Annotated in this window: 99 protein-coding genes and 2 tRNA genes (1 of these 101 running past the window's edge); 59 read left to right on the forward strand and 42 right to left on the reverse strand. The window is 39.9% G+C overall.

Annotated elements, in window-relative coordinates:
* Nucleotides 1–229 precede the first annotated feature (229 nt).
* The 3 genes from K2X50_05660 to K2X50_05670 form a co-directional block, all read right to left on the reverse strand.
* On the reverse strand, nt 230–1,612 hold the full coding sequence (locus K2X50_05660; protein MBX9586726.1) for a Do family serine endopeptidase: 1,383 nt from the start codon (nt 1,610–1,612) through the stop codon (nt 230–232).
* Nucleotides 1,613–1,628: 16 nt separating this feature from the next.
* Nucleotides 1,629–2,390 carry a peptidoglycan editing factor PgeF gene (gene pgeF / locus K2X50_05665; protein MBX9586727.1) on the reverse strand — a complete coding sequence of 254 codons (762 nt, stop codon included), beginning with the start codon at nt 2,388–2,390 and terminating at the stop codon, nt 1,629–1,631.
* Between the two features lie 87 nt (nt 2,391–2,477).
* Nucleotides 2,478–3,749 (reverse strand): divalent metal cation transporter, encoded by a 1,272-nt coding sequence (locus K2X50_05670; GenBank protein ID MBX9586728.1) that lies wholly within the window; start codon nt 3,747–3,749, stop codon nt 2,478–2,480.
* Between the two features lie 67 nt (nt 3,750–3,816).
* On the opposite strand from K2X50_05670, the gene coaA reads away from it, so the two are divergent.
* From coaA to cysS, 5 genes are all read left to right on the forward strand, one after another.
* Entirely contained in the window at nt 3,817–4,755 is a 939-nt protein-coding gene (gene coaA / locus K2X50_05675) for a type I pantothenate kinase (protein ID MBX9586729.1), read from the forward strand.
* An 18-nt stretch (nt 4,756–4,773) separates the two neighbouring features.
* Nucleotides 4,774–5,622, forward strand: coding sequence for a S1/P1 nuclease (locus K2X50_05680; protein ID MBX9586730.1), 849 nt, complete (start codon nt 4,774–4,776; stop codon nt 5,620–5,622).
* Between the two features lie 31 nt (nt 5,623–5,653).
* Nucleotides 5,654–6,736, forward strand: coding sequence for a saccharopine dehydrogenase NADP-binding domain-containing protein (locus K2X50_05685; GenBank protein ID MBX9586731.1), 1,083 nt, complete (start codon nt 5,654–5,656; stop codon nt 6,734–6,736).
* A 204-nt stretch (nt 6,737–6,940) separates the two neighbouring features.
* Nucleotides 6,941–7,684 carry a hypothetical protein gene (locus K2X50_05690; protein ID MBX9586732.1) on the forward strand — a complete coding sequence of 248 codons (744 nt, stop codon included), beginning with the start codon at nt 6,941–6,943 and terminating at the stop codon, nt 7,682–7,684.
* 339 nt (nt 7,685–8,023) lie between these two features.
* Nucleotides 8,024–9,418 carry a cysteine--tRNA ligase gene (cysS, locus tag K2X50_05695; protein MBX9586733.1) on the forward strand — a complete coding sequence of 465 codons (1,395 nt, stop codon included), beginning with the start codon at nt 8,024–8,026 and terminating at the stop codon, nt 9,416–9,418.
* Nucleotides 9,419–9,608: 190 nt separating this feature from the next.
* Here cysS and K2X50_05700 read toward each other — a convergent pair whose 3' ends face one another.
* The 3 genes from K2X50_05700 to K2X50_05710 form a co-directional block, all read right to left on the reverse strand.
* On the reverse strand, nt 9,609–9,902 hold the full coding sequence (locus tag K2X50_05700) for a hypothetical protein (GenBank protein MBX9586734.1): 294 nt from the start codon (nt 9,900–9,902) through the stop codon (nt 9,609–9,611).
* Nucleotides 9,903–10,032: 130 nt separating this feature from the next.
* Nucleotides 10,033–10,785 (reverse strand): hypothetical protein, encoded by a 753-nt coding sequence (locus tag K2X50_05705; GenBank protein MBX9586735.1) that lies wholly within the window; start codon nt 10,783–10,785, stop codon nt 10,033–10,035.
* A gap of 2 nt (nt 10,786–10,787) precedes the next feature.
* Nucleotides 10,788–12,809, reverse strand: a complete 2,022-nt coding sequence (locus K2X50_05710; GenBank protein MBX9586736.1) for a hypothetical protein — start codon at nt 12,807–12,809, stop codon at nt 10,788–10,790.
* 312 nt (nt 12,810–13,121) lie between these two features.
* On the opposite strand from K2X50_05710, the gene K2X50_05715 reads away from it, so the two are divergent.
* From K2X50_05715 to dnaQ, 3 genes are all read left to right on the forward strand, one after another.
* Nucleotides 13,122–13,898, forward strand: coding sequence for a class I SAM-dependent methyltransferase (locus K2X50_05715; GenBank protein MBX9586737.1), 777 nt, complete (start codon nt 13,122–13,124; stop codon nt 13,896–13,898).
* Between the two features lie 115 nt (nt 13,899–14,013).
* On the forward strand, nt 14,014–14,457 hold the full coding sequence (rnhA, locus tag K2X50_05720; GenBank protein ID MBX9586738.1) for a ribonuclease HI: 444 nt from the start codon (nt 14,014–14,016) through the stop codon (nt 14,455–14,457).
* Nucleotides 14,454–15,128 (forward strand): DNA polymerase III subunit epsilon, encoded by a 675-nt coding sequence (gene dnaQ / locus K2X50_05725; protein ID MBX9586739.1) that lies wholly within the window; start codon nt 14,454–14,456, stop codon nt 15,126–15,128. Before rnhA ends, dnaQ begins: the two co-directional genes overlap by 4 nt.
* Nucleotides 15,129–15,131: 3 nt before the next feature.
* Here the strand turns inward: dnaQ and K2X50_05730 are convergent, their stop codons facing one another.
* From K2X50_05730 to K2X50_05740, 3 genes are all read right to left on the reverse strand, one after another.
* The gene (locus K2X50_05730) at nt 15,132–16,370 is read right to left on the reverse strand and encodes a sodium:proton antiporter (protein ID MBX9586740.1); all 1,239 of its coding nucleotides are present in this window, start codon (nt 16,368–16,370) and stop codon (nt 15,132–15,134) included.
* A gap of 12 nt (nt 16,371–16,382) precedes the next feature.
* A complete protein-coding gene (locus K2X50_05735) occupies nt 16,383–17,699 on the reverse strand; it encodes an MFS transporter (protein MBX9586741.1) in 1,317 nt (438 codons plus the stop codon).
* A 111-nt stretch (nt 17,700–17,810) separates the two neighbouring features.
* The gene (locus K2X50_05740; protein MBX9586742.1) at nt 17,811–18,074 is read right to left on the reverse strand and encodes a hypothetical protein; all 264 of its coding nucleotides are present in this window, start codon (nt 18,072–18,074) and stop codon (nt 17,811–17,813) included.
* A gap of 170 nt (nt 18,075–18,244) precedes the next feature.
* Here K2X50_05740 and pepN point away from each other — a divergent pair, with 170 nt between their 5' ends.
* The 3 genes from pepN (at nt 18,245) to K2X50_05755 (ending at nt 22,844) form a co-directional block, all read left to right on the forward strand.
* Nucleotides 18,245–20,899, forward strand: a complete 2,655-nt coding sequence (gene pepN / locus K2X50_05745) for an aminopeptidase N (GenBank protein MBX9586743.1) — start codon at nt 18,245–18,247, stop codon at nt 20,897–20,899.
* A 215-nt stretch (nt 20,900–21,114) separates the two neighbouring features.
* Nucleotides 21,115–21,831 (forward strand): glucosaminidase domain-containing protein, encoded by a 717-nt coding sequence (locus tag K2X50_05750; GenBank protein MBX9586744.1) that lies wholly within the window; start codon nt 21,115–21,117, stop codon nt 21,829–21,831.
* A gap of 56 nt (nt 21,832–21,887) precedes the next feature.
* The gene (locus K2X50_05755) at nt 21,888–22,844 is read left to right on the forward strand and encodes a hypothetical protein (GenBank protein MBX9586745.1); all 957 of its coding nucleotides are present in this window, start codon (nt 21,888–21,890) and stop codon (nt 22,842–22,844) included.
* A 3-nt stretch (nt 22,845–22,847) separates the two neighbouring features.
* Here K2X50_05755 and K2X50_05760 read toward each other — a convergent pair whose 3' ends face one another.
* The 9 genes from K2X50_05760 to potA form a co-directional block, all read right to left on the reverse strand.
* Entirely contained in the window at nt 22,848–23,516 is a 669-nt protein-coding gene (locus K2X50_05760) for an HAD-IA family hydrolase (GenBank protein ID MBX9586746.1), read from the reverse strand.
* 40 nt (nt 23,517–23,556) lie between these two features.
* Nucleotides 23,557–24,267 (reverse strand): bifunctional 2-polyprenyl-6-hydroxyphenol methylase/3-demethylubiquinol 3-O-methyltransferase UbiG, encoded by a 711-nt coding sequence (ubiG, locus tag K2X50_05765; GenBank protein ID MBX9586747.1) that lies wholly within the window; start codon nt 24,265–24,267, stop codon nt 23,557–23,559.
* A 7-nt stretch (nt 24,268–24,274) separates the two neighbouring features.
* Complete coding sequence (locus tag K2X50_05770; GenBank protein MBX9586748.1) at nt 24,275–24,667, reverse strand: Hpt domain-containing protein; 393 nt, start codon at nt 24,665–24,667, stop codon at nt 24,275–24,277.
* 247 nt (nt 24,668–24,914) lie between these two features.
* Nucleotides 24,915–25,814, reverse strand: a complete 900-nt coding sequence (locus K2X50_05775) for a cation diffusion facilitator family transporter (protein MBX9586749.1) — start codon at nt 25,812–25,814, stop codon at nt 24,915–24,917.
* A gap of 18 nt (nt 25,815–25,832) precedes the next feature.
* A complete protein-coding gene (gene sohB / locus K2X50_05780; GenBank protein MBX9586750.1) occupies nt 25,833–26,849 on the reverse strand; it encodes a protease SohB in 1,017 nt (338 codons plus the stop codon).
* 15 nt (nt 26,850–26,864) lie between these two features.
* A complete protein-coding gene (locus tag K2X50_05785) occupies nt 26,865–27,896 on the reverse strand; it encodes an extracellular solute-binding protein (protein ID MBX9586751.1) in 1,032 nt (343 codons plus the stop codon).
* A 10-nt stretch (nt 27,897–27,906) separates the two neighbouring features.
* Nucleotides 27,907–28,677 carry a spermidine/putrescine ABC transporter permease PotC gene (gene potC, locus K2X50_05790; GenBank protein ID MBX9586752.1) on the reverse strand — a complete coding sequence of 257 codons (771 nt, stop codon included), beginning with the start codon at nt 28,675–28,677 and terminating at the stop codon, nt 27,907–27,909.
* On the reverse strand, nt 28,674–29,525 hold the full coding sequence (locus tag K2X50_05795) for an ABC transporter permease subunit (protein ID MBX9586753.1): 852 nt from the start codon (nt 29,523–29,525) through the stop codon (nt 28,674–28,676). The genes potC and K2X50_05795 overlap by 4 nt, the downstream gene beginning before the upstream one ends.
* Nucleotides 29,518–30,609, reverse strand: coding sequence for a spermidine/putrescine ABC transporter ATP-binding protein PotA (gene potA / locus K2X50_05800; GenBank protein MBX9586754.1), 1,092 nt, complete (start codon nt 30,607–30,609; stop codon nt 29,518–29,520). Before potA ends, K2X50_05795 begins: the two co-directional genes overlap by 8 nt.
* A gap of 215 nt (nt 30,610–30,824) precedes the next feature.
* On the opposite strand from potA, the gene K2X50_05805 reads away from it, so the two are divergent.
* A complete protein-coding gene (locus tag K2X50_05805; protein MBX9586755.1) occupies nt 30,825–31,856 on the forward strand; it encodes a VIT1/CCC1 transporter family protein in 1,032 nt (343 codons plus the stop codon).
* A 22-nt stretch (nt 31,857–31,878) separates the two neighbouring features.
* On the opposite strand, the gene K2X50_05810 is transcribed toward K2X50_05805, so the two are convergent.
* From K2X50_05810 to K2X50_05825, 4 genes are all read right to left on the reverse strand, one after another.
* Nucleotides 31,879–34,659: a hypothetical protein gene (locus tag K2X50_05810; protein ID MBX9586756.1), complete on the reverse strand. Its 2,781-nt coding sequence runs from the start codon at nt 34,657–34,659 to the stop codon at nt 31,879–31,881.
* Between the two features lie 150 nt (nt 34,660–34,809).
* Entirely contained in the window at nt 34,810–36,654 is a 1,845-nt protein-coding gene (locus K2X50_05815; GenBank protein MBX9586757.1) for an ATP-binding cassette domain-containing protein, read from the reverse strand.
* A 74-nt stretch (nt 36,655–36,728) separates the two neighbouring features.
* Nucleotides 36,729–38,570, reverse strand: a complete 1,842-nt coding sequence (locus tag K2X50_05820; protein ID MBX9586758.1) for a hypothetical protein — start codon at nt 38,568–38,570, stop codon at nt 36,729–36,731.
* 110 nt (nt 38,571–38,680) lie between these two features.
* Nucleotides 38,681–39,586: a branched-chain amino acid transaminase gene (locus tag K2X50_05825; protein MBX9586759.1), complete on the reverse strand. Its 906-nt coding sequence runs from the start codon at nt 39,584–39,586 to the stop codon at nt 38,681–38,683.
* 458 nt (nt 39,587–40,044) lie between these two features.
* Between K2X50_05825 and K2X50_05830 the strand changes: the two genes are divergently transcribed.
* The 6 genes from K2X50_05830 to K2X50_05855 all read left to right on the forward strand — a co-directional run bounded on the left by K2X50_05830 (nt 40,045) and on the right by K2X50_05855 (nt 47,406).
* A complete protein-coding gene (locus K2X50_05830) occupies nt 40,045–40,134 on the forward strand; it encodes a potassium-transporting ATPase subunit F (GenBank protein ID MBX9586760.1) in 90 nt (29 codons plus the stop codon).
* A 27-nt stretch (nt 40,135–40,161) separates the two neighbouring features.
* A complete protein-coding gene (kdpA, locus tag K2X50_05835) occupies nt 40,162–41,931 on the forward strand; it encodes a potassium-transporting ATPase subunit KdpA (GenBank protein ID MBX9586761.1) in 1,770 nt (589 codons plus the stop codon).
* Nucleotides 41,921–43,987, forward strand: a complete 2,067-nt coding sequence (gene kdpB / locus K2X50_05840; GenBank protein ID MBX9586762.1) for a potassium-transporting ATPase subunit KdpB — start codon at nt 41,921–41,923, stop codon at nt 43,985–43,987. The genes kdpA and kdpB overlap by 11 nt, the downstream gene beginning before the upstream one ends.
* 19 nt (nt 43,988–44,006) lie before the next feature.
* Entirely contained in the window at nt 44,007–44,603 is a 597-nt protein-coding gene (gene kdpC / locus K2X50_05845) for a potassium-transporting ATPase subunit KdpC (GenBank protein ID MBX9586763.1), read from the forward strand.
* Between the two features lie 2 nt (nt 44,604–44,605).
* A complete protein-coding gene (locus tag K2X50_05850) occupies nt 44,606–46,630 on the forward strand; it encodes a DUF4118 domain-containing protein (protein ID MBX9586764.1) in 2,025 nt (674 codons plus the stop codon).
* 194 nt (nt 46,631–46,824) lie between these two features.
* Nucleotides 46,825–47,406, forward strand: a complete 582-nt coding sequence (locus K2X50_05855; GenBank protein MBX9586765.1) for a glutathione peroxidase — start codon at nt 46,825–46,827, stop codon at nt 47,404–47,406.
* Between the two features lie 54 nt (nt 47,407–47,460).
* Here the strand turns inward: K2X50_05855 and K2X50_05860 are convergent, their stop codons facing one another.
* The 5 genes from K2X50_05860 to K2X50_05880 form a co-directional block, all read right to left on the reverse strand.
* Entirely contained in the window at nt 47,461–48,984 is a 1,524-nt protein-coding gene (locus K2X50_05860; protein ID MBX9586766.1) for a cryptochrome/photolyase family protein, read from the reverse strand.
* Nucleotide 48,985: 1 nt separating this feature from the next.
* On the reverse strand, nt 48,986–49,330 hold the full coding sequence (locus tag K2X50_05865; protein MBX9586767.1) for a hypothetical protein: 345 nt from the start codon (nt 49,328–49,330) through the stop codon (nt 48,986–48,988).
* Between the two features lie 323 nt (nt 49,331–49,653).
* On the reverse strand, nt 49,654–50,487 hold the full coding sequence (locus K2X50_05870) for a hypothetical protein (protein ID MBX9586768.1): 834 nt from the start codon (nt 50,485–50,487) through the stop codon (nt 49,654–49,656).
* Between the two features lie 157 nt (nt 50,488–50,644).
* Nucleotides 50,645–51,544 carry a leucine-rich repeat domain-containing protein gene (locus K2X50_05875; protein MBX9586769.1) on the reverse strand — a complete coding sequence of 300 codons (900 nt, stop codon included), beginning with the start codon at nt 51,542–51,544 and terminating at the stop codon, nt 50,645–50,647.
* Complete coding sequence (locus K2X50_05880) at nt 51,537–53,315, reverse strand: ABC transporter ATP-binding protein/permease (GenBank protein ID MBX9586770.1); 1,779 nt, start codon at nt 53,313–53,315, stop codon at nt 51,537–51,539. The genes K2X50_05875 and K2X50_05880 overlap by 8 nt, the downstream gene beginning before the upstream one ends.
* 148 nt (nt 53,316–53,463) lie before the next feature.
* Between K2X50_05880 and murI the strand changes: the two genes are divergently transcribed.
* The 6 genes from murI to K2X50_05910 all read left to right on the forward strand — a co-directional run bounded on the left by murI (nt 53,464) and on the right by K2X50_05910 (nt 59,181).
* Complete coding sequence (gene murI, locus K2X50_05885; GenBank protein ID MBX9586771.1) at nt 53,464–54,267, forward strand: glutamate racemase; 804 nt, start codon at nt 53,464–53,466, stop codon at nt 54,265–54,267.
* A gap of 138 nt (nt 54,268–54,405) precedes the next feature.
* Nucleotides 54,406–54,480: transfer RNA gene (locus K2X50_05890), tRNA-Val, on the forward strand.
* A gap of 27 nt (nt 54,481–54,507) precedes the next feature.
* Nucleotides 54,508–56,400 (forward strand): threonine--tRNA ligase, encoded by a 1,893-nt coding sequence (gene thrS / locus K2X50_05895; GenBank protein MBX9586772.1) that lies wholly within the window; start codon nt 54,508–54,510, stop codon nt 56,398–56,400.
* Between the two features lie 44 nt (nt 56,401–56,444).
* Nucleotides 56,445–56,990: a translation initiation factor IF-3 gene (gene infC, locus K2X50_05900; protein ID MBX9586773.1), complete on the forward strand. Its 546-nt coding sequence runs from the start codon at nt 56,445–56,447 to the stop codon at nt 56,988–56,990.
* Between the two features lie 17 nt (nt 56,991–57,007).
* Nucleotides 57,008–57,979: a magnesium transporter CorA family protein gene (locus K2X50_05905; protein MBX9586774.1), complete on the forward strand. Its 972-nt coding sequence runs from the start codon at nt 57,008–57,010 to the stop codon at nt 57,977–57,979.
* A gap of 119 nt (nt 57,980–58,098) precedes the next feature.
* The gene (locus K2X50_05910; GenBank protein MBX9586775.1) at nt 58,099–59,181 is read left to right on the forward strand and encodes a DUF3472 domain-containing protein; all 1,083 of its coding nucleotides are present in this window, start codon (nt 58,099–58,101) and stop codon (nt 59,179–59,181) included.
* Between the two features lie 140 nt (nt 59,182–59,321).
* On the opposite strand, the gene rlmJ is transcribed toward K2X50_05910, so the two are convergent.
* On the reverse strand, nt 59,322–60,152 hold the full coding sequence (gene rlmJ / locus K2X50_05915; GenBank protein MBX9586776.1) for a 23S rRNA (adenine(2030)-N(6))-methyltransferase RlmJ: 831 nt from the start codon (nt 60,150–60,152) through the stop codon (nt 59,322–59,324).
* Nucleotides 60,153–60,375: 223 nt separating this feature from the next.
* Between rlmJ and rpmI the strand changes: the two genes are divergently transcribed.
* The 9 genes from rpmI to kdsB all read left to right on the forward strand — a co-directional run bounded on the left by rpmI (nt 60,376) and on the right by kdsB (nt 66,219).
* Nucleotides 60,376–60,570: a 50S ribosomal protein L35 gene (gene rpmI, locus K2X50_05920; protein MBX9586777.1), complete on the forward strand. Its 195-nt coding sequence runs from the start codon at nt 60,376–60,378 to the stop codon at nt 60,568–60,570.
* A gap of 34 nt (nt 60,571–60,604) precedes the next feature.
* Nucleotides 60,605–60,964, forward strand: a complete 360-nt coding sequence (gene rplT, locus K2X50_05925; protein ID MBX9586778.1) for a 50S ribosomal protein L20 — start codon at nt 60,605–60,607, stop codon at nt 60,962–60,964.
* Between the two features lie 81 nt (nt 60,965–61,045).
* Entirely contained in the window at nt 61,046–62,062 is a 1,017-nt protein-coding gene (gene pheS / locus K2X50_05930) for a phenylalanine--tRNA ligase subunit alpha (GenBank protein MBX9586779.1), read from the forward strand.
* Between the two features lie 12 nt (nt 62,063–62,074).
* The gene (pheT, locus tag K2X50_05935; GenBank protein MBX9586780.1) at nt 62,075–64,444 is read left to right on the forward strand and encodes a phenylalanine--tRNA ligase subunit beta; all 2,370 of its coding nucleotides are present in this window, start codon (nt 62,075–62,077) and stop codon (nt 64,442–64,444) included.
* A 6-nt stretch (nt 64,445–64,450) separates the two neighbouring features.
* Nucleotides 64,451–64,768 carry an integration host factor subunit alpha gene (locus K2X50_05940; protein MBX9586781.1) on the forward strand — a complete coding sequence of 106 codons (318 nt, stop codon included), beginning with the start codon at nt 64,451–64,453 and terminating at the stop codon, nt 64,766–64,768.
* Nucleotides 64,731–65,108, forward strand: a complete 378-nt coding sequence (locus tag K2X50_05945) for a MerR family transcriptional regulator (GenBank protein MBX9586782.1) — start codon at nt 64,731–64,733, stop codon at nt 65,106–65,108. The genes K2X50_05940 and K2X50_05945 overlap by 38 nt, the downstream gene beginning before the upstream one ends.
* A 3-nt stretch (nt 65,109–65,111) precedes the next feature.
* Nucleotides 65,112–65,188, forward strand: a tRNA-Pro gene (locus K2X50_05950).
* A gap of 99 nt (nt 65,189–65,287) precedes the next feature.
* Entirely contained in the window at nt 65,288–65,470 is a 183-nt protein-coding gene (locus K2X50_05955; GenBank protein ID MBX9586783.1) for a Trm112 family protein, read from the forward strand.
* A complete protein-coding gene (gene kdsB, locus K2X50_05960; GenBank protein ID MBX9586784.1) occupies nt 65,467–66,219 on the forward strand; it encodes a 3-deoxy-manno-octulosonate cytidylyltransferase in 753 nt (250 codons plus the stop codon). Before K2X50_05955 ends, kdsB begins: the two co-directional genes overlap by 4 nt.
* A gap of 79 nt (nt 66,220–66,298) precedes the next feature.
* Here kdsB and K2X50_05965 read toward each other — a convergent pair whose 3' ends face one another.
* Nucleotides 66,299–69,319 carry an Rne/Rng family ribonuclease gene (locus K2X50_05965; GenBank protein ID MBX9586785.1) on the reverse strand — a complete coding sequence of 1,007 codons (3,021 nt, stop codon included), beginning with the start codon at nt 69,317–69,319 and terminating at the stop codon, nt 66,299–66,301.
* A gap of 455 nt (nt 69,320–69,774) precedes the next feature.
* Here K2X50_05965 and K2X50_05970 point away from each other — a divergent pair, with 455 nt between their 5' ends.
* Complete coding sequence (locus K2X50_05970; protein MBX9586786.1) at nt 69,775–70,740, forward strand: RluA family pseudouridine synthase; 966 nt, start codon at nt 69,775–69,777, stop codon at nt 70,738–70,740.
* Between the two features lie 473 nt (nt 70,741–71,213).
* Here K2X50_05970 and K2X50_05975 read toward each other — a convergent pair whose 3' ends face one another.
* Complete coding sequence (locus K2X50_05975; GenBank protein MBX9586787.1) at nt 71,214–71,777, reverse strand: DotI/IcmL family type IV secretion protein; 564 nt, start codon at nt 71,775–71,777, stop codon at nt 71,214–71,216.
* Between the two features lie 251 nt (nt 71,778–72,028).
* On the opposite strand from K2X50_05975, the gene K2X50_05980 reads away from it, so the two are divergent.
* The 12 genes from K2X50_05980 (at nt 72,029) to K2X50_06035 (ending at nt 81,559) form a co-directional block, all read left to right on the forward strand.
* Nucleotides 72,029–72,550, forward strand: a complete 522-nt coding sequence (locus K2X50_05980; GenBank protein MBX9586788.1) for a YceD family protein — start codon at nt 72,029–72,031, stop codon at nt 72,548–72,550.
* 64 nt (nt 72,551–72,614) lie between these two features.
* On the forward strand, nt 72,615–72,812 hold the full coding sequence (rpmF, locus tag K2X50_05985) for a 50S ribosomal protein L32 (GenBank protein MBX9586789.1): 198 nt from the start codon (nt 72,615–72,617) through the stop codon (nt 72,810–72,812).
* Between the two features lie 5 nt (nt 72,813–72,817).
* Nucleotides 72,818–73,852, forward strand: coding sequence for a phosphate acyltransferase PlsX (gene plsX, locus K2X50_05990; GenBank protein ID MBX9586790.1), 1,035 nt, complete (start codon nt 72,818–72,820; stop codon nt 73,850–73,852).
* 133 nt (nt 73,853–73,985) lie between these two features.
* Complete coding sequence (gene fabD, locus K2X50_05995) at nt 73,986–74,918, forward strand: ACP S-malonyltransferase (GenBank protein ID MBX9586791.1); 933 nt, start codon at nt 73,986–73,988, stop codon at nt 74,916–74,918.
* Between the two features lie 12 nt (nt 74,919–74,930).
* Nucleotides 74,931–75,674, forward strand: a complete 744-nt coding sequence (gene fabG, locus K2X50_06000) for a 3-oxoacyl-ACP reductase FabG (GenBank protein ID MBX9586792.1) — start codon at nt 74,931–74,933, stop codon at nt 75,672–75,674.
* 65 nt (nt 75,675–75,739) lie between these two features.
* Entirely contained in the window at nt 75,740–76,138 is a 399-nt protein-coding gene (locus K2X50_06005) for a hypothetical protein (protein MBX9586793.1), read from the forward strand.
* A 412-nt stretch (nt 76,139–76,550) separates the two neighbouring features.
* On the forward strand, nt 76,551–76,820 hold the full coding sequence (acpP, locus tag K2X50_06010; protein ID MBX9586794.1) for an acyl carrier protein: 270 nt from the start codon (nt 76,551–76,553) through the stop codon (nt 76,818–76,820).
* 52 nt (nt 76,821–76,872) lie between these two features.
* Nucleotides 76,873–78,111: a beta-ketoacyl-ACP synthase II gene (fabF, locus tag K2X50_06015; protein MBX9586795.1), complete on the forward strand. Its 1,239-nt coding sequence runs from the start codon at nt 76,873–76,875 to the stop codon at nt 78,109–78,111.
* A gap of 3 nt (nt 78,112–78,114) precedes the next feature.
* Nucleotides 78,115–79,155: an endolytic transglycosylase MltG gene (gene mltG / locus K2X50_06020; protein ID MBX9586796.1), complete on the forward strand. Its 1,041-nt coding sequence runs from the start codon at nt 78,115–78,117 to the stop codon at nt 79,153–79,155.
* Nucleotides 79,152–79,793 (forward strand): dTMP kinase, encoded by a 642-nt coding sequence (tmk, locus tag K2X50_06025; protein MBX9586797.1) that lies wholly within the window; start codon nt 79,152–79,154, stop codon nt 79,791–79,793. Before mltG ends, tmk begins: the two co-directional genes overlap by 4 nt.
* Entirely contained in the window at nt 79,790–80,770 is a 981-nt protein-coding gene (locus tag K2X50_06030; protein ID MBX9586798.1) for a DNA polymerase III subunit delta', read from the forward strand. Before tmk ends, K2X50_06030 begins: the two co-directional genes overlap by 4 nt.
* Before the next feature lie 3 nt (nt 80,771–80,773).
* On the forward strand, nt 80,774–81,559 hold the full coding sequence (locus tag K2X50_06035; protein MBX9586799.1) for a TatD family hydrolase: 786 nt from the start codon (nt 80,774–80,776) through the stop codon (nt 81,557–81,559).
* 15 nt (nt 81,560–81,574) lie between these two features.
* On the opposite strand, the gene K2X50_06040 is transcribed toward K2X50_06035, so the two are convergent.
* From K2X50_06040 to K2X50_06060, 5 genes are all read right to left on the reverse strand, one after another.
* Entirely contained in the window at nt 81,575–82,918 is a 1,344-nt protein-coding gene (locus K2X50_06040; protein MBX9586800.1) for a hypothetical protein, read from the reverse strand.
* A 220-nt stretch (nt 82,919–83,138) separates the two neighbouring features.
* Nucleotides 83,139–83,939 carry a MetQ/NlpA family ABC transporter substrate-binding protein gene (locus K2X50_06045; protein MBX9586801.1) on the reverse strand — a complete coding sequence of 267 codons (801 nt, stop codon included), beginning with the start codon at nt 83,937–83,939 and terminating at the stop codon, nt 83,139–83,141.
* Between the two features lie 8 nt (nt 83,940–83,947).
* Nucleotides 83,948–84,625, reverse strand: coding sequence for an ABC transporter permease (locus K2X50_06050; protein MBX9586802.1), 678 nt, complete (start codon nt 84,623–84,625; stop codon nt 83,948–83,950).
* Entirely contained in the window at nt 84,606–85,649 is a 1,044-nt protein-coding gene (locus K2X50_06055; protein ID MBX9586803.1) for a methionine ABC transporter ATP-binding protein, read from the reverse strand. Before K2X50_06055 ends, K2X50_06050 begins: the two co-directional genes overlap by 20 nt.
* 126 nt (nt 85,650–85,775) lie before the next feature.
* Nucleotides 85,776–86,432: an outer membrane beta-barrel protein gene (locus K2X50_06060; GenBank protein MBX9586804.1), complete on the reverse strand. Its 657-nt coding sequence runs from the start codon at nt 86,430–86,432 to the stop codon at nt 85,776–85,778.
* 479 nt (nt 86,433–86,911) lie between these two features.
* On the opposite strand from K2X50_06060, the gene lexA reads away from it, so the two are divergent.
* From lexA to K2X50_06075, 3 genes are all read left to right on the forward strand, one after another.
* Complete coding sequence (gene lexA, locus K2X50_06065; protein ID MBX9586805.1) at nt 86,912–87,511, forward strand: transcriptional repressor LexA; 600 nt, start codon at nt 86,912–86,914, stop codon at nt 87,509–87,511.
* A gap of 175 nt (nt 87,512–87,686) precedes the next feature.
* On the forward strand, nt 87,687–88,925 hold the full coding sequence (locus K2X50_06070) for a DNA polymerase IV (GenBank protein ID MBX9586806.1): 1,239 nt from the start codon (nt 87,687–87,689) through the stop codon (nt 88,923–88,925).
* A gap of 153 nt (nt 88,926–89,078) precedes the next feature.
* Nucleotides 89,079–91,043 (forward strand): ankyrin repeat domain-containing protein, encoded by a 1,965-nt coding sequence (locus K2X50_06075; protein MBX9586807.1) that lies wholly within the window; start codon nt 89,079–89,081, stop codon nt 91,041–91,043.
* Nucleotides 91,044–91,299: 256 nt separating this feature from the next.
* Here K2X50_06075 and map read toward each other — a convergent pair whose 3' ends face one another.
* Complete coding sequence (map, locus tag K2X50_06080) at nt 91,300–92,070, reverse strand: type I methionyl aminopeptidase (protein MBX9586808.1); 771 nt, start codon at nt 92,068–92,070, stop codon at nt 91,300–91,302.
* Nucleotides 92,071–92,321: 251 nt separating this feature from the next.
* On the opposite strand from map, the gene rpsB reads away from it, so the two are divergent.
* Genes rpsB through K2X50_06110 form a run of 6 tightly spaced genes read left to right on the forward strand, consistent with a single transcriptional unit; the run spans nt 92,322 to nt 97,117 of the window.
* A complete protein-coding gene (gene rpsB / locus K2X50_06085; protein MBX9586809.1) occupies nt 92,322–93,329 on the forward strand; it encodes a 30S ribosomal protein S2 in 1,008 nt (335 codons plus the stop codon).
* Nucleotides 93,330–93,331: 2 nt separating this feature from the next.
* Nucleotides 93,332–94,219 (forward strand): translation elongation factor Ts, encoded by an 888-nt coding sequence (gene tsf, locus K2X50_06090; protein MBX9586810.1) that lies wholly within the window; start codon nt 93,332–93,334, stop codon nt 94,217–94,219.
* Complete coding sequence (pyrH, locus tag K2X50_06095; GenBank protein ID MBX9586811.1) at nt 94,219–94,947, forward strand: UMP kinase; 729 nt, start codon at nt 94,219–94,221, stop codon at nt 94,945–94,947. Before tsf ends, pyrH begins: the two co-directional genes overlap by 1 nt.
* A complete protein-coding gene (frr, locus tag K2X50_06100; GenBank protein ID MBX9586812.1) occupies nt 94,947–95,504 on the forward strand; it encodes a ribosome recycling factor in 558 nt (185 codons plus the stop codon). Before pyrH ends, frr begins: the two co-directional genes overlap by 1 nt.
* A 30-nt stretch (nt 95,505–95,534) precedes the next feature.
* Complete coding sequence (locus K2X50_06105; protein MBX9586813.1) at nt 95,535–96,263, forward strand: isoprenyl transferase; 729 nt, start codon at nt 95,535–95,537, stop codon at nt 96,261–96,263.
* Nucleotides 96,257–97,117, forward strand: coding sequence for a phosphatidate cytidylyltransferase (locus K2X50_06110; GenBank protein ID MBX9586814.1), 861 nt, complete (start codon nt 96,257–96,259; stop codon nt 97,115–97,117). Before K2X50_06105 ends, K2X50_06110 begins: the two co-directional genes overlap by 7 nt.
* Nucleotides 97,118–97,138: 21 nt before the next feature.
* On the opposite strand, the gene K2X50_06115 is transcribed toward K2X50_06110, so the two are convergent.
* The gene (locus tag K2X50_06115) at nt 97,139–107,293 is read right to left on the reverse strand and encodes a DUF3638 domain-containing protein (protein MBX9586815.1); all 10,155 of its coding nucleotides are present in this window, start codon (nt 107,291–107,293) and stop codon (nt 97,139–97,141) included.
* A gap of 158 nt (nt 107,294–107,451) precedes the next feature.
* Entirely contained in the window at nt 107,452–107,679 is a 228-nt protein-coding gene (locus tag K2X50_06120) for a type II toxin-antitoxin system prevent-host-death family antitoxin (GenBank protein MBX9586816.1), read from the reverse strand.
* Nucleotides 107,680–108,190: 511 nt separating this feature from the next.
* Between K2X50_06120 and K2X50_06125 the strand changes: the two genes are divergently transcribed.
* Both K2X50_06125 and K2X50_06130 read left to right on the forward strand, forming a co-directional pair.
* On the forward strand, nt 108,191–109,549 hold the full coding sequence (locus K2X50_06125) for an SEC-C domain-containing protein (protein MBX9586817.1): 1,359 nt from the start codon (nt 108,191–108,193) through the stop codon (nt 109,547–109,549).
* Nucleotides 109,550–109,621: 72 nt separating this feature from the next.
* A complete protein-coding gene (locus K2X50_06130; protein MBX9586818.1) occupies nt 109,622–110,602 on the forward strand; it encodes a hypothetical protein in 981 nt (326 codons plus the stop codon).
* A gap of 188 nt (nt 110,603–110,790) precedes the next feature.
* Here K2X50_06130 and K2X50_06135 read toward each other — a convergent pair whose 3' ends face one another.
* The 4 genes from K2X50_06135 to K2X50_06150 form a co-directional block, all read right to left on the reverse strand.
* Nucleotides 110,791–111,420 carry a hypothetical protein gene (locus K2X50_06135; GenBank protein MBX9586819.1) on the reverse strand — a complete coding sequence of 210 codons (630 nt, stop codon included), beginning with the start codon at nt 111,418–111,420 and terminating at the stop codon, nt 110,791–110,793.
* Between the two features lie 242 nt (nt 111,421–111,662).
* The gene (locus K2X50_06140) at nt 111,663–112,583 is read right to left on the reverse strand and encodes a hypothetical protein (GenBank protein MBX9586820.1); all 921 of its coding nucleotides are present in this window, start codon (nt 112,581–112,583) and stop codon (nt 111,663–111,665) included.
* Between the two features lie 88 nt (nt 112,584–112,671).
* A complete protein-coding gene (locus K2X50_06145) occupies nt 112,672–113,760 on the reverse strand; it encodes a heavy metal sensor histidine kinase (protein MBX9586821.1) in 1,089 nt (362 codons plus the stop codon).
* Nucleotides 113,741–114,409: a heavy metal response regulator transcription factor gene (locus K2X50_06150; protein MBX9586822.1), complete on the reverse strand. Its 669-nt coding sequence runs from the start codon at nt 114,407–114,409 to the stop codon at nt 113,741–113,743. Before K2X50_06150 ends, K2X50_06145 begins: the two co-directional genes overlap by 20 nt.
* Nucleotides 114,410–114,548: 139 nt before the next feature.
* On the opposite strand from K2X50_06150, the gene K2X50_06155 reads away from it, so the two are divergent.
* Entirely contained in the window at nt 114,549–115,262 is a 714-nt protein-coding gene (locus K2X50_06155; GenBank protein ID MBX9586823.1) for a DUF2520 domain-containing protein, read from the forward strand.
* Nucleotides 115,249–115,343 carry the 5' portion of a 3-methyl-2-oxobutanoate hydroxymethyltransferase gene (panB, locus tag K2X50_06160; GenBank protein MBX9586824.1) on the forward strand. It continues 697 nt past the right edge of the window, so 95 of the gene's 792 nt are visible here — the first part of the coding sequence; the start codon lies at nt 115,249–115,251; the stop codon falls past the right edge of the window. The genes K2X50_06155 and panB overlap by 14 nt, the downstream gene beginning before the upstream one ends.

Raw genomic sequence — 115,343 nt, forward strand, 5'->3', positions numbered from 1 at the left:
GAGGGAAATAAAGCGCAGCGAGGGGGACCCGAGCGAGCCATTCCCGGAAAGACAGTCGGATTGTAACGCCGACTTTGGAAGCTCTAAACAGTTTATCCGTACGGCGGTGCTCTCGAAAAGGTTGTCTTGCTCAGTCCAACTCCAAATATGTTCTTAATGTTTTCGATTTTCCGGCGGAAAGACAGTCGGATTCTCACGCCGACTTTGGGCATTCTGTAAATTAAGGTGCCTAAGTAATGACGACATAAATATTGGCAAGACCACGTCGAATACTGAGAAGTAGTTTCTTAGGTTTTGTTCGAATAAGATTCGCCACATCCTTGATTTCAAGAGTTTTTTCGCCGTTAGCTTTGAGGATTATGTCGCCTGGGCGTAAGCCGGCTAGGAAGGCGTTGGAAGTGTCGTTCACTTCTAAAACAAGAACACCTTGAAGCTCTTCGTTTTGTGTATCGACTTGATGAATATTATTTAATCGAACTCCCATCAGTAATGAGTTTTCTTTTTCCATGGTTTTAATAGCTTTTTCAACGGTGTCGATGCCGACGGATAAATTCAACGTTGATTTTTTGCGTTGCACTGTCAGTTTTAATGTGTCATCGACTTTGGCAGTACCGATAATACTGCGCAAATGATCTGCATTTCGAATCGCTTCATTGTCAATTTTGATGATGACATCTTGTTCTTTTAATCCACCTCTTTCAGCCGCAGAACCTTTATTTACTTGAGTGACTAAGGCTCCAGAAGAATTGGGCATATCCAATGCATCTGCAAGCGCTGGTGTGAGCGATTGGACCATCACGCCTACAATTCCTCGATTGACTTTATGGTATTTGATTAGCTGATCCATGACGCTTTTAACCATATTACTGGGGATTGAAAATCCAATTCCCACACTCGTGCCTTGTGGTCCTAAGATGGCTGTATTAATTCCAACTAATTCACCTTTCATGTTCACTAAAGCACCACCCGAATTTCCTGGATTAATGGAAGCATCGGTTTGAATGAAATTTTCATAACCTCCAGGACCTTCAATTCCAATGCTGCGATTTAGCGCACTGATGACACCCGAAGTAACGGTTTGCTGAAGACCGAAAGGATTTCCGATAGCTGCGACGAAATCACCGGCAGAAAGTTTGGATGAATCTGCTAAAGGGATGGATTTGAGGTATTTATCTTTGACTTGAATCACAGCTAGGTCAGTAGGGGGGTCAATTCCAACAATCTCTGCTTTTAGTTTTCGGCCATCATTCATCGTGACAATCAGAACGGTGCTGTTTCGAATGACGTGGGCATTGGTGACAATGTAGCCGTTTTGTGAATCCACGATTACGCCTGATCCTGCACTTTCAAATTTTCGAGAGGGCATTAGATCTAAATCATCAGGGTTAGAAGGTTGACCTTGGTGGTTTTGTTGAGCTTGTGGGGAGGAAGGCACAACAGCGATGGAGCCACGTACCGTGATATTCACAACCACGGGCATTACTTTTTCTAACATAGAGGCCATCGTGGGTGAGTAATTTGGAGCTGGTGTTGTGACTTTAGGAGTCGCTGTAACTGTGAGGTTAATAAATAAAGTTGTTATGATGAGTAAATATTGAACTCTGTTTTTCATTGACGCTTCTCTCCGCTTAATCTGCAATAAAAATTATAGAGGCCATTCTACCAGTATATCCACCGGCTTTGCGATAGGAAAAGAACATTTTATCATCGGTGAAAGTGCAATAATCCCCACCGTAAACCGCTGTGACCCCGTCTCGATTCAACGATAAGGTCGCGAGTAGGTAGAGATTTGCCAAATATTTGCTATTGGTTTGAGGAATGAATGCAGGGGTGTTTTTTGGTTCATGAGACGTGAAGGCCTCGAACACTTCGGGGCCGACTTCAAAAGCCTCAGGTCCAATGGCTGGTCCCAACCACGCTATGATATCTGAGGGTGGAGATCGGAAATTTTTTATGGCTTCCGACAATATGCCAGATAAACAACCACGCCAACCGGCATGAACTGCAGCAACTTCCGTACCTGCACGATTGCAGAGTAATACGGGTAAACAATCGGCGGTGAGTACAGCACAAATTTGTTGGGTTTTAACAGTATAACATCCATCGGCAGTAGGGGGATTTGCCACCATTTTTGTCAAGTCGTGATTGTCGAGGTTGATGATAATATTGCTATGAGTTTGATTTAGCCAGATGGGCTCATGGTGTAAATTGACTGCTTTCAGTAATCGATCGCGATTTTGATTAACGTGATCCGGATTATCACCCACATGGTGTCCGAGGTTGAAACTTGCGTAGGGCCCTTCGCTAACACCGCCCAGACGCGTTGTAGTCAGTGCAATGATTGAGGGAGGCGCAGGCCAATCTGGTTCTATAATATCAAGGTGATTCATAAAGTTCTCACGGTTGTGCTTGCAAATATCCTAGATTGTGTACCTGAGGATCTCTCGCTACGATCCCAACAGCAGAATCTAGGAGCATCATTCATGCAGTATCCAGCCTAGATGCCAAGTTAAATACAATAAACTTACACCTATCAAAAAAACGATTCCAAATCGTCCGAGGATTAATAATGATCGATTGGGCTGATGTTCTTTGGGAATAATGTCTGAATTGGTGATGACTTTATAATTTAATAGTGCATAGATAGGTGCAACTAAAAACGCGAGCGTGGTTGCAAAATCCAAAAGACGAGTCATATTTTTAACAAAATAGCCTGATAAGATGATGCATCCAAAAAATAATATGAGCACACTGTACCAATACAATAGCGGGTAATATTTTTTCATTGTGGGAAAAGCCAAGTAGGTCGCTGTGGATATTGCGCGAGGATAAGCATCTAAGCAAACGATGGTTGTGCTAAACATGGTAGTGAGCATCGCAATTTCTAATATAGGTTCACTCCACAACCCAATATGACTGCTATACAGCGTTACTAATTGTTCTGTGAATCTTACACCGGAATCTGAAAAGTTTTCGCCGCTGCCAAACATCACCAAAGTTCCTAAAGCGACAAAAAATATGGCAAGCACCCCGTTTAAAATGTATCCGATATTAAAATCGAGCATGGCTTCTTTAGGTGTGGGTGTATGAGCACTTACGCGATAGCGTCGTTTAGTCCATAATGAAACCCAGACTGACACTTCTAATGGAGCTGGGATCCAACCCATCAACGCTAACATGAAACTCAAGCCTGCTAAATTCCATAAATCAGGCCGTGGAGTAGTGGCAACGCGTTCTACGTTGTGGGGGAAGGCCAAAACCACAACGGTAATTGTAGATAATGCGAGTATGATTAGAATTAATTTGACAGTTCTTTCCAGCCAAAGGTAGTGTCCAATAAACACGATCGAAGCGCAAATACTGATAATGGCAATGGTGAAAACCAAGGGAGAGATTGTGGCTCCAATCATATACGCGAAAATGTTAGCCGCGATAAAACTCACTGTGGCGACAGTAATAAACGACACACATATTGTAATCGCGATATATCCAAACAAAATCCAACGACCGAGGTGGGCATAGCCTTGTAATAACGTTTTATTGGTGATGACTGTGAGACGTTGTGAATATTCAAAAAAGGGGTATTTTATGATTGTGATCAATAACACGGCAAAAATCATGATAAAACCGTAGGTTGCTCCGGCACGTGTAGATTGAATTAAATGCGAAGCACCCATCGCTGCAACAGCGAAGAGCATGCCAGGGCCTAACATGCGCCCAAAATTAAATATGCGCTGAAATAAGTTCATGTGAGTCTTGCTTTGTGATTTACAACTCCCTACGATTAGCCTTCTACTGTAACTGATAGAATGTGAAATGGTCAACCATACACCCTTCTTAGAATTCAGCCGCGCAAATTGGCGTCAGTTTCGACAAGATACACCTCTGACTTTGACAGAAAGTGAATTAGCTCGGCTGCGTGGTCATAATGAATCCATTTCATTAGTGGAAGTTGAGGAGGTTTATTTACCGATTGCTCGTTTACTCAATTTGTATGTTGAGGAAACACAAGAGCTTTATCGTGTAACTAGCAGATTTTTAGGGACTTCTGTTGCTAGAGTCCCGTATATCATTGGTGTCGCTGGTAGTGTGGCAGTAGGAAAAAGTACGATTTCTCGATTATTGAAATCTTTATTATCTCGATGGCCTGCGCATCGAGAAGTTGATATTGTCACAACGGATGGATTTTTATTTTCCAATAATGAACTGGCGCGTCGTGGTTTGGCAGATCGCAAAGGTTTTCCTGAGAGTTATGATGTCCAAAAATTAATCGAATTGTTATCGGATATTAAAGGGGGAAAAACCGATTTACAAATCCCCATTTATTCTCATGAGTATTATGACATTATTCCTGATCAGTTTGAGACCATTCATTCGCCTGATATTGTCATTGTTGAAGGTTTAAATGTCTTGCAAGTGGGGGGCTCAAATCCTCGAGTATCGTCACGAGTATATGTATCAGATTATTTTGATTTTAGTATTTATGTCGATGCAGATCCACAGGTTATTGAGGCGTGGTTTGTGGAGCGATTTATGAGCTTTAGATCGCAAGCATATGATAATAATAAACTTTTTATGAATCAATTTTCGAGGATGTCGGACGCGGAAGCACAAGAATTTGCGCATACTATTTGGGTGTCGATCAATGCTAAAAATCTTTTTGAGAATGTGTTGCCCTATAAAAATCGGGCCAATTTAATTCTACATAAAGGCCATGATCATGTTGTAGAAAAGATATTATTGCGAAAGTTGTAGAGGGTTAAGGAGTGATCTATGTGGATAAAAAAAATTAAATATACCTTCATTGCCTGTCTATTGTTATTGCCGAGTGCAATTTTTGGATGGAGCGCTGTTGGTCATAAAATTGTGGCTAATATTGCGTATGATCATCTAACACCTGAGGCAAAAAAAGCGGTTGATCAATTAACTTTTGTTCCTGAGAAACAGTATTCAGGGCGTAGTCGATTCGTTTATTGGTCAACCTGGGCAGACTGGTCGCGCGATCGGGGGGACAATCGATTTAGATTATGGCATTACATTAATCTGCCAATATCAGATCATGTCGTTAAAACGCATCCACCCCATCCAATCAATGCTGTTTATGGCATTAATCACTGCCAAGTTGTACTGCGAAACGCAGCGGCCAGTCTCGAGGATCAACAAACGTGTTTGAAGTTGTTGATTCATGTCGTGGGAGATATACACCAGCCTTTGCATGCAATCAATCGATACAGCGTCTCTCATCCTAGAGGGGATCACGGTGGGCATAGCTACTTGATTCGCAGTAAAGTGGCAGATAATTTACATGCGTATTGGGATCGTGGGCTTGGGAAATTTACGCCATTTCAGCGCCGGCAAGTCACTACAGGTGTGCGAATTTGGCAGTATGCTGAGGAAATTGAGGAGCGATACCCTCAGGAGCAAATTCCAGCACGTGATAGGTTGCCTATTGAGTGGGCGTATGAAGGCCGAGCGATAGCGGAGTCGTATGTTTATCAAATTCCAGAAAAATCGACACCAACCAAGGATTACCATGATAAAGGCGTTTTCATTATGGAGCAGCGGCTGGCGTTAGCAGGATATCGATTGGCTGCCATGCTGAACTCGATCTATACTAAATAATCTGACCCCTTACCCTAGCAAGGATGCAAGTATGAATATTTTAGTGGCAGGTGCCGGTCAAATCGGTTCTTTGTTAGCCCAGCTATTAGCAGCAGGGGGTTACAAAGTTCACTTGGTTGACAGTAATCCGGATCATTTTTCCAAGCTTTCGGCTTTGCCTAATTTGACGACGATCGCAATGAATGTGGTGCCGAGTGCTGATCTCGAGGCCTATATCAAAAACAACGCTATAGAAGCTTTAGTTGCTTGTCTGCCTTATTATTGTAATTTCTCTATCGCTCAACTGGCTGCTATTTGTAATTGTCATTATTTTGACTTAACCGAAGACGTTAAAACAGTCTCGGCTGTACAAGAATTGGCTCAAGGGAAGTCTCAGGCGTTCGTATCACGCTGTGGGGTTGCGCCAGGTTATATCAATATCTTAGCCCATCACCTGATGCAAAATTTTGAAAGCTTAGATAGTGTGAAATTGCGCGCGGGCTGTTTGCCGCAACATGCCACCAATAGTCTTCATTATGCTCTGGCCTGGTCTATTGATGGGTTGATCAATGAATACGGGAACATGTGTCCAGCCCTCGTCGATGGAAAAAAGACCTATTTACAGCCATTGGAAGACTTAGAAGTGGTTGAGCTGGATGGAGTCATGTATGAGGCATTTAACACGTCTGGTGGGATTGGTGGGCTGCACGACCGTTATGAGGGCAAGGTCAGTTCCCTCAATTATAAAAGCATGCGGTACCCCGGGCATGCTGACCGGATGAAGTTTTTGATGCAAGACCTCAAATTGAACGATGACCGGGAAGTCCTTAAGAAGATCCTGTTACGAGCCCTGCCCAAGACAGATAGTGATGTGATGATCATCTATGTATCAGTGTCGGGCATGCGAGAAGGGGAGTTCTTTGAAGAGAATACCCTGAAAAAGATCTATCCCAAAACCCTGTTTGATAAGCGTCATTCGGCCATTCAAGTCGCTACGGCCAGCAGCGCTGCGACCGTGATAGACCTCGTGTTAAGCAATAAAAAGTGCTATCAAGGCTTTGTTTATCAAGAAGATATTAAGCTCGATCAATTTATGGCTTCATCATTTGCGCTACCCTACAAAGACCTCGTTTAATTAATCTGTTAATCGAGAGAAACGCTCATATTTTGAGCGTTTTACCACTTCTATATTGGGCTTAAAGGCTTGGTTTACTGGTATTCTGGCGTATTTTAATATAAAAGCATGAATTTATTACCCGTATTAATATAATATACTTGACATTTATAATTTATTAGCGTACAATATGCGAACTATTAATTAATCTTGAGGTATGTAAGTATGCGCCAGAAAAAATCTGTACTAATGGACACTCCCTTAGGTCTTTATCCTACTCCTGTAGTAATGGAAGATGGTACTGCTGAGAAGCCTATGGTGGTGATCGCATCGGATGAAAAGATAAAACTGGAAGCAGCAATAAAAGCTTTCTATCAATGTCAGGAATTTTTAGAAGATGCAATTCGTGTCTCGAGTGAAAGCATAGAATCTTTGAAGGACCACGCTAAACTAGCGACAGTTTGGTTTAGTAACGTAAAAATTGCCTTACTAAACAATTCAGTAGAAGAGTTATCTGCCGATGCTGAAAAAAGTGCAGAGCTTGAAAATCACTTAAATGGCTGTGCAGACTTTATGGCTAAATACATTGCTGCTTTACAGGCTCAACAGCCTCAAGTGGAAGAAATCGATCTTGATGCTAATGTACCAGCTGCTCAACCTGTTAATCACGGAAATTTTATGGATTCAGCGTTTGCTAATAAAGCTATAGGACTTGCAGGTATCGTACTCGGTGCTATCACTGCATTATTGGGTGCATTAGCAACGGCTGTAAGCTTAGGTGCAATTACCACAGTTGTATTAGCACCTGCTGGTGTTATCGGGGTAAACGCTGGCGCTGGAATGGTGAGTGGCGGTGTAACTGCTTTAGCTTTCGGTGTAGGTTTCTTTGCGCATGGCCGAAATCTGTCACACAAAGCAGCTCAAGAACTACCATTGGAAGATCAATTTTATATGGTTGCTCAAGACTAAGCTCTGTTCTGATCTAAAGAAGCCAGGTTAATCCTGGCTTTTTTTTGGCTTTACATCATCGCTACGCCTTGGCTATCGAGGTTGATAGGGGTGCGCAAGAACGAAGTGGTAAAGCACCCACTCAGGTTTCCATTTAACCTCTGGAGCGAATAGGTATCAGGATGATAGCGGGATGGGCCATGGATGGCCCACTGAGCGGAAGAGGTTAAATGGAAACCTGAGTGGGTGGTACATCCTATGGCATATCCAAAATCGTCACTCTAAGAAAGTAGCAATCTTAGACTTGGCCACATAGTGCTGGTATTCTTAGCTTTTTATGGCAGTGATAAAAGGTGAAGGATGCTTAGAATCTACAATAGTTTGACCCAGCAAAAAGAGGAATTTGTACCCCTGATTCCAGGTAAAGTCGGGATGTATGTCTGTGGGATGACAGTCTATGATTTTTGTCATATTGGCCACGGCCGGATATTCGTGGTTTTTGACATGGTATCTCGTTATTTACGATATGCGGGTTTTGACGTTACTTACGTCAGAAATATCACGGATATCGATGATAAAATTATTCAACGAGCCAATGAAAATAATGAATCTATAGAATCTTTAACCGAACGTAACATTATTGCGATGCATGAAGATGAAGCAGCCTTAGGCGTTTTATCGCCTGATCTGGAACCTAAAGCAACTCAGCATATTCCCAGTATTATCAATATGATACAAGCATTAATTGAACAAGATTATGCGTATGTTGCTGAGAATGGTGATGTGTATTATTCCGTGAATAAATTCACGCATTACGGAGAATTGGCTCATCAAGACATGGAAAAGTTACAAGCTGGGCATCGTGTGGATGTTACTGAAGTTAAGCGTGAACCTTTGGATTTTGTTCTGTGGAAACTAGCAAAACCGAACGAGCCCCATTGGCCATCACCGTGGGGTGAAGGGCGACCGGGTTGGCATATTGAATGTTCAGCGATGTCCACTGAAACATTGGGCAAACAGTTTGATTTGCATGGGGGCGGTTTAGATCTGGTGTTTCCTCATCATCAAAATGAAATCGCACAATCCGAAGGCGCCAACGGATGTAAGATGGTGAACACTTGGATGCATGTTGGATTTGTTCAAGTTAATCAAGAAAAAATGGCTAAATCAGTGGGGAATTTTTTTACGATTCGTGATGTGTTGAAAACGGTTGACCCCGAAGTGATTCGCTATTTTATGTTGGCCAGCCATTATCGAAGTCCTATTAGTTATTCCAATGAAAATTTAGCCAGTGCAGAAATGGCCTTGAGACGATTTTATTTATGTTTACGTGAAATGCCTAATGCCCCCGAACCTGTTGAAACGGATTATGAGCATCGTTTTGTAAACTCCATGAATGATGATTTTAATACTCCGGAAGCGATTGCCGTTTTGTTTGATATGGCTCGTGAAGTCAATCGACTCAAAAAGCAAAATCGTCGAGAAGCTGCTGCAAGTATTGCGACTCTAGTCAAACGGCTAGGTGGGGTGTTGGGAATTTTGCAGCGTGATGCACTTGCCTTTTTGCAAGCCGGTGTTTCTAGAGAAGAACGTCAGGAAATTGAAGCGCTTATTGCGGAGAGAACGCAAGCTCGACTGAATAAAGAATGGGCACAGGCTGATGCGATTAGAGAGCAACTTCATCAAAAAGGCATTGAATTAGAAGATCGGCCGAGTGAAACAATTTGGCATAGAAGGGTAGAGGGGGAGCTGTGAGAAAAGGTGTCAAGCATCAGGGGTCAAATCTCTAATTGCTACTTTCTTATAAGGTTAAAGAAGTAGTCTTATAGATTGAGTATAGAAAGTGGCAATTAGAGATTTGTCCCCTTCAAACCTTTCATAGGATAAAAAAAACCCGCTCATGACTGTGTCGTGAGCGGGTAATCTTGCAGCTAAACTAACTAAATTAGTTAGTTGAAGCAGCTGGAGCAGGTTCTGCTGGCTTAGGTTCTTCAGCTTTTGGAGCTTCTGGTGTTGCAGGAGTCTCAGTAGACGGAGCTGCAGCAGCTGGAGCTTCTTTCTTCTCTTCAGTAACTTTCTTCTCTTCTGTCACTTTGCCAGAGTTCGCGTCACTAGCTGGTGTAGAAGTAGTAGTAGTCACTTCTTCAGATTCTTCCTTAACTTGTTCACGTTCGCCACAGCCAGCGAGGCTAAGAGCGAAGATCAATGCGCTAATTGCAATTAGACCTCTCTTTAACATATATTATCCCCTTTTCACGGTTTAAAAATCTCGACATAAGCACCAAAGCACTCATATCGTTTCACAGGTATACATCATTGTATACACATTCATTTACAGAAACGTCGTATTCTATCAGCGGTTTTTTAGATTAGCAACGAATTGTTTCGATTTCAGTAGTGTTGTTTCGATCTAATGATTCGACAGCTGTTTCAGTCGAAGTATTATCGACCGAAACTATTCGTCTTACTGAAGGTAAATAAGTGAGCGCCTGGTGGAATAGAGAGTATGTGCTTTGCTCAGAACGTTGCACACTAGTAGCTTGAGAGTACGAAGGTGTGAATTTTGGCTCAACAAGATTAGCGTAAATATCAGCCAATCTTTCAACTTGTATCGCATACTTGCTAAATAGCTCATAGAGACCGACGTCTTTATGTCGATGCTCTGTTTTGCACTTTTTGTGTAGGTCTTTAATATGGCCAAACAATTGAGACTGTTCTATAGGAAACTTTCTCAACACTAGCCCCATTATTGTGTCATGTTTTCCTGTAGAGTCTACAATAACTTGCTTATGAAAAACTTGATTGAATAATTGCTTTGTTCTTTTGAAAATTTCAGTGCAAATCGCATGACCAGAACCTCGATTATGGTAATTAAAAACTTGTCCGAATACGCTGGCACTCAGTTGAAACTGTTCAAAACAGAAAATTAAAATTTCCTGTTTTGAAATAGTGTCTTTTTCTGATTGTAATTTGTTTCTGAATTCTTTTATCGCAAGTGTTCTTGACACGAGGGTGTCGAATAAATGGACTCGTGGATCTTTATAAGAATCAATTAAAGTTTGAGTGATAGCCTTAATTTCTTCTTCAGTGAAAGAAGGCAAGGGACCTTTATTGAGCTTCACGTTTACCCCACAGCAGACAATGTTTTGGGTTCGTGAGCCAGCGTTTCAGCAACATAAGAGTATACTTGAGCTTTGCGTTGAACGCCTAATCCTAGAGTGATTGCGCTTACAAGTGATTTTTGTATTTGTTGAGATCTTGTAGATCCATTCTGTGTTTTTGTAGGACTGGATTTTATTTGTTGATTCTCATTAATCGTTGTTGTGACTTGTTCACTTAATTTCCTTGTCTCTCTCTCTAAAGATGATTTTTGACTCGCAATAAAATGTAGTTTCGAAAGAGCACTTGCATAATGCGGATTAGTATTTTTGGTGTCTGGAGTTAGAGCTGGAACGCATGCTCGGCTAATAGATTCGCAGCGCTCTTTTTGTTGTTCATTTAACCATAAGATGGCTGTGGCTTTGGTTGCATCTTGATTTCTAATATCAGTTTCCTTTACCGGGAGTACGTCATTGCTGACACTTAATGTGGCTATCTGAGAATCTCGATTGCTGGCAGTTTCTTTATAACTGTGACGAATCACTTTGTTTATATGATTGATGTCGCCATATTGCTGCCATAGTGTTCCAACTCGGGAAAAGTTAAGTGTGAAGATTGCTCCTAAATAATTTCCGAGGCGAGCCCAAAAGCTATTAGGCCTAAAATTTAAAGACAGTATTTTTAGTTGACCTTGGAATTGAACAAAACTTAACTCTCCTTTAGCAAAACATGTAACGTGTTTCGCTAATTCTTTTTTATATAAAGGTAAATCGGTATTATTATTGGACTTTTCTGCAACTTTAGAAATAAAACTTTCGTAACTTAGACCATCTTCAGGAACATTAATTTCCAAAAACGCTGCTAAGAGTTGTTGGTTGTCTTGCACATTGTTAATCTCAAGAATTTTATCATCGAGCTGTTTCCAGTTATGATCAGCAGATAATTTGTTTAAACTAGCCTTGAAAGCGGTTTCGTTTATCTGACCTTTTGCAAATTGTTCGATATGTTTTCGTAGAGTTTGTTTTGCAGGAGATAATCTTTTTAACGAACAGCTCATATCAACGAGAGGTTTTATAATATTGAGAATCTGCGCTCTTTTATAATGTGAGCTAAAAAGAAGATATTGGTAAATTTGGTCATGTGATTGTTCATGGAGAGTTGATACTGAATTAATAATACCTTGATAATTCAAGTGGGTTTTCAGTATGGTAAGCGGAGATATAATATTTTCCAATACGATATAGAGATCAGCGACAGAATGGTATGAATCAAAAGTATCACCGTGATCTGAAGGTGGGAAATTCCAATCTTTTGGGAAGGAGGGCAGATGTTGGGCTTCGCTCTCTCTAAATAGGGTTTTATTATAGGTGGTTAACTCATTCGTTAATCTGAATAATGCATTCCTGCGATGGAATTCAGCGTACTGATTTTCAAATAAGTTAGAAGAATTCAGGAGGCTGTTACAAGAGGCTTCGATTATTTGATTATAGAGTTGGTAACCAGAATCCACAGCGTTTACACTATTATTAAAGGAGTTATTTAGTCCGTAAGCGCAGTTGAATAATGCAAAATCATCGATTTTCCCGTTGCGAAATTCTTCCATCTTTTCAGAGGATTCGTCTATAAAAGGGTAATGACTTGATATTAGATCAGACGGTAAATTCTCAATTAATTCTTTAGAGCGAAATTGATTATGAAGTGCTTTATACATAGGGCCATTGTCTGCCCAAAAAGATTCGTAATGTTGACGGCTGAGTACAGTTAACTTGGATCGAAGTAATAATAAATCGTTGTGATAGCCAATTTTAGGTTGAGGTGGTGTTGGATTATGAGTTTTGTGTTTCGTAGGGCTTTGTGGTGGTGAATAATCAACAGGAGAATTTGATCCACTTGAATCACTGCAGTGATCAAGTGCATCGAATGCATCCTGGTCTTTCTGACCTACAGTTCCTGGAATCTTTCCAAGTTGATCTCCCAATTCAGCAGCGTTAAAAGCTGCACCTTTAGTAAGAAGAACATCCTGAGAACCTAATTCAACACGTTTCATGGTACCCTCCAAGTGTTGACCAGAGTGTATAATATCATTTATTAAAAAGCCATCATTATAAATGCTTTTCAACAGTTTATTGAGACCTCGACTATTTCAAGGGCGATTATACTAAAAGAATTTCAGGAGTTCCCTGCTAAGAAAAATCATCTGCGTTCAAGGTGATAGAAGATTTTCCTTGAACGATTATGGGTTTTATGGGAGAGAATCGTGATCTATCTCACAAATATATCAAAGGAAGCATCTTCACATTTTTAGTGCGATGGAGTATACACTGTTAGATAATATCGAAATAGATTCTTGAGGAACTGGATGACAAGGCACTCCGCATTTCCCAAAATGGATCATTGGATCTATCATCCGCACGGGCGCTATTTATTAGAAGCTGAGCGTAAAGCCTTGGCGTCTTTGTTGCCTCGTTATTTTGGCTATCATCTATTGCAACTAGGTGGGCCTTTACACTTTGATTTATTAGAAACAAGTTTAATTAATCATCATATTCGCTTAGCCGATGAAGTAGCGCCAGGGTTCGATGGGTCTTCAGTTAAAGCAGATTTTGATGAGATGCCTTTTTTGCCGGATAGTATCGATCTTGTGGTGATGCCGCATACTTTGGACCGACTTCAGAAACCTCAGGCCCTATTAAAATCAGTATATGATGTGTTGATTCCCGAAGGGCATGTCATTATTTTAGGGTATAATGCGTGGAGTTTGTGGCGTTTAGCCAAAATTTGGCGACGTCATGATGCACTGTTACAGCGTGCACAATTTCATGGTGCTGGCCAAGTAAGACGTTGGTTGAATCATGCAGGATTTCAAATTGTGTACCATAAGAGTGTGGCTCATCGCCCTCCTATTTCAGATGAAGGTTGGTTGAAACGATTTTTGTTTTTGGAGCCGATGGGGCAATTGTTATGGCCTCATTTGGGAGCGGTACATTTAATTGTTGCTAAAAAAAGAGTCGTGCCTTTTACCGCTATCCGAACATGCATTAAAAAAAGTTTGGTCCGAGTGGGTGAACATGTAACTGAACCCAGCACGTTGGAATCGCATCGACGTGAGTCACAGCATCTGCCGCTTAAGGATTGAGGGTGTTTTTTGTCTCTCAATGCCATTGTTCAGGGGTGTTGATTTTTAAAGCGGGAGATGCTTCCTTTTCTAATTCAAGACTTGACCCCTAAACATAATCAAGTATCCTCGCACCATGAAAGTTTTAATCTACACAGATGGCGCATGTCGTGGTAATCCAGGTCCTGGAGGATGGGGGGCTGTGTTGCGCTTTGGTGATAAAGAGAAACACCTTAAAGGTTCGGAAAAAATGACAACCAATAATAGGATGGAATTAACAGCAGCCATTCAGGCATTACGAGGTTTAAATCGTTCGTGTGATATTGAAATTACAACAGATTCTAATTATTTGCGCGATGGCGTTATGAGTTGGCTTGCAAAGTGGAAAAAAAATAATTGGCGAAATAGTGCAAATAAACCGGTAAAAAATCAAGATTTGTGGGAAGAATTGGACGTTGAAGTGACGCGACATCAGATTCGATGGCATTGGGTGAAAGGGCATAGTGGTCACCCTGAGAATGATTTAGCTGATCAATTAGCCAATGAAGCAATTGATGAATTATTGAGCAGGACATTATGACTAGACAAATCGTACTCGATACTGAAACGACAGGACTTTCACCAAGTGATGGACATCGTGTGATAGAAATCGGTTGTGTAGAATTGCTTAATCGTCGTTACACCGGAAATAACTTTCATGCCTATCTGAATCCGGAACGACAAATTGATTTAGGTGCGATGCGTGTCCATGGAATTAGCAATGAATTTTTAAAAGATAAACCACGCTTCGTTGATATGATTGATGATTTTATCAATTATATTCGCGGCGCAGAATTAATTATCCACAATGCAACTTTCGATGTGGGTTTTCTCAATCACGAATTTAAATTGTCGGGTTCACAGTATCAATCCATTGAAAAAATCAGTGGGGTTTTCGATACATTACCGTATGCAAGACGATTACATCCTGGTCAGAAAAATAGTCTAGATGCCTTATGTAAACGTTATAATGTTAATAATTCTAATCGACAACTTCACGGTGCTTTGCTTGACGCTGAATTATTGGCACACGTTTACTTGGCGATGACGGGCGGACAAGTGACGATGTTCGGTGATGCTTCGGATACTGTTCAACAAGTTGCAGATTCTGGTCCGATTATTCGAAATGATCGTCAGCATTCTTTGCCGGTAATTGTTGCGACGGCCGAAGAACTAGAAGCTCATCAGCAATTTATGGAAAGTATCGTTTAACTATTAGGCTGCTTTACTTTTTTCCACTAACGATTTGATGGTCATACCTTGGATCAAAATAGAAAACAGAACAACAGCATAGGTCATTAGCAGAATCAGTTCGCGATTTTTACTTTGTGGTAATGCCAACGCGAGCGCAACTGCAAGACCGCCTCTTAATCCGCCCCAAACTAAGATACTGATTGTGTAAGGTGCATATTTTCTTCGTAATTTGAAAAGTGCCATGGGTGCAGCGACCGTGAGAAAACGCACAAAAAGAACAAGTGGAATCGCGATTATGGCAGCGATAATGCTTGAAACGCTAGTTTCGAGTATGAGTAGCTCAAATCCGATGAGTAAAAAAAGTACGGCATTCAGAATTTCATCAATGAGTTCCCAGAATGTATCAAGGTTATTGCGCGATTTTTCAGACATGGCTGTGTGACGACCACTATTACCTATATAAATTCCTGCAGCCACCATCGCAAGGGGTCCAGAAACGCCTAGGGTATTGGCAAGAATATACGCACCTGAGGTGACCACTAAGGTGAGCAGAATTTCAACTTTGTAATTATCGATAGCTTTAATAAGTTTGGTAATTATCACACCGCAGGCTAATCCGTAGGCAATGCCGCCAATGGCTTGCTGAACAAAAAGAAGGCTCACGTCTTGCCAACTGAGGGGTGTTTGAGAAAAAGCGAGTTGGTATAGTGAAAGAAACATTACGATGCCAACACCATCGTTGAAGAGGGATTCTCCTGCAACTTTAACATCGAGTTGTTTGGGGGCATTTAATTCTTTAAAGGTTGCGAGTACCGCAATCGGATCGGTAGGAGAGATTAATGCGCCAAAGAGCAAGCAATAAATAAAATCTAGATGAAGCGAAATTAGGGGTAATATAAAATAAATAAAAATTCCCACAAGAAAAGTAGAGGCTACGGTTCCCAGCATTGCAAGAACACCGATTTCCCATTTATGTTGTTTGAGCGTACCAAGATCTACGTGCAAAGATCCGGCAAATAATAAAAAGCTCAGCATTCCATCGATCAACAATGCGTGAAAATCAAGTTGAGAAATTTGTTTTGTAATTATTTCTCCCAATCCGAAGTGGGAATATCGACCAAACACAATTAATAATAATGAAAGAAGAATGGAGGCTGACATAATTGCAATAGTAGTAGGCATTTTAATGAAACGTTCATTGAGGTAGGTTGCTGCTACCGCTAGAGTCAAAACAATCGATGCTATGGTATAAATGCTCATATATGATCCTAATTAATGATCTTCTGGAACATGGCAGTAGGTTTCTGTAATTAGAAATGCAAAAAAAGTTGATATTGCAAGCCCGATCGGAATTACGCTCAGTGCAAAATGATAATCTGTTACTGTGAAAGCTTGCAATCCATCCACTAAAGTATGATGAGAAGCCCAGTGTAAATTGAGAAGAAGACCGACTATTGGTTGAAATACGGCTCCCCCCATCATGATCATAAAATTGGTGGTTCCTGTTGAAGTGCCCGATAATTTGTTACTATTTTTTTCGCGAATCAGTGAAAAAACTAAAATCTGACCGCTGCTAAAGAGTCCAAGTAAAAATAAAGACACATTCATAAAGAAAAATGGCACATACGGAAAATAAAGGATGACTAGCATGATGAGTAATGCGCCGATATTAGCAATAATGAGAGGCGGTCTGCGCAAACCAATTTTATCTGAATAGTAACCAATAAATGGAGCACCGATTATCCAACCGATAAAAGGCATCATCATTAGCTGTGCTGCTCTTTCAGGAGTGAGTGAGTAAGCATCTTGGAAAAAAGGAATGCCCCATAGATCCATTAAGACCGATGCGGGCATATACATAAGCGCTCCCACTATGCCGATGTACCACGTTTGAGGCCGTGAGAATATAATACGTAATCCACTTCTAAGTTCGGGGAAACTGCTTCTGTAAGGTGGAATTCGGTGAGCATGTTCAGGACGTGGACGATTTCGTAAAAATAAAAAAATGATGACTGCTAGAATAATTCCTGTTAGCACAACAGAATTGAGAGCGTCTTTATATCCGATAACGTGAACCCATTTTGCAAGGTAATAATCGGTGAAAATTGCAGTTATCATCGCTAAGGTTGTAGTTAATCCCGCTGCAAGAGCAAAATGTCGAGTGGGTAGCCAAAGAGAGGAGATTTTTAATACACTGATGTAACCAAATGCAGCGCCTAGGCCCATTAGAAAGCGTCCGAAACAGGCTAGCATATAACTAGATTCTGCTGAAATAAAAACAGACACTCCAAGAGTACATATCAAACAGGCAATCGCCAGAGAAGTACGTACTCCATATTTGTCGAGTAAAACGCCAACGGGAATCTGCATTGGTGTGTAGGCATAGTAAAAAAATGCAGCGAGGTGACCAAATTGACCTGCTGAGATATTGAAGTGTTGAATTAGCTCAGTTTTCATAGTGCTGGGGGAGACGCGTAAAAAATAAGCGAAGGAATAAAAACTGACTACAATAGCAAACATGATCCAGGGTAAGACGTGTATCTTATAATAAAGATGACTCGAAAAATCTTTGGGGTGCTGTCGATCCATGAGTTATCCTGACGCTATTCGTAGCCCAAAGGCTATCAAGCTGGATAGCTAAAGTCTATATAAATATTGCGGTTTATGGGGTCGCCCTAATAAGGGGGGGGTACTTATCTTTTAGGTGGCAGGTGCTGGTGGTGCAGCGGCAGGGTTAGGAGTGGTTTTTGTTGCGTAATTAATAACCTTGAGTAGCTCCAAACTTAACATTGCTGTAGCCACTATGGCGAAAAATACGGCTGCAAACTTAAAAAATGCGGATACCATCGGAATTACGAGTGGGGGGCAAAATATCCCGCATACTACCATCGCCAAAGCTGCCAATGTAACGGATGCTGCGCATGCTATTGCGATTCCAACTGCTATTTGTCTTGCTGTGGCCATCTTCTAGTCCCCATTGTTAAGTTATCAATACTGTAGACAGTATACCATATATTACTAAAAAACGCAATAAATTTAGCTCGAATAGCGCGGTTTGCAGCTAATGAAAATCAGCTAACTACCATAGTATTTCCAATAAGCACTCAGTATACTGGCCACAGGAGGTAATTTCTATGAGTTTAACGAATACATCTGAGAGTCAAACACATTATTTGGAAGACTATCAAGTTCCCGATTTCTTATGTAATGCCATTTTCTTGCATTTTGAGCTTCATGAGGATCACACAGCGGTACATAGCGTAATGCATCTGCAGCGGAATCCAAATTCACAAAGTCCAGATTCATCGTTAGTACTTAATGGTGAGGGGATGGACTTAGAGACATTGTTATTGGACGGAACTCCGATAATATCAGAAAATTATCGTGTGGATAAGGAAAGTTTAACAGTCGATCATTTACCCATTCAGTTTATATTGGAAACTATTGTACGCATTAAACCACATGAAAATTTTGCACTTAGTGGTTTGTACAAATCACGCAATAATTATTGTACACAATGCGAGTCGCACGGTTTTCGCCGGATCACGTATTTTCTCGATAGACCCGATGTCATGACTAAATTTACTGTAACGATTTCAGCTGATAAAAAACGTTATCCGCTTTTACTTTCCAATGGAAATTTAGTTGAAGAAAAAGAATTGAGTAATGGACGTCACTGGGTGAAATGGGAAGATCCTTCATTAAAACCTTCGTATTTATTTGCTTTAGTGGCAGGGGATTTGGATTTATTACAAGATCAATTTATCACACGTTCAGGTCGAAAAGTCGATTTGCGACTTTATGTTGAAAAAGGCAATCTAGATCAGGCAAGTTATTCAATGGAGTCGTTGAAAAATGCAATGCGTTGGGATGAACAAACATTTGGTTGTGAATACGATCTCGATATCTATATGATTGTTGCTGTCAGTGATTTCAATATGGGTGCCATGGAAAATAAAGGCCTCAATATTTTTAATGATAAATATATTTTAGCAAAACCTGATACTGCCACGGATGAAGATTATGTGTTAATTGAATCGGTGATTGGACATGAATATTTTCATAATTGGTCGGGCAATCGAGTGACGGTTCGAGACTGGTTTCAAATCACACTAAAAGAAGGGCTCACCATTTTCCGTGATCAAAGTTTTACGACAGATCACACCTTAGGTGATGTGAAACGAATTCAAGATGTGAATGTAATTCGCAATGCACAATTTGCTCAAGATGCGGGGCCGATGGCTCACTCAATACGACCTCATTCCTATATCGAGGTGAATAATTTTTATACGGTTACAGTTTATAATAAAGGGTCTGAAGTTATTCGCATGCAACAAACTCTTTTAGGAAAAGAAAAATTTACCAAAGCGATGGAAACTTATTTTCATCGTTTTGATGGCATGGCAGTAACTACCGAAGATTTTGTGAATGTGATGTCAGAAGTGGGGGAAATTGATTTAACACAATTTAAATTATGGTATGAGCAAGCGGGTACTCCCATATTAACGTTCAGCGATAGTTATGATGCGTCTTCGCAAACTTACACATTACGCGTTCAACAATTTACGCCACCTACACCAGGGCAATCTGAAAAATTACCTTTTCATATCCCGATTAAACTCGGGCTTTTAGATGCTTCAGGTCAAGATATTGCTTTGCAGTTAACAGATGAATCTTCTGCTGCGGGTACTCAGCGTGTGTTAAATCTTACGCAATCAGAACAGACATTTTATTTTGTGAATGTAAAAGAAAAGCCAGTGCCTTCCTTGCTGCGAAGTTTCTCAGCACCTGTAAAAGTTAATTATCCTTACACGGATTCAGAATTTATATTTCTGATGCGACATGATAGCGACGGATTTAATCGATGGGATGCTGGGCAGCAGTATTTTATTCGAACGATTCTTGCATTAGTGGATGATTATCAAAAAAATAAACCGCTCTCTTTAGGTGATCAATTTGTGGAAGCAGTTGGTGCTGTTCTTTCTGAAGACTCACTTGATAATTTATTGAAAGCAGAAATGCTTATTTTGCCCGGCATTTCTTATTTAATTGAATGTATGACAGTTGCTGATGTTGCTGCTATTCATCACGTGCGCGAATTTATCAAAAAAGAATTAGCTGTGAAATTATCAACGATGTGGCAAAAGTGTTATACAGAAAATGCATTGCCTGGTGAGTATACCTTTTCACATACTGCGATGGGGCATCGGCGAATGAGAAATCTGGCGTTACACTATTTAATCTTAGGGGCGCAACAGGGGGATTGCTCAGTGGCAATTCAACATTTCGAAGCGTCGAATAATTTAACGGATCGTTTAGGCGCTCTAGAGGCGATAAACGCTGTGGAAGGCAAAGAGCGCGATCGGTTGTTAGCCGCATTTTTTGATCGCTATCAGCGAGATCATTTGGTCATTGATAAATGGTTCCGATTGCAAGCTATTGCCCCTCTAGATAGCACCCTAGATCAAGTCAATAAGTTACTAAAACATAGTGCATTTGATATGAAAAATCCTAATAAAGTACGCGCATTAGTGGGCTCCTTTGCAAGCTTGAACCCCGTGTGTTTTCACGCATCTGACGGGAATGGATATGAATTTTTAGCAAATATTGTCATGGAAGTAGATAAATTTAATCCCCAAGTGGCTGCTAGGCTCATTGAACCCTTGATTCGATGGCGTAAATTTGGTATAAAGGTTCAAGGTCTCATGAAGGCGAGCTTAGAGACCGTCGCTAATCATCCCGCCTTGTCAAAGGATGTGGGTGAGATAGTCGTAAAGAGTCTGAAATAATTTTCAGGATGAGTTCTAAAAATAAGTGAGGAGTTCATTATTATAATGATCCTCTCAGTTAGTTTTGGGATTCTTATCGAATCTGCCAGTGCGAACTTTCGTACGCATGGGTGTTGAAGAGTGATCTTCAACAGGTTTAGCAACCCATGGCGGATGGATGCTACATAACAAACGATAATGTTGTTTTGTGGCGCACAACTGACGGAGAAATATCCATGTTAAAGTTTTTTTCAAATCTTTTGCTTGCGTGTGTAATTTTAGTAAGCAGTGTTAATGTTTATTCGGCCCCTTTGGTTTCAGGTAAACAATCTCAATTTATCAAACAAATGCTTCCCGAAGTGCGCAAAGCGAACGCTGAAGTTCGACTAACGCGTGAGCTGTTACTCACCATGCATGCTAAGTGGTCAAAATCGCATCAATTGAGTACCCGTGATCAATTGTGGGTACAAAAAGTGGCTGTTGAATATAAAATCAAAGATTTTAATTCTAAAGACAAAACGAGTTGGGATAAATTAATTCGACGGGTTGATGTTCTTCCTGAATCGTTGATTTTGGCTCAAGCAATTCACGAATCAGATTGGGGGCAATCACGAATTGCAAAACAAGTGAATAATTATTTCGGACGTTTCTGTTTTTCATCAGGTTGCGGAATGGCGCCTATTAAACGCCACGGCAGAGGCGATACTCACGAAATTAAACGATTTAATTCTTTGTATGCATCGGTGGGTGATTATATTCGCAACATCAACACTCATATAGCGTATCAAACGCTGCGAGAAGAACGTTCAAAAATTCATGCGAATAAACAAGACATGCACGGAACGGTTTTAGCGAAACATTTATCAAAATATTCTGAAGATGGTGCAACGTATGTTTCAATGGTGAAAGCGATTATTCATGCGTATAAACTTGAGAAATTAGATACTGTTTAATTCAATAATATCGAGAAGGGCTCATTCAGCCCTTTTCTTCTAGAAGGATGCATAGCGTGTATTCACATGAAGAACTTAGTCAACAAGGGTCACAAACAATAACCGGAGCATTATCAGGAAAGAAATTCACAATTCCTGATGTCAATGCAGCGCCGATGCCCGCATTAGCAGACCCCGGAGTTATTATAAACGGAAATAAAGCGGAGCATTTTGGCGAGATTGATTCTTCCGTTGGTTATCCCGATGTCAGAAGTTTTAAAAGAAAATTTGGTTTGCTGATTCCTGCGACGAATACCAGTATGGAGCATGAATTGTGGAGTATCATTTTCAAAAACCAAGGTCCTAATGAATTAGCTGGTGTTGGTTTGCACACGACAAACGTTGCAACTCCAAGTCCTAAATTGGCTTCTGCCGAAGATTTATTAAATTATCAACGTCAATTTTTGACAGGTCTTAAATCTGCAATAGATTCTGCATTATTATCAGTGCCACAATATTTAATTATGGGCATGAGTCTAGAGCATATTATTTATGGTTTGGATCAAATTAGAGCGCCGATGAAAGATATTGAAGAACATTCAAAATTGTCGTGGGCGACATGGCATGATGCGGCCCCAGCAGCCTTAAATAAGTTTGGTGCAAAACGAATTGGAATAATTTCACCGTTTGATTCTCAAGGCAATAAAAATGCCACAAAAATGTTTGAGGATTTAGGCTATGAAGTAGTGGCCAGTGTGGGGTTTTCATGTGCGCATGCAATGCACATTGCTCACGTTCCGGATTGGGCAAAAGAAAAAGCCGTAATGGAATTATTGGCCACCAAAGAAAATAAATTAGACGCTATTGTTCAATGTGGAACCAATATGAGTTTTATTAATGTGACTGAAAAATTGGAGCCTATTCTAGGTATTCCTATTTTAGGCATTAATGCAGTGACTTTTTGGTATGCGCTCCGAGAAAACGGATTTTTAAATCCATTAGTGGGTGGCGGTCGATTATTCAGAGAATTTTAATTCTTATTTATTCAATATCCAGGTTAATAAATCTTCTGGTTTTGAAATACTGTAATTAGCTCCCCACGAAGACGGATCTTCGTTTTCAGGAATATAACCATAAAGTGCAACAACACTGCGCATGCTTGCGCGGGTTGCAGCTTCGATATCAAGAATTGAATCACCAATGAAAAGACAGGACTCTGGAGCACAATCAATGATTGAGCACGCAGCGTAAAGTGGTTCAGGTGATGGTTTTGAAAAAGGTGTTGTATCTCCGCCTATCACGCAAGCGCAATCTTCTAATAGTCCCAAATCACTAATCACTTTTCTAGCAAGATGTTCAACTTTATTTGTGACTATTCCCCAAGGCAGATTTTGTTCCTTCAATTTTTCCAAGACAAATTTTACACCTTCGAAGGGTCGTGTTTCTGAGCTGATTCTATTTTCATAAAGCGTATAAAATTCCTGTTTGAGCTGAGGGTATTTGGGGTGATCAGTGTCGATATCAAATCCAAGTTTAATAAAGCCGGGTGAGCCATAAGAAGTCACTTGACGGACGTGATCGATGGGTAATGACGGAAGTTGATAACGTTGTCGCAGCGTATTTAGCGCACCAGCAAGGTCTGGCACGGTATCTAAGAGCGTGCCATCAAGATCAAACAATACTGCCGATAGTGTTGTATTTTGCATTCGTGATTCTCAATTATCTAAAACGTTCGAGTATACACTATTATTCTTTGATGCAGTGAACGAGATAATTAACGTCGCTGCTCTGCGTTGTGGAGTATTCGCGGGTGATGGGGCTGTAGGTGATGCCAATGGTTTGCTGCCACTGTAGGCCGGCTTTACGGCACCAGGAGGCCAGTTCGCTGGGTTTGATAAATTTGGTGTAGTCGTGAGTTTGTTTGGGCAGTAGACCTAGGAGGTATTCGGCGCCAACCACAGCGAATAAATAGGCTTTGAGGTTGCGGTTGATAGTGGAAAAGAAGAGGTGTGCACCGGGTTTTGCAAGTGCTGCGCACGCATGAACAATCGATTCAGGATCAGGAACGTGCTCCAGCATTTCTAAACAGGTAACTACGTCGTATTTTGCAGGATTTTTTTGAGCATAAGCTTCAGCAGTTAATTCAATGTAATTAATTTTTAGTTGATTTTTGTCGGCATGTTCGCGAGCAATCATTAAGCTATCGGGAGCAAGATCCAATCCTGTAACACGCGCACCGGATTGAGCAAGGGCTTCGCAGAAAATACCTCCCCCACAGCCGATATCAATGATTTCTTTATCATCAAGTTGAGCATGTTCTTGGATAAATTTTAAGCGAAGTGGGTTGATGGCATGCAGCGGAGCAAATTCTCCTTGAGGATCCCACCAGGTTTGTGCAATGGAGTTAAATTTAGCTATTTCATCGGGATCGCTATTGGGCGCGACTTTTGCATTCATTTACGGCTTAGCCTTCTTCGAGTCTGAAATTATTAGCAGCGTAAACAGTTTGTACGTTTTTAATTTCATCAAGCAATGTATTAAATAACGCCTTAATCTTGATGTTATTAAAAGGTATTTTTTTGCTTTCGTTGGTTTTAAGGTGCTTTTCTAAATTTTGAACGGCTAGTTTGAGTCTTGGAACTCCGCAATAGCAAGTTGCTCCGTGTAATCGATGTGCCTGGTCTTTTAATTTTTGATAGTCTTCAGTGGCAAGAGATTTTTTCATGTTTTTTAGTACAGAGGGTAAATCCGCGATGAACAGAGTGAGTAAATCGTTGGCGATTTCAGAGTTGTTATTGGCCAATATAAGGCATTGTTGCCAATCGATAGCATCTTGATTTTTTACAGTTTCGTTCATTGGACCTCCTTCACTATCAAACCTATGTGTGGCCTCTAAGGGCATTTTTCAAATAGACTTGTTTTTCAAATCATCAGAGGATTCATTCCTCGGCCCAATAAGTCTATACGATAAATGAGATATTGCAAGTTGTCTGCAGAAAATTATTATGGTTTACACTGATTTGAGGCCATATTATTACCCTTTAATCATGGAAAATCAAAATAAATTTATCTTTTTTTAAAGGCCGTTTGTTGTTTAATGAAGTTTATGATGGATTTGGAATATTGCAGGAAGGATGTACTGTCTGATAATTGGTTTCTGGCTGAAGGGTAATATGGTGAATATCGTATTTTTGAGCTAGCAAAGTTTTTAATTCAGGTAATAAATTTTCCCAAATTGAGAAGGATTCAAGCTCAATATGGGCAGTTAGTACGATGCGACCCGATGAAAGTGTCCAAATATGAAGGTCGTGCACTTTAGAGACTTTGGGGACTTCAGAGAGGGTTCTTACAACGTCTGAAATGTCGATGTGTCCGGGTACTCCCTCCATTAAGACGACGATGGATTCACGTATTAAGCTGATACTCGATATCAGGATTAATATTGAGATAAAAACGGAGAGAATAGGGTCGATGGGAGACCAGTGGGTATAGTAAATAACGACACCAGTAATCATAGCGGCGATTGATCCGAGTAGGTCACTGAGCACATGCAGGATGGCGGCACGGACGTTAAGGTTGCGATCGGATCGTGATAAAATCAAGGCAATGAGCGAATTCGTGAGAATGCCCGCAGCACCTATCCAAATGACGACAACAGCATTGACGCTTTCAGGGGATCGTAGCCTATAGATAGCTTCGATAATGACCGCAATGGCTATACCGAGCACGGAAAGGCTGCTGATCCAAGCCCCGATGACTTCTGCACGGCCTAATCCGTAAGTGTGAGTATCAGTGGCAGGTTTAGTGGCAATCCAGGCAGCAAAGGCTCCCAGGCCTAATGCGAGGGAATCGCCGGCCATATGTCCGGCGTCACTGATAAGAGCCAGTGAATTGGCGTAGTATCCGCTGATAAACTCAACGAATGCAAAGAGCAGCGTCATTCCCGTGCCAATTAATAAGACAACAATTGAACTATTGGTATGGTGATGATGCCCTTCATGCATTTTGCATAATCCTCACAGCTAAAATAATGGTTTCACAATGCCACATTTTTCAAGAATGTAATCGGCACTGTGTCTAATAGCATCACTGATTTTTTCTGACATCTGTTTTTTCTTTAGAATATCTATTTGGAACACATTGAATTCTTTTGCCGCTTTACATAAATAATCATCGCTTGTGGAAAGTGTGTCGACGAGATTAAGTTCTTTTGCATCGATACCATACCAAATTTCACCTGTAGCCACTTTGTCGATATCGACGTTAGATCGATGACGTGAAACAAATATTTTGAATAGTTGATGAGTATTCTCAACATCTTCGCGGCACTTTTCACGGCCTTTATTGGTATTTTCTGCAAAATAAGTGAGCGTGCGTTTATATTCTCCCGCAGTAATTTGTTCATAGTCAATATCATGTTTTTTGAGAAAGCGGTGAAAATTGGGGGCTTGTGTGACAACACCAATAGAACCGAGCACTGCGAAAGGCGCAGCAATAATTTGGTTTGCTACACACGCCATCATATAACCTCCACTGGCAGCGACTTTATCGATGCACGCAGTAAGAGGAATTCCTGCATCACGGATGCGCTGTAATTGGGAGGCTGCAAAACCATAACTATGTACCATTCCACCACCGCTTTCGATACAAACGACAATTTCGTCATTGGTGGTTGCGGTTGTTAGAATAGCAGTAATAACTTCGCGTAATTCTTTTGTTGCAGACGCTTTGATGTCACCATCAAAATGCATAACAAAAAGTCGTTTGCGATTTTGAATTTCATCATCGGCTTGGAATTTTTTTAGTTGTTGTTTGGCGTTTTTTTTGTAGGCTTTTAGTGATTTTTTGTTGAGAACTGTTTCATGCAAGGTGTCAGCGTAAGCTTGTAAGCGTTTGTTGAATCTTTTAATTTTTAGTCGTTGAAAAGAGTCTTTGTCGCGTGTAGTGAGAGCTGTAATCACAAGCGCAATGATGACAATGGCAAGTACCATCGTAATCGACTTAGCGAGAAATAAGCCGTATTCATACATGAAATCCATAAATTTTTCTCCAGTTTAGTCAGCACCGATTTTCAATCTTTCCCAATAGCGCTCATAAATGCGGTTTGCCGTGCCGAGGTCTCGTTGAAATTTACCGCGCTTAAGTACTTGTGCTGAAGGACTAATAATGGGATTGTGACGTAAATTTTCGGGTAATGAAAGATTAGCGGTTTTATTGGGAGTGGCGAAGCCAATTCTCGGGGGTATTTGGCTAATAATTTCAGGTCGCAGAAGAAAATTAATCAACTGATGCGCTTCATCGACATGTTGTGCGTTGGCCGGTATGACTAAACAATCTAGACTGATTTGAAAACCTTCTTCAGGATAAATAAATATTATATGGGGATTTTCACGGCTTGCGAGAAAGATGTCGCCACCCCAAGCCAAGCCTATGGTAATATCTTCGTCTATAAACATATTAGCTACAGCAGAGCTATTGAATACTCGAATATTAGGCATCAAATCAATGAGTGTACGATACGCTTCTTTGATGGTATCAGGATTTACGGTATTAATGTCATCACCTTGTTTTAACAAAGCCGATGTAAAGCAATCGCGTAAATCGTCCAGCGCGAGTAATTGATTGCGGTATTTAGGCTTCCATAGATCCGCTAGTTTTGTGATATCTTTAGGATTATGGTAGAGAGTATTGAGTGCAATACCTGTGGATGACCACAAATAAGGTACGGAATAATTATTTTCAGGATCGTACTCTCGATTGAGAAATACAGGATCAAGATGATGCCAATTGGTTAAAAGCTTTTTATCAATACGATGCAATAAACCTTCTTGCCGCATTCTATCGACCATATAACTACTGGGTGTAATGATGTCATAGTCACCATGTTTGCTGTGCTTTATTTTAGTGTACAAAGTTTCATTGTTGTCGAATTCGGCATAGTTGACAGTAATTCCAGATTCTTTTTCAAATTGCTTGATAAGATGAGCTGGTAGAAAATCTGACCAATTGTATACATTCAGTACTTTTGTCTTCGCGTGACCCAGCGTGCAAAATACTAAGGAAAATATGAGAAAAAACCACTTCATCGCTTTTCTCCTAAATTGATTTTTTACGCATGAATGAGTGAGCCGTCAAAATTAATACTAATGTGATGGCCAGTATAATTGTACAAAGCGCATTTAACTCAGGGCTAGCACCTAAACGAGCCATGGCATAAATTTTTAGCGGTAAGATTTGAAAGGTGGGGCTTGAAACGAAAAAACTGATCATGACATCGTCCAGTGATAACGTAAAACTGATGAGCCAGCCTGCTAAAATTGCAGGTAATAAAAGTGGCAACAAAATTCGACGTAAAATTGTGCTATCACTAGCACCCAAATCTTTGGCGGCTTCAACGAGTTCTGATTCTAAATTTTTAATGCGGCTTAATACCATTACAGTAACAAAGGGCATACAAAAACTTGTGTGTGCTAAAAATATAGACCAAAAACCTAAAGGGAAATTGAAAAAATTGTACAGCATTAATAATGCAACGGCTAATACGATATCGGGAACAAGAATTAAAAAGAAAATTAAGGCGTGCATGGTTTTTCGACCTATGAATCGATAGCGATGTAAACCAATGGCGGTTAATGTGCCCAGTATTGAGGCCAAAGTAGCGGATAAAACGCCTACAACTAAAGAATGCCAGGTGACTCTGAGCAAATCTGTGTCTTGAAGTAGTTCTTGATACCATTTCAGTGTAAAGCTATGCCATAGTAGTGATCGCAACGTATCGTTGAAAGAAAAAATAAGAATCACAATAATGGGAACGTATAGAAAAGCATACACAAGAGATTGATAGCTGTATTTAATAGCGCGGATCATAGTAATTCTGTCCTATCGCTATCAGGATTACGTTGCCAATACCAGTGGGCAAGAAGTAGCATAAAAATAATTAAAAGAACGCTGCTCGCTGCACCCAGTGGCCAATTATTGGCTGACAAAAATTGTTCCTGGATCAGATTTCCGAGCAACATACTTTTTGCGCCACCCAGCAAATTGGGGATATAAAAGAGTGTCATCGCGGGTAAAAAAACCATCATGGAGCCTGCCAAAATGCCTGGCATCGTGATGGGTATTAAAATTTTTCGTAAAACTGTAATTCGTTTAGCGCCCAAATCTCGAGCTGCATCAATGAGTGTCAAATCTAATTTTTCCATGTTTGCGTATAATGGGAGTAGCATAAACGGCAGTAATGTGTACGTTAACCCGATAAAAAGCGCCACATTTGTGTAGAGTAATTGTAAGGGTTGATGAATAATCCCTAATGAAAGTAAAGCCGTATTAAAAATGCCTTTGGTTTTTAGAATTGTCATGATGGCATAGGTTCGAATCAGCGAACTTGTCCAAAAGGGAATAATAACGAGCAGTAATAAAAAAGAACGATAACGAATGCTCGAGTGCGAAATGCCGTAGGCAAAGGGATAACTAATAATTAAACAGAGTAGAGTGCAACTTCCAGCAATGAGCAAAGACCGTAAAAATATTTTTAAATAAGCAACATCGACCATTTCAGCATAGTTTTCCAGGGTAAAATGTGCTGTGATATTTTGTGCCGAATTCATTTCTAAAAAACTGCTGATGATAACCATCAATGTCGGTACTAGAGCGAAAATGACGAGCCACGACCATGCAATGCTGAGAGTAAAGAAACGAAATTGACGATCATTCATGAGGTATAGTGACCTCCCAACCGAGAGTCCATTCTACCCAGACTTTTTCGCCTACGTCGTAGTATAAATTAGGGTCATCTTCATTGAAAAATTCAGTGGCAGCGAGTCTGAAACCACTCGGTAATTGCACCATTAAGTCCACCGTGCTGCCTTTGTAAATCACTTCTTCGATCACGCCAAGCAACATTTCAGTGGAGTCTGTGATTTCTCCTTGATTCCATACGTTGATATCTTCAGGGCGGATTATTACGCTTATTAAATCACCTACTCGATGATTTTTGGTGTTTTGCAGCGTAAATAGGTTGTTTTCGATACTGACAGTGATGGCTCTTTCGCTGGCTTCTTCTACTAGAGTATTAAAAATATTGGCTTCACCAATAAATTGCGCTGTAAATAATGTTTTGGGTTCTTCGTACACTTTTCGAGCGGTATCCACTTGTTCAATTTTGCCATTATTGATAATTGCAATTCGATCAGACATCGATAAAGCTTCTTCTTGATCGTGAGTAATGAAAAGAAAAGTAATGCCTAATTCTCTTTGCAAATGTTTGAGTTCGAGTCGCATGGTTTTACGAAGACTGTAATCTAAAGCGCTGAGTGGCTCATCTAGCAATAATAATTCTGGGCGATTGATGACAGCACGAGCGATGGCGACGCGCTGTTGTTGTCCGCCACTGAGATTGGCTGGCATGCGATGTGAAAATGTCGAGAGACGTACCATTGCAAGCGCATCTTCCACACGTTTTGCCACTTCATTTTCATCAACGTTTTGACAACGCAGGCCGAACGCCACATTATCGAATACATTCATATGTGGAAATAAAGCGTAATTTTGAAAGACCATATTAATAGGTCTTTTTTCAGGAGGTAGATTGGTAATTTCATTACCGTTTAGGAGAACGTGGCCTGTATCGGGTGTAACAAAGCCTGCTAAAATTCGAAGCAAAGTCGTCTTACCGCATCCTGAAGGGCCGAGCAGCGTCAAAAACTCACCGTTTTCAACGGTCAAGTCGATGTCCGTTAATGTTTGGTGATCACCAAATGTTTTGCAAATACTGCGTAATTGGACGAGTGGTGCAGTCATGTTACCTCCAGAGAGAATGCCGAATCATCTATGATCTGTCAGCTAAGGTCAAGAAGTTAAAAATAAAGGGGTCGGGTCTCCCGTTGGCTATAGGCAATATAGCCAACGGGAGACCCGACCCCTTTATTCAGACTTGACCCCTTATCTTTCAATAGCATAGACTGACAAATGGATATCAGTTCAAGGAAGTGACTATGGGTAATTCAAATTCGACTATTGCAAACCAACGCGATAGTTGGCAGGCGGAAAAACGTTCCGCGTATCTGTATCGAAAATTAGCTGAAAATACTCGTGGTCATGAGCAAGTCTTATTTAATCAACTCGCCAATGAAGCCGATGAACAAGCTGATCTTTGGGCTCGATCTCTTTTATCTGCAGGTGATCAAACACCCTTAGCCTTGACATTGGATTTGCGAACACGCTTTGTCGCCTTTTTAGTTCGGTGGTTTTCACCCAGTCAATTGGCGACAGTATTAGCGAGTATGAAAATTCGTGGCATGTCATTGTATTTTGCCCCCTCAGAAGAAAAACATCCAATACCACAATCGATAGAAGAGGTTGGTGCTCGTCATAAATTAAGTCATGCGAATAATTTACGCGCCGCGGTTTTTGGTGTGAATGATGGATTGGTTTCTAATGCGAGTTTGATTTTAGGAATGATAGGAGCACACAGCGAACCTGCAACCGTAATGCTTGCAGGGACTGCAGGATTATTAGCGGGTGCGTTCTCGATGGCCGCGGGTGAATTTGTCTCAGTTCGATCTCAACGTGAATTATTTGAATATCAAATTGAATTAGAGCGTGAAGAATTAGAAATGTATCCTGAAGCTGAAACGGCTGAGTTAGCACTCATTTATCAAGCACGCGGTTTAAATAAAGATCATGCAGAAAAATTAGCTAAAGCCTTAATGGAAAATCCCACACATGCATTAGATACTCTAGCGCGAGATGAATTGGGAATTAATCCTAATGATTTAGTCTCTCCGTGGGGCGCAGCCATCTCGTCATTTTTATCTTTTATTTTCGGTGCTTTTTTGCCGATGATTCCGTATTTGATATCCAAAAACACTCATCATTTACCCGGAGTTATTTTGATAACGGCTTTTGCGTTATTTGCAATAGGATTATCGATTAGTTTATTTACAGGTCGTAATGCGTGGAAGGGTGGAGTGCGGATGTTGTTAATTGGATTGTGCGCAGGTGCGGTGACGTATTTAATTGGTCATAGTTTAAGCGTAATTTTGTAAGTGAAGATCTGATCACGTCACCTTATTTATGACCACCGCCACCACCGGGACTCGGAGCCTGAGGCGTTTGTTGTTGTTCTTGCGGGGTTTTTTTCGCTTCTGCTACTTTCTTTTTTGCATCCTCTAAACTTTTTTTGGTGCTATCAACTTCTGTATTATCTTTTTGATTTGGGTCTTTATTCTGTTGATTAGGATTTGCTTTCTGTTCTTGTTGATCTTTTTCTTTTTTCTCTTCTTTTTTACTGTCTTTTCCAGAGGATTTTTTAGGGTGATTATTTTTCCAATCATCAAAATTATCATCTACCTTTTGCAATGCTTGTTCAGCTTTATCCGTTCGTTCATCTTCACTGATTTTTTTTGTAACCTCACGCAGTTCTGGCGAACTAAGGGTTGGCAGTGCCGCTGGAACTGTTGATGGATTATTAACGGCTAATGCTGCGACTGTATCGGTAAAATTAGTTTGAGTCTTATTTTCAGGACCATTCAAGAAATTTTTTACACCTTGTAAGTACTGAGACATAATCTCAAGTTTACCATTAGTAATATTTTGCAAGCTATCCAATTTACGATTGATTACGCCGGCCAATGAATTTGATTTATTATCAGTTTGATTTGCGCCTTGAAGATGTTCTCTGGTTTGACCCATACCCATATTAGTCCAGTTTGGACGAGGTGCAGGCGTTGGTGTAGCTGATGGTGCTGCTTGAGATGAAGTTGAAGGTTGAGGCTTTGGTACAGCTGAAGTTGATGTGGTCGCTGTTGGCGATGGTGTCGATGCAGCCGAAGTTTGTGCTTGAGCAGTTTGTTGCGCTGCCGCTGTTGTGTCTACTTTTTGTTTCTCTTGAGCTTGAACGGTTTGTTGTGCTGCTGCTGTATGTAAATTTTGTTCCTCATGAGCTTGGGCAGTTGGTTGCGCTGTAGCAGTTGTTTCTACTTTTTCTTCATCTTGTTTTTGAACAGGCGGTTGCGGATTGGGTATTGTTGAAGCAGCTTGCGCCGTTGTTTGAGGCGATGGAACTGATGTTGATGTTTCCACTGCAGATTTCTTTTCTTCTTCTTGTGCTTGTTTGGGGGGCTCTGGAGCAGCGCCAGGTACTGGTGCTTGAGTATCAAGCCCTTCACCTAGTGCTGCAGCTCCTAGCTCAGGAGGTTTTTCATCTATAGGAGTTGGTGCCGGTTCTGCCTTCTCTTCTTTCCCTTTTTCTCCAGTACCGCCTTCATCCCTAGTAGCAGCAACAGTTTCGCTCTTGGTTTCTTCAGGCGATTCAACGATTCCTTGCTCAGAAAACAGCATATCCATTTCTTCACTGTTAACTTCTGCTTCGTTTGATTCAACAACTCCTTCTTCTGAAAAGAGCATCTCCATCTCTGCACCGCTTACCTCAGCTTCTTCCGCGACCCTATCTCTAGGGGGTACAGGTGGTCCAGGAGGAGAATCAGGTTCTACTGCTGCGGCAATAACATCAGCATCTCGGGGTGGTGGCACAGGTGCAGCTATGAGATCCTGAGTAGCTTGATCTAATTGTCCCATAATTCCAGCTCGGCGTTCTTCTGAGAGACCTTTCAAAAGGTTGTCACTTTCTGATTTAACTAAATCGGGGTTCGCGGCATGCTGTTTATGAAGGAGTTTAATCGCATCGGCTCGATCAGAATCTTTGAAATAGCCTTTACCATTTAAAAATTCTCGGTGTTCGGTTGCATCGGGTGATTTATTAACAAGATTCACATAAGAATGTGCATAGGCGGAATGTTCAGCTCTATCCATAGCACTGGTGTTATTAAATGTCTCAGTATGGCTCGCTTCAACAGCTTCATGGGATTTGAACCAAGGTTCATGTTGATATTGTTTATCGAATTTTGCTTTTATTTCTGGAGTCATCGTAACACTGATGACACCATTTTCGTGCATGGCATCAGTTCCTTCAAGAATCATTTCTGGAGTACCACGATTGAATTTGAAATCTTCCCAGCCCTGAGTTTTTGCATATTCAGCGAGGCCTTGTACGCTGGCGCATGAAACACTACCATCTTTATGCGTACGTATTCTGTGGCCATTACACATAATGTCTTGATTGGAATCCCTTGCTTCTTTTTCAACAGAAGATTCTCTTTCCTCTTTTAATTCGACTTCTTGAGGTTGTCCGCCGGCACTATGTGAATCTTCCGCATCCGCTTCGGGTGTTTCCATCTCTACTAGTGCGGCTCTCGCTTGCGCTTCTAGTTCGGCGGAGAGAGTTCCAGACGCGAGTGCGGCTTGAAGTGCTGCAGCTGTAGCGTTGCTGTCATTGACAACATCTTGAGCTTCATTTGCTTTTTTTTCTTGCGCTTTTCTTGCTTGTCGTTCATCCATGGCTGCCATTATGCCCTTAAGCGGACCTGATCGTAATTTTGCATCAACGATTTGCATTTTCGGACTTTTTTCTTTTGCTACTATTTGTAAGCTCGCTTTTTCTGTGCTTGCTAATGCAGGATTTGCCGCGACTCTGGCAGCATTCGCTAATGTTGTGCGTGCATTTTGGAGATCAAGAAGCGCCTTTGAATTGTTTTGTTGAACGGCCTCATCTAATGATCCATTCAGTGTAGCGAGTGCGTTATTTTCTTGCTTTTTTTGTTCCTGTAAGGTGCTTTTCATATTCGGTGAACTTGTTTTTTTGAATTGCTCGTCGTTGGTCAATAATAATTCAGGTAAAGCACCTGGACCAAATGTATTTTGTGCATTTGTTAATGCCGTTTGATAGGCCTGCGATGCTTCTTGGAAGGCTTTGCGCGCTTTTTCGGACGGGTTTTCTGTTGCAGTGTGCATAACATTCTCCAGCTTTAATGATGCTCAAGACCAATCGATCTCTCTACATCAATTATAGCTCATTTTTGAGAATTGGAGGGTTAGCTTGGATATTGCGTAAACAACTTACCGTTAGATAAAATAACCATAAAAATCAATATGTTATAACGCTTAGCACTCATCTTCAATGATTTTTAAGATCTCGTGCTCTAATTGAGTAATCTGAGTTTTAAGATCAGCACTTTTGTCTTGGAGTTTGGCAAGCTCGGGAGAGTGAGGCGTATGATAAAGATCGGGATTAATGAGCGCTGACTCAATGTCAGCCAATTCATTTTGTAATTTAGCGAGTTTTTGTTCGTGTTTTTCAATCTTTTTTTCAGAATGTGCGGTATCGATTTTAGGTTGGGGTTTAGGTGCAGTTTTAATTTTAGTTGATTGTAATTTTGCTTCACGATCTTTTAGCCACAGACGATAATCATCCAGATCACCCTCGAAGCGATTCACTTTCCCATCATCAACCAACCAATAATCATCGACTAAGCAATTGAGCAAGTAACGATCGTGCGATACGAGAATCATAGCGCCTTGGAAATTTTGTAAAGCCATCATGAGTGCTTCACGCATTTCCATATCAAGATGATTGGTAGGTTCGTCTAATAAAAGTAAATTCGGTTTTTGCCAAACTAATAACGCTAATACTAAACGCGATTTTTCACCACCAGAAAAATTACCGATACTTTCAAAAACTCGGTTTCCCGTAAAATCAAATCCGCCTAAAAATGATCGCGCTTGTTTTTCACTGATTTTATCGTCTAAACGCTTAAATTGAGTCATCATACTCGCTTCTGGATCGAGTAAATCAAGTTGATGTTGCGCAAAATAACCAATTTTTATTTTACCAGAAGCTTGGTAAATACCGTCCATAACTGAGAGTTGGTTTGCCAATAATTTGATGAGAGTCGACTTTCCTGCGCCATTTAATCCTAATAGACCAATACGGTCTCCATCGCGCAAACCAAAATTAATATCATGTAAAATAGGCGTGTGATTATATCCCACTGAGCAGTGGTCGAGTGTGAGCATGGGATTAACACCGCACACGTTGTCAGCAAACTCAAAGCTAAACGGAGTTTCATCATGAACCGCAGCAATTTCAACCATTTTTTCCAGCATTTTTTTGCGTGAATTAGCTTGTTTTGCTTTGGAGGCTTTTGCGCCAAATCGATCGATAAAATTTTGAAGATGAGCACGGTGTTTTTGTTGTTTAGCAAAAGCAGCCTGTTGAATCAACAATTGCTGAGTATATTCACGTTCAAATGTAGTGTAATTCCCGGTATATTTTTTCAATTTTTGATCTTTGAATTGTACAATATGAGTGGAGACTTCATCGAGAAATTCTCGGTCGTGTGAAATCACTAATACCATACATTCCGCCGAACGAATCCAATCGCCCAACCAAATAATACCTTCAAGATCTAGATGGTTTGTAGGTTCATCTAATAAAAGAATATCAGCGCGTGACAGTAACACTTGCGCCAAATTTAGACGCATTCGCCAACCACCCGAGAAGCTGATGACTGGGGCATATAATTGCTCTTGTGTAAATCCGAGTCCTATCAGAATTTTTGCTGCCCGAGCAGGGGCGCTATAGCCATCGATTTCAGCAAAGTGTGTATGAGCGTGGGCGATGGCCATACCATCATGGCTATTTTCACTCTCATCTAATTCGGCTTTGCGTTGAGCGTATAAGGCATCGCCTAGTAAAGCATAATCAACAGCACTTTGCTCAGTGCTAGGCAGTTCTTGTTTTATGTGAGCGAGCTGACAATTGAGCGGAATTTCTAGCTCGCCTTTGTCAGCGGAGAGTGTGCGAAGTAAGCATTGAAATAAAGAAGATTTACCGACCCCATTCGGACCGATAATACCAATTTTTTGCCGGTCGAATAAATCAAGATCGGCATCTTCCAAAAGAACTTTTGTTCCGCGGCGTAAGGTGATTTGTTTTAAGTGTATCATTTTTGGATGTTAACACGAGTTAGGTTAATAAACATCAACATCTTACGCAGTTTTGTCATCGTAAGCGTTGATTCTTATTCAGGCTTAAGACCTCGTTCTTGTTGTACGATGTCTTCTTCAGTTACATCACGATAAATAATATTTTTTCTGAGATTATCCAACTCAATCGCTTCACCTCTTTGAGCTTCGAGATCATCTTCTAGTGTATTTAATGCTCTGATTTCACGAGTTTGTTCAGAGCTTGGAAGTGCAAAAAAACTTTGCCGGTGAGATAAATAGCGTTGTTGTCTTTCCTCTCTGCACGGACAACACAATGTGCTCGCGATACAATGAACTGTCAATCGTCTTCCTGATACTTGAGTCGCATCACGTTCCCATGAGACCAGCATGATAATCAATCCTGTAAACATACCAAGATCGCGACCAATGGCTGATCCAACGAGTCCAAGATTCATTGAATACGATAAAATATACGAGCTACTTAAGCCAACGACGCCTAATCCTACAACAGACGATACGACTGTCATCATAGTTCGCTCGAGTCCGCGATCGGCACCACTATAAATAATTCGAATTGGATCAATTAGAAACGCCGGTGCAGCCCATCTCATAACTGTGACAGAGGCACTGAGGAGTTCTGGATTATTTGTGCCGACGATTACTTGTATGAGTGCTTCAGGCCAAATTTCAAAAGCAAGAAAACAGCCTGTCCCATAAATTAATCCAATAAAAGCATTAATCCGGCCAAAACTAACCATGTCGGTAAATCGTCCCATCGATCGATAACGGGATACCAAAATGTTGGCGGATTCACCTGCAGCATACGCAGGAACGATCAATAAAAATCCCCAGGATTGAATAACACCTTGGGTAGCTAAAACACGAGAACCCAATTTTTCACCAACCCATTTTATTGCTAAAAATAAAGTACCCAGTTCAAATCCGTAAAAAAAAGAAATGCCCCAACCAAGGCTTAATATTTTGCGAAAATAGGATCGAGAAGATCCGCCGAGTCTGAACATTTGAAAAGATTGTATCAGGGGATCTGGAGTGAAATAAAAATACGCTAACATACAACTAAAATAGAGCCAGTATTGAGAAGCAATGCCAATGCCCACTCCCCACATGTTGGTTCCGAAAAGTCTAACGCCCAGTAAATAGGCGAGGCTGTTTCCGAAAATGCCACTGATTAATGAAAACCCAAAAACAACATGTGCTTTTCCCGCGGTATTGGCAATATTTGAACACACGAGACCACCCAGGTAAGCAAAGATTCCCCACATATTAGACCGGCAATATATTTGACTGAGTGCACTGCTTTTTGCCGGCTGCTGAATCAAATTGAGTAAAAATCCGCTGAATCCGAACATAGCACTTAGGGGAACTGTATAAATTGCTCCAATCTTCAGTCCGTCTCGAAAAATTTGACCTACATCTTGCAGTGAGTGACTTTCATTATCATGAAAAATTGTTGAACTTCGGGTGCTTGGACCTAGCAAGACCGGGGGTGGAGCTTCGTCTGGATGTTCTTGATCTAAAGGAACAATGCTGGCTGTTAGTGTAGCAACGGCTTGAAATGTTGAGCCTAAAATTGTAGGTGACCATTCTATAATAGCCATGACTGTGACAGCTGCGACAGCCTCTTCCCCGCCGTATGCTAGTAGGTAGACTTTTCCTGAGTCGGCTAGAGAATTAACGAGACTGGTTGCGGCTATTTGGGTGTTGAGCCACAAGGATTGTTTAAATCGAGACCACCAGCTAAGCGTTTCTTCGTAGGGAGGGGTGGATTGAGGGGTATAATAGGGTCGAGCGGGTAATGTAGTGGGCAGAAACACTTCTTCAGAGCCTTGATTTTCTTCATCAGAAGAATGTTGCTCTCCATCAAAATCATGATCTTCTTGTATATTGTCTTGCATTATAATAACCGTAACCTATTTTTCTGTGAGTTAAGAGGGAGCAGGTAGCCTGTTTGCTATTTAGTAAAATCTTCAACAGCCAACTAGAGAGACCTGAACCCTTTATTCGATTATTTTACCACGGTCAGATATTTTTCATACTCCGTGTTTTTGCCGTGAACAATATCAAGATAGGCAAATTTGATGGTTGCAGTAACTGTGCCAACACCGCCATTTCCGATAATCTTATCATCGATAGACCGAATTGCAGTGACTTCGGCGGCGGTGCCTGTAAAAAAGGCTTCATCACTTTGATAAGCATCAGCCAAGGTAATGTTGGTTTCAACAACTTTATATCCCATTTTGGACGCAATCTCCATAACAGTGGATCGAGTGATTCCAGCGAGAATGGTGCCTAATTTGGGTGTATAGATGATTTCATCTTTGAGCATGAAGAAATTTTCTCCCGCACCTTCTGAAATGAAACCATCGTCGTCGAGAAAAAGAGCTTCGTGATAATGAGTGCCTTGCAATTCAAGCACGGCTAAAATGCCATTCAAATAATGGCCACATAATTTTGCTTCGACTTGAGTTGAAGCTGGATGAATTCGAATAAAACGACTGGTTTTAATGTCGACTGCGTCATGTGGTAGATACGCACCCCATGGCCAACATGCGATCGCAAGTTGAGGAGGACTGCCGATAGGGTTAACCCCCATTTTGCCATAACCAAAATAAGCAATGGGACGGATATATCCCGCCGGTAATTCGTTAACACGCACCACCTCTTGAACCGCCTCGCAAATTTCTTCACAGGAGTAGGGTAATTCCATCCTTAGAGTTTTGGCTGAGAACAGCAGACGATCAACATGATCTTTCAGTCTGAAAATTGCGGGACCTTTATCGGTATTATAGAATCGAATACCCTCAAATGCACCGCCACCATAGTGGAGTGTGTGGGTCAGGACGTGAATGTTCGCTTGGTCCCAAGGTACCAGCTCTCCGTTAAACCAAATTGATTTCGTTTTTTGCACGATTGTCTTCTCCACTCTATAATAAGTCAAAGTATACGTCTCGACAGTTTATCGAGCATTAGGTAATAATACTAGCCCAGCATCTCCCGGTTAAGGATTTTGCATGTTTTACTCAATCAATATCCTGAATTCTGTGCAGTTGGCTCTAAAATCGGAAGATGCTTGCTTTGATATATTTAGGTGAGAGAATCACGGTTCTCTCCCCTAAAACCCCTCATCGTGAAAGGAAAATATTTTTGCCCCTCCCCACTGAGGACCTTAGAACTCATCAAACTTAGAGCTGACCGCTTTACCTTACCTCCACCAAGTATTTATCAAGCAAAGATCTGCCCCCTTCCTCCTCTAGGCAAGTTCCGGTAATATGAGGAGATGGAAGACATACTTTACATAGGGATAACTTTGGTCTTTTTTGGCCTTTGTATTGGGCTAATAAGCTTTTTTAGTTCATTATCACGGAGTGATTGATGGGACTTTATCTGACATGTGGCCTTATCACATTTTCGCTGCTTGTTTATCTTTTAATTGTGCTTTTTAAACCTGAGTTATTTTAATTTTCGATTGAATGAAAGGATTCATTGTTGAAAGTGATAGATTTGTTACAAATTGTCTTATATCTCGGTATTGTAATTGCTTTAGTCAAACCATTGGGTTGGTATATGGCAAGAGTATACGAAGGCAAATCTTGTGGTCTTGATTATTGTCTCGGTCCGTTTGAGCGTTTTATTTATCGATTCTGTGGTGTTTCACCATCAGATGAAATGGGCTGGAAAAAATATCTTGGTGCAATGTTGCTATGCAATTTATTAGGACTGATGAGTGTCTATTTTATTCAACGCTTTCAATTCTATTTTCCCCTTAATCCACAATCTTTTTCGAATGTGCCCCCTGATCTTGCTTTCAATACCGCAGTGAGTTTTGCAACCAATACTAATTGGCAAGCCTATGCAGGTGAAAGTAGTTTAAGTTATTTAACGCAAATGCTTGGCTTAACGGTACAAAATTTTCTTTCTGCCTCAACGGGAATGGCACTACTGGTAGCATTATCACGTGGAATTATTCGCTTTGATAGCGACAAATTAGGAAGTTTTTGGGTTGACTTAGTCCGAAGTGTTTTATACATATTATTGCCGCTGTCTCTTATTCTATCGTTAGTTTTAGTTTCTCAAGGTGTTATTCAAAATTTTAAATCCTATCAAACGGTAAGTTTGATTGATCCCATTGTATTGGAAAAAAAGTCGGAAGAATCTTCAAATGCTACAGTAAAATCTCAAAAGGTGTTACTGACACAAAAAATTCCTATGGGTCCGGTTGCTTCTCAAATTGCGATTAAACAATTGGGTAGTAACGGCGGTGGATTTTTTAATGTGAATTCTTCGCATCCTTTTGAAAATCCTAATCCTTTGACTAATTTTCTTGAAATTATCGCAATTTTATTGATACCTACAGCCTTATGTTACACCTTTGGTGTTATGACAGGTGATAGACGTCAAGGCTGGGCAATTTTATTAGCTATGCTAATTTTATTTTTACCTTTGGCGGGGCTGTGCATTTTTGCAGAAGGACAATCTCATCCAGAATATTCTCAACTGGGTATTGAATCTCAGGGTAGTTTAGAAGGTAAGGAAATGCGTTTTGGAATTAGCAATTCAGCATTTTGGGCGGCTTCTACGACCGCCACTTCCAATGGATCAGTAAATTCTATGCATGATTCATTTACACCATTAGGTACTTTGGTTCCAATGCTTTTAATGCATTTCGGAGAAGTCATATTTGGTGGAGTGGGATCTGGTTTGTACGGTATGTTAATGATGATCATTATCGCTGTGTTCGTTGCCGGGCTGATGGTGGGTAGAACGCCAGAATATTTAGGAAAAAAAATCGAACCCTATGAAATGAAAATGGCCGTTGTTGCTGTATTAGTGATGCCATTAACTGTCCTTGTTTGTACTGCGATCAGCGTGGTGAGTTCCGTAGGTGTTAGTTCTTTAGGAAATCCTGGAGCGCACGGATTTTCTGAAATTTTGTACGCTTGGAGTTCGATGGGTAATAATAATGGAAGTGCTATGGCAGGACTCAAAGCCAACACGCCCTTTTTTAATACGCTAGGCGGTATCGTCATGCTAATCAGTCGATATTGGATTGCTATACCAACCTTGGCAATTGCAGGTTCTTTAGTGAAAAAGAAAAAAATTCCTACCAGTGCTGGTACGTTGCTGACTTATACGCCATTATTTGTATTCTTATTAATTTCGGTCATTGTAATTTTGGGTGCGTTGTCTTTTTTACCCGCACTATCGTTAGGCCCCATCGTCGAACAATTAATAGAGTGGGGTATCCATGGCCATTAAATCACATGCACTTTGGGATCCCAAGATTCTTAGAATTGCTATACGAGGTGCTTTTTTAAAATTGTCACCCTTACATCAAATTCGTAATCCTGTGATGTTTACAGTGTATATTGCTTCACTGGTTACAACGTGGTTATTTATTCTTGCTATTACTGGACAGGCTGAAGCGCCACCAGATTTTATATTATTAATTTCTTTGTGGCTTTGGTTTACATTATTATTCGGAAATTTTGCCGAAGCCATGGCAGAAGGACGTGGAAAAGCGCAAGCACAAGAATTACGTAAATCTCGTCGTGAAGTCACGGCAAAAAAAATATCTAAACCTTCTCGAGATGCGAAAATTACAAAAGTAGTATCTGCTGATTTGAGGGTGGGGGATTTTGTATTAGTAGAAGCGGGTGATTTTATTCCTTGTGATGGGGAAATTATTGAAGGAATTGTTTCTGTCAATGAGAGTGCTGTAACCGGTGAAAGTGCTCCTGTAATTAGAGAAAGTGGCGGCGATCGTAGTGCTGTTACCGGTGGTACATTGGTCATATCTGATTGGTTAATTATGCGAATTACAGCTGATCCCGGAAATACTTTTTTGGATCGCATGATTTCACTTGTTGAAGGTGCGAAGCGACAAAAAACACCGAACGAATTGGCATTAACAATTTTATTAGCCGGTTTAACCATTGTATTTTTGTTAGTGTGTGCAACGTTGATTCCGTTTTCGATTTATAGTGTCAATGCTACGGGTTCTGGTGAAGTGATCAGCATTACGGTTGTTGTTGCTTTGTTTGTGTGTTTAGCGCCAACCACAATTGGTGCTCTTTTATCTGCAATTGGAATAGCAGGTATGGATAGGATGATTCAAGCGAACGTTATTGCGCAATCGGGCAGAGCCGTCGAAGCAGCAGGTGATATTGATACTTTAATTCTCGATAAAACAGGAACAATTACACTGGGAAATCGACAGGCGACTGAATTTGTGCCAGCTGAAAATGTGAGTGTTGAAGCGTTTGCCGATGCTGCGCAATTGTCTTCTCTTGCTGATGAAACGCCTGAGGGACGTAGCATTGTTATTCTTGCAAAAGAGAAATATGGATTACGTGGAAGAAATATTACAAGCTTAGGTGCAACGTTCATTCCATTTACCGCTCAAACACGAATGAGTGGTGCTAATTTACCAGGGCGTCAAATTCGTAAAGGTGCTGCAGAAGCGATTGAAAATTATATAAAAGAACAAGGCGGTATTTTTCCTTCATTTGTAAAATCTGCGGTTGATTCAATTGCAAGTCGTGGGGGAACACCACTGGTTGTTGCCGAAGGTAATAAAGTGTTAGGTGTTATTTGTCTAAAAGATATTGTTAAAGGCGGAATTGCAGAACGTTTTGCGGAATTACGTAAAATGGGAATTCGTACGATTATGGTCACGGGGGATAATCCGAAAACCGCGGCTGCTATCGCTGCAGAAGCCGGGGTTGATGATTTTCTTGCGAGTGCAACACCAGAAGATAAATTGGTTTTAATTCGACGACTACAATCCGAAGGGCGTTTGGTAGCAATGACAGGTGATGGCACTAACGATGCGCCTGCACTGGCGCAAGCGGACGTTGCTGTTGCGATGAATACAGGTACTCAAGCGGCTAAAGAAGCGGGCAATTTGGTTGACCTTGATTCAAATCCTACTAAACTTATTGAAGTTGTTGATATTGGAAAACAATTGCTCATGACGCGAGGTGCATTAACAACCTTTAGCATATCAAATGATATTGCAAAATATTTTGCTATTTTACCAGCAGCATTTGCTACAACATATCCTGCTCTCAATGTCTTAAACATTATGCATCTTTCTACCAGTAGGAATGCCATTTTATCAGCGGTAATTTTTAATGCATTAATTATTGTATTTTTAATACCCTTAGCATTGAGAGGTGTAAAGTATCATCGAGTATCAGCCTCTAAACTGTTGAGAAAAAATGTTTTTATCTATGGGCTTGGTGGATTAATCGTTCCTTTCATAGCGATAAAAATGATTGACCTAATTTTATATGCAATTGGATTAAGATAATTATTGTGAGATTGAGAAAATGCTCAATATTATAACTGAACAAATAAAAGTAGCTTTAAGAGTCGTGATATTTTTTTCACTACTCACGGGCATAATATATCCTTTCGCAATGACGGGTTTAGCGCAATTATTTTTTCCTTGGCGATCGAATGGAAGTATGATCGTGCATCAAAGAAAACCCATTGCTTCTCTTTTGATTGGTCAATATTTTACCGATGAAAAATATTTCTGGGGGCGGCCTTCAGCAACTTCACGATTTCCCTATGATGCTGAAAATTCTTCAGGTTCAAATCTTGCGTTTGAAAATCAATCTCTGCTTAATATTGTGAAAGCACGTGTTGATCATTTGAAACTTAATAATCCAGAACAAGGTGGCGCTTTACCAATGGATTTGGTTACAGCGTCAGCGAGTGGACTTGATCCGGATATCAGTCCCAGAGGTGCATTATACCAAGTTCCGCGAATTGCAAAAGCGCGTAATATCTCAGAGAAAACGGTGACCGATCTAATTCAACAATCAATACTCCCGCGAACATTTCGAATTTTTGGAGAGCCTCGAGTCAATGTATTTTTGCTTAATATGTCTTTAGACCATCTCAACAGTAATGTGGAATAACTATGAAAGAGAAACGCCCAAATCCAGAAGAGTTGTTGAAAATTGCTGAGGAAGAAGCTCGTGTTGGTGAGAGCGGAAAACTCAGAATATATCTCGGTGCAGCACCGGGAGTGGGGAAGACCTACACGATGCTTGAAGATGCTCAGGCAAAACGACGAGAAGGATTGGATGTTGTTGTTGGGATAGTGGAGTCGCATGGTAGAAGAGAAATAGATGCATTACTGCATGGTTTGGAAATGATCCCTCGACAGGTGGTCAATTATCGAGGTGTGACATTAACTGAATTTGATCTCGATGGCGCATTAAAGCGAAATCCTGGCATAATTTTAATTGATGAAATGGCTCATACGAACGCTCCTGGGTTACGTCATGAGAAAAGATGGCAGGACATTAAAGAATTATTAGATCGAGGCATCAATGTTTATACAACGGTAAATGTTCAGCATATAGACAGTAAAAAAGACGATGTGGCGAAAATTGTTCATACCAATATCAAAGAGTCTGTTCCGGATTCAATGTTTGAAATTGCGGATATCATTGAACTCGTCGATTTGCCACCGGAAGATTTGCTGAAACGATTAGAAGAAGGAAAAGTTTATTTTCCACAACAAGCTGAATTGGCTAAACAGAATTTTTTTAGAGAGGGCAATCTTATTGCTTTGCGTGAAATTGCACTGCGGTACACCGCTGATCGTGTGGGGCAAGATGTCTTGTTGTATAGGCGTGGGCAAGGCATTACACGAATCTGGCCTACTCGAGATAAAATTTTAGTCTGCGTAGGTCCAGGAGAGTCCAAGAAATTAATTTTCTCTGCTGCGCGAATTGCTAAAAGCCTTAAAGCTGAATGGATAGCGATTTATGTTGATGTACCTAAATCGCGGTCATCTGAAGAAGAACGAAATCGGGCAGTCACTAAATTACGACAAGCTGAGCGATTAGGGGCGACAACACGATTATTAGTCGGAACTGATATCGTGAAAGAAATCATCAATTTTGCTCACGAACAGAATATTTCTCAAATAATGGTCTGGAAAAGCAGTCATCAAACATGGAAAGAAACTATTAAGATTTGGAAAAATATCAGTTCAGGAAAGCGAGTTTTCACCTTCAGTAGTCTTGCTGATAAAATTGTTCGTGATAGCGGTGAAATTGATGTCTATGTCATGACTGGGGTGAAAGAAGATTCTAAAACTCCGGTAACTACCCAAGTTAAAAAGAGACGTTTTCCTTGGAAAAGTTATTTGTTTTCAATCGCTGTTGTAGGCATCACAACTATTATCGATTATTTTCTTTTTTCTTTTCTGAACGCTACTAATCTCATCATGATTTATTTCTTTGGTGTTTTTTTAGTAGCATTGTATGACAAAATGTTACCGACTATTTTCACCGCTTTGTTAAGTGTAATTGTTTGTGGCTTTTTATTTATGTCACCTTACTACACGCTAGAAGTTTTTGATAGCAGCTACATGTTGAGTATAGTGTTGATGTTTGTGATTGCCTTGACGATTAATTACTATACCGTAACGTCGAGAAGAGAAGCGCTTCGAGCACGGCATGCAGAAAAATTAATTGCACATTTACATACACTCAGTCGACAATTAGCGACCACTCGAGGTGTTGAGAAACTATTCCGTACTGGTGTTGAATATATTGCTGAAAGTTTGGACTGCGAAGTTCAAGCCATGTTGCAGCAAGAAGGTGGTTTAGTAGTGCGAGCTAAATCCGAAACCGATTGGATATTAGATGCAAAAGATATGAGTGTTGCTCAATGGGTTAATGATTTAGGTCAGTCTGCAGGCTTGGGCACTGATACTTTACCTTTTTCAAAATCACTTTATATACCTTTATTAGCATCACATGGAACAATTGGGGTTTTGAGTCTAAGGCCAAAAATTGAAGGGCGCCTATTTACCCCAGAAGAAATGCACTTGCTAGAATCTTTTGCTCATCAATTAGCGATTACTCTTGAGGCAGATTTATATCATGATAAAAATCAGCTGATTGAGATAAGTATACGGTCATCGTGAAATGTATAGCCTTTGGTAGTTTAGAATTTTTATCTATAGCGATGAAAGTGCGAAAATTCGCGACTTGTCGGAAGGTCGGGGCTTGGCCGTGTTTTCATAGAAATATTTGATTATTGCAGCACTACCAAATACTATGACATTTGGATTATTGGCTCCGCAAATAGTTTTATTCAACCATGAGGCGGTAAAATAGTATGTACAGATCTCTCAAGCAAGCAATTTCTGCAGTTTTTTTTGGGGTATTTCTTATGGGTTTTCTTACACCTGCCGCGGCTGTTGGGCCGGCTCAGACCGTTTATGACTTCGCCTTTGAATCGCTGCTTGGTGATGAACCACTGCGCCTTTCAGACTATAAGGGGAAAGTCCTGCTCATTGTTAACACTGCCTCACATTGCGGTTTCACCTCGCAATATGCAGGCCTTGAAAAACTCTACACTACATATAAAGATAAAGGCCTCGTGGTTATCGGCGTACCAAGCAATGATTTCGGTGGGCAAGAACCCGGTTCCTCAGAGGAAATCTCACATTTTTGCAGGCTGAATTATGGTGTAAGCTTTCCGCTGTCTTCGAAAGAGAGCGTATCCGGTAAGAAAGCACATCCATTTTATCAATATGCTAAAAAAACCCTCGGGTTCGGTACCGCTCCCAAATGGAACTTTCACAAATACCTGGTAAACCGTAAAGGTGTGCTGATCGATTATTTCAACTCAACCACGTCCCCAGATTCTGCAAGACTTATTAAAGCCGTTGAAGCAGCGCTTGCTCAGCCCCAATAATGGCAATTAATGCACATAACGGCACGAACACATCTGTCTGATGAAAAGACACGTTTAGGTTAACTCGCTCAAAAATTCTGTCGCATCGTTTCGTATATCCTGAATTTTCGTCGGGCTCATCTTGTCGATGACGGAATAAATCATAGCTAGACGATGATTGCCTTGTAGTTGATCACGATGTTCAAGCAAAAAATTCCAATACAAATAATTGAAGGGACAAGCTGTTGGGCCATTTTTTTGCTTAACATTGTAATGGCAATTCTTACAATAGTTAGACATTTTATCGATATAGGCGCCACTCGCAGCATATGGTTTGCTGGCAAGCACACCTCCATCGGCATAAAGGATCATGCCGGTAACATTAGGTAGTTCAACCCACTCAAAGGCATCAGCATAAACGAGTAGGTACCATTCATTAACTTGAGCGGGATTTATGCCAGCTAATAGCAGAAAGTTGCCTAACACCATTAAACGCTGAATATGATGCGCATAGGCATTCTCGCGTGTTTCTTTGACACATTGTGCCACACAATTCATTTTAGTATCACCAGACCAAAAAAAATCAGGTAAAGATCTGATTGCAGATAAATAATTTAGATTTTTATAACTAGGCATTTTAAGCCAATAAATACCTCGGACATATTCGCGCCAACCGAGAATTTGGCGGATAAAACCTTCCGCAGCATTGAGCGGTACTTTTCTCTCATAGTATGCGGTTTGCGCACGCTGAATGCATTCGAGCGGTTCTAATAAACCATTATTAATATAAATACTTAAATGCGAATGAAACATCCAGGGTTCATTTTCGATCATGGCATCTTGGTAGTCGCCAAAAAATTCGAGTCTCTCATCAATAAACTGTGCTAATGCATCTAATGCCTGCGCACGCGTTACAGCGAAGTGCCAGGGGAGGATATCGCCAAAATGTTCGCTAAAGTTTTCAGTCACTAAATTCATGACTTCTAGTGTGATAGTATCGGGCTCTGTATGGTATGATTTTGGTATCAATAAATTATTCTTTGGGATTTGTCGGTTCTCAGAATCATAGTTCCATTTGCCACCTTCTGGACGGCCTTTTTGCATTAGAATATTGTGCTTTATACGCATCACCCTATAGAAATATTCCATCCGAAGTTCTTTACGGCCTTCTGCCCAAGCGGAAAATTCTGCACGAGTTGCTAAAAAGCGGTCATCTTCACGAATTTCAACAGGAATTTTTAAGTTTTGCTTTAACGCTTCGAGTTGTTGAAAAATCCTGTACTCAGCAGGCCAGGTCACAATAATTTTATCCGGCTGGTGTAATGCAACAACTCGAGTGATTTCACTTATCAGCGTGCCTGTATTTTTGCTATCGGTTAAAGGTATATAAATTAAATTATAGCCACGCTGCAATAACTCTTGCGCAAAATGACGCATAGCTGAAAGCAGATAAACCAACTTCTTTTTATGGTGTTTAACCTGTGTGCAATCCTCTGCCAGCTCAAGCATGAGAATTAAATCTTGCTTGATATCAATATCTTGTAGCGCAGATAATGTTCTGCTCAGCTGATCTGTTAAAACCAAGCGCAACGTTTTCATTTTAGCAACCAGGTATTAGAGATAATGTTAGCAGCTCTATTTGCCACAGTTGGAGAAAAGTCCGTCTAATCTTGTCATGAACAGCCTTAGTGATATTTTTCCAAGCAGTTTCTTTTGTATCCGTCCAAATACCAAGAGCGTTAAGCCATCCGTAAGCTTGGGTACTGAATGAGGTTGTTTCGGTAATCAGTAAGCCGGCATCCTCTCGCGCTGCATAATAATCAGCCATAATACGCGTGGGCACAGCACCTGCTTCAGCTCGGCCTCGTGTCATGGGGGACATAAAGATGCGATTGGTTAATTGGTAATTTGCTAGAGGGATTGGATCAAATAGTGTTGGCATCATTAACATCTCCTTGTTGAATCTTGATCATTATCTCATTTCGACCCGCGAAGGACAATGTTAAACGGGTGAAATCTCCATTTGACGATCTTATTGATGTCTAAAAATAGGCTTCCGCCTACCCCCACGGTTCATTTGAAAGTGGGCTGATAAAAGCCAGTGAATTACATTGTAAATCATTTCATGAAAATAAATTATCTCAACAATCGTATGAGCGATTACTTTACAAAGAAATCACTCTTGATGATCTTTTAGTGAAGCCTAAATGCACTGCTGCGTAGAATGGATTAAAAAAAGATAAAATCTTGACGCGACGCCATTTTTCTTTATTTTTTAGCGGATACTTGTGATGAAAGCACTGGTGTTGTTCTTATCTTATCAATTGCCAAGTTTATTTGTTCCAGTTGATGTTCAACTACTTTCACTGCGACTTTTGCTCCCAAAGTACCAAGTGTTCTTTCAATCTTATAAGCGATTAATTTCTGTTCAAGATCTTCTTTTATTTTTTCATAGGCACGTTGAACTAAATCAGGAGATTTTTGCATATATTTCTGTATTGTATCCGATGCCTCTTTTATTACACTGTCTGCTGGTCTCTTCGGTGTTTCCAGCACGTCATGAAACTTTTCAGCGGCTTGCTTCACATTAAGAATAATTGCTTCTTCAGCGCAACTTTTCAGTTCTTTGGCCATGGTCACTGAAATTAAACCAGTTTTTGGTTCTATCATACGCAGTTTTTGAAGACTCTCAGGATCTTGCTTTCTCAAAAATGAAACAAGGGCTTTTTCATCACCTTGTCCCGCTTTTTTCAAAATGACTATAGCGGGTAACACGACGTTTACGTTAAATTGCATCGATTCAGTAATTGAAACTTTGGGTTTTGCTCGGCGTTTAACTTCTTCAGGTTCAATATTTGTAATTGAAGTAATGTTATCTTTTCTGAGCTCGTTGGCTGCGGTTTTCGCTAAAAAGCATAATTTAATGTTCCGAAGATCTTTCGATAATACATCTAATAATTTTATATCTTGTGCCTTTAAAAAACTTATGAAAAGTCCCTTAGAGTAATTCTGCTTTTGATAGTCCTTGCATTGTTCGACTAATTTTTTATAGGCAGCAGAAGACTTTGTATTATCAAGTTCATCTTTATCTGACTTTGCCATATATCCTCCTAGATGCTATCGGCATCAATAGCACGGTCCGCCAGTACATAACCTGAGGTACATCTTTCGGCCCCATCGCTTTAATTATAGCCTAAATTTGTAAAATGCTAATGTTTATCAGGAAGATGCTGAAAACTCAAATTAAACTTTAAATTGATTAGTAAAACACTACACAATTCAATTGACGAATCCAGGATGGGATCTTGAGTTCTTTATTCATTCTGAGATCAAGTTTTTCCAGATTTTTTAGATTTAGAATGCTTTCGGGTAGGTAAGTCAGTCTATTATTACGACAATCTAGAAATCGAAGAGTTTTCAAGTCGCCAATAGTTTCGGGTAGGTGAGTGACATAATTTAATCGTAGGTCTAAATCCGTTAGGTTTGCCATGATGCCAATTTCGTTTGGCAGAGTTTTAATTTGATTATTTGAGAGAACTAGTTTTCTCAAATTGTGAAGTGCTGTTAGAGAGTCTGGCAGTTTTTCCAGGGAATTATCGTTGAGATGTAATTCACGCAAAGATTTTAATGCGGAGACTGAATCTGGTATCGAAGTGATTTTGTTGTTGTACACGCGTAATTCAAGTAAATTTTGTAACGATAAGATGGATTCTGGAATAACTGAAAATTGATTATAGGTAATGTTAAGATAAATTAGGTTATTCAGCTTAGATAAGCTGTTGGGTAGATGTGATAATTGATTACCCCCAACCAATAAATACTGTAGATTATTGATTTCACCTAATGATTTAGGTAGGTTTTTGATTTGATTGTGCTGTATGTCGAGTACTTCCAGTTGATTAAGTTGGCATATTAGCGGTGAGATTTCAGTGAGTTTGTTAGCGCTTAAGTTGAGTCTTTTTAAAGTTGTGAGATTATATAAAAAATCAGGAATCACGCTAATATTGTTTTTGTATAGACTAAGAATCTCTAAGTTTTTAATATTCTGAATTGATTCTTCAATGCTCAAAAGATTATTCTCTTCGGCATAATAGGCCGCTGTGCTATCAGAAACATCTGAAAATTCTATTAATTTAGTAACTGAAAATGGTCTAGTCATTGTTGACCTTTGTCATATCTTGTAAGAAGCCACCCACTTGTGAGTCCCAGAGAGCTTTGTAAACACCGTTTAATTTTAAAAGCTCTTGATGAGTGCCGTCTTCAATTATTTTGCCGTGTTCGAATACCAGTATTCGATCCATGTGTAGTAGTGTGGAGAGTCGGTGAGCGATAACGATGGTTGTTGCTTTGTAGGTTTCTAGCATCTCATTGAGAGATTCTTGGATTAATTTTTCAGTGGGAGTGTCGAGGGCGGAAGTCGCCTCATCTAAGATTAAAATGGGGGCATTTTTAAGAATGGCGCGAGCGATAGCAATACGTTGTCGTTGTCCGCCGCTGACTTTCACGCCTCGTTCGCCTACGATAGAATCATAACCGTTTTGCATTCGCATAATATCGTCATGAACACGCGCTTTTTTACAAGCCTCTTTGATTTCATCGAGTGAAGCATCGTATTTAGCCAGTTGCAAATTCTCTAAAATTGAACGGTGAAACATAGTGATATCTTGTGGAATCACAGAAATATTGGCTCGAAGTGATTCTTGCTGAAGGGTATTAATTGGATGATTATCGAGGAGGATGCGCCCACTTTTGAGATCAAAATAACGAAGTAAGCATTTAATAAAGGTCGTCTTTCCAGCACCCGATGGTCCTACAATTCCTATTCTTTGGCTGGGTTGAATATGCACTGATAAATTTTTAAGTACTTCGGACTCATTGCCGCTATAAGAAAATGTTACATCTTCAAATTTTATTTCCCCCTTCACATTGGAGATTGGAAGGGCATCGGACGCATCGACAGTGTCTTTTGTGACGTTAATAAAAGAAAATGAGGCTTTGGCTGCAGCAATAGCCGGATTAATATTAAAAAGAAGATTTTCGAGAAACGAATCTAAAACGCTGTGTAAATTCATTGTGGTCATCGCAACAAATGCAAATCCACCGGGGGATATTTGCCCACTTTTAAAAAGATAACTAAGAAGATAAAATTGGACTGCAATCATAACGGTTACCATAATGGTATCAGCGTTATCAACAAAATAGGCATCAAATTGACGTGTCTTTTTATCCCAATCCTTCCACTTCGTTATTGCTGGTGTTAATTTCAGTTTAAATTCATTCCAAATATTACCAATGATTTTAATGCCGAAGATATTGGCTATTGAATCATTGATAATACCTAATGCTTGTTGTCTTGCGTTGACATATTGCTCTTGTAATCGAATTTGCTTTTTTAGTAGTAATGCAATAATGGGTGAGTAAACCAATATAAACACAATCATGACTAATGCAGGAACAATGTTGACACGTGCTAAAAAAATAATACTAATAATAATCCAGGCTGTATTGCTAATAGCACGAAAACAAGTATTAAATAAAGTCATAACGCTATTTTGAAAGTCAGAAATTTTACTAGAGATTTCACCAGATAAATGAGAGTCAAACCAGTGTAGAGAATGCCCAACGGTTTTTTTATACATGCTATCAATAATTTCTGCTAATAATCCAGGTCTGTATTTGATATCAAAGAGTCTTTCAATAAAAAACATGCCGTGATGCATGAGCTTGTAAAATACAAATAAAATTAATAGTAATCCAACGTTAGCATTAGAATTTGAACTGATGGCATCAATTATTTCCTTGATTTTATAATCAACCGCCACACTAAAAAGAGACGCTATTATTGCTATTGAGACCAGTGCGATGATGTAAATTTTGTAGTTTTTCAACACTGATTTAAAGTAGTCTGGCAAATTATTTGCTTCTAACATGACATTATTCCAAAGAAGAAGGGTGGTCCACAATTGTAAGTGTTACCACGCAGTCATACAACCTGTTTTTACTGAGCCTTGTGTTGACTTTAGCCCCCTGATCTGTGAGGATTTACGCTAACAGATAGCATATTAAACAAAGGTAACAATGTCTCCAAATCATCCCATAGGTATTTTCGATAGCGGCGTCGGCGGTCTTACAGTACTCAGAGCATTACGAGCAGCCTTGCCCAATGAGCGAATGATTTATTTTGCTGATACAGCCAATGTTCCTTATGGTGAGAAAACACCTGATCAAATTAAAGGATTTTCAAAGCGAATTTTAAAATGGATGCAGGATGAATTAGGTGTAAAATTAGTCATTGCAGCGTGTCACACCAGTTCGGCATTAGCTCTGAATGATGTCGCTAAAGAATTTAAAATTCCTGTGATTGGAACCATTGATCCTACAGTTGCAGCGATTTTACAAGATAAAAGACATTCTCGGGTCGGCATTATCGCCACACCTGCCTCTGCTCAAAATTTGACTCATGAGAAAGCACTAGTTCAATCTGGGTTCGAAGGTTTGATTCATACCATTCCGTGTCGGGAATTTGTACCCTTGATCGAATCGGGTAATCTCGAAGGGAATGAACTTCACGAAATAACGCAACACTATCTTGAACCTTTCCATGAAATGAATTTGACAACGTTAATTTACGGCTGCACACATTATCCTTGGATTTCTGATGTGATTGTCCGGTATTTACCGCCTTCAGTAACCTGTATTGATCCGGCTCACCATATTGTGGCTCAGACGACCCACACATTAATGAACTTGGCCTTATTGAATAAAAGCGCAGTAAGCCAAGATGTTGATTTTTATTGTAGTGCTCGACCTGATCAGTTCGCGGAAGTGACAGCCCGTTTTCTACTGATGCCTACCCCGAATGTTAAATTAAAGACATTTTGATAGCTTTACACCACTTTTTTCAATCCCTAAATGACTTATCAAGGCTACTCATATTGCGGAAAACCCCCTGGAGTGGTATCTTAATTCGTTAAAGTTATACGTTTGGATGTTGGTAGCGCGAGCTACTTGATTTTTTATAGGCACGTAGCTCAGGGGTAGAGCACCACCTTGACATGGTGGGGGTCGGTGGTTCGAAACCACTCGTGCCTACCACCTTAAATGTGAGAGATGATTCAAGAAATGCCGATAATTACACTTCCGGATGGCAGTCAAAAACAATTTGACCGTCCCGTCACTGTGCACGAGATAGCGCAGAATATCGGTTCGGGCCTCGCCAAAGCAGCATTAGCGGGTAAAGTGGATGGAAAACTCGTTGATATATCACGAATAGTAGACACTGATATCAGTCTTTCAATCATTACTGACCGTGATCATGAGGGGCTAGATATCATCAGGCATTCTGCAGCACATTTGTTAGCTCATGCCGTCAAACAATTATTTCCACAAGCACAAGTCACTATCGGACCGGTAATCGAAGATGGCTTTTACTACGATTTTTCATATCCAGCTGGTTTCACGAGTGAAGATTTAATCAACATTGAAGCACGAATGACGGAATTGGCCAATAAGGACTACATAGTAACACGTGAAGAAATCTCTAGAGATGAGGCTATCAAATTATTTCTACAAATGGGTGAAGAATACAAAGCAAAAATAATCGAGGACATTCCTGCTGGAGAAACACTGACGCTTTATCGCCAAGGTGATTTTGTGGATTTGTGTCGAGGTCCTCACACACCATCGACTGGAAGAATTAAAGCTTTTAAATTGACGAAATTAGCCGGTGCATACTGGCGTGGTGATTCTAATAATGAAATGTTGCAGCGCATTTATGGCACAGCGTGGCCTGATAAAAAGCAACTCGCAGACTATCTCATGCGCTTAGAAGAAGCTGAAAAACGAGATCATCGTAAAATCGCGAAGAAAATGGATTTATTCCATATTCAGGAAGAAGCACCGGGCATGATTTTTTGGCATCCGAATGGAATGACGCTATACAATATTGTTACAGATTACGTTAGAAAATTTGTGCAAGCTCATGATTATAAAGAGATTCGTACGCCTCAGTTAGTGGATTGTAAACTGTGGGAAAAGTCCGGTCATCTTGCCATGTTCGGCAAGGACATGTTTTTGGTGCACGCTGATCCGCATACTTACGCGATTAAGCCCATGAGTTGTCCGTGTCATGTTCAGGTCTTCAATCAAGGCATCAAAAGCTACCGAGACATGCCTCTTCGCTTGGCTGAGTTTGGATCTTGTCATCGAAACGAGCCTTCCGGAACCTTACACGGCTTAATGCGATTGCGTAATTTTGTCCAAGACGATGGTCATATTTTCTGTACTGAAGGGCAAATTCAGTCAGAAGCTTCAGATTTTATTGATCAATTATTGACGGTTTATCGTGATTTTGGTTTTACTGACGTATTAATGAAACTTTCTACTCGGCCTAATAATCGTATTGGAGACGATGCGCTTTGGGATAAGGCCGAAACTGCCTTAGAGCAGGCCTTGAACAGTAAGGGAGTCGAGTGGGAGATCAATCCCGGTGAAGGCGCGTTTTATGGGCCTAAGATCGAGTTTTCTTTAAAAGATTGTATTGGTCGGGTATGGCAATGTGGTACCCTCCAAGTGGACTTTTCAATGCCTGAACGCCTTGATGCAAGATATATTGCTGAAGATGGCACTAAGAAAACCCCTGTGATGCTGCATCGGGCAATTTTGGGCTCTATGGAGCGGTTTTTGGGTATTCTAATCGAACATTACGCAGGTCAATTTCCGGTCTGGCTAGCGCCTATCCAAGTGGTTGTGATGAATATCACTGAAAGTCAGGCCGAGTCAGCCGCAGAAATTACTGCTAAACTTAAGAATAACAGTTTTAGGGTCATTTCCGATTTAAGAAATGAAAAGGTCGGCTTTAAAATTCGTGAACATACAATTCAACGAATACCGTATCTCGTTGTGATTGGTGATCGTGAAAAAGCATCGGGTGAGGTCGCAGTGCGAACTCAGACGGGTGAAGATTTAGGTGTGATGAGTTTAGAGTCCTTGATGTCAAAATTAAGGGCTAGTTAACATAGAAACTCATATTGTATCCACTGAAATGTGGTTTTTAATTTTTGGAGGAAAGTAACATTAGCGTTCAGACAGAAAAGAAGCAGGCTCGGATCAACGAAGAAATTGTTTCTAAATCAATTCGATTGATTGGTGAGGATGGTGAAGTGGTTGGAGTTGTTTCCAATCATGAGGCTCAATTAAAAGCGCAAGAGTCCGGTTTGGATCTTGTGGAAATTGCACCCAACGCAGAACCCCCGGTTTGTCGTATTATGGACTACGGTAAATATTTATTTGAAGTCAATAAAAAACAATCAGTACAAAAGAAAAAAAGTAAACAACAGCAAAGTAAAGAAGTTAAATTTCGTCCTTCAACCGATATCGGTGATTTTCAAATTAAACTGCGTAAAATTACTGCGTTCTTAGATGAAGGATGCAAAGTTAAAATTACGGTTCGATTTAAAGGCCGTGAAATTATGCATCACGAATTAGGTATTGATTTACTGAAACGCGTTGAGCAAGCTTTAGGTGAAAGCGCCTCAATTGATAGCATGCCTAAATCGGAAGGTAAACAAATTACAATGGTCGTGTCTCCACGTCGATCCACCTAATTAGGGATGGGTGTTCAATGACGCATGAATCGAGTTTTATTATTGAATTTGATTTGGTAACTAAAGTTATTCAAGAGCTCGATTTAAATACTTTTGAAATCGATCCAGCGGACTCATCAAAAATATACTGGATTCACTGCGATCGAACTCAAAAAGGAATGTTAAAATATTTGCGCGAGAAACTGAATTTATCGCCCGATGTTATACAAATAACAAAAAAGACTGATCGACCGTCTCAAATTTTAGAGCGTGAAGATACACTCACATTACAAATTGAATGTCTCTTGCATAAAGAGATGTTGCCGATCAATGAGTCAGCTGTTGATGATTTAATCATTCACCTCAATACACATTATTGTTTTACAATTGCACATGGCCAAATACCAATAATAGATAGAGTAAAAAGTAATTTACCAGCAGCCATTCAATTTGCAAAAACCCCTTGTTTTTTGCTTTTTTTGATTATTGATAATCTCGTTGCACATTATACCGATATTTTTTATCACTATGAAATTAAAGCTGAGGATCTTGATGCAAAGGGTGGGAGAGCAGTGTATAAAGATATCATTAAGCTCAAAAAGCTATTGATGAATGTTCGGCGCCACACTATTATTGTGGTTAATATTCTTAACTACATTACATCACGAGATATGAAAGCTGTCTCAAAACATTGCAGAATATCATTGTCAACACTCTTAACTAATACTCACACGATCAACAACGAATCAGAATCTATTCGTGAATTATTAAATGGTACAATAGGTCAAATAGATAATGCTTTAATGAGACAGGTGAACAATACCATGCGTGTCCTCACCGCCATTGCGGCAATTTTTATGCCACCTTCTCTAATCGCAGCCATTTATGGGATGAATTTTCAGCATATGCCAGAGCTCAGTTGGAAATACGGTTATGCTTTCTCAATGGTTCTCATTTTAGGCTCTATGGTGGGCATGCTGTATTATCTCAGGCGAAATAAGTGGTATTAATTCTGGATTTTGGTGTCGCGTCTTGAGTTCAACTCAAGACGCGACGCCGTTCCCATAATCTGCTATTATAAGCAAAAGAGTTAACGATTTTGGTATTGAAGTAGCGCTAGGAGACGAACATGAAAAAATTAAGTCAAATTTCTTTTTATATCTTATTGTCTGTTGGGTTAATAAGTTTCGCATCGAGTTCGATGGCGGCTGTGGGTGGACTCACGTATGGCTATGTCAATTGGCCATCAAATCCCAGTTATTACAATATGGATCAACTCATACGGATAGATACAGCTCCACAAAAAAATTTAAACCAAGGTTATTTTTGGTCATATCAATTTTCCGCAGGTAAAATGACAGGTTATTTCGGTTTACAACAGCAACCTGATGGAAGTAGAAACATTAATGCAGCAATATGGGATACTGGCAACGGAGTTGCGGGAACTGGATTTACTGCGGCATCTTTTGGTGGCGAAGGTACTGGTATCAGAATTTTTGGACCTTATGCCTGGGTGCAAGGTAAAATTTATCGTTTAAGAATTTGGCAACTGACGCAAGATTGGTGGGGATTTTTTATTCAAGATACCAGCACGGGTATTGATACGTTTGTTGGACAAATTCAAAATCAATTTGATCCTGGAAAATTACTCGATGGCAGTGTTACATTCACTGAGCAATTTACTGGACCGAATTCGTGTAGTAGTGTTGCCGCAGTTCGTTCAACCTGGTTTTCTCCCAGTGCGAATGGAGGCACTGTAACAGCCACAAAAGTTGATGGTGTTGTAAGTGATTCAGCCGCAATAACTTCGTGTGGAAAACAGATAGTTAGTGTGACAAATCAAATTAATAATTCAGACGTCAATCAACAAATTGTTTGTGGAAGTGGTGCAAAAAGTGGTTTATTGGGTGTTGCATCTTGCTGGCGTTTCGGGAGTTCTAATCAAAGCTGTAATGATGTCTGTACAAGTAATGGCATCGATTCTGTTTTTTGGCCAAAAGGTCAAAATTTGAGTCTAGCCCAATGCAGCTCAGTAAAAGCAGCATTAGGTATTAGCGGAAATGTAGTTAATTCCACTTGGGGAAAAAATGGAGCAGGCTGTATGTTATACGGCAATGGTGGAAATCAACAATTATACAATATCACTAGCCCACCGTGGAGCGCTAGCTATAAAAATTCTATAGTGAAACGATTCTGCGGATGTGCAGGATAATTTAAATGGGTACCGCTCAACAAGATCCAATCAGCATTCATGTCATGACGTCGCAGGTGTTTCTGTAGATTTTTTGAACTGAATGGACACAAAAAACTCCAGACAAGATAAAAGCAACAGATAAAATCAATAGCGAATTTCTATAATATTTCAGTGCGGTGATACCCACTGTTGTCTCGTTGAAAAAGAGTAGCAAGGTAAGCTGTGATGTCGCTGATACTCTTTTCGATTTTCCACGGGGGATTTAGAATGACCATGCCACAGCCGATCATTCCAGATTTTTCTTCTGGGATGGCGGTGAGAGTAAATTCAGTTATGAGGGTGGGAGCGAGTTTTTCACGCAGGATTTCTCGAGTGAATGAACGATGTTGGAGTGAAACGATAGGATACCAAATCATATAAACGCCAGTAGGGAAGCGCTGAAAACAGTGGCGCAAACAGCTCATAATAGCCGAAAATTCATCCGTTCTTTCATAGGGTGGGTCAATTAAAATGCAAGCTCGAGCAGGTGAGGGAGGCAGTATGGCGGGTAAAAACTCGTAGGCGTCCCTGTGATGACAGTGAATGTTAGGATTCCTCCCTAACGTGATTTTTAAAGTTTGGAAATCAGCAGGATGGAGTTCATTGACAATCATACGGTCGTCTGGACGTAAAAGTTGTTTGACTAGCATGGGTGACCCAGGATAACAGCGGAGATCACCATGGTGCTGGTAGTCATTGATAAGATTAATATAATGTTTAAGATCAGGGAGGGAATCTTGGGTATGCAATAGTTTGTCGATACCATCAAGATATTCTTTAGATCGCTGGGTTTCTTCGCGGGTTAAGTCGTAGTTTCCTATGCCTGCATGGGTGTCAATGTAGCAAAAAGGCTTGTTTTTCTGTTGCAATGCATCGATAACGGTCACTAAAAGGCTATGTTTGAAGACATCAGCGAAGCTGCCAACGTGAAAGAAGTGTCTATAGTTCATAGTGCCGTGTCTCGCTGATTTGGATGGGATCAAGTCCTGACTAATGACACGAATCTTATGATATTTTATGGGCTTATGGAACAATTTGGTGTCATTAGTCAGGATCTGGCCCCATCGACCCGAAAATTCTTCACCGAGAGATGCTGTAGATGTTGCTGTCGCATACTAAACATGGTAGGATCGCGTGTTTTGGGGCTAGTAGGCCCTGTATGGAGTACAGAAAATGCCTAAATTGAAAGTGAAAAGTGGCGCTAAGAAGCGCTTTAAAGTGACTGCTGGTGGTATTAAACGCCGACGTGCGTTCCGCAATCACATTTTAACGAAGAAAAGTACCAAGTTGAAGCGCCATTTACGTGGTTTAGCGTTGCTTGGCAAGTCGGATGTGCGATCTGCGCGACGGATGTTAGCCTTACAGTAGCTGATAGTTACTGATAGTTTTTTGGAGAGAGAAAATGCCAAGAGTTAAACGAGGTGTCACAGCGAAAGCAAGACACAAAAAGGTTTTAGTATTAGCGAAAGGCTATTACAACGCACGTAGAAAAGTCTACCGCGTTGCAAAACAAGCTGTTATTAAAGCGGGCCAGTATGCTTATCGCGATCGTAAAGCCAAGAAACGGGTATTCCGTAGTTTGTGGATTGTGAGAATTAATGCTGCAGCTCGTCAGTTTGGATTGTCTTACAGTCGCTTTATGAACGGATTGAAACGTGCCAATATTGGCATCGATAGAAAAGTATTATCAGACATTGCCATTCATGATCATGAGGGTTTTGGTCAATTAGCTGAGAGAGCGAAAGCGGCGCTTACGCAATAAATGCCTCAGCGACAAAAAAAGCCGCTTTGCGGCTTTTTTTTTGGATTTAACTGCTATTGAAATGCTAATGAGGATGATTCCATGCAGCAGGATTTGGAAAAAATGGTATCGGCAGCACATCAAGCTATTAATGCTGTTGATGATTTGCAAGCGTTGGATGAAATTCGCGTACAATACCTCGGCAAAAAAGGCACACTGACGGATTTATTAAAAGGACTAGGGGCATTATCTCCTGAAGAGCGTCCAAAAATAGGACAGCTCGTTAATGAAGCAAAAGAGAAAATAAGGGAACAAATCGATATACGATCTCAAAATTTGCTTCAAAATCAGCTTCAACAAAAACTCGAAGTTCAACGAACTGATGTTACTTTACCTGGTCGAGGAGAAACCTTAGGCACTGCACATCCTCTAAGTCAAGTGCGGGAACGTGTAGAAACTATTTTCAAATCGATGGGATTTAAAATTATTGAAGGTCCTGAAATTGAAAGTGAATATTACAATTTTACAGCGCTGAATATTCCTGAGCATCATCCTGCTCGTGCGATGCAAGATACTTTCTATTTAGAAGACGGTAATCTTTTGCGAACACATACATCACCAACACAAATTCATGTTATGGAAACACAAAAACCGCCAATTCGAATTTTAACACCTGGGCGTGTTTTTCGACATGAATATGATCACACACATACACCGATGTTTCATCAATTTGAAATGTTAATGATTGATGAACATACGACAATGTCAGATTTAAAAGGTATTTTATCGGATTTTCTAAATCAATTTTTTGAATCAGATTTTGGATTACGATTTCGCGCATCGTATTTTCCCTTTACCGAACCTTCTGCAGAAGTTGATATTCAGTGTGTAAAATGTCGAGGAGCAGGATGTCGCATTTGCAAAGGAACAGGGTGGTTAGAAATTTTAGGTTGTGGGATGGTGCATCCCAATGTTCTTGCTGCCTGCAATGTTGATAGTGAACGATACCAAGGCTGTGCTTTTGGTATGGGTATCGAACGATTAGCGATGCTATATTATGGGATCGATGATATCCGATTATTGTTTGAAAACGATTTGCGTTTTCTACGTCAATTTTAAGGGTGGTGTGATATGAAATTCAGCGAGCAATGGTTGCGTCAATGGGTGAATCCACCGATTGAAACAAAAGCACTCTGTGATCAACTTACTTTAGCTGGACTCGAAGTCGATAAGATCGAACCGGTTGCCGGTGATTTTTCGAATGTGATCGTGGGTGAAGTGATCAGTACTGAACAACATCCTAATGCTGATCGATTAAAAATTTGCCAAGTGAATGTTGGCGATGAAGCGCTGACAATTGTTTGTGGTGGAAAAAATGTTCGTCCAGGATTGAAAGTGGCTGTTGCACAAATTGGTGCAGTTTTACCTGGTGATTTTAAAATAAAGAAATCAAAAATTCGCGATGTTGTTTCCTATGGAATGTTATGCTCTTCAGAAGAATTAGGATTGCCAAAGGATATTGATGGAATTATAGAATTACCGCCCGAAGCACCCATTGCTGCAGATTTACGTGACTATTTACAATTAGATGATCTATGCATTGATATCGATTTAACACCTAATCGTGGTGATTGTTTAAGTATTATTGGTATCGCACGAGAAGTTGCTGCGTTAAATAATTCTCCGCTATTAAAAGAGATTTCTGCGCACGTTCCTCCCACAACAAAAAAAACACTGCCTGTTTCAATTACGGCTGCTAATGGTTGTAATCGTTACGTTGGACGTATTATCAGTAGTATTCCCAAAGATGCAACGACACCTATTTGGATGCAAGAACGATTACGACGTAGTGGAGTGCGTGCTATCAGCCCTATAGTCGATGTCACAAATTACATTATGATTGAAATGGGACAACCGATGCACGCTTTTGATTTAAATAAAATTAAAGGCGGAATCGAAGTGCGCTTTGCTCGAGAAGGAGAAAGTTTAACATTACTCGATGGAAAAAATATTTCTTTAAATGAAACGTCACTACTAATTTGTGATCACGAAAAACCACTTGCTTTAGCGGGAATTATGGGTGGTGCAAATTCAGAAGTGAGCGAATCAACGACCGATATTTTATTGGAAAGCGCTTATTTTGAGCCACTAACAATTCGTGCTACTGGACGAGATTTTGGACTCTCTACAGACGGAAGTTATCGATGGGAACGTGGTGTTGATTATACAATGCAAATGACAGCCATTGAATATGCAACGGAATTGATAACCCATATTGTCGGCGGAAGTCCTGGTCCTGTTTTTGAAGTCACTCAGGGTGAATTTCCAAAACGAGATCCTATTTCATTACGTCGCGACCGAATCCCTCGAATACTTGGTATTCATATTGCTGATGAAGATGTTGAGCGATATTTACATGCACTCGGTATGAGTGTTACAAAAACTGAGGAAGGTTGGACTACAGTTGCCCCTAGTTATCGTTATGATTTACAAGCCGAACATGATCTAATCGAAGAATTAGCGAGAATGTACGGCTATAATCATATTCCCACTACGCGCACGTTAGTACCAATGACACCGCAAGTGGATTCCGTAAAAGTGACGCACACCAATCGAGTACGAGAATGTTTGATTGATCGTGGATATCATGAAGCGATAACCTACAGTTTTGTCTCACCCGAAATCGAACAAGTTTTCACACCAGATTATGAACCCTATCATTTACTCAATCCCATTTCTTCAGAAATGTCAGTGATGCGAACAACATTATGGCCGGGTTTATTGCAAGCGTATCAACATAATGCTGATCGCCAACAAGATCGTGTGCGATTATTTGAAATCGGAATGTGTTTTTACGATAAAGTTGAGCTCATTCAAGAACATTGGGTCGGAGGATTATTAGCAGGAAGTTTGCAACCTGAACAATGGGGTTTAAAATCGAGACCCGTAGATTTTTTTGATATAAAAAGTGATGTTGAAAATTTAATTTCCCTGACACGACAATCCAGTGCGTTTGAATTTATTTCAGCAGAACATCCCGCCTTGCATCCAGGCCAATGTGCCCGTATTGATTCTCAAGGAAAATCTGTAGGCTGGGTAGGGCAGCTGCATCCGGCCCTGGCTCAAAAATTTGACTTGCGTCAAAATATCTATTTATTTACACTCAAATTGTCTAGTATAATCAACACATTGCTGCCACAATATCAACAGGTATCGAAGTTTCCGTCAGTCCGTAGAGACATCGCTGTTGTTGTTGATACAGGGGTGCAAGCGCAGGAACTGGTTGGTGTGATTAAGGGGTCAGCGGGTGAATGGTTAGATGCCATTCGGATCTTTGATGTGTACTCAGGCGAGGCTATAGGGGTTGGCAAAAAAAGCGTTGCGTTGGCAATTACGCTTTTGCACCCTGAGCGTACATTAACGGATCAGGAAGTGAATGATGTGATGGACCACGTGGTTTTACAGTTAAAAAGCACGTTCAACGTAACATTAAGGGCTTGATGAACTATGGCAATCACGAAGGCTGACATTGCAGAGCATTTGTTTAGTACGCTCGGTTTAAATAAACGTGAAGCTAAAGAAGTTGTGGAACTCTTCTTTGAAGAAATTCGACAATCACTTGAAAGTGGGGAGATGGTGAAATTATCTGGTTTCGGAAATTTTATGTTACGCGATAAGAGTGAAAGACCCGGTCGTAATCCGAAGACAGGTAAGGAAGTGCCCGTAACAGCACGACGAGTTGTGACCTTCCGTGCGGGCCAAAAGCTTAAATCCAGGGTGGAAAAATATGCAGGATCTGAATCTCAAGAGGAGCAAGACACCTAAGACTGAGCTCCTACCGATACCCGATAAGTTTTTCTTTTCGATCGGTGAAGTCAGTCAATTATGTGATCTTAAACCACATGTATTGCGTTATTGGGAACAAGAATTTCCACAATTAGCGCCATCAAAACGCCGAGGAAATAGACGCTATTATCAGCGTGATGATGTTTTAACAATTCGAGAAATTAGATCGCTATTGTATGAGCAAGGTTATACCATTGAAGGGGCTAGGGCTCGATTGTCATCTAAAGAAAACAAAACAAAAAAGATTGATCAACGGTCTAAAGATTTATTAAGTAAAGTGGTGTCTGATTTAGAAAATGTGTTAGCAGATTTGGAATAAATTCGGGGCGTAGCGCAGCCTGGTAGCGCACTTGCATGGGGTGCAAGGGGTCGAAGGTTCAAATCCTTCCGTCCCGACCAAATTAAAATCAGCTTTTCAAACACTATATTGCCTGATGAATCTATTCATGAGAATATGAATTCCAAGGTTTCTTAATTTTATTCATGTCTGAGACGATTATGGACAGTAAATTATTAGATATACTAGCTTGCCCGATTTGTAAAGGTAAGCTATTGTATAAAAAAAATGATCAGGAATTAATTTGTCGTCTTGATCGATTAGCATTTCCGATACGGGATGGAATCCCGATAATGTTAGAGCGAGAGGCTCGACGTGTTGAAGAAAATGAGGTTGAAAAATGACTTTTCGTATTATTATTCCAGTTCGATATGCATCCGAGCGAATGCCGGGAAAACCGCTGTTGGATATTGCAGGAAAATCGATTTTAGAACGCGTTTATTCACAGTGTATGCAAAGTGGTGCAGATAGTGTAGTCATTGCAACTGAAGACGAGCGAATTAAAGAAGCAGCTTCAAAATTTGGTGCAACTGTATGCATGACATCAAAAAGCCATCAATCGGGTACTGAGCGATTGGCAGAAGCTGTCACAGTGTTAGGTTATGAAGAAGACGAAGTAGTGGTGAATGTACAGGGGGCTGAGCCTCTCATTCCACCTGTTGTGATACACCAAGTGGCTACAAATTTGCGTGACCACGAAAATGTGCGTGTTGCAACATTGTGTGAAAAAATTACTGATGTTAAAGAATTGTTTAGTCCTGATAATGTAAAAGTTGTTATGAATAAACGCGGTTACGCGTTGTATTTTTCTCGTGCGCCTATTGCTTGGGAACGTGATAATTTTCCGCAAAAACCAGACACTGAACTAAAAGGTCTACATTATCGACATGTTGGCATTTATGCTTACCGAGTGGGGTTTTTACAAGAATATTTATCTTGGGATGCTTGTCCTTTGGAAAAAATGGAATCATTAGAACAATTACGAGTGTTGTGGTACGGTGGTCGTATACACGTCGATCTTGCAAAAGAACATGTGCCAAACGGAGTTGATACTGAAGAAGATTTAGAAGTCATTAGAAAATTAGTTGGTTAAAAATAAGACAACTTCTATATGCCTTTTCGTTACGATATTTGATGGTGGATTTTGGTATCACCAAAATCCACCATCAAAGTTAATCTGCTTTTTCTTTGTCTTTATCTTTTGATTCCGCTGTTTGCTCTGTTTTATTAATTGCATTTGATTTTTCTTCTGTTGTTGCTCGGATAACCAAAGGTTTCTGATATTCATCTGATTTGAGGGGTTCTGATTGGCTTGCAGGAGTTTGAGTGCTGCTGGGTTCTGAAGTAGTTGTTGCAGTTCCAGTTCCAGTTGAGCTAGCAGCTCCCAGCATAGGGGCATTTTCAGAAATTTTAGGTCTGTCTGAAGAACCGCCTATTCCTGTGCTACTACCAGAAATTTGTGTAGGAGAAGAGGACGTTGCGGCAGGTGCGCTTGTTCTGCTTGAAGATTGAGCTGCAGCTGCTGGAGGTGTAGTTGTATTGACGCCTGTAGATGTACTACTACTAGAAGTTTGCACTGCTGTTGGGCTTGTGCTTGAACTTGAACTGATATTAGAGGCCTGTGCTGAGCTCGTACTGGAAGTTTGTACCGCTTTTGGAGCTGTACTTGGACTTATAGTAGAAGTAGGCGCAGAACTACTGCTTGAAGTCTGGGTCGATGATTTTGGTGCGTTGGTTGTATTTTCAGAAGGAGCACTTTTGTTTGGTGACACTTCTTTCAACTTTATTGCGCCGGGCATGAAGCCATCATTTGTAATGGGTGGAACAGAGGTGGCCGTCGGTGTACCTGGTGAGGTTGTGGTCGACACACTAGCAGGTTTAGCTGTTTGTACTGAACTTTGCCCTGCTGTTGTTGAGGTACCCTGAACAGGTTCGGATGTACTCGAGCTGGTTTCGGATGAATACGATGTAAAAGTGAATGTGGGTTGTGGAGATTCCGTTTTATTAGCGGAAGTTGTTTGGGTTGCTTCATTCACATTTTGCAGTTTTGAAGTTGCAGAAGTGCTTGTAGTACTGGCTTTGATTTTGATGGGCGCTTCTTCAATACGCGGTTCCTGTACTGGGGGCTTAGGTGAAATTGGTGCTACAACAGGAGTCTTGGGTGTAAAACTTTGAGGTTCAAATTGTTCACCATACTGTGTGGATTTTTCGCTTGGCGATGATTTCGTTGCGGGATTTCTTCCAGTGGTTCGGCTTCGTGGTCCTGGTGAACGTTGACGTGGCTCTCCACGACGTTGTTGGGTAGAACGGTCAGTCGATTGTCTTTCATTGTTGTATCGCGAGTTCGGTCTTCCACGAGAGTCGCCGGAGCTTTCCTGGGAAGGTGGGTTGTCCTGATTGTCATCACTTCGAGGCCGACGTTGACGTTGTTTTCCAGCAGGGGCTCTAGAGGTATAACTGGGTTTGGTTTCAATTTTCAGTGGACTGGGTTCTCTGCTCGTTACTCTAGTATCTTGAGTGTCTTCGTCTTGCGAGCCGAACATGCTGCTCCATAAGCGTTTCACTAAACTGCCGGTTTGCGGTGATTTATCTGGACGTGTAGGAATCAGTTGTTGAACAGCGGGCTTGTCAGGTGCAGCGCGATCAGTTGAACTTGGAAGATTAATATCTACTTGAGCTACTTGAAGACGATCTGAGCTAGAGATACCACCTTCGTCAACATCAGAAACGCGTATACGTTTTTTGATAAAGTTTGACGATTGTAAATTCGGATTAGGAATTACAGAGACTTTCACTTCATGGTTTTTTTCGATCGCTGCTAATAAATGGCGTTTTTCGTTCAACAAATAAGTGGCCGCTTCAGTAGAGGCTTGAATAACAATTTCAGAGGTTTGAGGTTTGAGTGCCTCTTCTTCAACAATCCGGACAAGCGTAAGGGCTACTGAATCCACACTGCGAATACTTCCATGTCCACTACAGGTTGGGCAAACATGCTGATGTGAATCTCTCAAAGATGGTCTCAATCGTTGACGTGACATTTCAAGCAAGCCAAATCGAGATATTCGTTGTATTTGAATTCGGGCTCTATCGTTTTTGAGAGCTCGGCTGAGGTGTTTTTCTACTTCCACTTGATTGCTAGGATCAAGCATGTCGATAAAATCGATGACAATTAAGCCACCAATATCGCGTAAACGTAATTGTCGTGCAATTTCTTTGGCTGCTTCAAGATTGGTATTAAATGCTGTCGATTCAATATTTCTACCTTTAGTAGCGCGGGCAGAGTTAACGTCAATTGAGACTAATGCTTCAGTGTAATCGATTACGATCGAGGCGCCAGAAGGTAAGTCTATTGATCGTTTATAAGCTGTTTCAATTTGATGTTCGATGCCATAACGACTAAAAAGTGGTGTGGAATCTGTGTAAAGTTTAACGCGGTCTGCGACATCAGGGCGAATTTGCTCGAGATAATGTTTTGCATTTTGAAATTCTGTTTCGTCATCGATGATGATTTCAGTAGTATCTTGACGGACATAATCTCGAATTGCACGAATGACCACATTTCCTTCTTGGTGAATTAGGAAAGGCGCTGATCGTGTTTTTGCAGCAGCGACAATATTACTCCAATGAGAAAGAAGGACTTCAAGATCCCATTTCAGTTCATCGTTTGTTCGTCCGATAGCGGCTGTTCTGACAATTAATCCCATACCTTCGGGAACGCTCACTTGATTTAAAATCTCACGCAGTTGATCGCGCTCGTCGCCTTCGATTCGTCGAGAAATACCACCGGCACGTGGACTGTTGGGCATTAGAACAAGATAGGATCCCGCTAAGCTAATGTAAGTAGTTAATGCAGCGCCTTTATTTCCTCGCTCTTCTTTTTCTACTTGGATCATAATTTCTTGGCCAATTCGGAGCAAATCGCGAATGTTTTGACGGCCCTCATGATCGGGTTTTGAGATGAAATATTCTCTAGAAATTTCTTTGAGGGGTAAAAAACCGTGCCGGTCACTACCGTAATCAACAAATATAGCATCGAGGCTGGGCTCTATGCTGGTAATTTTGGCTAGATAGATATTCCCAATTTTTTGTTCGAAACCAGGACGTTCAGTGATGAAATCATACAGGACATTTTCAGCGACGATCGCAACACGCTTCTCATCACGTTGAGAAGCATTAATTAACATTCTTTCCATTATATTCAACTCATGTCAGTACCGCGATAAGGGATACCGGCCTAAGAGCTAGGGAGCGTGCTCTCACTTGCAGAGATTGCACGTCGTGATGTAGAAATGGTATACGGGGATATTATATTTAACCTTGTATTTTCTGTTCTAGTAGATCCTTCCATCATCACATTCTCTAAAGTTTTCAAATTCCTAGAATTCGCTCAACTTATTTTAGCTCCGCCGAATCTTTCTCAGCGCGATGCGTTTAATTTTCATTGTGGAATCCTCCACAATACCCATTCGTTTCAGCTGTACCTCATTACTTGAGGACCGCTGCAATCCAATAAAATCACTCATTTGCGCATTTTTATGGTAAACTGTACTTTGCGCGTTTCAATGTAAAACTCATTATAACAAACTTTCTAGTTGAAGGCAAATTAGCGATACTCCCATAAAGGGGGATTTCAGGTTAATTTTGAGGGGTGGTTTTGGCTGACAAATCGTTCGTCCAAGTTCAAAGTATCATCGTTGATGAGGGATCTGATCAGCAACGCATTGATAACTTCTTGGTTAAAATATGCAAGGGTGTTCCGAAGTCTCGATTATATCGGGCCCTTCGTGCGGGTGAAGTTCGCGTCAATAAGGGGCGAATTGGCGCCGATTATCGTCTAAAAATAGGTGATGTGGTGCGAATTCCGCCGTTACGGAGAAGAGAAGCCCCCCCTCTTATTGATATCAAAAAAGCGCATCGAAAACTCAAGGACCTTGAGCAAGAGATAATTTTTGAAGACCAAGATATTTTGGTGCTAAATAAACCCTCTGGCATAGCTGTGCATGGCGGGAGCGGGGTGGTGTTGGGTGTGATTGAAACCCTCCGATTATTAAGGCCTCATGCAAAAATGTTGGAACTGGTTCATCGGCTTGATCGGGATACTTCAGGCTGTTTATTGATTAGTAAAAAATCCAGTATAAACAAAAATATACAAGCACAATTTAAAGCTAAAACGGTTAAAAAGACTTATCTTATGTTAGTTCACGGACGATGTGAATTTGATCGTAAAAAGGTCGATTTACCCTTATTACGAGATGTATTGGTTTCGGGGGAGCGGATGGTTAAAGTGAATCCCAACGGTAAAGAATGTGTTACACACTTTAAAGTATTAAAACGTTTTATGCACTCAACCTTACTGCTTGCGAGCCCCTTAACGGGGCGCACTCATCAATTACGTGTTCACGCCAAAGCCATTGGGCATCCCATAATCGGTGATACAAAATACGGTGATCGTGAACGTGATAAGATTCTAAAAGGACCCCTTAGACACCGTTTATATCTCCATGCCGCCAGTTTGTGCTTCCAAGATCCTCGTACTAACGAACCTGTAACATTTTGTGCGGTGCTTGAGCCTAGTTTTGCCCAGCAACTCAAGACGCAGCGCCATCATCCCTAAAAATATAGGTAAGGATACGGGGTATCTAGTATTATACCAATTTATCGGTTTACCACGTTACACTTATTGATATAGACAATGGATACCCGATTGTAAGTGTATATGATTTAGGTTGAATATTGCCGGCTAGCTTATTGAGTATATTCATGATGTTTGAATACCAACTTTGAAGTTTATTATTTAATGTGTTCCAGAACAAATTTAGCTTTATTATATTCGTATTTGAAGATTGTAAGACTGAATTTGTCAGGTAGTTTATTTTACTGATCGTTAATATCAAATCTGAGAAAGCTTTATTAGGGTTATTTTTACAGATTTTATCGATATTTTCGAATGAATTATCTATATCGTCCACCAAGCCAGAGTCCCAATTTTCGTCATTCATAGGGGAGTTATTCCATAATCAATAAATATCCAAAGATTTATAGTAGTTAGCCAGATTAAAAAATTAAGCTAAACTTTTCTTTCATCTTTTAATAGGGTTTTGCGATGAATTGATCGATGGCTATCCCATTTTTGTTGTTAGGAGCATCAGTGCGGCGCAACATCATGGTGACCATCAATTTTTGCTCAACAGTCCTTCCAGTTTCTGCCTGATAGTGAACGAGTAGAGCGACTTGAACTTGCCATTTGTAGGTATTTAAATCAACACCTTCCCATAGAATTTTAGGGGGCTCGAGTGGTGTTGAAGTGACGGTAATTCGTTCATTTTTGACTCTTTCAATGTTGCCGGACTTTCTGAGGGCATTGTAGTAGTGAATCCATCCCAAAGGAGTAAAATAATGTGAATAATCGTTTAACCACATATCGACATTGTTATGGTTATAATAGAATGATAATACAGCAGCATCACGCACCCAGTTGACGAGTGTGACAGGTTGTATCATGGGATTGCGTAGATTAGGATTGTTAGGCGTGATTTCTTTCAAGATAACGCCGGCCGGTTGATTGAGAGCGGGATTTGCATGAACGGTTGCTAAGCCGAGTGTGAGAATCATCAGCACAGCGACCAGCGCAGTGTTTAAAAATCGAGTCATGGTATCTCCTTATACTACAAAAATCGACGAACAACTTCCCTCAGGATATAACGACAGCATCTCCCGGTCAAGGAATTTGGGTGTTTTGGCAGCTCACTGCCCTGTATTCAGGGGTGTTGATTTTAAAACCCCTCATCGCGAAAGGAAGCTGTTCTATCACCTTGAAGGCATAGATTTTCTTTGGACAGGAATTGCGGATATAAGTATTTATTCTTTGACACAATACCTATAAATTAAGTATCATTTGAGGGATGGCGACTGTAGTTTTACCGAAAAATATTAATCCCGTTCAATTAGCAAAGCATAATGAAGAGATTCAAGGTCAATTACCTTTGCAACAATGTGAACGATTAATGCCCCTCTTGAAAGAATCGGGGGGTAGTGTTGACTTTTCATTGCATTTTATGCACGATGCTGCGATGCGGACGATAGTGCGTATGAGTGTGAGTGCTGAGTGCATATTAGAGTGTGGGCGGTGTTTACAGCCGATGCCTTATCCGATTGCGCATTCAGTCGAGTTGGCTGTAGTGGCCGATAACGACGCAATAGCAGAGTTGCCGGAATCTTATGAGCCTTTGCTAGTGACTGAAAGTGGTGTGGATTTAGGATCGCTCATCGAAGATGAGTTGTTGTTGAATTTACCTGTAATGCCGAGTCATTCAGAAGGTGAGTGTTCGGTCTCGTTACCCAGCCAGTGGATGAGTAGCGGGCCTGATGAGCAGAGCAATCCCTTTGCGGTTCTGAAGAAACTCAGCGATTCTCGTGGAAGTTAACCCGAGTGATAGCAGAATCAAGCTTTGCTTGATTCATGCAATAAACATGTGAGGAGTGTAATAAATGGCAGTACCTAAGAGTAGAATTCCCCCGCGAAGACGCGGAAATAGACGAGCACATAGTGCGTTAAGCGATCCAGCGATCACGATTGATCAAACTTCTGGTGAAACTCATCGAAGACACCATATGACGGCTGATGGCTATTATAAGGGTCGACAAGTCGTTGAAAAAGCGGAACTTTCGGCTGACGACGAAGAGTAAGCACCTTGGAATATACCACCATTGCCATTGATGCAATGGGCGGTGACTATGGCACCATAGTCACTGTTCCTGCTGCGTTAAAAGCCTTGGCACAACATCCAGAATTGCGATTAATTTTGGTGGGTGATCAATACGAATTAGAATCTCAACTTACCCATCACGCGTTTGCGAATCGCATCGAGATTCAGTCGGCATCCCAAAATGTAACTATGGAAGATTTGCCGTCTGTTGCGCTGCGTTCAAAAAAAGATTCATCGATGAGAGTGGCCATCAATTTAGTGAAAGAGGGACGAGCTCAAGCCTGCGTTAGTGCGGGAAATACTGGTGCACTTATGGCTATTGCTCGTTTTGTACTAAAGACGCTACCTGGTGTCGATCGACCAGCAATAATCGCTTCGTTACCCACAATGATTGAGAACAAAGAAGTTCGAGTATTAGATTTGGGTGCCAATGTCGATTCAACCGCGGAACATTTATTTCAATTTGCGATTATGGGTTCATTATTGTGTAAGGCGGTGGATAACATTGATAATCCGCGCGTTGGGTTATTGAATATTGGCTCTGAAGAAATGAAAGGGAATGACCAAGTCAAAGAAGCTGCACAGCGATTAATAGAAAGTGATACGATAAATTATGTGGGCTATATTGAAGGTGATGCCATTTTTTCTGGTAAGGTGGATGTGGTTGTGTGTGATGGATTTGTAGGAAATGTTGCTTTAAAAACCTTAGAAGGTGCAGCAAAATTATTCGCACATTATCTCAAAGAATCCTATCGATTTAATTTGTGGTCAAAATTCCTAGCTTTACTTTCACGACCGATTTTCACACGATTAAAATATGCCATCGATCCAGGTCGCCGTAATGGAGCCAGTTTATTGGGATTACGGGGCATTGTGATTAAAAGTCATGGCGGTGCAGATGTAGGCGCTTTTACTTATGCTATTTCGGAAGCTATGCTACAAGTGCGTATGAATGTGCGAGAAAGAATTGAACATTTAGTTGCAGAGACTTTAAATAATACATCACTCTCGGAAGAATAATATTGTCGAGTTCGAGAAACTTTTGTGACAAAATTCTTTTCTCTCAGTAATGATCAAATGTGAGATGTGTGATTATTATACTTAGATTTCGCGATTGGAATTTAGGTGAAAAAGGTTTTGAGGAGTTAATATCATGCAAAAAGAATTAGGGATCATTTTTCCGGGGCAAGGTTCTCAATCAGTTGGAATGTTGATGAGTCTTGTTGATCAATACCCCATTATTCAGTCCACTTTTTCAGAAGCTAATCAGCATTTAGGCTATGATTTAAGTAATATTATTGCGCAAGGTCCTGAAGATAAATTAAATTCAACCGAAATTACTCAGCCTGCTTTATTAGCAGCCAGCGTTGCATTGTGGCGAGTTGTGAATGAAAAAAAAGCCATGATGCCTGCTTTTTTAGCAGGACATAGTTTAGGTGAATACAGTGCGTTGGTGTGCGCTGAGGCCATTGATTTTGGTGATGCATTAAAATTAGTGCGCGCACGAGGCCAATATATGCAAGAGGCGGTGCCCGTAGGATTTGGTGCAATGGCTGCAATTATTGGACTCGACAACGAGCGCATTGCCGCGCTTTGTGAAGAAGCCGCTCAAGGCGAAGTGGTTTCTCCTGCCAATTTTAATGCGATTGGGCAAACTGTTGTGGCGGGTGAAAACGCCGCTGTTGAGCGATTAATTGATTTGGCAAAAATTGCTGGAGCGAAATTAGCGAAAAAAATTCCGGTGAGTGTGCCGTCACATTGTGAGCTGATGAAATCAGCAAAAATAAAATTAATTACTGCTTTGGCTGATATTAAAATTTCTATTCCAAAAATTAAAGTGATTCACAATGTGGATATAGCAAGTCATTCGCATCCTGATGATATTCGTCATGCATTAGCCGAACAATTAGATCATCCTGTGCGATGGGTAGAAACGATTCAGATGCTTTCACAAAATGGAATCAAAACATTATGGGAATGTGGTCCTGGAAAAGTGTTGGCAGGATTAGTAAAGCGAATTGATAATGCTATTGTGGTGAATGATTTAAGTGCAGAAACGCAATTGATTACCGTGTTGGAAAAATAGGAGGATAGTGACATGTCTGAGCAAAATAGAGTGGCATTAGTGACAGGAGCGACGCGAGGAATTGGCAAAGCGATCGCATTAGAACTAGCGAAAAAAGGTGTTAGCGTTGTTGGAACAGCGACCAGTGAAGCAGGTGCAGAATCGATCACTGCTTATTTTTCAGCTGCAGGATTTAATGGAGTGGGGGTAGTGTTAAATGTCACAAATCCTGATTCTATTCAAACTGCATTAACTACAGTCGAACAAAAATTCGGTGCGCCAGAAATTCTGGTGAATAATGCGGGAATAACGCGTGATAATTTATTGCTGAGAATGAAAGATGAAGAATGGGATGATGTCATTAATACTAATTTAACGGCGATTTTCCGTTTAACAAAAGCCTGCATTCGCGCAATGGTAAAAGCACGTTGGGGTCGTATTATTTCAATTAGCTCTGTTATAGGTGCCTCTGGAAATCCTGGGCAAGCCAACTACGCTGCTTCAAAAGCAGGGTTAATTGGCTTTAACAAATCCCTCGCGCAGGAAATTGCAACACGTGGCATCACCGCCAACGTAGTCGCGCCAGGCTATATCGCCTCCGACATGACCGCAGCATTAAATGACGAACAAAAAAATGCCATTTTAGAAAGAATTCCAATGCAACAAATTGGCCAGCCTCAAGACATCGCCAATGCCGTTGCCTTCCTTGCTTCCGATGCTGCTTCCTATATCACTGGCGTTACACTCCATGTGAACGGTGGCATGATCATGATTTAGAATCCTTCTTCATTTGAAGAAGATATGTCATAATACCGATTCAATTAACACTGAGTAGTATGATCATGATGAAGAAATCTCTTTCGGCAATTTTATTGATGAGCTTAGCATTATCAGCTTCTGCAGCTAATCTAATAGGTGGGGAAGAGACACAAATACTTGAATTTCATTTTACCTCACTTCCATATTCACCAGGGGAATTTTACTGTGAGGTACAACCCAATGTGCAATCTGTCACAGTAATGGCAACTAATCAGACGATTACCGGGTGTAGAATTGGCGTCTGTGTTTTTAATGGGCCAAACACCAGCAATATTCTCAATCAACTCTATTTCACCGCTCAGGATAGCACCTTCACCGGAGCTGGCTATAGTGTTATCAACATCGTGTATTCAGGCTCTAAAGACGACGTGCAGTGTTATAATGGCAAAGGTAATCGCGGCACTGAATATACTGGCCAGTAGAGCACAATTACACTGAGGGTCTTTGCGAAATTGTTCAGCGTGAATTTGACCTATTGTCATATCAATCGAATCTGGAGTGAGGCATGCAAGTTAGCATTGCGCTGACTAGACTTGGGCATGATGGCATGAGGTAACCAGAAACTAGGATAATCCGGCTTAAGGATTGATCATTCGTATACAATTTTACTGGGCTGAATGCATACACGCATGCCTGTCCGTATAAAAAATGCCTGGCGTTAAAAGCCGACGCTTTTTTTATATAATTACTCTTAGATTTATCGCTAATTTCACTATATATTTTCACTGACTAAAAGAAACTCTTGCAAGTTCTGGCTGTTTGAATACACTAGGCGGTTGGTGTTGAGTAAAACACCGACAATCTGTGTTTTGACAATTTTATGAGGATTAGTTAATGGGTGCAATTATTGAAGATCGTGACAACAAAGTTGCTGATAGAGTGATCAATATCATCGTTGAACAATTGGGTGTCAAATCCGAAGAAGTGGCTAGAACTTCTTTATTTATCGACGATCTCGGTGCTGATTCTTTAGACACTGTAGAATTAATCATGGCATTCGAAGATGAGTTCGAAATCGAAATTCCAGATGAAGAAGCTGAAAATATCACAACAGTTCAGCAAGCCATTGATTATATTCAAACTCACGTTAAAGATACTGCATAAGCTTACTCGCGGAAACCGCGAGGTTTACGCGTATATTTAGGGGGAAACCATCATGACTAGAAGACGCGTTGTAATTACCGGCGTAGGTATGGTTTCTCCACTGGGTCTTAATGTTGCAGATACCTGGTCAAATATTGTTGCGGGTAGATCAGGCGTTGGATTAATTACTGCGTTCGATGCCAGTGATTATTCTTCGAAAATCGTTGCAGCTGTTAAAGATTTTGATGTGTCTTTGTATATGGATGGAAAAGAAGCTCGACGAAATGATTTATTTATTCAGTTCGGTGTCGCAGCTGCTACTCAAGCCCTTGAAGATTCGGGTCTATCTGTCAATGAAGGTAATGCAGATCGAATTGGTGTGCTCATTGGCTCTGGTATTGGTGGCTTGCCTGGAATTGAACATACTCGTGATTTAGTTGCTGCGACGGGTCCGCGTAAAATTTCACCTTTTTTCATTCCTAGCGTTATTATTAATATGGTCGCTGGTATGATCTCAATCAAGTTCGGTTTGAAAGGACCTAATTTTTCAATTGTTTCTGCGTGCACAACGGCCAATCATAATATTGGCACTGCAGCACGAATGATTAGCTACGGCGATGCTGATGTATTTTTAACGGGTGGTACAGAAATGGCGACCACAACGTTAGGTGTTGGCGGATTTGCAGCATTACGCGCACTATCAACTCGAAATGACGAACCCGAAAAAGCGAGTCGACCTTGGGATCGTGATCGCGATGGATTTGTTTTGGGTGAAGGGGCTGGTGTGTTGGTTTTGGAAGAATACGAACACGCAAAAGCACGCGGTGCCAATATTTATGCTGAATTAGCAGGCTTTGGTATGAGCGCCGATGCATTTCATATCACGGCTCCAGATGATGAAGGCAAAGGATTTGTTAAAGCGATGATGAATACTTTACGTGATGCGGGAATGAATCCGGAAGATATTGACTACATTAATGCACATGGAACATCAACGCCGACAGGTGATGTACTTGAGGCAAGTTCTATTAAACAAACTTTTGGCGATCATGCAAATAAATTGGCTGTTAGTTCAACAAAATCAATGACAGGTCATTTGCTTGGTGCTGCTGGTGCAATTGAATCTATTTTTTCTGTACTTGCTATTCGCGATCAAATTTGTCCGCCCACGATTAATTTAGACAATCCTGACGAAGGATGTGATTTGAATTTTGTACCGCATACTGCACAAGAAAGAAAAATTCAGGCAGTATTATCCAATTCCTTTGGTTTTGGCGGAACCAACGGCAGTATTATTTTTAAGAAGATATAGAGTGTGAGATCATTCATCGCGAGCATAATTTTAATTAGTGTATTATTATGCGTAGGGATTGAGTGGTACGGTTTCAAGTTTGTTCCATCAAAAAATTCTCAAGTGGCTGAAGTGTTTATTCCGCCGGGTACTTCAATTCACGGCATTGCTAATATTCTGCATACTCAAGGTGTTCTTGAACGACCGAAAGCTTTTGTTTTTATGGCACGACTTGAAAATGTAACGAAGTACTTGAAAGCGGGCGAATATATAGTCCCAACCAATATCACTCCGTCGCAATTACTTCGTTTTTTAATGGCTGGAAAAGTTCGTTATCGTGAAATTACTTTTGTAGAAGGGTGGCGATTTGCTCAGCTGTTTGATGCCTTGGAAAAAAATCAGTACCTAAAACATGATTGTCTGGGAAAAACACCTGAAGAGATTATGGCGATGTTAGGCGCGCCAGACAAAAATCCCGAAGGACGTTTTTTTCCTAATACGTTTAAATTTGCGCGAGGAACGCGTGAGTCAACGATATTAAAAGAATCTTTTCAGATGATGTCTAAAGAATTGGCAAAAGCATGGGAACAACGTGTGCCTAATTTGCCGTATTTATCTCCTGATGAAGCGGTGATAGTGGCATCGCTTATCGAAAAAGAAACAGCTGTTGCTGAAGAGCGTGCTATTATTGCGGGTGTAATATTAAGACGGCTTCATAATAATATGCTTCTGCAAATAGACCCGACGGTCATTTATGCTTTAGGCTCACACTATACTGGGCAATTATCAAAAGAAGATTTAAAAATCAATTCTCCGTATAATACCTATTTATTTAAAGGGCTGCCGCCCACGGCAATAGCCATGCCGGGTTTGGCTTCTTTAAATGCGGCATTACATCCGGCTGATGGAGATGCCCTCTATTATGTGAGTAAAGGCGATGGCACTCATCAATTTACAGCGACACTTGCAGAACATCATGACGCGATCCACAAATTCCGTCATCGTGAGCAATCTAATAATGTCCCTTTGAAAACGATTAACACTGAGAAAGGTCATCCATCATGAAATTGACACAAGGATTGTTTATTACCATTGAAGGCACTGAAGGCATGGGGAAAAGCACTGTGATTGCTAGCCTCGCCGAATTTTTGAAAGAAAAAAAGTTTGATTATCTCTTAACCCGAGAACCTGGTGGTACTGAAATTGCCGAAAAAATTCGTCAAGTTATTTTGTCTCACTATGATGAAATTATGCACGCAGAAACCGAATTGTTATTGTATTTTGCGGGCCGCATTCAACATGTTCAGACCGTTGTTTTGCCTGCTAAAAATGCTGGAAAAATTGTTATTTCCGATCGTTTTACAGATGCTAGTTTTGCTTATCAAGGCGGTGGACGTCAAATTCCTGTTGAAAAAATTCGATTATTGGAACAACATTTCATCAATGATTTACAACCGGATTTAACATTACTGCTGGACGCTCCTATTGAAGTGGGATTAGATAGAATTGCTGCACGTGGAGAAAAAGATCGTATTGAAAATGAAACCATTACTTTTTTTGAGCGAGTTCGAGAGTCCTATCATCAACGTGCTCGCGATTATCCGGAACGTTTTCGATTAATTGATGCGCGCGGTTCTGTGAGTGAAGTGCAAGAAAGAGTACATCGTATTTTTGATGATTTTTTTAAACGAGGTGAGAAGTGATTGTACCTTGGTTGGAAAAAACATGGGAAAAAACCGTTAATACTTTGCATCAAGGTAAACTTCCCCACGCATTATTAATTTCTGGAAGTGCGGGGCTTGGTAAATCCGAATTTGCTGTTGAGCTTGCAAAAAAAATATTGTGTTCGAAAAAAGAGCCGCAAGCCTGCGGTCATTGTCATTCATGCCAATGGTTTGTCGCAAATAGTCATCCTGATTATTGGGCTATATCTCCAGAAGAAGACAAAAAACAAATTGGCATTGCACAAATTCGTGATCTCACAGAAGCGTTGAGCAAAACGAGTTATGGTCATTGTCAAGTTGTGGTGATTCATCCTGCTGAAGCAATGAATCGTGCCTCTGCGAATGCATTATTGAAAACTTTAGAAGAGCCGAGTGGGCAAGTGGTGATCTTGCTTGTCTGTGATCGTCCCGCAGGTTTGTTGCCTACTATTCGCAGTCGTTGTCAGGAAATTCGTGTGCAGCCGCCCTCTGACGAAAAAGCATTGCAATGGTTAACCTCGGAATTAAAATCGGATTTACCTAAACCAACTGAGTTAATGGCTTTGGCTGATGGATTGCCTGTGCAAGCGTTGCGTTTAGCAGAATCTGGAGAGTGGCAACACTATGATCAAATTGCAGCGGATTTTCTAGAGGTATTGCGTGGCAAATTATCGGTGCTTAAAGCGGCAGAAAAATGGGCCAAACAATCTGCAGAACAGGTGCTGACAATTATTTCTACAATGATACAAGACATGATTCGTTTATTACTCGGGTTGAAATCCTCGCAATTACAACATATTCATCGTGCTCAGGAAATGCAAAATATAATACCAGCGTTTACGCTTCATCAACTGTGGTCATTTTTAACAGAAATTTACACGTCTAAACGAAGAGTATTGAGCAGTTCAAATCCGAATGTTCAACTGTTGTTCGAATCGTTGTTGCTTTCGTTGCATCTTGAACAGCGGAGAAAATAATCGATGAAAAAAATATCATTAGTCGATACACATTGTCATTTGCATTGGTTAAGCGAAGCGCATAATCTTCCTCTTGAAGATCTGATGAAAAATGCAAAAGATTTTGGTGTGGAACATTTTCTGTGTGTGGCTATTACGTTTGATGATGTGCCAACCATCCTTGCGTTGGCTGAGCAATATCCCAATGTGTACGCTACGGTGGGATTACATCCTAATGAACCGCGAGAGCAAGAACCTTCTCTCGATGATTTAGTTAAAGCTGCGCAACATCCCCGCATAATCGCCATCGGTGAAACAGGATTAGATTATTTTCGCACTCAAGGTGATCATGCTGAACAACAAGCGCGTTTTCGACGACATATTCAGGCAGCAAAAATTACAAAATTGCCTTTGATTATTCACACACGTGATGCAGCAGAAGATACCCTACGAATTTTAAAAGAGGAGGGTGCTGATGAAGTGAAAGGCGTTATGCATTGCTTCACAGAAAATTTTACGGTTGCAGAAAAAGCGATGGAATTAGGATTTTATATTTCTCTCGCGGGCATCGTCACATTTAAAAATGCCACCGTTTTGCATGAGGTTGCTCAGAAAGTGCCATTAAATCGTTTACTGCTCGAAACAGATTGCCCTTATCTCGCACCTGTTCCCTATCGCGGAAAACCCAACCAGCCCGCCTATGTTCGTTATGTCGCTGAAAAAATTGCTGAGCTCAAAAATGTCACTGTTGAAGAGGTTGCGCATCAAACCACTCAAAACTTTTTTACGTTATTCGGCGTCGCGTCTTGACATATTTGGAGACGCTTACATTCCTAATTGTAAATGAGCTACCCGAGAAGGTTGACTAACCAGAGCTGAAAGCAATGCTACAACATTCTGATCATCGCCGATTCCATTGGGCAGCACATTTTCTTCATCAATTAACTCAAGTGCCACTGCATAAGGAACTTGATGACGTGGAATTTTATCTCGTATGAATTTTGCACAGAGTGTCCGTAATGGCAATGGGCCTGTATCATCTACGTGTTCGGGAAAGTTTGCGCAATACGTTAACAATAACTCTGGAAAGGAAATAGCTGACTCGTTGCTTGCGCAGTGGTGCTCATACATGCGCATCCAGTTTATCACTTCACAACTAAACTTTTTAGATTGAGAACATAAATAAAAAAGCCGTTCTAATCGACCAGTATTGTTTTGTAGATCAGTTTCGTGATTAGTGATAGCTGTGCATACGGCTACTAGATTTTGTTGTGTTAGCGGCATTAATCGATTGCCATCGTTATCGACTAGAACGAGCAAAAATCGTACAATGGTCAGATTTCTTCTTAGCAATCGTTTCAAATTATCAAGGAAATCTTCATAACGATGATTAAATAAATCAATATGCTGCTGACGAGCAAACTCATCCAGAATTTGGTGTTGATTAAATTCAGCGGCATAATTTATTTTATTCTGATTCAACTTGAAGAAATGTGTATATGTTATTAGGTGATGTTTTTCAGGGGTTGATTTCAGAAGTTTATGATCCGAATATAGAGCCTCATGTGAGATGTTATTTTTATGTGTTTTATAACTATCATAAGAAAAGAAAATTTGACTAATTAGTTCTGGGGTTAGATGTTTTTGCTTCCAGTACTCGCTTTTTATAGTGGGTGTCTTTTCATCAGGCAAAATTGCAAGTTTGTCTTCCCAAAAGTGAATTATTGTTTGTTTTTCTTGCTCAGCCAAAAAATGGTCAATAATTTTTATTAGATCTGCAACAATTGGCACTAATGTTTCTGGGGCTTCTATCAACAGTGTAAGAATCTCTTTACGAATACCAGCCGCCATAATTTTTTCTTTTAATGATTGCAGGCTAACGTGCAATCCTTGACATTGAATTGTATCGAATGGATATAAGCCTCTTCTGTTCGAATGGGTAGATAATAACTTAAAAGATATCAGCTGTTTATCTTTGGTTAGTTTAACTAATTCAAGTGAAGGTACTATATTAAAAGCGGCAAATATCTCTTCAGCCATGGCAAACATAACGGTTTGTACTGCTTCCTTTTTCTCAGGAGCTACCCAATATAGTTTTTCATTCATACTGCCCAGTAAGCAATTGCCAAAATATATGTCCGCGGTTTTGATTTCTTTTAATTTACTCATAGTTACTTACCTAATATAATAAAAACAGCGATTATATACCAAAAAATAATAAAATGCAAGCCGTGGAGAGTCGATTCGGCGTCAGGCTATAACTCGCATCGCAGTCTAACTTTTCAATTGATTCAAAACATATAACTGTTTCTTCATCAATATACTCGGCTTTATACGTAACTAAATCACAAATTTCTTAAAACCTCTCACAACTCAAGACGCGACACCGTTATTTCCAAGCAGGAATTGCCTGATTTTTGAAGATCTGCTCGGCTTTTTTGAGGACCTCCGGGGAGTGGAGGGCTTCGAGGAGTTGCTGGAATTTGGGATCATTTTTGTCGTCGGTGCGGACGGCGACAACGTTTGCGTAAGGGGAGTTTGCCGTTTCTTTGAGTAAGGCATTGTCTTTAGGATTGAGACCGGCGAGTAAAGCAAAATTGGTGTTGATCACAGCAATATCAACGTCGGGTAATACCCGTGGAAGTTGTGCAGCGTCGAGTTCTTTAAATTGAAAGTGTTTAGGATTTTTTTCAATGTCTTGGGGGCTGAGGGTGTCACTGTGTTTGGATTTTAGTGTGATGAGTCCACCTTGTTGCAAAAGAATTAAAGCACGTGTTTCGTTACTGGGGTCGTTGGGAACCGCAACGATGGCTTTGTCAGGAATTTGATTCAGTGTTTTCCATTTAGAGGAGTATACGCCAACAGGGTAAATAAACATTTTTCCAATGGTGACAATTGGATAATTTTTGGCTTTGACAGCAGCGTCTAAGTACGGCTGATGTTGAAACATATTGGCATCAATACTGCCATCAGCTAAAGCCTGGTTTGGCAATGAATAATCGTTGAATTCAACAATAACGATATTTAATTGAAATTTGTCTTCAGCGACTTTTTTAGCGACTTCCATTAATGCTGTTTCAGGACCCGCGATTGTGCCCACATATAATTCATTGTCACCTCGATGTTTATTACACGCTGTTGTAAAAATAGAAATCGTGATGAGTAGTCCGAGCAGCCTAAAAAATCGCATGTGAATCCTTATTGACGATTAAGTTTACGTGAAAGTCGATTACCAAGATATTGGATAAGATGCACTATGATAATGAGGATCGCAACTGTGGCTAACATAATGGTAATATCGAAGCGTTGATAACCGTAATTGATGGCAACGGTTCCTAATCCACCACCTCCGACAGCGCCAGCCATTGCTGAATATCCGATAAGACTGATGAGCATTAGGGTAATTCCGTTAATGAGTGCAGGTAATGATTCGGGTAACAGTATTTTTAAAAGAATTTGAGTAGTGCTTGCGCCAAAACTCATTCCTGCTTCGATTAATCCTGGATTAATGTCGAGTAGGGCATTTTCAACCACACGCGCCATAAAAGGAATCGCGGCGATGGTGAGTGGAACGATAGCGGCCGTGGTGCCGATTGTCGTGCCAATCACCCAACGAGTGAAGGGTATTATCGCGATGAGAAGGATAATAAATGGCAATGAACGTGTCACATCAATTATGGCGCTTAAGATCTTGTTAATTATAATGTTTTCACTGAGATTTTTATGGCGCGTCGCAAATAACCAAAGTCCGAGTGGGGTACCTAAAACCACCGCCATGAATCCTGAAACGAGTACCATATACAGTGTTTCCCACGTGCCTTTCCACAGGACTGAATAAAAGGCAGCGTTTATGGAATTACTCAGGATGTCTGACATAACCAATCACCTCCACATGTACGCCTTTGTCTTGCAGATATTTATACCCAGCCTGAATCTGTTCTGCTGAACCGTATACCTCAGTAATCATGGTTCCCATCGTTTGATCACGGATCAGTTCGATATCCGCCTGTAATATATTTAAGGTGATTGATAGCTGTTGCATTAAGTGGGCTATTAATGGCTCTTGACTGGTTTTACCTAGAAAAGAAAGATGCCACAACGGGTTACTATTCGGAGTTGCTTCTGTGTGGAGCCGTTGTTTAACTGCAACGGGTAAGTGATCTTTCGCGGCTTTTTGAATAAATCGTTGGGCCAATTCGGTTTTGGGATTTCCAAAAAATTCAATCACATCAGATTGTTCAATGATTTTTCCGTGTTCCATGATGGCCAAGTGGTGACAAATTTCTTTAACAACGTCCATTTCATGAGTGATGATTAAAATGGTCACGCCCAATTGCTCATTAATGTCTTTAAGTAATCGTAATATCGCATGGGTATTTTCGGGGTCCAGCGCAGAAGTGGCTTCGTCGCTTAATAATACTTTGGGCTGATTCGCGAGAGCTCTTGCTATACCAACACGTTGTCTTTGACCACCGCTTAATTGTGCCGGGTACGCATCTTGTTTAGAGGTTAATCCTGTTAATTCGAGTAAAGGCATAATTTTTTGTTTTATGCTGGTTTTATCTTTACCGTCGAGTTCCAAAGGAAGAGCAATATTATCGTAGACAGTGCGCGAAGAAAGTAAATTAAATTGTTGAAAAATCATGCCTATTTTTTTTCTGGCATTACGTAATTCTGGGGGTGTTAATGTTGTTAGATTCAAGCCGTCAACGATCACTCGTCCTTCTTCAGGACGTTCCAGTAAATTTGCACAGCGAATGAGAGTACTTTTTCCTGCTCCGCTTGGACCAATAACACCAAATACTTTTCCGGGTGCTACAGTGAATTGAACATCACTGAGTGCAGTGATACGTTGCGCGCTATTGCCAAAATATTTGCTAACATGTTCGAAAGTAATCATGTCAATAATAATATATTTTTTATTCGCAAATTGATAGGGATGATAAGAAAGGAGTTGGAACTTAATAAAAATTCTTTGCAAAAAAAAACACCGCAGTTGAAGTTCCTGCGGTGTTTTTAAAGAAAATTACAACGTTGGGAACAGGTAGCTTACGCCAAGTGTAACCAAGTCTGTGCTTTTCACACGATTGCTGTCGTGGTGGTGATGTCCGCCATTTTGTTCTTGGCGACTTCCACGATAATGATGTTCATGGCTAGTTCCAAAACCGTGTAGGTAAGAAACATCAACCATTACGTTATGGCAGAAGCTGTAAGCTAAGCTAGCACCAGCTGCTGGAATAATGTTGTCATGATCATGTCCGTGGTTGTGGTGGTCATGGCTGCTGAATAAGTATGCAGCGCCGCCTTTTAGATCGCCACGGAAACCGCTGTCACCAAATGGTGTACCAACGCGTGCGAGTAAATCCCATTGGCCAACATTGTTGTGGCTGCCATTGCGATCGTGGTGATGATCTGAATCTTTGAAGAAACCAGCAACACCAGTTTCCAATCCGACGTAAGGATTGAATTGGTAACCTAAGTATACTCTTCCACCGAATCCACCGTTATCATGATGATGTCGTCCTTCATGATGGTTACGGTATTTAACTTCGCCCCATCCAGCTTGTGCTCCAACATAAACGCCTGGACATCCAGTGTTGCAAGCAGTTGCTGCTACTGTAGATAAAGACATTCCTAATGTACTCGCTGCAGCTAAGGCAACTAACATTTTTTTACTAACCATATTACTCTCCTGTAAGGTCATTAAATGAAACACAAACCTGTTGTGTTCCTAAATCTTAGACTACGAATTGATTTTTGACAAGTCCGTGTCAAATTTATTAGGAAATATTTTTTGAAATCCCCATTAAGTAAGGAGATTATGTCCTGAATATTGCCTAATTAATCGCTCCGAGAAGGACATGAATGCTTGGTATAAACATGGTTTGAGGAACTGTCTGTTGGGGCATAGTTTACCCTACTTAAATAAACGCATTTTCTTAAATCATTTTGAAATAGAGTGCAATTATCCTAGATTCTGCTTTGCAATAGATTCTTTATGTAATATTCAGGATATTATTCAGGCTAGATTATGTGAGGACCATCATTGTAAAAAAAACTTGAAAGTTCTCACTTTGTACTCTATACTGGCTTTGAAGGATAAGGCAGTTACCGCTGAGGTGGAAACTGTAAGATGTATGCAACCTGAAGGAGGACATTATTATGTTAACGCTCGCTCAACGCAAGACGTATGAATTTATTCGCCAATTTATTGAAGAGAATAGTTATTCGCCCACTTTAGCTGAAATCGCTAAGGCGCGAGGTATCACTTCTCGTGGAGTAGTGCATCGTGACGTACAGGGAGTTGTTGCTGAAGGATTGATTCGGCTCGTTCCAAACCGTAAACGCAGCATTGAACTTTGCGACTCAGCTAACGAACGACGTTATTTGCCTTTATTAGGGCGTATTGCTGCAGGACAGCCGATTGAAGCAATTTCAGATCAGCGCACGGTAGATATTGCCAATATTTTCTTACGCGAAAATCACTACGCTTTACAAGTCAAAGGAGATTCAATGATTGAAGAAGGAATCTTCGATGGTGATGTGGTGGTGTGCAAGCATGCTGATGTAGCCGATGACGGACAAATCGTGGTTGCGTTGGTGGATGATCGTGAAGCAACTTTGAAGCGTTTGCGTCGTAATAGGGATCGAAGTGTGACTTTAGTTCCTGCAAATCCGCATTTGAAGCCAATGACGTATCAGGCTGATCGTGTGAAAGTGCAGGGTATTTATGTTGGGTTGTTGAGATTTTTATCTCGGTAATGCGGGTGGTCAAAAAAGGGATGAGGTCAGGTTTAACATTGAAACCAGCTCTTAAAAGACCCAGTGTAAGGCAGTCAATCGGGAGCTGGTTTCAATGTTAAACCTGACCCCACCCCCTTTGCGAGCTGCTTGAGTTTGCTGGTTGTCACAAAAAGAAAATGAGTGGGGAAGCAGCATGACAACAAAAACAGAGGCTCCGTGGCCTCGAGCCATTATTTTAATCGATATGAACGCTTTTTTCGCGTCCGTAGAGCAGATGGATTTTCCTGAGCTGCGAGGCCAGCCTGTTGCCATTACGAATGGTAGGCAGGGTTCTTGTGTGATTACGTGTTCTTATGAGGCACGGCGCTTTGGCGTCAAAACAGGTATGCGACTTTTTGAGGCGAGAGAATTGTGTCCTGAAATTATTCAGTGTGCAGCGCGCCCTCACCGTTATGCCGAATTATCGACCCTCATCATGGAGGCTTTAAATGATATTACACCTGATATTGAAGTATTTTCCGTTGATGAAGCGTTTTTAGATGTGTCTCGTTGTCAACGTTTATCCGGTTCACCGATTGCGATGGCTCAACGAGCTAAACAACGAGTACTGGAAGTTTCTGGTTTATCTTGCTCAGTAGGATTGAGTGGCGATAAAACAACTGCCAAATATGCGGCAAAACTCCAAAAACCAGACGGCTTTCAGGTGATTTACCCTTGGGAAGCAAAGGCGCGATTGAGAAATGTGCCGGTGACAGAATTATGTGGCATCGCAAAAGGCATTGGTCGTTTTCTGGCTTCTTACGGTGTGATCACGTGCGGCGATATTGATAAAATCCCGATCAGTATTTTGTCCAAACGTTTTGGAAATCTCGGACGACGTATTTGGTACATGTGCCAGGGAGCCGACCCCGAACCTTTACGCATGCACGTGGCTGATCCGAAATCTATTGGCCATGGCAAAGTCATTCCTCCTAATACCACTGATGAACGACTGATAAAAATGTATTTATTGCACATGAGTGAAAAAGTCGCTGCACGTTTGCGACGTAATCAGATGGCAGCGAGTCATTTCTTTATTGGGCTGCGGGGCATGCATTGGGATTGGATCGCGACCAAAGCAAAATTAGCCTATCCCTGTGCCGATGGTCGGTGTATTTATGATCTTTGCCAGCAATTTATGGAAGAGCATTGGCATGGTGAGCCTCTCTCACAAGTGCAAATCACTGCCCTGGATCCAAAACCTGACAGCCAACAGCTTGATCTTTTCATGCCTAACGATCGCGTGCGACGTAGTACTAATAAAGCAGTAGATAAGATTAACGAGCATTACGGAGAATTCACCATTGCTCCCGCTCGCTTGTTGGGCCGCTCTTCCATGCCCAACGTTATTTCTCCCGCTTGGAAGCCCTTTGGGCATCGCCAGTCGATTTGACTGTTTCGTTTATATATTATAATTTTGTATTTTTAAATAAGCTGTTAATAGCTATAATTATTATAAAAATATTTTGATATTTAAACCATAGTATTGTATTTTTCGAAATATTATGCTAATTTAGCTAAATTATAAAGATTATGGGGTGTATTTATGCGGAGCGATATAAAAGAATTATCTGATCTCGAATTTGATGCGGTAGATAAAATAGCAGATATGTTAGGGTCTGATTGGTCTCCCACAATAACCTTACGGATAGATAATCATAAGCGTCAATTTTCAACACCTTCTTTTATGCTTCAAGATGAAAAAGCGGGATTGATTGCCGTCCTTTTTAGGCAAGCAATTGAAGTAAATAACCCACTGCCAATGCAATTTTTGATTAATCAAGGAGATATAGTTAATAGTCCGCTCTGTGATATTTCCCGATTAGCAAGAACAATTAATACTCGAACGACATTAGATCAGGACCAGGATGGTAATTATCCTTTGCATTTAGCGGCACATTTGGGTCATGAAGAAGCGGTAGAGGTACTTGTAAATAACAGAGCAGAGCTAAACCTTCTCAATAGCCGTGGTAAAACTCCTGCACATATAGCTTTTCTTGAAAAAAAATTCCCCATACTAGAATATTTGGTTAATGCTGGTGCTGATGTCAATTTTGGAATGCAACATAATGGTTGGACATTGCTGCATTTGGCCAGTGAAAAAGGAAATACTAATTTAGTGCGCTTGCTCCTATCAAAAGAAGCAAAAGTAGACCAACTTACAAAAGGTGGTTGGACTGCCTTACTTGTGGCTTGTAGTAATGGGGCAGAAGGAGCTGTTGAATTATTACTCGCTTCGGGTGCTTCAGTAAAGAATATCACTCCAGAGAGAGGGGAGACAGCTTTACATCTAGCGGCACGATTGGATAATCCTAGGATCCTAACAATGCTCATTGCTGCCAATGCTGATCCTAATGCGCGTAACGAATTTGGGCAAACTCCGTTAATGTGCGCATGTAATCAAGTTCAAACTGGAAATGTTAGGGTTCTCTTAGATAAAGGTGCTGATCCCCGATTAACCACTAATAGTGGCGACACTGCTGCACATGAATTATTTCAAATAACGAGTGCTGGTGATAAATCTCAGTTAGAAATTTTAAAGCTTTTAGATGGTCATGGATCAGTAACATTATGTGAGCTTAACACGCGGGGAGACACACCGCTTCATAATGCTTGTTTTAGCGAAGGATATCCTGAAAGTGTACAATTTCTAATCGACAAAAATCCTAAGGGCGTTAATCAACTTAATAAGGAGGGCGATTCACCTCTTTGTGTAACAACAATGTGTGTTCATAGTCAAAGAAATTTACGTGTTGTAGAAGTATTATTGGCGAATGGAGCTAAACCTAATCGATATGGTCCTAAAACAGTATCAGCATTATTTAACGTTTGTAGACATGTTAATTGGGATGAGTGTACTGACTACTCAGCAGTACTTGCAATTGCAAGATTGCTAATTAGTAAAGGTGCTAATATCAATGAAAATATTTTGGGAATTAGGCGTAGTATCACACCGTTAGAAGAAGCCATAATCGCTGGAGCGGATGAAATGGTAGAATTACTTCTTGCTAGTGGTGCAACTGTTGATCCAGAAAATCTAACTAAAATTTATTATGCTATTGGTGATAGTTCGAGATATATCGTTCGAATTTTTGGAATGTTACTAGCAAAGCTTGATAATCTAGAGAATTGTGTTTCACAGATTAATTCTGTCCTCAAATTTTCTGGGCGTGACCGTAGTTATATGGAAGATCTAATATTAAATAAACAGAAACTGGATAATGCCCGTAGAGAATTTAAATCAAGTCTCGATTTTGCCATTGCCATCCAGGGTAAAGTACAAAATGGACCGTATGTTGGTCAGCCAACACGTGATCTAAGAGAAATATTACAAATCTACAGTAGAATGGATAAAACTAATTCAGACGATTATCGAATGCTAGTAAATCGCTGTGTTGAACTAAAGACAAAAAATCATCCACTGACAGTGGCTGCGATCAATTTAATGCGAGCATGGGAGGCACGTAATCAAAGACCTGATTATAAAAATCGTCAAATCTCTCTTCGATAAGGTGATTGAGACGACTATCGAAATCTGATGGATTCACTCCCGAATATGACGCCATTAGCAGCCGATCAAGGGTTGGGCTGGGAGTGCGAATATGTCGAAGTTACTCTTGGTAAGTACTACTACAGCGTATATGCTAGTTTGAAATAGAGGTAAATAAGAACAGAGAGGGACTGATTGATCATAGATTAATATGAATCTCTCGAAAGTACTAACAATTAAAGATGCGACTAAAGATGCGACGACATGGTCGAGGATATTATCGAATAGTTTCTTCTTTTCTTAAAGTCAGAATTTCATTACCAGTTTCAGTGACTAGAATCGTGTGTTCCCATTGAGCGGAGAGCTTGTGGTCTTTAGTGACGACGGTCCAGCCATCTGGGAGAATTTTGAGGTCGCGTTTGCCGGCGTTGATCATGGGTTCGATGGTGAAAATCATACCAGGTTCGATAATTTCGCCCGTTCCCGCTTTTCCGTAATGAAGAATTTGCGGGTCATCGTGAATCTTCGTTCCTACTCCATGGCCACAAAATTCCCGAACTACACTGAAACGGTTTTTTTCGGCGTGGGCTTGAATCGCTGCACCGATATCGCCTAGATGTACACCCGGTTTAACCAATTCAATGCCAAGATAAAGGCATTCTTGAGTGACTGTAACGAGTCGTTTCGCGAGTATAGAAGGTTCACCTAGAAAAAACATTTTGCTGGTATCGCCGTGATAGCCATCTTTACGAACGATGACATCAATGTTCAAAATATCGCCTTTTTTGAGTTCTCGAGGGCCAGGAATGCCATGGCAAATGACATGATTGAGTGATGTGCAGACGGATTTTGGAAAACCTTTATATCCCAGCGAAGCAGGGTAGGCGTCTTGCACATCGACGATATAATCGTGGCAAATTTTATCGAGTGCTTCGGTGGTAATTCCGGGGACGACATGGGGCGTGATCATTTCCAGGACTTCTGCAGCTAAGCGACCTGCAATACGCATTTTTTCGATTTCTGCCGGTGAATTAATGTGAATCGTCATATTTAATGCCATAAATGTTAAAAAAAGCCGCTAAACACCCAAAGAACGGATCTATCGATTGTTCTTCACTACAAACTATGTTATAAAGCTTCGGCGTTTTACGCAAATACTATTTATAGTGACTCAGAGAGTTGCTCTAAAAGTAAATACACACATCTTTCGACACGTTCTCTAGGGTGCTGAAGTAGACATTGTCCGCTTTGGTTAGAGAATGGGAGAGGTGGAGGCTTAACCCTACTAGAGGTATAACTATGTCTACTGTTTCTATGCGAGATCTTCTCGAAGCTGGCGTGCATTTTGGGCACCAAACCCGTTACTGGAACCCCAAAATGGCTCAATATATTTTTGGCGCACGTCTGAATGTTCACATCATCGATTTGGAAAAAACACTCCCCATGTTTAAAGAAGCACTGAATTTTGCTTCGAGTGTTGCATCTAAAAAAGGCAAGATTCTTTTTGTTGGTACTAAAGACGTTGCATCTGGAATTATTCGTGAACATGCATTACGTTCTGGCATGCCATTTGTTGACCATCGTTGGTTAGGTGGAATGCTTACCAATTACAAAACTATTCGACAATCAATTCGTCGACTCCGTGATCTCGAAAAATTAATGGAGAGTCCACGTTTTCAAGGATTTACGAAAAAAGAACGGCTTACATTGACTCGCGAAAAATCAAAACTTGATCAAAGTTTGGGTGGTATCAAAGATATGGGCGGATTGCCTGATGCTTTATTTATTGTTGATGTGGGCAATGAAAGCATCGCGATTGAAGAAGCTCGTAAATTAAGTATTCCTGTTATTGGTATTGTTGATACCAATAATTCTCCTGATTTTATCGATTATGTGATTCCAGGAAATGATGATTCTATTCGTTCAATTCAAGTTTATTGCAAACAATTAGCTGATGTCATTATCACTGCGCGTGAACGAATTGCAGCTTCAGAACCTAAACAAGCTGAAAAACCAAAACCTGAAGTGAAGAAGAAAGAAGAAGTTGGTACACGTAAAGTAGTGACTAAAAAACGTGAGGAAGCGCCTGCAGAGAAACCTGTAGTAGCGAGCGAAGCTGATAAGAGCGGAACTGCTGATAAAGAAAAAGCAACTTCTGCTAAAAAACCTGCTGCAAAAAAAACAGTGATTAAGGATGCTGCTTCAAAAACACCAGCAACTAAAATTACTGATGTTAAAACCAAGGTAAAATCAGTTGACGAAAAACCATCATCAACGGAAACCGTTGATACCCCGACAGGAGAATAAGTATGAAAATTACAGCTGCTCAAGTGAGCGAATTGCGTGAAAGAACGGGTGCGGGAATGATGGAATGTAAGAAAGCGCTTGTTGAATCTCAAGGAGATATTGAAGCTGCGATTGAAGCCATGCGAAAAGCAGGTGCTGCAAAGGCCGATAAAAAAGCCGGCCGAATTGCTGCTGAAGGCGCAATCATTATTAAATTAACCGCCGATCAAAAAAGCGCGATTATCGTTGAGATTAATTGCGAAACAGATTTTGTGGGGCGCGATGAAAACTTCTTACTATTTGCGAATAATGCTGCTGAACAAGCATTAGCTGCAAAAGAAACCAATATTGAAGCAGTTGGAAATCTACCGATTACAGCTGGTTCAAATGTCACAGTTGAACAATCTCGACAAGAACTTGTTGCAAAAATTGGTGAGAATATTCAGATTCGTCGAATTAAAATTTTGTCGTCTGAACATCCGATTATTCAATATCGTCACGGCAATAAAATCGGAGTTGTTGTGAAATTAGATTCCAACAACGAAGAGTTAGGAAAAGATATTGCAATGCATATCGCCGCATCACGTCCGGAAGCAATTTCACCCGATGAGATTCCTGCGGATATCATTACAAAAGAGCGTGAAATATTTACTGCACAAGCGGCAGATAGTGGAAAACCTCCTGAAATCATTGCAAAAATGATTGATGGGCGAATTTCAAAATTTGTTAATGAAATAAGTTTATTGGGGCAACCATTCGTTAAAGATCCTTCTCTGTCAGTAGGAAAATTATTAGATAACGCGAAATCAAAAGTACTTGCCTTTGAACGATTCGAAGTAGGTGAGGGCATTGAGAAACGTGAAGATAATTTTGCTGAAGAAGTGATGGCCCAAGTTCAGGGAGCTCAGTAATGTCCCAAAAGCCGTTGTATCATAGAGTTTTACTCAAGCTCAGCGGTGAAGCCTTAATGGGCAACAGTAATTTTGGTATTGATCCTGCTGTCTTGCATCGATTAGCTCAAGAAATTAAAGAAGTTCTTGCGCTGGGAGTGCAAGTGGGAATTGTAGTTGGTGGTGGTAATTTATTTCGAGGCGCAGCACTTTCCAAAGCAGGATTAGATCGAATTTCTGGCGATTATATGGGAATGCTAGCAACCATGATGAATGCCATTGCGATGCGAGATGTTTTTGAAAATAATGAAATTGATACACGTGTTTTCTCAGCCATTCCTATGAGTGGAATGGTCGATCATTATGATCGTCGCAAAGCGATTCATCATTTAAATAGTGGCCGTGTTGTGATTTTTGCAGCAGGTACTGGTAATCCTATGGTTACAACTGATTCAGCAGCAAGTTTGCGCGGCATCGAAATCGGTGCCGATGTGATTCTTAAAGCGACGAATGTTGATGGTGTTTATACTGCTGATCCAATGATTGATAAAAGTGCAACATTGTACAAACGCGTTACGTATCGTGAAGTTTTGAATAAAGAATTGCGGGTAATGGATTTAGCCGCTTTCTGTCAGTGTCGTGATCATAATATTTCTTTGAGAGTCTTCAATATCGCCGTTCCCGGCAATATCAAGAAAGTGATCCTTTCTGAAGACATTGGGACTTTAGTGGAACGAGGAGAGGAATAATGGTTAATGCCTTAGTGAAAGATACAGAACAGCGTATGCTTAAATGCATCGATGCGCTGAAGTTAGAGCTCACTCGTATTCGTACAGGACGTGCAAATACCGGTATTATTGAACATATAAAAATTTCTTATTACGGAAATGATACGCCTTTAACACAAGTTGCGAATATTGCGGTTGAAGATGCGCGCACACTCACCGTAACGCCGTGGGAAAAAAACATGGTCCCTACTATAGAAAAAGCTATTTTAAATGCTGATCTAGGTTTAAATCCAGTTACAGCAGGTTCTGTTATTCGAGTTCCGCTGCCACAATTAACGGAGCAGCGTCGGAAAGAATTAATTAAAATCATTCGCGATGAAGGCGAAAAATCCAAAGTAGCCGTTCGGAATATTCGGCGTGATTCAAATACTTCAATTAAAGATTCGTTGAAAGCAAAAACCATTTCAGAAGATGATGAACGTCGTGCTGAAGCAGAAATCCAAAAAGTAACAGATAAATATATTTCTGAAATTGATAAAGTCATCGGCATTAAAGAAGCTGATTTACTGGAGATTTAAGTGGTTTCACACTTAAGGCCTGAAAATCCCATTGGAAAACCAAGACACGTTGCCATTGTGATGGATGGAAATGGTCGTTGGGCGATGCAAAAACAGTTACCTCGTATTGCCGGGCATGAAGCCGGTGCAAAAGCTGTTAAACGAATTGTCGAGCACTGTCCAAAATTGGGAATCGAAGTCCTCACTTTATTTGCCTTTAGTCGTGAAAATTGGGGGCGTCCAAGTGAAGAAGTCACTGCATTAATGCGACTATTTCTTCATACTCTACATACTGAAACAGAGTCTCTGCGTGAAAAAAATATCCAAATTCGGTTTATTGGTGATCGAAAAGCGTTTTCAGTGGAATTGCAAGCCGAAATGCGTCAAGCAGAACGTGTTACTAAAGAAAATGATGGATTGGTTTTAGTTATTGCTGCAAATTATAGCGGTCGTTGGGATATTGCGAATGCTGCGATGAGATTATCAAAAGACGTTTTGTCAAACGAGGCGGATATTACTGCGATTGATGAAGACAGTTTTACTGCTTATTTATCGATGTCGGATCTTCCAGAACCCGATTTATTAATTCGCACTAGTGGAGAAATCAGGATTAGTAATTTCTTATTGTGGCAAATTGCATACGCAGAGCTTTATTTTACTGATATTTTATGGCCGGATTTTGGTCCTGCTGAATTCGAAAAAGCATTGCAAGAATTTGCATCACGCAAACGCCGTTTTGGATTAACCAACGAGCAACTGAGTCAGACCGAAACATGTTAAAACGTATGATTACAGCCGCGGTACTATTACCTCTGGTTATACTCGGAATTTTCGAATTACCCCCCGTCCCTTTTCTTGCGATCAGTGCTGCATTATTTATTATTGCAAGCTGGGAATGGTCAAAATTAGCGGGTTGGAATGGTTGGTATTCTCGTTTGACGTATGTGCTTGGGTTTATTTTTTTAGAAGGCTTGATACTTCATCCGACTCTTGGTGCTCTGATGACGCTATTCTTTTATCATTTTAGCCTGATTTATTGGCCCTTAGTTTTATTGTTAGTATTAACCTACCCCAAAACAGAATCATATTGGGGAAAAAGCCGATTACTTCGTAGTATCATGGGTTATCTTTCCATGGCCCCTTGTTTTTATTTGCTCACAAAATTTGGCACAGAACAATTTCCACGTGAAATGCTATTGCTTTGTTTAGTGTTTATTTGGGGCGCGGATTCAGGTGCGTATTTTGCCGGAAAACGCTGGGGAAAAACCCCATTAATCCCCGATGTGAGCCCTAAAAAAACGATTGAAGGATTAATAGGCGCATTAGTTACCGGATTTTTTATTGTATTAACCGTATTTATTCTTTCTGAAACAATATTGGTGTGCACACACGGTGCGTGCAAATTATCCTATTTAAAATTTGGTACAGCCGAAGAAAGCTTTTTAATTTTGATGGTGATCGCATTATGGACGATTTTAGCGTCTGTATTAGGTGATTTAGCGATCAGTATATTCAAACGTAATGCTCACGTTAAAGACACCGGTAACATACTTCCAGGCCATGGCGGAATTCTCGACCGTATCGATAGTATGCTTCCTGCACTGCCAATTTTTGTGCATTTCACGTTGTATTGATCCACAATCTATTAACACTGTTTATCTGGATCCAGCCACTAGACTTGCGTTATCAGCCACGGAGCAATGAATACTATTCTGAATATTCAAGCTAGGTTTGTGTGCAAAAAAATCTGTCTTAGTGTAATGCTGTTCTTTGGGTTTTTGTTGAGTTGTGACTTGTTCGCTTGTTTTATCTTGAACCACTTCAATGATTTCATCACATAAATAATCGATATCAAGGCAAAATTCTTCTAAATCGCTGTGCGTTAACTTTCCACGATTCAATTTCGTCATAACACCATCCATATCTCTCTGATAATCTTCAATGCCCCATATGTATCCATTCCATTCAACCTTGGTTAATTGTGATTTGATAGAATTAAGCTGCTTTTCGGCATTTGTTAAACGCTGCTGTAATTGATCTATTTTTTCATTGGCCAGCTGTTTATCTGTTATGAGATCGACTGGCTCAGACGGTTCAGACCGAGGCTGAGTAAACCATTGGTAGGTAGAAGAACATGCATAATAGAGCACTCTGCCTAATTGAATATTCCAATAAAGATTGTCGAGTGGGCCTGGTGTAATGGTTGGCGTGTAAATCAGAGTGGAGTGATCACCATCGCAAGCCACAGAAGGTCTTCCATGGTGCTCAATTGGACGGCATGAGCTAGGCTCGTACGAATCACCATAATAATGCGTTTGTTCATTGTGATGGGTTGATAGGTCAGTGGTTGTTGGTATTTTGGGGAAGACGGTTACCTGATAATCTTTTCCATTACAGGTATTGGTAGGTATCCAATCATTTTCGTCTTGGATCCAGGTCGGCTCACAATGATACGGAGATTTTTCAAGTTTCGGTTGTTTTGGGGTAAATATTTCTGGGGGCAGAGCAGAGGGTAATTCCGGTTGGAACCAGGAGAATAATGTCGAAATAAAAGGAAAAGGTTGTAGTGTACTCGCTTCAGAGGCTTGAGGTGGTCGTTGAGCAGGTTCAGATGGCTCAGAAGGATCTTCATCACCCGGTTCGATTATATTTGTATCATCATAATCTACGTAAGATAATAATGAATCATAAAATGTCATTGTTTTAGTTGGTGCAAATGAATGCTCAATGGCTGGTGTTAAATTTTTATACAATAAGCTATCAGGTAGGGCTGAAGTAGGTTTGCTAATATAATGTAAAGCACTGACTCGTTGATGCGGTATTTTCGCCGTTGTTAATTGAGTTACGGGAAATGAACGTTGTGATGCGATGGGCGGAGTCATATCAAGGTTATGATCTAACTTACGCGAAAGTTCCACTAAATGTCGAGATACATGGATCTCGGTGATTCGGTCATATAAACATTCATATTGTTCTTTAGTCCACTGATAACGCTGGGCTATTTCAGCTTGTTTAACTAAATTCGTGTACTGACCGTTTAATAAACTTAAAAATACTAACATTTCTTGAAGTTGAGGCGATGCTAGTAAAGCTAATCGTTGATGCGCAGATAACGTTTTGCTGGCTGAGAGGATGCCACTATCCAAACCAATAATCGCATAAATTTCTTGGGGCGCTTGTGTATTTAAGCTCTGAATTTCATGATGAAAGTATTCTCCTCCGGCTGCAGATAGTGCAACAAATTCAGGTTTTTCTTTGACTTGAACTAATAATAATCGAATGGGCTTTAACGATGGCAATTCATTTCTATTATTCGTTTGCTTTAGTGGTGAATGATTGATATAACGAAGTCGCAATGGTGGTAATTGTAGATTTTTACAACGTGGAAATGTCAAAAGTTGATATGTGTTTGAATCATGATTGAAAATGGCAGTCAATTGATCACTCTCATCATAGACTTCTAAATTAAATTCGAAATAATTTGATTGGTCAAATAATGTTTTGACTAGTTCTTCTTGCACTGTTTCTTGAGTTTCCTGAATTTCTTCATTTTGTTCTTGAATCACTAGGGTATTTAATTCCGCGCCATGAGGTTGACGCATCAATTCTATCAATTGTGCAGTATCTTGAATGGTTTCACGAAGGTATACTTGTGTTTCATTTGGTAATTGTGACGGAACAAGACTAAAATATTCACTTGTTTTCTTGACATAGCTTTGCAAAACAACTTCTGTGGTTGCAAAAACTGATTCTAATTCGTAGCGATGATATGCCGTTAAATCAAAAGATTGTTGTAATCGGTTCTCATAAGTGGCATACAAAACAATTTTGCGATGAATTTTCTCCCAAATAACGTCTTCAATTTGCTGGGATATAAATTGATAAGCTCGCATTACCACTTTTGTAGAGATTTGTTTAGCTTCGTTATGTATCATCCAATAGAATATTTTTTTTGGGTCAAATGTTTCATAGTTGCGGTGAACTTGGCTATATAATGACTTGAACATCAACCAAATGATGGTTTGGGCATCATCCCACAATAATTGTCGCTCTCGCATAACTGCTTGTATAATTTCAGTAACAGTCTGTTCTTTTCCAACGGTTACGCCAGCACGATCTTTAAACGGTCGCTTCACATCGAGGCCAGTGGTTTTGATTAAATCAATAAATAAAAATAATAAAAAATCTTCAAGTTTAATACCGTAACGTTGCAGAGCCTGTTGAATACGCGTCCCTGGAATTTGCATGTTGAGATAATCATGATTAAGCGAACGCAACACCATAGATTGTTCATCAAAATAAGCTGCATTGGCTTTGGGTTTGTCTGGTTCAGTTTTTTCCAATATCGCTTCTATAACTTGTTGGGCTTTATTATTTGAAAGCAAAGCACCACGATCAATCAATGTTGTCATCGCTTCATAAAGTTGTGGACACTGCGATTGAAATTGCTCAACGAATTGATTTGGAGTGTGTGTCATATCTAAGAGACAAGAAAATTCATTTTTGGCTTTTAATAATGTATCGATCACTTGAGATTCAAATGCTGTATCAAAAAAACAATCCGATGTTTTTAAAAATCCAGGATAAGTTGCCCGTAAACCGGGTGTTGCACTTACCATGATGCTGTACTTAAAACCTGCTTGAAAGTGAGCTGGGGTCGAAATCACACGGTACTTTGGTGTTTTAATCTGTGGCAGTGCATATTTACGTAAAAAGTGTTTGATTATTTTCGGATGGTATGAAAACTGTGGGCTGTCAGTGTAATGGTCTATTTTTCCTTGAGTGAGTCCGTCAAAAGTAGGGTGATTCAGTGTTATATTTAATACCGTATTGATAAATCGCTGTGCACGTGTGATACCGCTATTGTATTTACGTTCTTTACGATGTTGAATTTGTAATTGTTGGATTATTTTAATGATATATTCTTTGGCGATACCTTGCTGTTCATAGAACTGAATGGTTAATGCCATCACAAGTATTTGATCACTAAAATGTGAAGTAACATCCTTAGCATCATGCTTGGGTGCAACGGTTATATCGCGAAAATGAATAGAAGCACCATAATCTTTTTTATATTGCAGGGTTAAAATATGTGGTAATAAAGTATGTGCAAAGGCCCGAACTAGCACAACACTATTTGCAAGTAAATCATTGGAGCGAAATACATTATCCAACCAATAGGGTCGCTTGCGTTCTTCTTGGTATAAATATTGTTTTAATTTAATACGATCAAGAGGGTCAAATACACTGTTTGTAGCCATGTGTTCAATAAATTGTTCACGAATTAATTGCAGGCTGGTTGCGTTGACACTGATCAGACTTTTATTGGCAATTCCTGCAAGCGCTGCTATTTTTTTACTGCCTTCTGCTCGGCCCATGAGATAATCATAAGCATATAAAAATAATTCTTGCTGTTCTACTGGAATTGTCTGCATAAGTCCGTATGTTTTGATGCTTTCTTGTAAAGGATCGCTGATCAGATGTCCTTCATCTTCAAGTTTGATGGCGTTGTGCTTAATATAAGAAAGTACAGAATAGGCGGATTCGGCTAATGCTTCTTGTTTGTTAGCATAGGCAATTTTCATGGTGGTTAATAGAGAATGCCACGTTGTGTCGGTAATCAAAACACATTTTTCGTCAGCTCGCCAATTTTTAAGGCTAGCCAATAGCTGTTCCATTTCAGTTTGGGACCATTTATAGTCGATTCCACGCTCAATTACTTCCATTCCTTGTTGGAAACTATCGCCTAAACTATGTGGAATTTCTTGCACTCCAATTTGATAGAGTTCATTAGTATTTACAATAAAGGGTAATAGTCCAAGTCGCGCAAATATTTGTGCTAAAATGTTTAGTATTACAGCTGTTTTGCCACCTCCTGCAGGAAATTGTAATAAGGCATGTCGAATTTCTGTATCAGTAAACAAGCCGCCTTTGATGATGTGATTGATAATAACCAAAAGTACTGTAGCTTGGTCAGGTCTTATCATTCGTTGAGTATTGAATTCATAAACAAGAAATTCAGGGTATTCTAGGATATTATAATTTCTTATCTTATCAACAGTTTGTCCCAGTAATTGTATAGGGCCTTTGATAACACTCAAGACCTCAGAAATTTGATCGATTTTACATTGCAATAATGCATAATTCACTGCCTTACTTAACAGATTGGTTACTTGTGTTTGATTCAAAAAATAATTAAGCCTAGTGAAATGTGTGACATCATGTTTTAACAATGCTTTCATTATGTGATTGATTGTAGGGCGAGATAGTTGCTCAACTCGATAAGCTGATTCTAATAAATAACTTGTGCGCGTATCTTGTATTGAAGTCGTTAACCCACGCTGAATATCAGCCTGCATTAACAGTAATTGATGTTGGTCATTCTGTGCCATTGTTTGTAGATCACTGTGAAGTTCACTGACAGATAATGTGTTGGAAAAGGCATAGTAACGTTTTTCTGTGCGTTGATTTTGTTCATGACCACTACGATAACGTCGAAACAAATTTAGCGCTATGTTTGTGCAATTTCCTAGTCCTGATTCGACAAGTGGGAATGGTCTATCGCTGATCATTTTGCTAGATATATCAAAATGACGGGTAACAAGTTCACCTAATGGATGATTCCAATTGGGTGGTAATTGTATTGTTGTAAGATCAAACTGTAAGCTATTAGTCTTCTGATTTATGTTAGGTAGTAAGGGTTCATCTACAAGATTCACATATTGATTGGTAAAATCAGCGATGAGACAATTGTTATCAAAACCTTTTGTTAGTAAAGCTTGTGCACGTTTTGTGACTTGGGTAAAACAATCGAGAGCTTGCTCAAATGTAGGTAAACCTCGAAATTCCTGGGGATATTTTGCAACAAATGCTAACAATGAGATTAAATTAAAGTGAGAATTGATTCTGCTTAAGTCATTCCGTAATAATAAAAATAGTTCATAGCGTAATCTTCTATTGATAGCAGGATCTTTCGATATAGCAGATTCGTAATAGGCGATAAAATGTGTTTTTAAATACTCAAGTGCAGGTTGATCAGAGATATGTTTTTCATATTTCACTTTGAGTTGATTGAGCGCATCCTTACGTGGATCATAGTAGATACGAAGAAAAGGTGGTCGTGAATCAGTTGTTCGTCGATGGCGCTCAGAATTAAACTGTAAGGTGTTTTCTAATGAATAAAATTGTTTTTCATAGGCTAAATTAGTACCTTTAAAAGTAAATGAAGTATACACCTGCTTTTGATTTGGTTTCGTAGTGATATCATCAAACGCAGCGTTGAGATTCTTTTTCTGTGAGAAAAAATCATGCGCGGTTCGCATTGCTTCAATATCACGAGTGCTCAAGCGTAAATAATCAGGGACTATGCTAATACCTTCTCTGTGGCTACCAAATGTCTGCGCATAATATTGATATTGACCCAGCGCATGTTCGATGAAATCAGGTATTGGATTTCCTAACCATACATCTGCTTTTTTGGCTAATTTTTTAGTGTGTTCCACCATTCTAGTCATAACTTTGCTATCAAAAGCTGCGCCAAGTGGTGTCAAGTCTTGACGTTGAGTGAGTTGTTCAGCGAGCTGGCGCAGTTCTTGATCATTATTATAATGGTGGTATGTACGCATCAGGCTTGATGCCGCTCTTTTATAATCACCTTGACTTCTATATAGTATGGCTAAATATAAATTAGATTCAACAATATCGCCTCGTAAATCACCTTCACGAGTTAATCTATATTGATAATACTGATTCAATTCTTTTTGAAAGATATATTGAGGATTGATTCGAATGAATGTCGTAATGTCTTCTAGAGAAAAAGCAGCATTACCATCAAATGAACGTAATACAAAAGCAGGAACTAATATTTTTTCATTTTCTTGGTCATTTTCTAACAAGATCATTGTAGCGAGGCCATTCAGTTGCTTAATGCTGCGTTTAGTTGATAAAAAATATCCTGGAAACTCTATGCATTCGAGGCGTGTCTCATGTCGCTGAAAACTCAAATTGAGAGTATTAAACGTAATTGTGTTGATTTGACAAGTGCTAGTTTCCGTTAATATCCCTTCTACTTTAATCCCGTGAAGCCCAGCAATATGTTGTAGCCGATTTGCCCATGCTTGCTCAAGTTGAGTTCTTGGTTGCGATAAATCGAGCAGGACTTGTTTTTCAAATTTCCAGATACCTTGATAATAATTCAAACGTTGCCACCCAAGTTCACTCGAATAAACATAGGCGAATGTAGGCTCTGTACGGCGCATTACAACTACACGCGAAGGAGTTGCAGTATCATACCAATATTGATAGTCAATACGGTTGGCGAAAGCTTCAAACGGATTATTCAATTGATTTTTTTGAAAATGTTCAGCAGGCGAGGTATATGAACCCTCGTTATCGAGTAATAAACACAATCGAACTCTTTCACTATTGATGGTGAGATAGCGATAGGTCGCATAAACATTTCGATTGCCGGTGTAATATAAAAATTCAAAACTTTTATCAGTGGACATAACGCTTCCGTATCGGGAGCTTTCTGTTTCAGGCTTTCCTTCAAAGGTCACATAACCGTTATCGATCAAGGTAACCTGATTTTTCTTTATGGCGAGCTCGCTAAATGCGCGCATGCCATTAATCCAGCGGGTTTTATCACGAACGGGACGATGATCTTTGCTGAAAATTGCTGAGATTAAGTCGATGTGAAGTGTTTGATCTAAAGATTGAATTTGGTCACCTAACATTTGCCATTCTGCATTTATATTTTCTTTAATAGCGCTAGAATAAACACGATTTAGAAGAGTAGATAGATCATCTTTAGAATAGTTAATTAATAAGGTGCAGATTTGTTTTCGATGTTTTAACCAAACGCTTTCAACACTATAATCGAGTTCATTACTCATCTCTTTCGATAGCATTGTCCCATCGGTATACGGATTCATTTGTAAAACAAGTCGGGAAATTAATAAAATTGGGATATCGCTGGGTATTATTTTAGATTCAAACTCATAGCTGGTAAAAATAATTCTAGCGACTCGAGTACGGTCTTCATGGTTAAGACTTCGCTCAAGCTGTGGCAAGAGTAATGCGCGAACATTTAGCCAGTGAGATGGTAAGGATGTTTGATAAATTTTAGCTGATAATTCGACATAGCGACGTAGTGAATGTTGAATTTGACATAGCCATAAAAAAACGAGTTGGTTTGGAGTATCACTTGCACTGAAGTGGTTGGGATCATCGGGATCGAATGAGTAGGTATTAAATCCTAAATCAAAAAAATCTACCAATTGAGAATGCGTATTTTCAGTATTATCTGCTAAGGCAATATCAAGTTTAGCGTAGGAAAATAGGAGTTCACTTAACCGTTGCCTTACGATCCCATTCGTCAATTTATCAATATTTAATTTTGCCCATTCAAGAGTGTTTACCACTTGCAATGATGGTGTGCAAGCAATAGCACGTAAATCTTCGTCTAGTTCTTCTGGTAAGCTTTCATAGGACCACTCGGGTTTGAATAGTCCAAGTGGTTTGAGTTCATAGGGAAGAATAGCCTCCCTTTCGTTTTTCACTTGTTCTCTGAGTTGAGCCAAATCACTCATGGGGTGATAAATAGTATTTTCAGCAAAATCTAGATGTGAGGTATTTTGTGTTGGTATTTTTGGATAATGTTTTTCTAGCTCATATAGAGCTTTATTAGCATTATTAATTTGTTGGCGATGAGTCAGTTGAGATTTAAGTCTAAATTCTCGATGAAATTTAGTGTCTTTATTCACGCTAAATTTAGGATTTTTAGTGTTTTCATCAGCTAAGTGGCCATAATGACCATCGTTTTGGCCCAAAGAATGTATGGTGACTGATAGCGCTATCAATTCATAAATAAATTCGCCCATAAATTGTTCAGCGGGATAAGGTTTTGCCACCAACTTGCCTGATTCTATAGCTTCACACGATCGCATGATAATTGCTTTAAACAACATGTTTACTGGTGCATTTTGATGCTCATGGCCTAAGCACCCGTTGTCTTTGAGTAATTGGATAGCGTGCCGTTTTTTTTCAGGTGTGAGCAACACATTTATCACATAATCTTGAGTGGCATCATTATCTGCATAATTAATGGAGTGTCCAAATATTGGTTGTGTATTCTGTGCTCGTCTTAGAAAATTTGCCGTTATTTTTTTTATAGTATGATAGCTCGTTACATCGTGGTAACACACTTGGTCGGTAAAAACATCATTTAGTGTTAATGAAAATCGGTTATTAAAGGATAAGGATGCTATACGAGGTGCTAACTGAGCTGCAATATCATACGCAATCAGTGAAATTTCGAAGTTGTACAACTGTCGATAATCTTTATTGAGATAATTATTGTATTGATCGATCTCCTGACCCATTTTGATTAGATTATTTAACTTAATAATCACCGATAACTTTGTGTTTTCCTCGAGTTGATCCCAATAGTTATCAGCTAGTTCTGCAGAAGGCGCAGACAAACTATGCATAAAATCGCGTAGTTCCATCAACTGCATTCGATCTTGCTTCGTTTTAAAATAGTCGATTGCTTGATCTAAATAGCCAATGATATCTTGGGGTTTGCAGCCGTTTATTATGAGTTGTGGAATATCTTTTTGGGTTTTTTTTGGTGGAGTATCTTGCTCTTTTTTGTTTGTTGCGACTGGAATTTTCGAGGTAGTGATCCATTCGCCAGAAAAAGCCGGAAAAGGTTCTGGTGAACATCGCAATGTGATTTGCTTGTCATGTTCAGTCTGAATCAGGTGGTTCACTGCACTTGAAAATTCATTGCTAGCCCTTACTGCATTTTCGCTTAAAATATCTACGCCATACAGATTGAGCAGCATGTCGTATTCTCTCAATGCCCATTGCAGTAGCACTAACTTTGTACGTCCTAATTTAAATTCTTTAACAGCTTCAATGATAGAGATATGTCGAAGTACAAATTCGAATTGATTGATATTGTCGATTGAAATCTTACCCGTAGAGAGCATTGCATCTCGTACTACGGCTTCAATACTCGTAACACTGCAAGTTCCTGTCATTTGAGGACGAGTGGCTGTGTTTAGGTTAGGATTATTATTTTTAATTGGTTCACCGTAAAATACCATTAAAGCATATAAGTCCTCTTTACCGAAGGGCGTGATGGTCTCGCGATGGCTGGGTAAAGTGAACGTACCATTTTGTATCGAAACTTTATCTGTTTGAATAACTCTCTGATCAATTGATAAGTTAATTACACCCAATAAAAAGTGTTGGCCATTTTCAGTATTGCAATCAAGCCGGAATTCCTCTGACTGATAACTCTGTTCTATCGTTGTGCCAACGATACGCAAAGGTCGATGAAATTCGCTTCCCGATCCTTGTTGCACTATCGAGACAATGAATTGATTATTTTCAATCGGCTTAAATTTCATCCCTGCAAAATGTCCAGGATCGCCTAACCAGCCAGAGGGGAAATAGCAATGCCCTTTATTTTGGCTTCGTTCGATAATTTTAGCGATGATGGTATTTAGTGGCGGTGTTGGATGTTGTGTGATGAGATCGTAGAAGAAGATCATATCATCAACCGCATTTGTTGCCGTCTCGATGGTCTCAGCGGGAAACGTTAAGCCTAGGAGGTCGCTATTGTAATTCACTAGTGAGCGGTAATAGCGAAGTGTAACCTTGGGAGATGATCCTTCATACTGAGTCTTGCGGATTGCAGTTGGGAAATTGAGCATGGCAAAACTGCTATCGTCGTGCTGTATTAAACGCTCTGACTCAAAGGTACTCTGTATTCTATCGTAATTTTTATCTGTAGCTTGCACTATTCGCCCACCACTCGTATGGTTAGAGTAGAGTGTATAACATCAAGGACCGAGGGTATCAAGCCTTTCGGGCAATATCCAGGCTAGGCCTTTATCGTTGTAATCGGATAGTTAAACCATTATATATCGCTTCAGCTATGAGCATTCGGTCGAAGGATCTAAAATGTATCTAGTACATCTTTGGGGAGTGGGGCGTCAAAATCCTTGCTGACATTAATAAGCCCTTTAAGCTGTCCACCTTGTCTTGGCGTTATTTTATAGCTGTATTTTGTTAGCTTAACAACTGGCACTCCGGCTTTGGCTATAATCACTGACTTTCCAGCTAATGTGTCATTGATTAACTTTGAAAGATGCGTTTTAGCATCATGTATAGTTACTATGGTCATGATGATCTCCTACTAAAGTATCTCTAAGCATAAGTATAATAGAATAGGATGACTTAGTTAATAGGGTTCTATCTATTGAAAGAGGTGATGGTGTCAAATCTCACTAACGATTTCAGCGGGGTTTTTTTATATTCTGACTATTCTGACATCAACTCCGTTTTAGACATGACTATTACGGAATATGTGTCGGAATAGTCAGGCCATTATGCTATTAGCGGTAAATGAGGGCTCATGTTGTTAGAAAATCTTTACATTCTTAATAGAATTAGTGATTGATGTAGATGATGGTAATTTAATCTCGATTTAGGAAAACCCCTCACAACTCAAGACGCGACGCCGTTAGCACATATATGCAGTTATATGACATAGAGGCTGAGTTAGTGTAATACGCTATAATTGTAATAAGGACGATTGTTCGTTTAGAAAAAAGTCTGATACGTAGTACCTATCATCCTTTATGGTTACATCAGCTTTATAATTAAAATTGTTTTTAAACTTGAAGGAGTATAGGATGAACTCAGGACATAGAGGGAAGGTAGTAGAGGATATTGTACAAAAAATATGCATACGCATGTTTCTTGATGATTTTGTCGTCAAGAATCCATCTTATAAAAAAAGATCAGGTCATATAAAAGAAGCAGCAGATATTCTTATTCCATTTGGTGATAATCTGATTGTTTACCAGGTAAAATCTAAAATTGAATTAAAAAAAGCTTCAGAAAAAACAGACCTTGACTACAAAAGAATTGAAAAGAAAGTTAATGATGCAATTAGCCAGTTTAAGGCAATAAAAGAGGCAATTGAACATAAACTAATTATCGATGTCGAAAATAGTAGGGGAATAAAAATCCCATTTCAATCAGATAAATTTACTAAGATTATAGGATTGGTTGTATTAGATCTTAATGAAGAAAAGTTTCCTGATAATGAACGGACAGCCATATATGGTGGTTTTACATCTAAGTATCAGATTGCAATTCATATTTTCTTAAGAGAAGAATTGGAGCTGATTGCATCTGAAATTGATACATTGCCAGATTTTATTAAGTATCTTAAAGCAAGAGAATTTTTATATAATCATGACTTAATTAGTAATTTGACACCACAAAGAGACATTTTAGCTCTTCACCTAACAAGACCAGAAATTTCTGAGGAATTGATTGCAAACAAGGTAAGTTATTTAGCTATTGAGCCTAATACTTGGGAGAACTATATAAGAATTAAAAATAGCAATAAGCAACATAAACAAAGTCCATTAATAGATAATATTATTAACTGGATACATAAGTCTATTGATTACTATCCTGAATTTATTCATGAAATACCAAGAAATGATTTTCCGCAGGGTAGTGTAGAAAATTACTTTAAGACAGTTACTGAATTAGCATCTTTAACTCGTGCAGAGAGAAATAATTTAGGCTGGGAGTTTTTAGATGTAATGAATAATGTAGATTCTTCTAGAAAGCATCTTAAAAAAGTGTGTTATATTGTAATAAATGAAAAGGCAATATTAATTTTCTCCACTAAGGCGCCAAGGGTGAAAAGGGCAAAAGATCTAATAGATCTCGCCACGATGCTATATTGCAAGCTAAATTTAAAAAAAGTTATTGGTATTGCTACAGAAAATGTAACATCTAAGGATCGCTCGTACGATTTCATTGTTTTAGAAAATGTATTTTTCAAAAATCATGAAGAGATATTAGATAAGGCCAATAAGATTTTTAATAATAACTCAATCCTTATGAATACTGAGTCTGTAATCAAGAAGAAACATTCTCGAAAAGTGAATAAACTGGGTCGCAATGATATTTGTTCTTGCGGAAGTGGTCTAAAATTCAAAAGATGCTGCTTGGGAAAAAGAGACTACTAATAGTTATTTAATAAAGATGCATTATGATAAATAAGAAAGTCTAAAGAGTAAGTGATAAAATTAGGGGGTATGATGAATTTATTGGAAAAAAATGCATTTAATTTAATTCAATTAGGTTTTGAAGATTATGAACTGTCAAAAAATGACGAGCGTAGAATTATTAGTTCTATAAGAAATATATATTCTGGTGTTATGTTATTATTCAAAGTTGAATTAATAAGACGTTCTCCTAAATCTTGCGGAGACTCATTAATAAAAAAACATTACTCGTTTGAGTTAGTTGGCGAAACATTGGTCGCGAAGGGGAAAGGTTCTAAAACAATAGGGCTTGATGATTTTGTGGAAAGATTTAAATTAGTGAAAATTTCAGTGACTGATGAAGTAAAGGATTTGAGAGAACTTGCTGATTTGAGGAATTCAATTGAACATCATTACACAAGCGTTCCAATGGAGATGTTAGAAAATGCTGTACTAAATTCGTTTTTGTTAATTATTAAATTTAATAATAAACATTGCAAATGGGATCCGATAACTCTTTATGGTGAAAAAAATTATAACAGTTTGGTTGAGATCAAGAAAATTCATGATGATATTAAAAGAGATTGCATATCAAAATGGGAGGAAGTTGATTTTACCAATATCTTAAATAGAATTTTTCCAGTTGAGCAGGATGATGATCCTAATACCGTTATCAATTTTTTCGATTCAATAAAATGCCCTAATTGCCGTTCAGATTTAGTTGAACCAGGAAATTGTGACTTCACTGAGAAAACTAATGTTAGCATGAAATGTATGAAGTGCAATAATCATTTTGAATTTAGCGAAATCATAGAGGAGCTATTAGAAAGACGTTATGCATATAATATTATGAAAGTAGGTTCAAAAGGGGGATGCATTCCCTTAAGTATATGTCCTTCTTGCACTTTAGGGACGTTTCTTGAGTATGAAAGTGTCTGTATATATTGTGGCAATAAAGAACAGGGAGATTATGACCCTAATTATGTTATGGATCTATTTATAAGAAATGTCCAGGATTATTCTGATGATATATAGTAGGTGTAGTCAAATATTAATGTATTAACTGAGGACTTATTAACATTTTTGTAAAATCATATTAGCAATTTGGCTGGTCAGTAGATATGGGTTATTTCTTGTGTTTAAAGTAATTGGAGTAGTGGTCAGATCTACAAAGGAAAATTGAGTGCTGAACTTTACTGATAGGCTTATCTTTCCCGTGACCATTATTGACTCCTTAATACACCCATTAAAAATTGAGTGATTCGGTGATGGTGATAATATTCAATGAGTAGATCAGCTTCTTCGTGTGTCAGTTTAGGAATATCTTCTTGCTCCATACGTAAGCTTGCTACTAAGGGTTCAATAGTATCCCAATCTTTTTTATAACAATATACGTAGTCTGCGATAGCTCTCCAAGGAGAGGCCATTAAATACACAGACTCACCATCGAGCACTCGCTGAACTGAGCACATGAGATTTTTTGATGGTACAGTCATGTAGGAGTAGTCACCCAAAGGAGTGTTAAAATAATTTCGACGTCTCCCGCTTACCGATGTGACCACTTTGACGCCTTCAGGAATTAACCCATGATAAGACAATGCGGACTCCAAACTAATGAACGAAGGTCCATAAATCCGATCGGCTAACACATAAGGATGAGGTTTCTCTCGTGCTAAAGCTTCATTTAGGCAGTACAATCCGCGTCGAACTCTGATCAGCAATCCCTTAGCCACAGCCCTCTTAATTTTGGCAAATCGACTATCTTCTGTACCGCCCAGAAGGTATTTCAATTCAGTTTGACTGAGATATTGGGTTTTTAACTGCTGCAACTCCGCATAAAGAGCGAAATTCATAGTGACTCCTGCAAGTAACTGTCGATGTGTGACAGTTACGTGTAATTATAGCCGATTTATATTATATTGTAAGTTACTGTCATTAAATGACAGTTATTAGCAGAAACTGCTGTACGGTAATAAGATTGCTACCTTCATAGGCTAAAGAAAGTAGTAATCTTAACCCGAGCTCTATTCTTCCTATTCTTTGAGCTAGACGAAGAAAAATTGATTTAATCTTAAGCTCGATTTAGGGAAACTTCTCACAACACAAGACGCGACGCAGTTAGTGTGATTAATCCAAATCTTTTGTCGTAGGCCTGTTGGATCTTGGGGTCGCGATGTCGATTGGCTTCAATAAATGATTCTTCGAAGGTTTTGAAAAAGCTCATTTTGGTAATGGCAAATTTCAGAGTGGATGAGGTTAGTGAGTTTAATGCCGAATGTTGAATAGTGCGACGTCGTTTTGATTCTAAGATAGATTTTTTCTGAATAGTTTTTATTGATTGAATATCAGTACTAATAGAATTTTTTTTTATCGCAATAATTAGATTTTGTACCCGATGATCTAACATTACATTACCGGGTCCAAAGATTGTTTCAATTTCTCTTAAGAATCTATCGGCGTAAGCATTGGCTTGGTAGTAAAGATGATTGCCTGTGGGATAATAGCTGCCTTTGAGTGGTAGTTCACCAGGCCAAATTTTAAAATAGGCTTTTCCGCCTATTTTTATCGCAGCTTTTAAAGTATTGATATGTTTTAATCTGACTTTAACTTCTTGGATCACGTTTAACACTGACATAGAAGTCGCAGAATCAACAGGGGCTTTTTTTACTATCCCTTCAACATGATTATTATGCGTTGTATCGCGACCATAAGGGTCCCATACTAGTAAGTCGATCTTTCGTATTTTCATGTAATCACGATTGTGGTCAAATTTTCCTCCACCTACGTCTAGGATTTTTTTTGTTTTTTTATCGAATAGAATATCGGAAAATGCATTGGGTCCTGCGGTATTTTCTGATAGGTCGCTGTAGAGATCGCTGGGCTCTTTAAGGTCATTGTCATTTGTGATGGCCGAGGATATTGTTTGATCTTGAATTTTCCAAGGATCTTCTTTTAATAAGGATAAAATTTCTTCGGGTGTTAAATCGTGAATAAATTGATCTTGATAAGCTTGCATAATTTTCTCCTGGTATAATGACTCTAGGAGAAAAGGATAAACGCGCGATGGTGACGAGAAGATGACAGTAAAATGACAATGTTGTCATTTATCCTGGAATGTTCGGAATAACGATAGTGACAGTGGTCCCAGTGTTAATTTTGCTCTCAATTTGAATTGTACCCTGATGTAATTTAAGGATAGATTGTACAATGGCTAATCCAAGGCCGTGCCCACCCACTGCAAATGATCGTGATGAATCGACTCGATAAAATCTGTCGAATAATTTGGATATATTTTCTTCAGGAATCCCAATTCCACTATCGTGAATTGAAATTTGAGTCGAATTACAGATAAGTTCTTCAGTTTTTATTGAAACAAAGCCACCTTCTTTTGTATATTTTAGTGAGTTTGATACAAGATTACTGATAATGCGGCTAAATAATGTTTTGTCAGCGTAGAGTAGAGCATTGCCTTCGTGGGTGACTCTAATATTTTTTTCATCGCTCAAAGCTTTGTAAAACTCAATAACTTTAGTGATTTCATCAGTAGTTTGGAAGGTTGTTTTTCTGAGGTTTATTTGACCATGGTCAGATTGTGCCAGAAACAATAGAGTATCAATCAAACCTGACAGTTGTTCATACTCTTCTTGATTGGATTCAAGAATTTTCTTGTAATCATGGTCTGTTTTATGATGGGCAAGTGCAAATTCAGTTGTTAATCTCATATTATGGAGAGGGGAGCGTAGTTCGTGTGCAATGTCTGAAGAAAATTGTGAGAGCTGAATGAATGAGGTTTCTAATCGATCTAGCATTAAATTATATTTGTCAGCGAGCTTGTGGAGCTCGGCAGGCCATTCGTGTAGATTTATTCTCTCGTTGAGTGAATGAATGGTGATATTGTCCATTTTACTAGAAAATTCAAACAATCGTCTTAATCCATTTTTAGCGATGTAGTATCCAAGGACCAATGATCCAACGGCACATAAGATGAGTGTAAATATAAGGTTTCTAAAACATAACTGAATAAAATAATCCACAATGGATATGTTATGATGAATGTTTTGAGAGAGACTGGGATAAAGAATTAAACCGATTGAAAACAACAAACAAAAGGTAATCAACGCGTAAAGTAGAGCGAGCTTTCCAAGGATAGACCCAGATCGACTCTGTAGTAGTTCATTGTTCTTCGAAAACATAACCCACTCCGCGCACTGACTGTATTAATTGATTATTGTCATCGCGTAGTTTAGCGCGTAACCTCTTTACAGCCACATCGATGACGTTCGTATCGCACTCAAAATTAATATCCCATACGTGTTCTGCTATATAAGTGCGGGATAGTACTTTTCCAGCGTGTTGCACAAACAATTGTAAAAGTAAGAATTCCTTTGAAGAAAGAGGAATTCGTTTGTTATCTCGGGTAACCTGATGTTTTTTATAATCGATTGTGAGATCGGCAATGTGAACAAGATCATTTGATCTTGGTTGTGTACGTTTGAGTAATGAACGAACTCTTAATAGTAATTCTGTGAATGAAAAAGGTTTGGCAAGGTAATCATCTCCTCCAAGTTCAAAGCCTTTTATCTTATCATTGATATCTCCTCGCGCAGAAAGAAAGATAATCGGAATTTTGGAATTTGTTTGGCGAAAAAGTGTGATAAATTCCCAACCATCAAGCTGCGGTAACATCACATCTAAAATAATCAAATCAAAGTGTTTAGTTTTTGCTAGATGTAAACCATCAATACCATTGTAAGCAACTTCCGGGACATAAAAATTTTCTTTGAGTCCAGTGCAGATATAATTTGCTGCTTTTTCGTTGTCTTCTACCACGAGTATATTCATAACCTCTCCGCAAATTTTACCAATCTTCCATTGTATTCGTAACACCTTAAGTAAACATTAAATGTAACAATCTTAGACTTGACCCCTAGTCCTTCTCTAGAGTAGACTCTCGCACATGTTTAACGACAGGACTTGATCCATGCGACAGGTACCTTATCCGCTGATTGTCGGCAACGGCAATATGGCCACACATTTCTGCCACTATTTATCTCTACTCGAGATAGTTTATTGCCAATGGTCTCGCAAATCCCACTCTCCTATCTCACTTGAAGCACGTTTCGATCAATCTACGTTAACGATATTGCTAATCTCGGACGATAGCTTGACACCTTTTATCGAGACACACTCTTTTTTAAAAACAAAACCGATCATTCATTTTTCGGGGGTGCTTTCTATTGAAGGAATTCAAAGTGCTCATCCGTTGATGAGCTTTCATAACGAATTATATGATCTTGAAACTTATAAGACGATTCCTTTCTTCCTCGAATTAGGACAAGAAAATAATCTTGCGTTTTTACCCAATGCTTTTTTTACGATTCCATCAGAATTAAAAATGTATTATCACATGCTATGTGTACTCAGCGGAAATTTTACGTGTATTTTGTGGCAGAAATATTTCCATGAAATGGAATCGCGTTTTCACTTGCCCAAGTCGGTGAGCGAGCCTTATTTTAAACAAATTATGCAAAATATCATTAAAGCTCCTAATACCGCTTTGACGGGACCGCTCGTTCGCAATGATATCAACACTATCAACCACCACCTGGTGGCCCTTAAAAATGATGAGTTCAGTTTTATTTATCAGGCCTTTGTGACTCTGTTTGAAAATAGGAGAAGCTATGAAAGTTTATGATTTTCAGAGAATGAAAAACGAAAATCGAAAAATCTCAATGGTAACTTGTTATGACAACTGGTCAGCACAAATTATCGCCAA

This window comes from Gammaproteobacteria bacterium, assembly GCA_019748175.1.
Taxonomy (GTDB): domain Bacteria; phylum Pseudomonadota; class Gammaproteobacteria; order JAIEPX01; family JAIEPX01; genus JAIEPX01.

Excerpts from the sequence above, each read along its gene's own strand:
- K2X50_05660 (MBX9586726.1), bottom strand. The coding sequence starts at position 1,612 with ATGAAAAACAGAGTTCAATATTTACTCATCATAACAACTTTATTTATT.
- pgeF (MBX9586727.1), bottom strand. The coding sequence starts at position 2,390 with ATGAATCACCTTGATATTATAGAACCAGATTGGCCTGCGCCTCCCTCA.
- K2X50_05670 (MBX9586728.1), bottom strand. The coding sequence starts at position 3,749 with ATGAACTTATTTCAGCGCATATTTAATTTTGGGCGCATGTTAGGCCCT.
- coaA (MBX9586729.1), top strand. The coding sequence starts at position 3,817 with ATGGTCAACCATACACCCTTCTTAGAATTCAGCCGCGCAAATTGGCGT.
- K2X50_05680 (MBX9586730.1), top strand. The coding sequence starts at position 4,774 with ATGTGGATAAAAAAAATTAAATATACCTTCATTGCCTGTCTATTGTTA.
- K2X50_05685 (MBX9586731.1), top strand. The coding sequence starts at position 5,654 with ATGAATATTTTAGTGGCAGGTGCCGGTCAAATCGGTTCTTTGTTAGCC.
- K2X50_05690 (MBX9586732.1), top strand. The coding sequence starts at position 6,941 with ATGCGCCAGAAAAAATCTGTACTAATGGACACTCCCTTAGGTCTTTAT.
- cysS (MBX9586733.1), top strand. The coding sequence starts at position 8,024 with ATGCTTAGAATCTACAATAGTTTGACCCAGCAAAAAGAGGAATTTGTA.
- K2X50_05700 (MBX9586734.1), bottom strand. The coding sequence starts at position 9,902 with ATGTTAAAGAGAGGTCTAATTGCAATTAGCGCATTGATCTTCGCTCTT.
- K2X50_05710 (MBX9586736.1), bottom strand. The coding sequence starts at position 12,809 with ATGAAACGTGTTGAATTAGGTTCTCAGGATGTTCTTCTTACTAAAGGT.
- K2X50_05715 (MBX9586737.1), top strand. The coding sequence starts at position 13,122 with ATGACAAGGCACTCCGCATTTCCCAAAATGGATCATTGGATCTATCAT.
- rnhA (MBX9586738.1), top strand. The coding sequence starts at position 14,014 with ATGAAAGTTTTAATCTACACAGATGGCGCATGTCGTGGTAATCCAGGT.
- dnaQ (MBX9586739.1), top strand. The coding sequence starts at position 14,454 with ATGACTAGACAAATCGTACTCGATACTGAAACGACAGGACTTTCACCA.
- K2X50_05730 (MBX9586740.1), bottom strand. The coding sequence starts at position 16,370 with ATGAGCATTTATACCATAGCATCGATTGTTTTGACTCTAGCGGTAGCA.
- K2X50_05735 (MBX9586741.1), bottom strand. The coding sequence starts at position 17,699 with ATGGATCGACAGCACCCCAAAGATTTTTCGAGTCATCTTTATTATAAG.
- K2X50_05740 (MBX9586742.1), bottom strand. The coding sequence starts at position 18,074 with ATGGCCACAGCAAGACAAATAGCAGTTGGAATCGCAATAGCATGCGCA.
- pepN (MBX9586743.1), top strand. The coding sequence starts at position 18,245 with ATGAGTTTAACGAATACATCTGAGAGTCAAACACATTATTTGGAAGAC.
- K2X50_05750 (MBX9586744.1), top strand. The coding sequence starts at position 21,115 with ATGTTAAAGTTTTTTTCAAATCTTTTGCTTGCGTGTGTAATTTTAGTA.
- K2X50_05760 (MBX9586746.1), bottom strand. The coding sequence starts at position 23,516 with ATGCAAAATACAACACTATCGGCAGTATTGTTTGATCTTGATGGCACG.
- ubiG (MBX9586747.1), bottom strand. The coding sequence starts at position 24,267 with ATGAATGCAAAAGTCGCGCCCAATAGCGATCCCGATGAAATAGCTAAA.
- K2X50_05770 (MBX9586748.1), bottom strand. The coding sequence starts at position 24,667 with ATGAACGAAACTGTAAAAAATCAAGATGCTATCGATTGGCAACAATGC.
- K2X50_05775 (MBX9586749.1), bottom strand. The coding sequence starts at position 25,814 with ATGCATGAAGGGCATCATCACCATACCAATAGTTCAATTGTTGTCTTA.
- sohB (MBX9586750.1), bottom strand. The coding sequence starts at position 26,849 with ATGGATTTCATGTATGAATACGGCTTATTTCTCGCTAAGTCGATTACG.
- K2X50_05785 (MBX9586751.1), bottom strand. The coding sequence starts at position 27,896 with ATGAAGTGGTTTTTTCTCATATTTTCCTTAGTATTTTGCACGCTGGGT.
- potC (MBX9586752.1), bottom strand. The coding sequence starts at position 28,677 with ATGATCCGCGCTATTAAATACAGCTATCAATCTCTTGTGTATGCTTTT.
- K2X50_05795 (MBX9586753.1), bottom strand. The coding sequence starts at position 29,525 with ATGAATGATCGTCAATTTCGTTTCTTTACTCTCAGCATTGCATGGTCG.
- potA (MBX9586754.1), bottom strand. The coding sequence starts at position 30,609 with ATGACTGCACCACTCGTCCAATTACGCAGTATTTGCAAAACATTTGGT.
- K2X50_05810 (MBX9586756.1), bottom strand. The coding sequence starts at position 34,659 with ATGCACACTGCAACAGAAAACCCGTCCGAAAAAGCGCGCAAAGCCTTC.
- K2X50_05815 (MBX9586757.1), bottom strand. The coding sequence starts at position 36,654 with ATGATACACTTAAAACAAATCACCTTACGCCGCGGAACAAAAGTTCTT.
- K2X50_05820 (MBX9586758.1), bottom strand. The coding sequence starts at position 38,570 with ATGCAAGACAATATACAAGAAGATCATGATTTTGATGGAGAGCAACAT.
- kdpB (MBX9586762.1), top strand. The coding sequence starts at position 41,921 with ATGGCCATTAAATCACATGCACTTTGGGATCCCAAGATTCTTAGAATT.
- kdpC (MBX9586763.1), top strand. The coding sequence starts at position 44,007 with ATGCTCAATATTATAACTGAACAAATAAAAGTAGCTTTAAGAGTCGTG.
- K2X50_05850 (MBX9586764.1), top strand. The coding sequence starts at position 44,606 with ATGAAAGAGAAACGCCCAAATCCAGAAGAGTTGTTGAAAATTGCTGAG.
- K2X50_05855 (MBX9586765.1), top strand. The coding sequence starts at position 46,825 with ATGTACAGATCTCTCAAGCAAGCAATTTCTGCAGTTTTTTTTGGGGTA.
- K2X50_05860 (MBX9586766.1), bottom strand. The coding sequence starts at position 48,984 with ATGAAAACGTTGCGCTTGGTTTTAACAGATCAGCTGAGCAGAACATTA.
- K2X50_05865 (MBX9586767.1), bottom strand. The coding sequence starts at position 49,330 with ATGATGCCAACACTATTTGATCCAATCCCTCTAGCAAATTACCAATTA.
- K2X50_05870 (MBX9586768.1), bottom strand. The coding sequence starts at position 50,487 with ATGGCAAAGTCAGATAAAGATGAACTTGATAATACAAAGTCTTCTGCT.
- K2X50_05875 (MBX9586769.1), bottom strand. The coding sequence starts at position 51,544 with ATGACTAGACCATTTTCAGTTACTAAATTAATAGAATTTTCAGATGTT.
- K2X50_05880 (MBX9586770.1), bottom strand. The coding sequence starts at position 53,315 with ATGTTAGAAGCAAATAATTTGCCAGACTACTTTAAATCAGTGTTGAAA.
- murI (MBX9586771.1), top strand. The coding sequence starts at position 53,464 with ATGTCTCCAAATCATCCCATAGGTATTTTCGATAGCGGCGTCGGCGGT.
- thrS (MBX9586772.1), top strand. The coding sequence starts at position 54,508 with ATGCCGATAATTACACTTCCGGATGGCAGTCAAAAACAATTTGACCGT.
- K2X50_05905 (MBX9586774.1), top strand. The coding sequence starts at position 57,008 with ATGACGCATGAATCGAGTTTTATTATTGAATTTGATTTGGTAACTAAA.
- K2X50_05910 (MBX9586775.1), top strand. The coding sequence starts at position 58,099 with ATGAAAAAATTAAGTCAAATTTCTTTTTATATCTTATTGTCTGTTGGG.
- rlmJ (MBX9586776.1), bottom strand. The coding sequence starts at position 60,152 with ATGAACTATAGACACTTCTTTCACGTTGGCAGCTTCGCTGATGTCTTC.
- rpmI (MBX9586777.1), top strand. The coding sequence starts at position 60,376 with ATGCCTAAATTGAAAGTGAAAAGTGGCGCTAAGAAGCGCTTTAAAGTG.
- rplT (MBX9586778.1), top strand. The coding sequence starts at position 60,605 with ATGCCAAGAGTTAAACGAGGTGTCACAGCGAAAGCAAGACACAAAAAG.
- pheS (MBX9586779.1), top strand. The coding sequence starts at position 61,046 with ATGCAGCAGGATTTGGAAAAAATGGTATCGGCAGCACATCAAGCTATT.
- pheT (MBX9586780.1), top strand. The coding sequence starts at position 62,075 with ATGAAATTCAGCGAGCAATGGTTGCGTCAATGGGTGAATCCACCGATT.
- K2X50_05940 (MBX9586781.1), top strand. The coding sequence starts at position 64,451 with ATGGCAATCACGAAGGCTGACATTGCAGAGCATTTGTTTAGTACGCTC.
- K2X50_05945 (MBX9586782.1), top strand. The coding sequence starts at position 64,731 with ATGCAGGATCTGAATCTCAAGAGGAGCAAGACACCTAAGACTGAGCTC.
- K2X50_05955 (MBX9586783.1), top strand. The coding sequence starts at position 65,288 with ATGGACAGTAAATTATTAGATATACTAGCTTGCCCGATTTGTAAAGGT.
- kdsB (MBX9586784.1), top strand. The coding sequence starts at position 65,467 with ATGACTTTTCGTATTATTATTCCAGTTCGATATGCATCCGAGCGAATG.
- K2X50_05965 (MBX9586785.1), bottom strand. The coding sequence starts at position 69,319 with ATGGAAAGAATGTTAATTAATGCTTCTCAACGTGATGAGAAGCGTGTT.
- K2X50_05975 (MBX9586787.1), bottom strand. The coding sequence starts at position 71,777 with ATGACTCGATTTTTAAACACTGCGCTGGTCGCTGTGCTGATGATTCTC.
- K2X50_05980 (MBX9586788.1), top strand. The coding sequence starts at position 72,029 with ATGGCGACTGTAGTTTTACCGAAAAATATTAATCCCGTTCAATTAGCA.
- rpmF (MBX9586789.1), top strand. The coding sequence starts at position 72,615 with ATGGCAGTACCTAAGAGTAGAATTCCCCCGCGAAGACGCGGAAATAGA.
- fabD (MBX9586791.1), top strand. The coding sequence starts at position 73,986 with ATGCAAAAAGAATTAGGGATCATTTTTCCGGGGCAAGGTTCTCAATCA.
- fabG (MBX9586792.1), top strand. The coding sequence starts at position 74,931 with ATGTCTGAGCAAAATAGAGTGGCATTAGTGACAGGAGCGACGCGAGGA.
- K2X50_06005 (MBX9586793.1), top strand. The coding sequence starts at position 75,740 with ATGATGAAGAAATCTCTTTCGGCAATTTTATTGATGAGCTTAGCATTA.
- acpP (MBX9586794.1), top strand. The coding sequence starts at position 76,551 with ATGGGTGCAATTATTGAAGATCGTGACAACAAAGTTGCTGATAGAGTG.
- fabF (MBX9586795.1), top strand. The coding sequence starts at position 76,873 with ATGACTAGAAGACGCGTTGTAATTACCGGCGTAGGTATGGTTTCTCCA.
- tmk (MBX9586797.1), top strand. The coding sequence starts at position 79,152 with ATGAAATTGACACAAGGATTGTTTATTACCATTGAAGGCACTGAAGGC.
- K2X50_06035 (MBX9586799.1), top strand. The coding sequence starts at position 80,774 with ATGAAAAAAATATCATTAGTCGATACACATTGTCATTTGCATTGGTTA.
- K2X50_06040 (MBX9586800.1), bottom strand. The coding sequence starts at position 82,918 with ATGAGTAAATTAAAAGAAATCAAAACCGCGGACATATATTTTGGCAAT.
- K2X50_06045 (MBX9586801.1), bottom strand. The coding sequence starts at position 83,939 with ATGCGATTTTTTAGGCTGCTCGGACTACTCATCACGATTTCTATTTTT.
- K2X50_06050 (MBX9586802.1), bottom strand. The coding sequence starts at position 84,625 with ATGTCAGACATCCTGAGTAATTCCATAAACGCTGCCTTTTATTCAGTC.
- K2X50_06055 (MBX9586803.1), bottom strand. The coding sequence starts at position 85,649 with ATGATTACTTTCGAACATGTTAGCAAATATTTTGGCAATAGCGCGCAA.
- K2X50_06060 (MBX9586804.1), bottom strand. The coding sequence starts at position 86,432 with ATGGTTAGTAAAAAAATGTTAGTTGCCTTAGCTGCAGCGAGTACATTA.
- lexA (MBX9586805.1), top strand. The coding sequence starts at position 86,912 with ATGTTAACGCTCGCTCAACGCAAGACGTATGAATTTATTCGCCAATTT.
- K2X50_06070 (MBX9586806.1), top strand. The coding sequence starts at position 87,687 with ATGACAACAAAAACAGAGGCTCCGTGGCCTCGAGCCATTATTTTAATC.
- K2X50_06075 (MBX9586807.1), top strand. The coding sequence starts at position 89,079 with ATGCGGAGCGATATAAAAGAATTATCTGATCTCGAATTTGATGCGGTA.
- map (MBX9586808.1), bottom strand. The coding sequence starts at position 92,070 with ATGACGATTCACATTAATTCACCGGCAGAAATCGAAAAAATGCGTATT.
- rpsB (MBX9586809.1), top strand. The coding sequence starts at position 92,322 with ATGTCTACTGTTTCTATGCGAGATCTTCTCGAAGCTGGCGTGCATTTT.
- tsf (MBX9586810.1), top strand. The coding sequence starts at position 93,332 with ATGAAAATTACAGCTGCTCAAGTGAGCGAATTGCGTGAAAGAACGGGT.
- pyrH (MBX9586811.1), top strand. The coding sequence starts at position 94,219 with ATGTCCCAAAAGCCGTTGTATCATAGAGTTTTACTCAAGCTCAGCGGT.
- frr (MBX9586812.1), top strand. The coding sequence starts at position 94,947 with ATGGTTAATGCCTTAGTGAAAGATACAGAACAGCGTATGCTTAAATGC.
- K2X50_06110 (MBX9586814.1), top strand. The coding sequence starts at position 96,257 with ATGTTAAAACGTATGATTACAGCCGCGGTACTATTACCTCTGGTTATA.
- K2X50_06120 (MBX9586816.1), bottom strand. The coding sequence starts at position 107,679 with ATGACCATAGTAACTATACATGATGCTAAAACGCATCTTTCAAAGTTA.
- K2X50_06125 (MBX9586817.1), top strand. The coding sequence starts at position 108,191 with ATGAACTCAGGACATAGAGGGAAGGTAGTAGAGGATATTGTACAAAAA.
- K2X50_06130 (MBX9586818.1), top strand. The coding sequence starts at position 109,622 with ATGAATTTATTGGAAAAAAATGCATTTAATTTAATTCAATTAGGTTTT.
- K2X50_06135 (MBX9586819.1), bottom strand. The coding sequence starts at position 111,420 with ATGAATTTCGCTCTTTATGCGGAGTTGCAGCAGTTAAAAACCCAATAT.
- K2X50_06140 (MBX9586820.1), bottom strand. The coding sequence starts at position 112,583 with ATGCAAGCTTATCAAGATCAATTTATTCACGATTTAACACCCGAAGAA.
- K2X50_06145 (MBX9586821.1), bottom strand. The coding sequence starts at position 113,760 with ATGTTTTCGAAGAACAATGAACTACTACAGAGTCGATCTGGGTCTATC.
- K2X50_06150 (MBX9586822.1), bottom strand. The coding sequence starts at position 114,409 with ATGAATATACTCGTGGTAGAAGACAACGAAAAAGCAGCAAATTATATC.
- K2X50_06155 (MBX9586823.1), top strand. The coding sequence starts at position 114,549 with ATGCGACAGGTACCTTATCCGCTGATTGTCGGCAACGGCAATATGGCC.